This is a genomic window from Brevundimonas sp. GW821-FHT10E09, from assembly GCF_058809375.1.
The window spans coordinates 52,471-158,644 of record NZ_JBXASO010000005.1 but is presented as its reverse complement, the minus strand read 5'-3'; the positions used below and the strand labels follow the sequence as shown (position 1 = coordinate 158,644).

The window sequence follows — 106,174 nt, the reverse complement described above, 5'->3', positions numbered from 1 at the left end:
TGCGATGGCGGACAGTCGGTCGCCCCGACGCTCCAGCGCCCGGTCCAGCAGCCCGCGCCCCAGTCGTCCGCCGACGCCGGCCAGCCGCCGTTCGTGGACCGAGACATTGCGTTGCAGCCCCGATCCCAGCCGGCTCGACACATGGTCCAGCCGCTGCTGCGCCAGGGCCAGCAGGTCTTCCGGCCGCGCCGGCAATCCGCGCGCCACAGCCCTCAGCCGGGTGCGCCGATCCTCGATCAGCCGCCCCCCCGCCAGGACCATGCGCCGGTCCAGGTCGGCGACCGCATACCTCAGGTCCGCCAGCACCGGCGTCGCGATCTCGGCCGCCCCCGTCGGCGTCGGCGCGCGTCGGTCCGAGACGAAGTCGATCAGGGTGGTGTCCGTCTCATGCCCCACGGCCGAGATGATCGGGATCCGCGCCGCCGCCACCGTGCGCGCCAGGGCCTCGTCGTTGAAGCACCACAGGTCCTCGACCGAGCCGCCCCCACGGGCCACGATCAACAGGTCGGGGCGGGGGATTGGCCCATCGACAGTCATCGCGTCAAAGCCGCGAATGGCGTTCGACACCTGGCCGCACGCCGCCTCGCCCTGGACCACGACGGGCCAGACGATGACTCGGCAGGGCCAGCGTTCGGCGATCCGGTGCAGGACGTCCCGGATCACCGCACCCGTAGGGCTGGTGATCACACCGATGGTGCGGGGAAACTGGGGCAGGGGCTTCTTGCGCCCCGGCTCGAACAGGCCTTCCTCGCGTAAGCGGACCTTCAGCCGCTCCAGCTGGGCCAGCAGGGCGCCGGCCCCGGCCGCCTCCATGCTCTCGATCACGATCTGGTACGACGACCGCGCCGGATACGAGGTGATCTTGCCGGTGACGATGACCTCCAGCCCCGCCTCCGGCTGGACGCCCAGGCCGCGCACCGATCCCTTCCAGATCACCCCGTCGATGGCCGACTTGTCGTCCTTCAGGGTTAGATAGATGTGGCCCGACGCGTGACGATTGACCTTGGACACCTCGCCCCTCAGCCGCACATGGCCGAATCGTTCCTCCAGCGTCCGCTTCAGGGCGAAGGACAGTTCGGAGATCGACAGGGGGGGATTGTTGTCGCGCGGGGCGGCGGCCTCGGCCGGGCCCTCGAACACATAGGAGTCGTCGCTCATCGGGCCATCCTAGCCTGCGTCGCCTCTTGCGGGAACAGGATCGACGCCGCGCCGTTCGCCTTTCATGGCCGCCGACCCCCGAGGAACCGATCCGGACGACCGCGATCCACGCGAACGCGGCCTGATGCGTCGCAGCGGCGCCGGCGGGGCCATGAGCCCCTGGCTGATCATCGGCGGGATCGCCCTGATCGGCCTGGTCGTCTACGTCCTTTCCGCCCTGTTCTGACGCTTCAGCCCGTCGGACGCTTGACCGTCCGACGCAGGCCCGTCATTGCCGACTTCATGATTATTCTTCTCGTCGGATCGGGCGGGCGCGAACACGCCCTGGCCTGGAAGATCGCCCAGTCGCCACTGGTCACCCGCCTCGTCGCCGCCCCCGGCAATCCCGGCATCGAGAAACTGTGCGAGCTTCGTCCGGTCAAGGCTGACGACGCCGAGGGGCTCGCCGCCCTGGCCCGCGAGATCAAGGCGGACCTGGTCGTGGTCGGGCCTGAAGTGGCCCTGGCCGCCGGTCTCGCCGACCGTCTGGCCTCGGCCGGCATCCCCTGTTTCGGCCCCACCGCCAAGGCGGCCCAGCTGGAGGTGTCCAAGGCCTTCTCCAAGGCCTTCCTGGAACGCCACGAAATCCCCACCGCCGGCTACGGCGTCTATGACACGGTCAAGGACGCCAAGGCCGCCCTGGACGTGTTCAAGCCTCCCTATGTCATCAAGGCCGACGGTCTGGCCGCCGGCAAGGGCGTGGCCATCAGCCCCGACCGTCCCGACGCCGAGGCCGAGATCGAACGCATGCTGGGCGGCCGTTTCGGCGCCGCCGGCGCTCGCGTCGTGATCGAGGAGTTCATGGACGGGGAGGAGGGCTCGCTGTTCGCCCTGTGCGACGGCCAGCGCGCCGTCTTGTTCGGCGGCGCCCAGGACCACAAGCGCGCCTTCGACGGCGACACCGGCCCCAATACCGGCGGCATGGGCGCCTATTCTCCGGCCCCGGTCTTCACCGCCGACCTGGTGCAGCAGGCCGACGAACGGATCGTCCAACCCACCATCCGCAAAATGGCCGAGGAGGGCGCGCCCTATCGTGGCGTCCTCTACGCCGGCCTGATGGCCACCGCCGACGGTCCCAAGGTGGTCGAGTTCAACGCCCGCTTCGGCGATCCCGAATGCCAGGTGTTGATGATGCGGATGGCCGGGGACATCGTCCCCTATCTGCTGGGCTGCGCGCGGGGCGACGTCTCCGGCCTGCCGTCCCCGGCCTTCAAGCCCCAGACGGTGATCTGCGTGGTCATGGCGGCCAAGGGCTATCCCGACAGCCCGCTGGAAGGCTCGATCATCCGCGGCGTCGATCAGGACTTCGGCCCCCACGTCCAGGTCTTCCACGCCGGGACCCGACGCCGCGACGACGGCCTGCTGTGCGCCGCTGGCGGCCGCGTCCTGAACGTCTGCGCCGAGGGCGACGACATCGCCCAGGCCCGCGAACGCGCCTATGCCGCCATCCGGAAGATCGACTGGCCCGGCGGCTTCAACCGCTCCGATATCGGCTGGCGGGCCCTGGACCGGGGCTGAGCCCTACGCCCAGGCGAACAGCAGCCGGCCTTCGCCCATGCGTTCGCGCAGTTCGGGCAGATCGGTGTGGGCGACCGAGAAACAGCCGTAGCTGCGACCCAGCTTGCCTTCGCGCGCCAGGAAGTCCGGGTCGGCGTAGTCGGCGCCGTGGATGATGATGGCCCGCTCGCGGGCCTTGTCGTTTGAATATTCAAGTCCGTCCAGCAGGACGTTCGGCCCCTGTTGCGACCCCCAGCTGGCGCCGGCCGTGGCGTAGGCGCCGACCGAGGACATGTTGGAATCCGGCGTATTGGAGAAGCGCTGGGCGTAACCTGAGTGGCTGGGGTCGGAACCGCGACCGTGGCAGGTGCGCAGGACCTTGACCTCGCCGGCGACCAGATCGACCTCGTACAGCCGCTCTTCGCCCGAGAATTTCTGGAAATCGACCAGATACATGCGGTCGCGAAGCGGGATCTTGTGGTGGTGGACGTCCAACGCCGTCATGGCGCGTTCCATCAGTTCCTTGCGGACATGACCCCGCGGATCCAGCGGCGGAGGCGTCACGCTTACGGTCTGGATCGGCGCCGCAGGGGGGACGACCGGCGCGACTGTCGCGGCGGTGGTGAGCGGGGCCTTGGCGCTCGCGCTGGCGCAACCCGCCAACATGGCCGATCCGCCCAGAATAAGCCCTCGTCTCGATAGCCGCATGCGACGCCCTCGTTGCGGTTGGTCTTCAGGCGTGTTTGTTTCAAATGGTTACGGGCGAAGCAACCTTGGCCTTGTGGGGCGATTTTGCGGCGCCCCTGTTTGGGGGAGAAATCGATGAAGCGTTTCGGTCTGGCGATGGCGGCATGGGGGGCGTTGGCCACAGGCGCGGCGGCGCAGCAAAGCCCCGCAGGGGTTGGGGTTTCTCCAGAGCCGACGACGATGTTCGTCGAGGCCGGGCGATTGCTGGCCGACCCGTCGAACGGCGTTGTGCAGCGCGGTAAAACTCTCGTGATCAGAGGGAACCAGGTCGTCGAGGTGCGTGACGGCTTCGTCGGCGACCCGGCGCAAGGGCAGGTCATCGACCTGCGGACCGCCTTCGTCCTGCCGGGACTGATCGACAGCCACGTCCATCTGACGGGCCAGCAGAACCCCAATTCCCGTCTGGAAGAGGTCACCCTGTCCGACGCGGATCAGGCCATGGTGGGCGCCCGCTACGCCCGCCGCACCCTGATGGCGGGCTTCACCACCGTCGCAGACCTGGGCGCCGGCAATCAGGCGATCTTCGCCCTGAGAAACGCAGTGCGGAACGGCGACGTGCCGGGACCGCGCATCATCGCAGCCGGATCCTCGGTCTCCATCCACGGCGGCCATGGCGACATCAACGGCTATCGCGACGACGTCATGCATCTGCTGTCGTCCGAGAGCATCTGTTCGGGGGCGGACAACTGCATGCGCGCCGTCCGCACCCAGGTCCGGGCCGGCGCCGACATCATCAAGATCACGGCCACGGGCGGAGTCCTGTCCAACACCGCCGCGGGTCTGGGCCAGCAGTTCAGCGACCCCGAACTGACCGCCATCGTCGACAGCGCCCACCGCATGGGCCGCCAGGTCACGGCCCATGCCCACGGCGTGGACGGGATCAACGCCTTCCTGCGCGCGGGCGGCGACTCCATCGAACACGGCACCTATCTGGACGACCAGTCGATCCGCCTGTTCAAGGCCAACGGCGCCTGGCTGGTGCCCACGCTGTTGGCCGGCGATTTCGTCGCCCGCATCGCCTCGGGCCCCAACAACTTCTTCACACCGGCCCAGACCGCCAAGGCGCTGGAGGCGGGGCCAAAGATGCTGGACATGGCGCGCCGCGCGCATGAGGGCGGGGTGAAGATCGCCTTCGGCACGGACAGCGGCGTCTCGGCCCATGGCGACAATGCTCAGGAGTTCGCGCTTCTGGTCCGCGCCGGCCTGACGCCCCTGGAGGCGATCCAGGCGGCCACCGTCGGGGCCGCCGAACATCTGCGGATTTCCAGCGAGGCCGGAAAGATCGCGCCCGGCATGCCGGCCGACATCGTCGCGGTGTCGGGCGATCCGCTGACGGACGTGACCGAACTGGAGCGGATGAAGTTCGTGATGAAGGGCGGCGCGGTCTATCGCGCCGACTGAAGCCGCGCGTTCAGGAAGGCGGCGAACCCAGCCTGATCCTCGAAGCGGGCGACCACCGGCCAGGCCGTCACATCGGCCCGCTGGTCGGGCGTCAGCCGGACCCAGTCCTTTTCCGTCGTGACCAGACCGGCCTGGAACACCGCCGCCCGCGCCCGCAGGAAGGCCATGTCCTCGGGTCTATAGGCCGCATGATCCGGGAAGGGGACGAAGTCCGCCAGGTCGCAGCCCGCCGCCTTCAGCGACCGCTCGACCTTCCAGGGCTTGGCGATGCCGGCGAAGCCGACCTGCGGCCCGGCCGGCGGCGGACCTTCGGGCGTCAGGCGGCACAGGAAGACGGGCAGGGCGCCGAAGGCGGCAAGCAGGTCGGGATCGGCCGTCTCGACATCGGTAGGCAGCATCACCACCACGGCGTCGGCGCGCGCCAGTCCCGCCGCCAGGGGCTCGCGCATCGGGCCGGATGGAAACACCGAGCCGTCGCCGAACGGCCATTCGTCATCGCGCGTCTCGCCGTCCACGACGATCAGGCTGACCGTCTTCTTCAAGGCGGGGTTCTGATGGCCGTCGTCCAGCACCAGCACCTGCGCGCCCTCGGCCGCCGCCGCCCGCGCGCCCGCGACCCGATCCCGCGCGATCCAGGCGGGCGAGGCTTGCGCCAGCATCAGGGGCTCGTCGCCGACGTCCTCGGCGGTATGGATCTGCAGATCGACGCGCACCGGCCCCTCCAGCCGCCCGCCGTAGCCGCGCGACAGGGCCTGGGCCTCTACGCCTGCCGTCCGCAGCAGTCGCAACACCTCGCGCGCCACCGGCGTCTTGCCCGATCCGCCCACCGTCAGATTGCCGACCGAAATCACCGCACAGCCGGGATCGACCGGGACCGCCCGCGCGATCCGCCGCGCCGTGACGTCGGCCCAGATCCAGCCCAGGGGCTTCAGCAGGGTGCGGGTCAGCCGGGCGTGGCTGCGGTCGCGGACATACCACCAGCGGGGGGTGTTCAGCTTCATCGGCCCGACCCCGTCCTGGTCGCCGTCTTCGGCGTCAGCGGCGTCAGCGGCGACAGGAAGGCCCACAACCGGTCCAATCCGCCGCCCGCTTCGGCGGCGGCGCGCCGGGCGCGCTCGCCCATGGCCTTGGCCGCCGCAGGATCGGCCAGCAAGGGCTCGACCGCGCCGGGCAGGTCCCAGGGCGCCTGAACCAGGACCAACCCTCCGGCCTGGGCCAGGGCCGAGGTCACGGTGGCCCAGTTGGAGGCGTCGGGTCCGGTGATGGTCGGCCGCGCCAGCCGCGCCGGCTCCAACGGATTGTGCCCGCCCACCGCAGGCAGGCCCAGGGCAGGGGCGAAAGATCCGCCCATCACCACCACATCCGCCAACCGCAGGAACAGCCCCATCTCGTTCAGGGTGTCGGCCAGATAGACGTCGGTGTCTCGACCGATGGTCTCGCCCCGCGACCGCATGGCGAAGGCCACGCCCTCTCGCTGCAGGGCTGTGGCGATATGCGGTCCCCGTTCCGGATGGCGCGGCGCCAGGATCAGGCAGGCGCGGTCCGCCAGCTTATCCAGGGCGCGGACAATGGCGATCTCTTCGCCTTCATGGGTGCTGGCGGCGACGACCACCGGCCGGTCCCCGATGGCGGCGCTCAGGCGGCTGAATGCGGCGGCGTCATGGGGCAGGGCGTCGCCCGCCAGCTTCAGATTGACCAGGCCGTCGATCCGCGCGCCCAGGCGCTCCAATCGCTCACCCGACGCCTGATCCTGGGGCAGGACCAGGTCGAAGACCCCGGTCAGCGCCCGCGCCGAGGCCGGAAACCGCGCCCAGCCCTCGACCGTCTTTTCGGTGATCCGTGCGCTGACCAGCGCCAGTTCGACGCCGCGCCGATGCGCCTCCAGCAGCATGTTCGGCCACAGTTCGCTCTCGACGAAGATCGCCAGGCTGGGCCGCCAATGATCCAGAAATCGCGCCACGACGCCGGGCCCGTCGACCGGCGCATACTGGTGGATGACGCCCTTGGGCAGCCGTTCGGCCAGAATCCGGGCCGAGGTCACGGTGCCCGATGTCACCAGCACCGTCAGGTCCGGCCGGGTCTTCACGAACCGTTCGACCAGGGGCAGCAGCGACAGGGTTTCGCCCACGCTGACGCCGTGCAGCCAGACCAGATCGCCGGCGGGTCGTTCGGCGCGGGTGAAGCCCAGCCGCTCGTCGACGCGCGCGGGGTCTTCCTTGCCCCTGTGCGCGCGGGCGTCCAGCAGGCGCGGGGCGAGCGGCTCCAGCGCGCGGGTCAGCAGTCGATAGGCTAGCAGCGGCAGGGGCGTCACGGCTTCAGCCCCGTGATCGCGTCAGCCCGCGCCTCGACCGCGTTCATGCGGGCCGTCCAGTCCTCGATGACGCCGGTCATGTCGCCGCCCTCGGGGAATTCGGCGCGGTCCCAGACGATCGCGCCCTTGCCGAAGGGCAGGGGCAGGACGGCGCGGTCCCAGCTGTTCAGGCGGATCGCCGGATTGCACGACAGGCCGATGAACAGGGCCGGCGCCTTCGACAGTTTCGCCATCAGGGGCAGGCCTTCGGCCATGGTATTGGCCGGGCCGCGCGGCCCGTCGGGCGTCACGGCCAGGGCGCCGATCTTCAACTGTTTCAAGCCGTCGCGCAGGGCCTGTGACCCGCCCTTGGCCCGGTCGGCCTTGTCCTTGTTGGCCGACGAACCGCGGACGGCGGGAAAGCCCTGACGCGCCACGGCCTTGGCGATGAACTCGCCGTCGGCCGACAGCGAGATCAGCCCCTTCGCCGGTTGCGCCCGTTCCAGCGGCCACGACGCCGGGGCCAGGCCGATGCGCGAATGCCAGAAGACGCACAGGACGCCGCCGCCCTGAGCCCAGATCTGTTCGGCGACCGCCTGGTTCTCGTGCGTCCAGCGAATGGTGGCGAAACAGAACTGCATCCACTGCGCCAGCAACCAAGCCAAGGCGGACTGGATGAAGGGATTGCGAAGGGGCCTCACGCGACGGTCTCGACCGTGGGCGGCGTCCCGTCCAGAGACTGCTGGCGGGCCAGTCGGGAATAGAGGCCGCCGCGCGCGACCAGGACGACGTGCGGGCCTTCCTCCACCACGCGTCCGGCCTCGATCACATAGATGCGGTCGGCGTTGCGAACGGTCGACAGACGGTGGGCGATCATCAGGGTGGCGCGCCCTTCCATCAGCCGCTCCAGCGCCGCCTGGACCAGGGCCTCGCTCTCGGTGTCCAGGGCGCTGGTCGCCTCGTCCAGCAGCAGGATCGGCGCGTCCTTCAGGAAGGCGCGGGCGATGGCGATCCGCTGGCGCTGCCCGCCCGACAGCCGCAGGCCCGCCTCGCCGGCGCGGGTGTCATACCCCTCGGGCAGGGCGGTGATGAAGTCATGGGCGGCGGCCGAACGCGCGGCCTCCTCGATCTGGGCTTGCGTCGCGCCGGGTCGACCATAGGCGATGTTGGCGGCGATGGTGTCGTCGAACAGGAAGGGCTCCTGAGTCACCAGGGCGATATGGTCGCGCAGGTCGTTGATCCGCAGCGCACGCACGTCCCGCCCATTGATCGTCACCGCCCCGCCCGTCACGTCATAGAAACGCGGCAACAGGCTCAATATCGTGCTCTTGCCTCCGCCCGACGGGCCGACCAGGGCCACGGTCTCGCCGGGGGCCACCCGCAACGACACCTGATCCAGCGTCGGCGCGCCGCCCGGCCCATAGGCGAACGACACCTGGTCCAGCACCACCTCGACTGGCCCGGGGGACAGGGGCGCCGCATCAGGCGCCTCGCGGATCTCGGCCTCAATGTCCAGGGCGCCGAACAGGCGGCGAGCGGCGGTGAAGCCCTCGCTCATGACCGTCGCCAGGTTCGTGACCTGCCGCAGGGCCTGACCGGCGGCCAGCAACATGCCGATGAAGGCGGCGAAACCGCCGACCGTCATCTCGCCCGACTGCGCCCGCCATCCGGCATAGGCCATGACGGCAGCGACAACGATATAGGCCACCAGATCGCTGGACGGTCCCGCGAAGGCGCGGGCGTTGGCGCCCTTGATGACGTGGCGCTGGCGACGGGCCACCACCTCTGCGACGCGGTCCTGCTCGGCCGCCTCGCGGTTCTCGATCTTGATCAGGCGAACCCCGTCCAGATTCTCCATCAGGGCGGTGGACAGGTTCTCGGTCTCGGCCATGGCGCCTTGCGCGGCCTTGCGGGTCTTGCGCCCGAACCGGCGCAGCACCAGCGCCACCAGCGGCACCCCAAGCAGCACCACGACGGTCAGCTGCCAGTCGATGAACCCCATATAGATGAGCACGGCGATCAGGGTCAGCAGGTTCTGAGTGTAGTTGACCACGCCCGAGGTGAAGGCCTCGCGCACCATATTGGCGTCGAACAGAACCGACGAGACGAAGCCGCCCGAATGCTGGCTGCGCAACCGGGCCAGATCGGCGCGGATCATGGCCCCGAACAGACGGATCTGGATGTCGCCGACGATCGTGTGACCCAGCCGGTTGACCAGGGCCGCCTGGCCCAGCGCCGCCAGGGTCCGCATCACCGCGACCGCCAGGATGGCGGCCGGAATCCAGATGATAGCCTTGTCTGCGGGGAAGCTGACGACCCCGAACAGGCTGATCGGCTCGGTCCCGCCCAGGAACAGGCCGTTCACCGCCGGTTCCAGCAGTTTCAGCAGGGCCGCCGTAAGTAGACCCGTCATCGCCGCGCACAGCACCGAAAGGATCAGCGATCCCTTGTGCCGGGACAGGTAATCGCGCCAGATCCGCGCCAGCAGGGCGCGCAGGGGCATGGTCTCGGAAGCGGGCGCGGTCATCGGCCTTCGGTCGTCCGAGCCGCTCCTCAAGTCAAGGCTTGTCAGGCGAAGGCGTCAGCGGACGCCCCTCCTCGTCGGCCCGGATCAGGTTGAAGATCGAGCGGCCTTTTTCTAAGTAGGGTGCGCAGGTTCGCCTGCAGTGTTCTCAGGGCGGGGTGCAATTCCCCACCGGCGGTAAGGCGGCGACGCCAAGCCCGCGAGCGCTCCCCCGGCTTGGGGAGGTCAGCAGATCCGGTGTGATTCCGGGGCCGACGGTATAGTCCGGATGAAAGAGAACGGGACCCAACGCCTCGCGGCGTTCGTCGCTCGTGCTTGAGCGGCGGGCGCGGCGCGTCGTCGCCCGTAACCCTGGAAAACTGGTTACGGAAAGGACGACCATTGAACCAGATTTCCTCGCCTTCCTCCCGCGCCGCCGCCTGGGGCGCGCTGTTGATGCTGTCGGCCAGTCTTGTCTTCGCCGGTGGCAACACCCTGCAATCGGTCCTGCCGCGCCAGTTCGGCATGAGTTCGACGGGCATGGCCTTCTGGCAATATCTGATCGCTTCGGTCCTGATGCTGCCGATCGTGGTGCGGATCGGACTGGACAAGCTGAAGACGCGCCGGCCCCTGGCGCATTTGATCCGCGCCTTTGCATCGGCCCTGGGTGTGCACGTCTTCGTCTACGGCTTCGTCTCGGGCGTGCCGATCTGGCAGATGGTGACGCTGTTGGCGACCGGCCCCCTGTTCGTCATCATCGGCTCGACCCTGTTTCTGGGGGAGCGGGTGTCGGCCTCGCGGATCGGCGCAGCGGTGATCGGCTTCATCGGCGCCGTCATTGTCTCAGGCGTCGGAGCCGAAGGCCTGGGATGGGCCGCCCTGACCCCGGTCCTGGCCGCCGCCCTTTGGGCCGTCACCGATGTGATGACCCGCTGGTTGGCCCGGGAGGAGACGCCCGAAACCCTGACCGTATCCCTGCTGGTCCTGATCACGCCCAGCCATCTAGCGCTTCTGCTCTTGGCGAACGCCTTCTCCTTCGCCCTTCCGGCCGGAGTGGCGACGGACCTGGCCTTCGCCCTGCCGCAGGGCGCGGGTCTGCTGCTGTTGCTGGCCCTGGGCGGCCTGACGGCCGCTGCGCAATATCTCCTGGCCTCCGCCTACAGGCTGGCCGACGCGGCCTATCTTCAGCCCTTCGCCGATCTGAAAGCGCCGCTGGCCGGTCTCGTGGGCTGGCTTCTGCTGGGCCAGACGCCCTCGATCTGGTTCTGGCCTGGCGCCGCCCTGGTCGTCGGCGCCTCGATCTTCATCTTCTGGATCGAGGGTCGGGCGCCGCAGGGCGGGGCCGCCACGGCCCCCGTCGCAAGCGGAGGATGACGCGGCGGCTCAGGATCGCTATCTGGCGGCCATGGCGCGCTTTGATCTTTCGACCGCGATGGGCCGTTTCCGGGCGCATTGGCACTATTTCTGGGCGGACCACGCCTTCCTGCGCCTGGCGTTTTCCAACGCCCACTGGCTGGGTCCAGACCTTGTGCGCACCAACCAGCCGTCGCCGCGCCAGTTGGCCTATTGGAAGAAGAAGGGCGTCAAGACTGTCATCAATCTGCGCGGCCAACGCGACGAGGGCTATTACTGGCTGGAGAAGGAAGCCTGCGAACGCCTGGGCCTGACCCTGATCGACGCGCCGCTGGACTCGCGCGATCCGCCCGAGACAGACCGGATTCACCGCGCGCGTCGCCTGTTCACGACCATCGAATACCCGGTGCTGATCCACTGCAAGTCGGGTGCGGACCGGGCGGGCATGATGGCCGTCTTCTATCGCCACTTCCATCTGGGCGAACCGATCTCGGTCGCCATGGCGGAGCTGTCGAAGAAGTACCTCCACTCGCGCGAGGGCCTCACCGGTGTGCTGGACTATACGCTGGAGAAATACGTCAGCGAGATCGAGCCGCGCGGGATCAGTTTCATCGACTGGATCGACAGCCCCGACTACGACCCCAAGGCGATCCGCGCCGAGTTCAAGGCCGGCTGGTGGGGCACGCTGCTGACCGAGAAGTTGCTGAAGCGGGAGTAGGCCACGCTGTCTCTGCATCCGTCACCCTAGGAACAAGTCCGGGTTACGGGCGTGAAGGAGCGGCGGCTCAGCCCCAGGGGCCTTTCGGGGGCTGGTCTCCGCGTTCGCGGGCTTCCGCATCAAGCTCGGCGTCGCGCCGCGCCTTGCGGTCGGCCTCCCACTTCTTGAACCAGCGCGCATACCCGATCTGCCCGCGCAGCGAGATGCTGAAGAGGGCCAGCACCGCCAGCAGGCTGACCAGTTGGAAGATCTGTTGCGGTTCCAGGTTCATGTTCTTCCTCGCATCCAGACTTCAACGTCGGATCAGGGAGCCGGTTCGGCTCCCTGATGTCGCAGGATCAGGCCGCGTCGCCGCGCGGGTCGATCAGCTTGTGGGCGTGCAGGATGAAATAGCGCATGTGGGCGTTGTCGACCGTCGCCTGAGCGCGGGCCTTCCAGGCCTTCTTGGCTTCGTCGTAGCTGCCGAAGGCGCCGACGAATTCGATTTGCGAAAGATCGCGGAACGTCGGCTCGCCCAGGTGACGCAGTTCGCCGCCGATGACGAGGTGAAGCAGCTGGGGCGGGACGGAGGATTGATCGACCATCGGGTGTCCTTGAAGTCTGGGGAGGGCTTTGCCGGGGCATAGGCCCAGAACGCCTAAGGATCAATGTATGACAGGGTTTTTCAACCCAAGCCTTAGGTCGATAGCGGCACGTTTTTACAGCGCCGAACGATCAGCGGGTGCAGGGCCGGAGCGGCGCAGACCAGGCTGGCCTGACGCGGATCGGGTCGGTTGAACCGCCACGGCCGGCCGTGATGGTCGGTGACGCGGGCGCCGGCCTCTTCGGCGATCAGGCTGCCCGCGGCCACGTCCCAGTCCCATTTGGGCGTCAGGGCCAGGGCGGCGTCAAAGGCGCCGGCGGCGACCAGGGCCATCCGGTAGGCCAGGGCGTTGCGCTTGGCGAACCGCAGCACCGGCCAGGGCTCGTCCCAATGCGACCCCTCGATCATCCGCGCATCGCCCAGCACCGAGGCGTCGTCCAGGGTCTCGGCGTTGGACGCCCGGATCACGGCCCCATTGCGCTGCGCGCCGCCGCCGCGCGCCGCCGCATAGGTTTCCTGAACCTCGGGCGCATGGATGGCGGCGGCCACCACCTGGCCGTCCTCGACGACCGCGATGGGCACGCACCACCAGGGCTGGCGCTTCATATAGGCCACCGTGCCGTCCACCGGATCGACGACGAAGATTCGGCGCTTCGACAAGCGTTCGGGCGTGTCCGCCGTCTCTTCCGACAGCCAGCCATAGTCGGGCCGGGCGGCCAGCAGCCGGTCCTTCAGCATGGCGTCCACCGCCAGGTCGCCGCTGGTGACGGGCGACCCGCCGACCTTGGACTCGATCCTCAGCCCGGCCTCGCGCTCTGCGACCGCCAGCGCCCCGGCGTCGATCGCCGCCTGGCGGATCAGCTCCAGATCTGAGGCTAGATCGATCATTTGCCCGCTATGGCCACCGCGTCGAACATCAGGCTGGGCACATTGAACCCGCCCCGGAACTCCAGGTCCGACCCGCGTTGGAGGCGCAGATAAAGCTCGGGCAGCTTGCCGGCCACCGTGACCTCGTTGACCGGATAGGCGATCTCGCCGTTCTCGAACCAGAAGCCGGACACCCCGGCGGACCAGTCGCCGGTGTTTCCGTTCAGCGACGGCCCGAACATCGACGTGACCAGCAGACCCGTCCCCGCATCGGCCATCAGGCCGGCCAGATCGCGGTCGCCCGGCTCCATGTGCAGATTGTGGGTTCCGACCCCCGGCGGTCCCGCCAGGCCGCGCGAGGCGTGACCGGTGGACTGCAGGCCCAGTTGGCGGGCCGAGGCGCAGTTCAGCAGCCAGGTGGTCAGGACGCCGTCGTCGAACAGGGCGCGCCGCTCGACCGCGACCCCTTCGTCGTCGAACGGCGTCGATCCCAGGCCGCGCGGCCGGAACGGATCGTCGATCAGGGTCACCCCTTCGGCGAACACCCTCTGGCCCATCCGGTCCTTCAGGAAGGAGGTGCCCCGCGCGATCGACGGGCCCGAAATGGCGCCGATGGCCGGCGAGACGATCTGGCCGGCCATGCGGTTGTCGAAGATGACCGGGGCGGTGGTCGAGGCGATCTTGCGCGCCCCGGTTCGGGCCACGGCGCGCTCGCCGGCCGTGCGCCCGATGATCTCGGCGCCCGGCAGGTCGACCAGATGCCGGGTCGAACGGCTCTCGCCGCCACGCTCCATGGCCCCGTCCTTTTCGGCGATCACCCCGACGCCCAGCGAAAAGGCCGAGCCCCGATAGTCGCCTTCGAACCCGTGCGAGGTGACCAGTCGCCATTGGCTGGACGACCAGGACGCATGCCCGCCCTCGGATCGGGCGACGCCCTCGACCGCCAGCGCCGCTGTCTCGGCCTCGGCGGAAACCTGTTCCAGAATCAAGGCGGTCCGTTCGCTGGGATCGAACAGGTCCAGATCGACGAAGGGCCCGCGCGCCAGCCGATCTTCGGGGGCGAAACCGGCGTGGGGATCTTCCGGCGCCAGGCGCGCCATGGCCACGGCGCGTTCCACCAGGCGGGTGCGGGTTTCGGGCGACAGGTCCGACGCCGACACCGAGGCCTGACGCTGGCCGACGAAGACCCGCAGGCCCAGATCGCGCGATTCCTCACGCTCCACGTCTTCCAGCTTGCCGTTGCGCACCCCGACCGACAGGGACCGACGATCGGCGCTGACCGCCTCGGCGGCGTCGGCGCCGGCCCTCAGGGCCGCCTGGACGATGTCATTCAGAAGATCGGGCAGAAGATCGGTGGAAACAGGCGCATCTAGGGTGTCGGTCATGCCCCGATATGGCGGACACCCCGCCGCGCCGCAACCTGTTGCGCTGCAACAGGATCAGACGACGGCGAAGGCGATCAGGCCGACGGCGGCGGTCAGCAGCGCCACCCAGGTCAGCAACATGCCGATGACACGGCCCAGCGACGGCCCCGTCTGGAACAGCAGGCCCAGGGCATGGACCACGCGCCCGACCAGCAGGGTCGCGCCGACGGCATGCACCATCCACGCCGGAGCGCCGACGGCGGCCAGCAACAGCATGGCGATCATGCCCGGCGCCGCATATTCGGCGCAGTTGCCGAAAGCGCGGGTCGCGGCCGCCAGATCGGGGTTCCCGCCGTCGCCGAACGAGACCATGTGCTTGCGCCGCCCGCTGACCACTATCCCCGACAGGACCAGCATCAGCAGGATCAGCAGGCCGCTCCACAGGGCGGCGGCCTGGACGGCTTGCATCAGGGGTGTGGTCATCGATCAGTCCTCGCGGCCGACGGGATAGAGCAGATAGCGGTCGTCGTAGAAGGGCGTCCGCTCATAGAACCAGGCCAGCCGCGCCTGCGGATCGGCGGCGAACGCGGGCTCGGCGGCCAGCTTGGCCTCGAACTCGGCCTTCAGCGCCGGGTCGGCGGCCAGCATCTTTTCCGCCAGGGGCGCGATGGCGTAGGCCTCGATATATTCGACCCGGCTCATGACCTCGGGGAACATGCCCCAGGCGAAGAAGCTCTCGCTGGACTGCGGCTCCAGCAGCAGCACCACGATGTCGCCCAGCGGCTGATCGGTCGGCACGCGCACCGAACCGGTCGGGAAGGTCCAGTCACGGCGCTCGATCTCGACCGTCTTCACCGAGGCCTGGACGTGACCTTCGTTGGCCCGCGTCGCCAGTTTCGGCTCGACCAGGCGCAACATCGACAGGTTGATCGTGCGCGGCGCCTCGACCGTCTCCATCTCGACGCCGTGGATCTTCAGCCGCTCGATGATGTCGGTGCGATAGCTGGGAATCCAATAGGCCGTCGGGCGGTTCAGGGTCAGCGTCGGCTTGGACCCATAGAAGGGCATCGACCACAACTCGGGATCGGGCCGGCCGAGCCAGCGCACCTCGTCGCGACCCGAGGCCGGGCTGTGGTACATCTCGTACAGAACGCCCTTGAACGGCCGCGTGGAGGAGGGGGCCTCTTCCGCCTCGAAGTTCGCAGCGATCTGCGCCGGCCGCAGCGCGCGATCCTGATCCGTGGCTGCCTTCAGCGCCGCGCCCTGGTCCGCCAGCAGCCGCATAGCCTCCTCGATGAAGACATAGGTCCCCAGCACCCGCTGCTCGTGCGGCTTCAGGCTGTGGTTCTCGATCAATATGGTCGGCACATGGGCCGCTGAACCCCAACCGTTGGAGAACCGTTCGCCCAGACCGCCGTCCGACAGGCCCTTCTTGGGCTCGTCGTCATCGATGCCGAACACCAGCTCGCCGGGGATATGACCCTCGCGCTCCAGCGCTTCGTTCATCGCCGGCTTGAACACCGTGTCCAGCCAGGCCGAGCCGTTCGGCGACCGGCTGAACGACCCGTCCTCGCCGTTGAAGCCGTAGGTGACGTCGTACTGGTAATCGAGGCCGTCGGTGACGTGGACATCCACATACAGGTCCGGCCGGTATTTCAGGATCAGGCCCCTAACGCTGCGCATCTCGGGCTGGTCCAGCTTCAGATAGTCGCGGTTCAGGTTCTGGTTCGTCGCCGTATTGCGCCAGCCCTGAATGCGCGGCCCGCGCTGGTTCGGCCGGGAATAGGCGCTGGCCCGCTCATGCCCGTCCACGCTCAGGATCGGGATCAGGATCAGATTGACCCGGTCCAGCAGGGCGTCTTTGCCGTAGAAGGCGATGTCACGCAGCACCATCATGCCCGCGTCCTTGCCGTCGATCTCGCCGGGGTGGATGCCCGCCTGGATCATCAGCACCGGCTTGGCCGGATCGAAGGTCGGGCCATCCTTGGACGCGATCACTGCATAGATCGGCCGCCCCTCGGGCGAGACGCCGAACTGTTCGATGCGGATCAGGTCGCTCGCCTGATCCAGCCGGTCGAACCAGGCGCGGGTGTCGGCGTAGTTGGGCGAAAAATCATGCGCCGGATCGGCCTCGAACGCCGTGACCCAGGGATCGGAGGCGTCGCGCAGCAAGGCCTTGGACGCCCCGTTCCATTGAGGTGCGGGCGGCAGGAAGGCCTGGTCCCACGGCGCGGTGTTGGGAAGCGTCTGGGACATGGCGGGGCTCACGCTACAGGCAAGGGCGGCAAGAAGGGCCGCAATCAGGGAAGTGGATCGCATGGCCTTTCGTGAGCCGATTGCCTCGGCCTGACAAGTATGACCCGCGCCGCCCAGCGCGGGCGCCCTTCCGCGACCTAATCTTCGAACATCTCACGCAGGACGGCGAGAACTTCACGCAACAGGCGCGGGTCCGCCTCGCCGATACGTCGTCCCAGACGCGTATGGTCGACGGTGCGGACCTGATCGACGGCGGCTGAGCCCGGCTTGTCTTGAACGGAGGCGGGAACGCGAAACCGCCGATGCGCTCCACCGCCCGTGAGCGGCACGATGATTGAAGCTCCGCTACGATTCATCGCATCCGGCGACACGATCACGCATGGGCGGGTCTTGCGGATCTTATGCCCCACAGTCGGATCCAGCTTGATCCACCAGATCTCGCCCCGCTGGACCATCTCAGGGCTTTACCACGCCGTCAGCCCGCAGTTGCGCCTCTATGCGCGCCATATCCTCTTCTGACGAGGCGTCCCACTCATCGTCCGTCTCGCTGGTCAGGTCGGCGCCCAGCCATTCCCGATCCTCCTCGGTCAGCCCCTCCTTGGCCAAGGCCTCGAAGTCTTCCGCCCAGCCTTCGCGCACCTGGCGCTTCACCGGCACGATGGTGACCTTGCCGGGCTCATAGACGAACTCGACGGCGGCGCCCTCGCTGACGCCCAGCGCGGCCAACACCGGTTTGGGCAGGATGATCCCGGCCGAATTCCCGATCTTGCGAACCTTGCTGGTCATGATCGCGCTCCGTTACAACAAAGTTATAACATGGCGGCCGCGTTACTTCCAGATCGGCGTCCCGTCGCCCGGCAGACCCAGCCGGCCCCACAGGTCGTTGACCCGTTCGATCACCGCCTCATCCATGCGGATTTCCTCGCCCCATTCGCGCTTGGTCTCGGGCGGCCATTTGTCCGTCGCGTCCAGGCCGATCTTGGAGCCCAGGCCGCTCTCGGGGCTGGCGAAGTCCAGATAGTCGATGGGCGTCGACTCGATCACGGTGATGTCGCGCGCCGGGTCCATCTTGGTCGAGATGGCCCACATGACGTCCTTCCAGTCGCGGGCGTCGATGTCGTGGTCCACGACGATGACCCATTTGGTGTACATGAACTGGCGCAGATAGCTCCACACGCCCAGCATCACCCGCTTGGCGTGGCCCGGATAGGCCTTCTTCATCGACACCACGGCGATTCGGTAGCTGCACCCCTCGGGCGGCAGCCAGAAGTCGACGATCTCGGGGAATTGCTGGCGCAGCAGGGGAATGAAGACCTCGTTCAGCGCCTCGCCCAGCACGCTGGGCTCGTCCGGCGGACGGCCGGTGAAGGTGGTCAGATAGATCGGGTCCTTGCGCATGGTGATCGCGCTGACCTGGAAGACCGGGAACTTCTCGACGGAATTATAATAGCCGGTGTGGTCGCCATACGGCCCCTCGTCCTCGAACTCGTTCAGCAGGACATGGCCTTCCAGCACGATCTCGGCCTGGGCCGGCACCATCAGCGGCACGGTCTTGCACGGGACCAGCTCGGCCTTGGCCCCCCGCATCAGGCCGGCGAACTGATATTCCGACAGGGTGTCCGGCACGGGCGTCACCGCCGCCAGGATCGTGCCCGGATCGGCGCCCAGGACCACGGCGCAGGGCAGGGGCTCCTTGGGCCGGGCCTTCTTGTGCCGGGCGTAGTGCTGCGCCCCGCCGCGATGCGCCAGCCAGCGCATGATGGCCCTGTCCTTGCCCAGGACCTGCATCCGATAGATGCCCAGGTTGAAGTCGTCCTCGCGATCCTCGCTTGGCCCCTTGGTCACGACCAGGCCCCAGGTGATCAGGGGCGCCGGCTCGCCGGGCCAGCACGACTGAACGGGCAGGGCGGTCAGGTCGATCTGATCGCCCTTCAGCACCACCTCCTGCACCGGCGCCTTCTTCACCGTCCTGGGCCGCATCGACATGACGGTCTGGGCCAGGGGCAGCATCTCCATCGCGTCGCCCAGGCCGCGCGGCGGCGTCGGATTGCGCAGGAAGGCCAGCAACTCCCCGACCTCGCGCAGCTCGCCCGCCGTCGTGCGGTTCTTGCCTTCCAGCGTCACCCCCATGGCGACCCGTTTCACCGTGCCGAACAGATTGGCCAGGCAGGGGATGGGGCTGATCGTCCCGTCCGGCATGACCGGCTTCTCGAACAGCACCGCCGGTCCGCCGTTTCGCAGCAGCCGGGTCTGGATCTCGGTCATCTCCAGCACGGTCGAGACCGGCTCGGAAACCCGCACCAGCTCGCCCTGGGCTTCCAGCTGGTCGATGAAGTCACGCAGGGATTTGTAGGCCATGCCTCCGCCTAAAGCGCCGGGGCCGAACTGTCACGCCTCGTTCGACTGAAGGCCCGATCCAGCCCGACCAGCGCCAGCCCGACCAGCAGGAAACAGACCAGCAGGCCGGCGAACACCGCCAGGACCCGGCCCAGGCCCAACTCGTCCACATTGACGAACCCATAGGGCCACCAGTGGGTCATAAGTCCGTGAACCAGCGTCCAGACGCCGAAGATCAGCGGGAACCCGAGCGCCTTCACCGGATCGATCCATCGCAGTCGGCCTCTCGGCGTGAACCACAGCCAGTCCAGCAGGAAGGCGGCGGGCATGACGTAGTGCAGCACCAGATTGACGCCCAGGGTCAGCCCCTCGGGGCTCCAGTAGGGGGCGATCATGAAATGATACACCACCCCGACGATCAGGATGTAGGTCGTCGCGGCGGCGCGGAAGGCCGGCGACGCCGTCCAGCGCGCCAGGGGTCTTGTGGGCTTCAGCAACGGCCCGGTCAGCGCCAGGGCGACCAGGATGTTGGTCAGTATGGTGAAGAAGCTGAAGTACTGGACGGTGCGCGTCACCACCGCCCAGCCGTCCGCCGGCCCCGCCATCAGCAGGTACTGCAGGACCAGCGCCGCCCAGCCGGTCACGGCGAAGGCGGCGCGCCAAAGACGCGGGCGATCCCGGTCACGCAACATGCGCGCCTCCCCTGATCAAGCGGCGGCCTTGTCCCACTGGTAAGCCGGATCCAGCCAGTCGCCCAGCCGCTCGCCGCGATCCAGGGCGTCCATCCGCTGCATCTCCTCGCCCGAGAGTTCGAAGTCGAAGATGTCGAAATTCTCACGCGCCCGGCTTTCCTTGGTCGTGCGCGGAATGGCGATGATCCGGTTCTGGATCAGCCAGCGCAGGGTGACCTGGCCGTTGGTCTTGCCGTGAGCCTCGGCGATTTCGGAGATCGTCCTGTCGTCGGCGATCTTGCCCTGGGCCAGGGGCGACCAGGCGGTGATCGACGACCCCAGCTCGGCCGCCGTCGCCACCAGTTGGTCGATCCCCAGATAGGGATGGTGTTCGACCTGGTTGGTGATCAGCCGCGCCTTGGACAGGCTCTGCGCCTGCCGGAACTCCTTGGACGGGAAGTTCGACAGGCCGATCGACTTGGTCAGACCCTGGTCCTTCGCTTCGTTCAGCGCCCCCAGAGTCTCTTCGAACGTCGGCGTCGGCTTGGGCCAGTGCAGCAGCAGCAAATCCGGCGTCGTGCCCAGGCTTTCGGCGGATTCCTTCGCCTGTTTCAGCAGGGCGTCATGGGTGAAATGCTCGACCCAGATCTTGGTGGTCAGGAAGATGTCCTCGCGGGCCACGCCCGAATCGACGATGCCTTCGCCGACCGCCTTCTCGTTCTTGTAGATCCAGGCCGTGTCGATGTGGCGATAACCGATCCGCAGGGCCTCCGCGACCATCCGGCGCGCATCCGCCGGCTCCAGCTGCCAGGTGCCGAAGCCGAGCAGGGGGATCTCGACGCCATCGACGGTGATTGTGGGCTGATCGCCGTAAGCCATGGGGAAATCCTTCGTTTTCGGGAGCAGCACAGTTAGGCGCCGGCTCCGGTCTTCGTAACCCCTGCGTCGAACCAATCCAGGATTTCCTGCCACAGCGGCTCCAGCCCCTTGCGGAAGGCGCCCTCGTGGCCGACCCGTCGCACCCCATAGTCGGGGCCGTCACGCACCACGACCTCGGACGGGGCGTTGGGATAGGCTTTCAGCAGGGCCGCCCCCGTGCCCGGCGTGGCGATGGGGTCGTCCGGAAAGATCCAGGACCGGATCGGCGCCCGAACCGCATCGAACTCCTGGGGCTCCAGCGCGCCGGACTTCAGCTCGTCCAGGAAATAGGCCGGCTTCAGGCACCACCGTTTCCAGGTCTCGAACACCCCGCGCGGCAGGTCGGTCCCCCGCCACAGCCTGCCGGCGCGGACATAGCCGTGGCGTCGCAGATGGTGCGGCCCGAAACCGAACCAGAAGAACAGCTCGATCGGATTATAAGTCCGATGGTGTCCGCCCCACCATCCGGTCCCGACCGAGACGAAGGCGTGCCGCCCGATCTCGGCCTGGTTCGGCATGAAGCCGACGAAATGGCCCCCGACGCTGTGCCCGACGTGGAAGATCGGCAGACCCGGCGCCGCCTTCTTCAACGCCTTCAGCGCGGCCGGCATGTCCAGCCGACCCCAGTCGGGATAGTCCATCTCCATCGCCGCCAGATCCTCGGGCCGCGACCCGCCGATTCCGCGATAGTCATAGGTCAGGACCACGCAGCCCCGCTCGGCCATCCAGCGCGCGAACCGCGCATAGAAGCCGCGCGGAAACCCCGTGCCCGCCGAGACCAGCACCGCCATCCTCGGCGCGTCGCCGCGGAACAGCGTCGCCTCCAGCGGCCAGCCGTCCAAGGCCTTGATGACCCGATCCTCAACCGCCCGCCCCATGTGGTTTCTGTCCGTTGTTATTTTCAACGGACCCTGCATGGTTTCCCCGACGTCAGGTCAAGCGGCGTCGTAGACCTTCACCAGCCGCTTCGGCGCCACCTTGCGCCACCGCCTTTCCAGCGCCGCCTTCAGCCAGACGGGATCGACCGCAGCGATCCGCGCCAGCACGATCGGGTGGTCGCGGTAGTGGTCGGTGAAGTGAAAGGTCGCGGGGTCCATCTCGATCAGCAGTTCGCGCTCATCCAGGTTATCCAGATGCACCACGATACTGTCGTCCAGCTTCGGACGCAGCCAGGTGAAGAACTTCCCCGCCACCTTGAACGATGGCTCGCCATAGGAGACGCCGTCCTCGACGCCGGGAAACGACAGCAGCAGGGCGCGCACCTCGTCACGGGTCATGGCGCGATCAGCTCAAGCTCGGGAAAATAGGTACGATACCGCGCTCCGTCGCGCGTCAGCAGCCTGTATCCGGCGACCAGGGCGTGGGCGCCGATGAAGAAGTCAGGCAGGGGCGAAGTCCGAACACCGCCCCGCCGACGATAGGCCTGAAAAGCCTTGCCGGCCAGAAAGGCGGCTTCGAACGGCAGGCCTTCGCGATCAAACGGAGCCAGCAGTGCTTCCACCGTGTCTGCATTAAGAAACGGAATTGAGACCTCCGCATAGATGATCGGATTGATCACCAGCGCCCCTTCCGCATTCAGGATCGCTGAGGCTTGGCTCGCTGACCAGTCATGCCAAGACAGCGTCTCGTCGATCAGGTCGATCAGCACATTGCTGTCGATCAGAACCCTCATTCGCCCCGCGTCATCGCCATGACGTCGTCCGTCGTCATGTTCAGGGCGGAACGATACCGTTGCATATGCTCAATCAGTGCGCGCCCGCGGTCTTTCGCCGCGTGCGGTCGGTCGTTGGCCGCACGAATGGTCAGGACGCCGCTGTCGATCCGGACCGACAACTCGTCGTCAGGCCCGAAACCGGCCTGTTCCACCAGTTCCGCCGGAATAACGACCTGACCCTGAGCGCCGATCTTCATGACCCGATCATAACATCCCCGCCCTCAATAGGCGATGGCGATCCCGTCCTTGCGCATCTCGGTCGCCGCGCCATAGGTCCAGCGTCCGCCGGGGTTCATCTGCTTCATGATGTTCTGATAGCCGCCGAACCCGCCGTCCGGCTCGCCCAGGGTCCAGCCCATCGCTCGCAACTGCGCCTTGGTCGCCTCGGGCACGCCGCTCTCCAGGTGCAGCACCCCGGTCCCCTCCTGCGCCTGGCCGGTCGGTTCGGACGAGCCATAGTGTTGCCAGCGCGGCGCATCCCCCGCCGCCTGGGGTTCAAGCCCATAATCGACCATGTTGATGATGATCTGGGCCTGGCCCTGGGGCTGCATGGCGCCGCCCATGACGCCGAAGGCCATCCAGGGCTCGCCGTCCTTGACCGCGAAACCGGGGATAATGGTCTGGAACGGCCGCTTGCCGGGCGCATAGACGTTGGGATGGCCGTCGCTCAGGGCGAACAGCTCGCCCCGGTCCTGGAACATGAAGCCCAGCGGTTCCGACCCATTGTCCGGCGCCAGGCCCGAGCCCATGCCGCGATAGTTGGACTGGATCCAGCTGACCATCATCCCGTCGCTGTCGGCGACGCTGAAATAGGTGGTGTCGCCATGGTGCGGGGCGTCGCCGGGCATGACGCGGTCCATCACCCGGTCCGGCCGGATCAGCCTGGCCCGTTCGGCGGCATAGGCCTTGGAGTTCAGCCATTCGACCGGGGTCTTGGAGAATCGGTCGTCGGCGAACCAGCGCGCCCGGTCCTCGAACGCCAGCCGCTTGGCCTCGGCCTGGACGTGCAGCGAGGCGGCGGACTGGAAGCCCATGGATTTCAGGTCGAACTGTTCGCAGATGTTCAGGATCTGGTTGGTCGACAGGCCCTGGGTGTTGGGGCCCAGGCCGAAGACGTCCACGCCGCGATAATTGGTCTGGATCGGCTCGACCCATTCGGTGCGGTGGGCGGCCATGTCGGCGCGGGTCATCCAGCCGCCGATCCGCTTGAAATAGGCCTCGATGCTGTCGGCGATGGGGCCGTCATAGAAGGCGTCGCGCCGGCCCTCGGCGATCATCCGCAGGGTCCGGCCCAGATAGGGGTTGGCGAAGACCTCCCCCACCTTGGGCGTCGCCCCGCCGGCGGCCCAGATGCGCTTCCTATTGTCGTTCTCCTCAATGGGGATCACGCCCCGGTCGAAGACCGCCATATTGCGTTCCAGGTAGTAGGCGATGACCTGGGGCACGGGCGCGCCCTGTTCGCACAGCTCGGCGACCGGCAGCAGGACATCCTTCCACGGCAGCTTGCCATAGCGTTGGTGCGCGCTCCACCAGGCGTCCACCGTGCCGGGCACATTCACCGTCACCGCCCCATAACGCGGCAGATAGCCTTCGATGGCCTTGGACCGCGCGGTTTCCAGGCTGAGGCCCCGCGGACTGGCGCCGGACCCGTTCAGCCCGACCACCGTCTTCTGTTTCGGGTCCCACAGCAGGCAATAGGCGTCGCCGCCGATGCCGTTGGCCACCGGCTCCAGGAAGCCCAGGGCCGCATTGATGGCGATGGCCGCGTCGATGGCCGATCCGCCGCGCCTCAGGGTGTCGATGCCGATCAGGCTGGCCGCCGGGTGCGCCGTCGCCGCCGCACCGTTCGCGCCCCAGACGGTCGAGCGGCCCATGATTTTCGGTCCCGTGACCCGGTCGCCGATGCCGACCCCGGCGTAGGGATCGGCGGGACGGGCAGGGGCGGGGGCCGCCTCGGTCGGCTTGGCGGTCGGAGACGACTGTCGCGCCTGGACGGCCGTCGCCGCCAGGGCTCCGGCAGGCAGGGCGGACAGGAAGGTGCGACGACGCATGGGCGGACTCCTCGAACAGCCGATTTGGCATCAAGGCGGTCAGCGTGCGCGGGAGCAAGCCTTGCCGCAAAGAAAAAGGCCGCGTCCCTTTCGGAACGCGGCCCTGATTTTGGATAGAACCTCGGTCCTATTCGATGTCTTCGTTCAGCAGGCCGACCTTGAAGAAGCCGTTCTCCTGCATCTTGTTCATGACTTCCATGAACTGCGAGTATTTCACTTCCGGCTGGGCGCGCACGAAGACGCGCTCTTCCTGGCAGGAACCGCCGCCCAAGGCGGTGCAGACGTCGGCGGCCAGGTTGTCGATCGAGGTCTGCTTGTCCGACAGGAACAGCTGACCGTTTTCCTGGATGGTGATGTACACCGGTTCCTTTTCCTCGGTCGGATTGGTGGGCGGCTGCGCCGGCGGCAGGTCGAGGCGGATCGACACGGTCGCCATGGGCGCGGCGACCATGAAGATGATCATCAGCACCAGCAGAATGTCGATGAACGGCGTGATGTTGATATCCGCCGTCTGTTCGATCGTGTGCTTGTCCCCACCGGAACCGCCGATCTTCGCAGCCATGCCTAATCTCCGTTACCGCCGGCCGCGATCCGCGCCGACATTTCCCTATGGATCGCCCGAGAGCTTGTTCGGTTCTTGGCGTCCCGATGCGCGCTTGTAAAGCGGTTCTAAACGATCCGGCGTTCCGGAACGTCAATTACCCGCGACAGGCGAGGCTTTACGCCTTCGCCAGCTTCAGGAAACGGTCCATCAGGGCCGGATCGGACTTGAAGGCGCCGGTGAACCGGGTGGTGACGGTCGAAACATGCCGGTGATGCACCCCGCGCGTGGTCATGCACTGGTGCGCGGCGTCGATCATCACCGCGACGCCCTTGGGCTGCAGGTGCGATTCGATGGCCTCGATGATGTCGTTGGTCAGGGTTTCCTGATTCTGCAGACGTCGGGCGAAGATCTCCACCACCCGCGCCAGCTTCGAGATGCCGACAACCTTCTCGCCGGGCAGATAGGCGACATAGGCCTTGCCCAGGAAGGGGGCCAGGTGGTGCTCGCAATGGCTTTCCACCTCGATCTCGCGCAGGATGACCATGTCGTCATAGCCGGTCACGTCCTCGAAGGTGCGCGACAGCTCCTTGGCCGCGTCGGCCTCATAGCCGTCGAACCATTCGCCGTAAGCGTCGACCACCCGCTTGGGCGTGTCGATCAGGCCCGGACGGTCCGGATTGTCCCCGGCCCAGGCGATCAGGGTGCGCACGGCCTCCAGCGCCTGCTCGCGCGACGGGCGGCCAGACTCCTGAACCGTGGCGGTTTCGTCGCTGACGAGGACGGGCTTGGCGGGGATGACGCTCATGAACTCGATTTTCCGGCCGGGGCGGTCGGAGCCGCCCGGTATAGCTTCTACAATCCGTCGGGACTGTATATCAGGCCGCTATATGGGACGGACCCTCCGTCCTGCAAGAAAACGAAGTCCACCTATCTTATGCCGCTGCACATCCACGACACCCTGCACCGTGAAAAGCGCCTGTTCGAACCGCGCGATCCGAACCGGGTGACCCTCTATGTCTGCGGCCCGACGGTCTATGACTACGCCCATATCGGCAACGCGCGCCCGCCGGTGGTGTTCGACGTCCTGGTGCGGCTGCTGCGCCGGACCTATGGCGCGGACAAGGTCCTTTACGCCCGCAACGTCACCGACGTGGACGACAAGATCAACCAGAAGGCCGCCCGCGAGGGCGTGCCGATCGGCGAGGTCACCGCCCGCTACGAGGCCGCCTATCTCGCCGACATGGGCCTGCTGAACGTCTCGCCGCCAGACCTCGCCCCCCACGTCACCGACTATATCCCGGCCATCGTCGCCCAGATCCAGGCCATCGTCGACGCCGGCTGCGCCTATGCGGCTGAGGGGCACGTCCTGTTCGACGTCTCCTCCTATCCGTCCTACGGCGCCCTCTCGGGCCGAAACCTGGACGACATGATCGCCGGCGCCCGCGTCGAGGTCGCCCCCTACAAGAAGAACCCCCACGACTTCGTCCTGTGGAAACCGTCCAAGCCGGACGAGCCGTCCTGGCCGTCGCCCTGGGGCGAGGGGCGTCCCGGCTGGCACATCGAATGCTCGGCCATGATCGAACAGGCCCTGGGCCTGCCCATCGACATCCACGGCGGCGGCATCGACCTGGTCTTCCCTCACCATGAGAACGAGATCGCCCAGGGCGTCTGCGCCCATGGCCACGCCCAGGGCGACCAGGCCCATGATGAATACGCCCGCTACTGGATGCACAACGGCTTCCTGACCGTGGACGCCGAGAAGATGTCCAAGTCCATCGGCAACGTCCTGCTGCTGCACGACCTGGTCCAGGCCATGCCGGGCGAGGTCGTCCGCTGGGCGCTTCTGTCGGCCCACTACCGCCAGCCGCTGGACTGGAACCAGGGCCTGCTGGACCAGTCGAAGAAGTCGCTGGACCGCCTGTACGGCGCCCTGCACCGCTCCGGCGGCGTCGAGGTTCTGGATCTCGATCCCCCCGTCGACTTCATGAAGTCCATCGAGGACGACCTGAACACCCCCGGCGCCATGGCCAGCCTGTTCGCCCTGTCCAGCGAGATCGAGCGCGGCATGACGGCGGGCGATCTGGACGCCGTGGCCCAGGCCCGCGCCCGCCTCATGGCCTGCGCTTCCATTCTGGGGGTGCTTCAGTCCGACCCGGCCGCCTGGCTGGAAGGCGACGTCTCCGACGCCCTGCGTATCGAGGTCGAGGCCCTACTGGAGCAACGCGCCGCCGCCCGCGCCGCCAAGGACTGGCCCGAGGCCGACCGCATCCGCGACCGCCTGAACGAACTGAACGTCGTCGTCATGGACGGTCCCGACGGCGCGACCTGGCGGATGAAGGGCTGACGCTCAGGCTGCGGCCAACTGCCGGATCAGCGCCGTCTCGAACCCCTTGGCGTCCGGTCCCGGCAGGGCGGTCTTCAGCTCGCCGCTCTCGTACAGCGCCATCACCTTCGGATGGACGTAGGAGGTCCGGCACACCGTCGGCGTATTGCCCAGCAGGCCCGCCACCGCCTTGACGCAGACGGTGATCTTTCGCTTCGCGTCGGTCGGCGAGGTCGGTGGCTCCATCTCGCGCAAGGCCCGCGCCGCCGAGACCGTGCCCGCCCAGGTGCGGAAATCCTTGGCCGAGAACTGGTCGCCCATGGCCGCGCGGATATAGGCGTTCACATCGTCCGAGGTGACGGGGCACAGCTCCCCGTCGGCCGTGCGGTATTTGAAAAGGTGCTGGCCCGGCAGTTCCTCCAGCGCCCGCACCACCCGCGCCAGCCGCCGGTCGCGGACGCTGACCCGGTGGTCCTTGCCGCTCTTGCCCCGGAACTCGAACGTCAGGGCCGCGCCGTCCACCTCCAGATGCCGCTTGTTCAGGGTGGTCAGCCCATAGCTGCGGTTCTCCCGCGCATAGGCCGCATTGCCGACCCGGATCAGGGTGATCTCCAATAGGCGCACGGCGGTCGCCAGCACCTTCTCCTTCACCGGCCCCCTCAGACCCAGATCATGCTCCACCTGGGCGCGCAGCCGGGGCAGGGCGCGCGAAAAGGCCGGCAGCTTGTCGAACTTGTTCTCCGACCGGGCCGAACTCCAGCCGGCGTGATAGCGGTACTGTTTGCGCCCCTTCGCGTCGCGCCCGGTCGCCTGGATATGGCCGTTGGCCTTGGGGCAGATCCAGACGTCGGTCCAGGCGGGCGGAATGGCCAGGGCGCGGATACGGTCCAGAACCTTCGCGTCCTTGACCGGTTGATCCTTGGCGTCGCGATAGGACCAGCCCTTGCCGGCGCGGCGGCGGGTCAGGCCGGGGTTGTCGTCGCTGCACCAGCTCAGCCCCTGCGGAACCTCGACCGCAATATCCACGCCGTGCGATCCGTCCGCCATCAGCGGCCTTCCTTTTCATTGGTCTTTCAGCGGCTTGCCCCAGACCCGCCCCAAGACCAGCAACGAACGCCGGGTGGGGTCGCCGGGTTCCAGCCGCCGCTTCCCCTTGACCCCGCGCGCCCGGCGCGACACGAGGCGGCATGAATTATCGCCACAGCTTCCACGCCGGAAACTTCGCCGACCTGGTCAAACACGCCCTGGTCCTGTGGCTGGTGAAGACCCGCGCGGCGGCGGGCCCGCTGACGGTGCTCGACACCCACGCCGGCGCCGGCCTTTATGACCTGTCCGGCGACGCCGTGCGGTCCAAGGAGGCCGAGGCCGGAGTCGCGCGTCTGATGACCGACCCGGACCTGCCGCCCCTGATGCAGGCCCTGGCGGATCGGGTGGCGGCGCTGAACCCCGACGGCGGCGCCCGCTTCTATCCCGGCTCGCCCCTGCTGATCGCCGACGCCCTCGGGGCGGGCGGAACCTATGTCGGCTATGAGCTGAACCCGCCCGTCCGCGCCCTGCTGGATCAGGCCCTCGCGGATCGCCCAAACGCCGAGGCGCGCGAGGGCGACGGCTACGCCCTGGCCATGGCCGAGGCGGCGCGGGTCAAGGCGCCCCTGATCCTGATCGATCCCCCGTTCGAAAAGCCCGACGACTATGTCCGCTCGGCCGAAACCGCTCTGGCGGTGGTCCGCCGCGACCCCGCCGCGACCGTCGCCGTCTGGACCCCGCTGAAGGATCTGGAGACCTTCGACGCCTTCATCCGCCGGCTGCAGCCCAAGGCCGGCCCGACCCTGGTCGCCGAGGCCCGCCTGCGTCCCCTGACCAATCCGATGAAGATGAACGGCTGCGCCCTGGTGGTCGTCAATCCGCCGCCTGGCGCCGAGGACGCGGCGCGCCAGGTGTGCGGCTGGGTCGCCAACCGTCTGGGCGATCCGGGCGGCCGGGCTGAAATCTGGTCCTTCTGATCGGCGCGCCCCTTGTCTATGGTCGGGCCATGACCCGTATCGCCATTCTGGAAACCGGCCATCCGCCCGAGGCCCTGAAGGACAGTTTCGACGACTATCCGGCCCGGTTCCGCGCCCTGCTGGGCGAAAACGTCCCGACCACCCGGTTCGACGTCCAGTCCGGCCATCTGCCGTCCGACCCCGCCGCCTTTCAGGGCGTGATCGTCACCGGCTCGGCCGCCGGCGTCTATGACGACCTGCCGTGGATTCCCCAGCTGATCGACTGGCTGCGTGCGGCGCGGGGCCGGACCCGTATCGTCGGCATCTGTTTCGGCCACCAGGTCCTGGCCCACGCCTTCGGCGGCGCGGTCGAGAAGTCCGACAAGGGCTGGGGCGTCGGCCTGCACCGCTACGACGTGCACGGGACCGAGCCGTGGATGCACCCCCGCGCCCGCACCCTCGCCATCCCCGTCTCGCATCAGGATCAGGTCGTGGCCGTCTCGCCCGACGCCCGCGTCATCGCCTCCAGCGGCTTCACCCCCTACGCCGGCCTGGCCTGGGGCCAGGACGCGATCTCCTTCCAGTGTCACCCGGAATTCCAGCCCGACTACGCCGCCGCCCTGGTCGAGGTCCGGCGCGGCTCGCGCATCCCCGAACCCCTGGCCGAGGCCGCGCTCGACAGCCTGAAACGCCCCAACGACCGCGCCGTCCTCACCGCCTGGATCCGCGCCTTCCTGCTGCTCACCCCGCCGCCCGTGGAAGAGCAGGGCAGCGGGATCTAGCCTCTACATTTCTTTCGTCATCCTCCGACAAGCCGCTGCTTCGCGGCGCAGATCGGGGGACCCAGCGGCGCCGAAGGCGATGCGTCCGCCGCTCGATGTTTGAACACCTCGTCCGCGACAGGTTCGCGCTCGCGCGCGCCGCTGGGTCCCCCGGTTCCGCTTCGCGGCCCGGAGGATGACGAAAGTGGAGGCGATCTAAACCCCCAACACCGCGATCAGCCCCAGGCTCAGCCCCACCAGGGCCGCCAGCGACAACACCACGGCCGCCACCACACGCCCACCGGCCCGCGCCACGGCCCGGATGTCGGTTTGCAGCCCCAGCGCCGCCATGGCCGCCACAGTCAGCAGGCCCGACGCCGCCGCCATCGGCGAAAGCGCCGCCTGTGGGATCAGCTCCAGGTTCCGCAGCGCGACCATCGCCAGAAAGCCGACGATGAACCACGGCAGCAGCCGGTGCAGACCCGGCCCCTTCGCCCCCTCCGCCCGATCCCGGAAGATCAGCGACAGCACCAGGATCACCGGCCCCAGCATCAGCACCCGCGCCAGCTTGATCACCGTCCCCGTCTGGGTCGCGACGGCGCCGAACGGGGCGGCGGCCGCCAGCACTTGCGGCACGGCGTAGACGGTCAGCCCCGCCAGGGCGCCGTATTGAAGGCCGCTCATCGCCATCAGCCCGCCCAGCAGCGGCAGGGTCAGCACCACCACCACCCCCAGCACGGCCGTAAAGGCGATGGAGGCGGCGACCTCCTCGCCATCGGCGTCGATCACCGGGGCCACGGCGGCGATGGCGGAGTTGCCGCAAATGGCGTTGCCGCACGCGACCAGCAGGGCCATGCGTGGGTTCAGCCCCAGCAGACGCCCGATCCCGAACCCGGCCAGAATGGCGGCGGCGACCAGGGCGAAGACCCCCGCCACGAACCCCAGCCCCAGCGACGACAGGGTCGCCGCGCTGACCGAGGCGCCCAGCAGGACCACGGCGACCTCCAGCAGGATCTTGGCGCTGAAATCGATCCCGGCCCTGAACCGCACGTCCGGCGTCCAGGCCGCCCGCACGCCGGCGCCCAGCAGGATGGCCAGCACCAGCGGCTCCAGCCAGACCTTGCCGACCGCCCCGCGTTCCAGGCCACCCAGGCCCACCGCCGCCAGGGCGACCACCAAGCTTATCATCAGGCCGGGCCACACCGCGCGCCCGAACGCGCCCAACCGTATCATGCGGGGCAGGGGAGGACTCAAAACGGCGTCAGGGGCGGCGGACTTCATGGTTCCGCTTGATGCGCCGCCCCTCGACCCCGGTCCAACGGATTGTTATGGTCGTTTCAATCCGATTTGGAGATTGATCGTGACCCTGGAACGCCTGCGCATCTTCGTCGCCGTGGCCGAGCGCCAGCATGTGACGGCCGCCGCGCGGGCGCTGAACCTGACCCAGTCGGCGGTCTCCAACGCCATCGCGGCGCTGGAAGCCGAGCACGACGTTTATCTGTTCGACCGGGTCGGCCGGGGCGTGGTGCTGAACCAGACCGGTCTGGCCTTCCTGCCCGAGGCCAGGGCCGTGCTGGCCCGCGCAGCGGCGGCCGAGGCGGCGCTTGCGGACATGAGCGCCCTGCGACGCGGCCGCCTGACCATCTTCGCCAGCCAGACCATCGCCAGCGCCTGGCTGCCGCGCCGGCTGGCCGCCTTTCATGCGGCCCATCCCGGCGTCGAACTGGACGTGGCCATCGGCAATACGCGCGAGGTGGCCGAGGGGGTGTTGAGCGGCGCGGCCGAACTGGGTCTGGTCGAGGGCGAGATCGACCAGCCCTTGCTGGATCAGACGGTGGTGGGCTCGGACCGGCTGGCGGTTCTGGTCACGCCCGACCATCCCTGGGCCGGACTGCGCAGATTGGAGGCCCAGACCCTGGCGACCCAGGCCTGGGTCCTGCGCGAGGCGGGATCCGGCACCCGCTCGACCCTGGAGGCGGCGCTGCGAAACGCGGACGTGGACCCCGCCGCCCTTTCCATCGCCATGACCCTGCCGTCGAACGAGGCGGTGCTGGCGGCGGCCGAGGCGGGGGCGGGGGCCACGGCCCTGTCCGAAAGCGTGGCCTATGGATCGGTCGCCGCCGGCCGTCTGGTCACCGCCGCCTTCAGCCTGCCGGAACGCCCGTTCCGCCTGTTGCGGCATCGCGAACGCTATCGCAGCAAGGCGGGCGACGCTTTTGTCGCCGCCATGGAATGAGCCGACGGGGGATGCGCCCCTAATCCCGCTCCACCGCATTCTGAATTCTAAGGGCTTTCAATGAAATCCCCACAATCGACCCATCGCCCTTCCGGGCGCGGTTAGACTGGCCGCCAGGTCTTTGACAGTCGAACGGAAAACACGCCGCCAAACTGCACGCTTTTGCGCATCGCACCGGTTTTCGCCGGCGCAGTGCAATTCGGGGACGCGGTTTCAAGGGCGGGCGGGCCGCCGAATTCAGACGATTTAGACGATCTAGACTGTCTTTTTTTTCGATCAGAGTCCGAACCGGGGAAACACGAACCGCTCCAGCAGCAGCGAGGCTGCGAAATAGAAGCCGATCACAACGAACAGGGTCAGCGGGATCTGCGGCTGGTGCGACAGGGTCAGATAGATCCCGTACAGCACCGCAAACAGGACCGAGGTGGCCAGGGGGCGCAGCAGGATCTTCGCAAGGGGGGACTTCACGGCCATTTCACCACCGGGGGCATGGAGCTGAGGATCGAATCGACGTTGCCGCCGGTCTTGAGGCCGAACATGGTGCCACGGTCGTACAGCAGGTTGAACTCCACATAGCGCCCGCGCCGCACCAACTGCTCCTCGCGCTCCTCCGGCGTCCAGGCCTCGCCCATCCGCCCGGCCACGATCTTCGGATAGACGTCCAGGAAGGCCAGGCCCACGTCGCGGGTGAAGGCGAAGTCGCGGTCGTGGTCGCCGCTGTCGTGGTGGTCATAGAAGATGCCGCCGGTCCCGCGCGGCTCCTGCCGATGCGGCAGGAAGAAATACTCGTCGCACCAGGCCTTGTACTTGGCGTGCCAGTCGGGATCATGGGCGTCGCAGGCCGCCTTCATCGCCGCGTGGAAGGCCAGGGTGTCCGGGTGGTCCTGGCGCCGATCCGCGTCCAGCACCGGCGTCAGATCGCCTCCGCCGCCGAACCAGCTCCGGGTCGTGGCGATGAAGCGGGTGTTCATGTGCACCGCCGGAACCCGGGGGCTGACCGGATGGCAGATCAGGCTGATCCCGGTGGCGAAGAAGCGCGGATCCTCCGCCGCCCCCGGCACCGTCTTGGCGTAGTCGGCCGGAAACGACCCGTGGACGGTCGAGACATGGACCCCGACCTTCTCGAACAGCCGGCCGTGCATCATCCCCATGACGCCCCCGCCGCCGTCCTTGCGGTCCCAGGCCGTCCGCACGAACCGCCCCGGCTCCCCCGGAAACAGATCGTCGGGCGCCGCATCCTCCAGCGCCTCGAAGGCCGCATGGATACGGTCGCGCAGATGCTCGAACCAGGCGCGGGTCTCGACCTTCTTCAGGTCGAGCGGATCGGAAAAGGCGGCGTCGCTCATGCCGTCTCTCCTAGACGCTCGCTGCCCCGCCGGGAAACCTCTTCCTTCTCCTTGCGTGAGAAGGTGGGCCCGAAGGGCTCGGATGAGGGGTTGCCTGACCCTCTCCGTCTGTCAGTGTGCGTCGCAACATCAGGGAGTCGCATCATGATCCGTCATCTGCTGGCCGGCGTCGCCGTCGCCGCCTTCGCCACCGCCGCAAACGCCCAATCCGCCGGCGAGGCCCGCGTGCTGGAGATCCTGAAGACCACCCCCCTGATCGACGGCCACAACGACCTGCCCTGGGCCTTGCGCCAGCAGTACGGAAACGACGTCTACGCCGTTGATCTGACGACCGATCTCGAGGCGACGACCCGGCTTCACACCGACATCGCCCGCCTGCGCGCCGGCGGCGTCGGCGGCCAGTTCTGGTCCGTCTACGTCCCCGCCAGCCTGACCCCGCTGGAAGCGGTCGAAGAGACCTTCGAACAGATCGACACGGCCAAGCGGATCATCGCCGCCCACCCCGACGTCTTCGGTCTGGCGACCACGGCGGACCAGGTCGACGCCGTCTTCGCCTCGGGCCGGATCGCCAGTCTGATCGGCATGGAGGGCGGCTATTCCATCGACGACTCCCTGGCCCTGCTGCGCGAGTTCCACCGCGCCGGCGCCCGCTACATGACCCTGACCCACTCCAAGACCACCACCTGGGCCGACAGCGCGACCGACGCCCCCAAATGGGGCGGGCTCAGCCCCTTCGGCGAGGACGTGGTGCGCGAGATGAACCGCCTGGGCATGATGGTGGATCTCAGCCACGTCTCGGAGGACACCATGCTGGACGCCATGCGGGTGTCCGACGCCCCGGTCATCTTCTCCCACTCCTCGGCGCGGGCGATCACGGCCCATCCCCGCAATGTGCCCGACCGGGTGCTGCGGATGATGCCTGAGGACGGGGGGATCGTGATGATCAATCTGGCCCCCGGCTTCGTCTCCGAACGGGTCCGCGCCTGGAACGCCGACCGCGCGGGCGAGGAGGCGCGGCTGAGGACCCTGAACCCCGGCGATCCGACCGCCGTCGAGGCCGGGCTGACCGCCTGGTCCGCCGCCCATCCGACGCCGGAGGCGACCCTGGCCGACGTCGTCGCCCATATCCAGCATGTGCGTCAGGTCGCGGGGATCGACCACGTCGGCCTGGGCGCAGACTTCGACGGCATCGGCAGCCTGCCCGAGGGCATGACCGGGGTGGACGCCTATCCCCGCATCCTCGCCGCCCTGATGGACGCCGGCTGGACCGAGGCCGACATCCGCAAGATCGCCGGCGAGAACCTGCTGCGCGTCATGCGCGCCGTCGAAGCCGCCGCCGCCGCCAAGGCGTCCGAGCGACCGTCGCTGGCCAAGCCGACCGCCGGATAGGCGGCTTGCCTTTCGGGCCGGGACCGGGCATCAGGCGCGCCTCACCCTGGACCCGGCCTGTTTGAAGCGTCGGGTGGCTATCCCGGCCGCCGATCCGCCGGGAAACCCGCCGCATACGATCATGGCCGCGCGCCAGGTCGGCGGCAGACCCCAGATGAACCCCACATGTCCCTTATCGCCTCCGCGCGCCAGCAATGGCTCGCCAACCCTCGCCGCGACCTGCTGGCGGGGACCGTCGTCGCCCTGGCCCTGATCCCCGAGGCTATCGCCTTCTCCATCATCGCCGGCGTCGATCCGGCCGTCGGCCTCTACGCCAGCGTCGTCATCGCCGTGACCATCGCCTTCGTCGGTGGTCGTCCGGCCATGATCTCGGCCGCCACCGGGGCCATGGCCCTGCTGATGGTCGGTCTGGTCCGCGACCACGGGCTGGAATACCTGTTCGCCGCCTCCATTCTGTGCGGCGTGTTCCAGATCATCATCGGCCTGCTGAAGCTGGGCCGCTACATCAGGTTCGTCAGCCGCAGCGTGATGACCGGCTTCGTCAACTCCCTGGCGATCCTGATCTTCCTGGCCCAGATGCCCGAGCTGATCGGCGCCAACTGGCAGACCTTCGCCCTGGTCGGGGCCGCCCTGGTCGTCATATACGGCTTCCCGCGCCTGACCAGGGCGGTGCCTTCGCCCCTGGTCGCCATCGTCCTGATCAGCGCCTTCGTCATCATGACCGGGCTGGACGTCCGCACCGTCGGCGACATGGGCCAGATGCCTTCGACCCTGCCGATGTTCCACCTGCCGGCCGTGCCCCTGACCTGGGAGACCCTGGCCGTCATCGCACCGATCTCGGCGACCCTGGCCTTCGTCGGTCTGCTGGAAAGCCTGCTGACCGCCAATCTGCTGGACGACATCACCGACACCCCCTCGGACAAGGACCGCGAAACCCGCGGCCAGGGCATCGCCAACATCCTGTCGCCCCTGTTCGGCGGCATGGCGGGCTGCGCCATGATCGGCCAGTCGATCATCAACGTCACCTCCGGCGCGCGCGGGCGGCTGTCGACCCTGTGGGCCGGCCTGTTCCTGCTGTTCCTGATCCTGGTGCTGCGCGACTGGGTCGCTCAGATCCCGATGGCGGCCCTGGTCGCCGTCATGATCATGGTGTCCATCGGCACCTTCGACTGGGGCTCGGTGCTGAAGCTGCGTTCGACCCCGTTCCAGTCGTCGGTGGTCATGATCGCCACCACCGTCACCGTGGTCGCCACCCATGACCTGTCGAAGGGCGTGATCCTGGGCGTGCTGCTCTCGGCGGTCTTCTTCATGCGCAAGGTCGGCAAGACCATCGCCGTGACCGAGATCGAGACCCCGGAGGAGGGCGTGCTGCGCTACCGCGTGACCGGCCAGCTGTTCTTCGCCTCAGCCGATCTGTTCGCCGCCAGCTTCGAACACCACGGCCACCCCAAGCGCGTCGAGATCGACATGACCGACGCCCATCTGTGGGACCTGACCGGCGTCGCCGCCGTGGACAAGGTCGTTTTCCGCTACCGCCGCCAGGGCGCCCAGGTGGAGGTCATCGGCATGAATCAGGCCGCCCGAACCCTGGTGGATCAGGTAGGCCGGTTCGAGAAGGAACACCTGCCGACGGCGGCGGCTCACTAAGGACGGCCTTGTGAAACAAGGGGTCTGCGAGGTCATGCAAAACGGCCCGCCCCGGAGCCAATGAAGGTTCGGAACGGGCCGTTTTCAGGCCTGCATCCAACCCGGACTTGGCCGCGCATACCGATGGTATATGGAGCGATTCGCGTCAAGCCCGGTGAAGACTGATCAGGTCAATACGTCATATCCCTGATCTCAGCCCCAGGCTTCGACCGCTCCACGGCGGCGGACGGGCGCGGCGCTGGCCAACTGGGTGCGGGGCTCCGCCTCGGCCCGGCCGAACAGCCAACCCTGGCCGTATTCCACGCCGAGCGCCTTCAACTCGGTCACGACGCCTTCGGTCTCGATCATTTCGGCGATGGTCTCGAGCTTCATGGAACGGCACAGCTCCACGATATTGCGCAGCAAGTCGCGGCCCAATTCGTCCGTCTCGAGATCGCGCACCAGGGAGCCGTCGATCTTGACCGCATCGACCGTCAGCTTGCGGAGGTAGTCGTAGGAAGCGGCGCCGGAGCCGAAGTCGTCGATACAGACCTTGATCCCGGTTTCGCGCAGGGCGGCCAGGCGGCGGTTGGCCGCCTCTATGTCGGCCAGGGCTGACGTCTCGGTGACCTCGACGATCAGGCGTTTGCGCTCTGCCGGCGATCCGGCGGTCATGTGCAGCAGCTGTTCGACATAGGTGTCGTCGCCCAGGGAGGATCCGGAGACGTTGATCGCCATCTTCAGCAGGCCGGCGCCCGGCGCCCGCATGCGTTTCAGCACCTTTTCGGCGACGGCGAGATCGAAGGATTCGATCAGATCCAGCTCCTCGGCCATGCGGATGGCGTTGGCCGGGCCGTTGTTGTTGGAGCTGAACCGCGCCAGGGCCTCGAAATGGTGGACCGAGCGAGAGGCGAGATGAACAATGGGCTGGTAGTGAACCTGGAACTCACGCGACTTGACCACGTTGCGGAAGGCCTCGGCGTCGCGGAAGGTGCGTTTCAGCGAGTCCGAGAAAGCGATCTGCGGATTGGCCAGGCCGTCATCCTTGAGGCAGCCTTCGATGGCGAACCGCATGGCGCGCAACACGCAAAGGGTGTCGGCGCCTTTGGGAACGCTGGAGATAAAGGACTCGGCGCCCAGGTCCACGCCTTCCGCGCGGCCAGCCTCGACGATCTCGGCCGCCAGGTCACGCGTGTCGCCGCTGGGGCGCAGGACGGCGAAACGTTCAGGCGTGATCTGGGCGGCTGACGAGCCCTGCGCGGCGGCGGACTGCAGCGTCGCCTCGATGCGGCGATACACCTTGTCGGCGACTTCGCCGCCGAGGCATTCGAGGCCTCTGATATCAAGAAAGGCCAGAGACAGGCCTGGGGCGCCCTCGACGATACAGGCCGCCTGAGCCAGAAATCCTTCCGCATCCGACAGGGGCGGGGTCTCGACGTCCGCCAGTGCGATGGCGGGACCTTCATAGGAGATCGAGCAGGATATGGCGGGGGCCAGCTGAGGCAGGATGAAGGCCCGGAGCGAGGCGCGTCGAACCCGGTCCGTTCCGACGCGGATCAGGATTTGTGTGGCGGGACTGCGCCCGCCCGGCTTGGTGGCCAGCAGAGTTTCGACGGCCCCTGCGCCTTCATGCAGGAAATCGAGCAGCGGCTTGCCGGTCCACAGGGCGCCGACATCCTGGCCCGGAGACGGCCCGGCCCCCAAGGCGAAGGCCACGGAGCCCTTGGCGTCGATCTCGACGAGCGCATCCGCAGATGCAAAGGCCAGACCCAGGAGGCGAGCAGTCATCGACATGCCGACAGCATGCATGGCGGCGCTTAAAAAATCGGCAACGGCGACAACGACCGCGGTTGTCGAAACGTGCCGGAGTCAGGCCTTGCGGTTGAAGGCGACGGCGCGACCGTCGCCCTGTGCGGCGCGGCCGTCGGCGGCATAGGCCGAAGCGGGCGTGCGGGCGGCGGCGACCTCATGGGCGATGGCGCGCACCAGGCCTTCCGAAATCTTCCGCGCCGCCTCGACTGCGCTGGCGTGGCGAGACAGAACGGCGTCAAAGGCGCGCGTGGCTTCGATCAACGCCATCCGATCGGTCGCCAGGCCGCCGCTGAGCAGGGCGGGATTGGCTTTCACATGGCCGGAGTCGCGACGATAGAGGTTGGCCATCTCCTGTGTCTCGGCCAGGCTGGCGGCGACGTCCTGGGGCCTGCCTTCTTCGAAGGCCCGCGTTTCGGCGGCCAGGCGATCCGTCAGGCGGCGCGTCAGGTCGAGCAACTGGCGGACGCGGGCGGTGGCGAGTTCGGCGTCGCTCATTGCGCGCCCTCCTGCATCTTCAGCATTTCGTTCATCACCGGCCCCGCCAGGCCGATGCCGCCCGCTGCGACCGTCTTCTTGGCCATCTCGTCCAGCAGGAAGCTGCGCCAGGTCGCTTCGCCCTGACCGCCGCCGAACAGGCCGTCGGTCGACAGGCCTTCGAACATCGGCTTCAGCATCTGCGACAGGAAGGACGCTTCGAAGGCCTCGGCGGTTTCCTTGATCTTGGCCTTGGTCGCATCGCCGACGCCGGCGGCCAGGCCCTGGACGGGGCGGATCAGGTCGGTAGGGACAGACAGGTCGGTCATGGTCACATCACCTCGATGTCGGCCTGCAGGGCGCCCGACGCCTTGATGGCCTGTAGGATGCTGATCATGTCGCGCGGGCTGACGCCCAGGGCGTTCAGGCCGTTGACCAGGGTGGACAGGCTGGTTCCACCGCCGACGATCCGCATCTGGGTGCCCAGATCCTCTTCGACGCTGACCTGGGAGTCGGGGATGACGGCGGTCTGGCCCTGGCTGAAGGGGGCAGGTTGACTGACGGACAGTTGTTCATCGACCGATATGGTCAGATTGCCCTGGGCGATGGCGACGCGCGAGATCCGCACCGCATCGCCCATGACGATGACGCCGTTGACCTCGTCGATGATCACCTTGGCCGGCGAATCGACCGTGACCGCCAGGTTCTCCACGCGGCTGATGAAGCCCGCCATGCCCAGCTGGCCGGGCGCGCGCAGGGTGACGACCGTGCCGTTCTCGGCCAGGGCCGTGCCGGGATAGGCAGCGTTGACCACGGCGGCGACGCGTTGGGCCGTGGTGAAGTCGGGGTTGCGCAGGTTCAGGCGCACCTCGTTCATATTGGACATCTCGAACCCGGTCTCGCGCTCGACCGAGGCCCCCGAGGCGATGCGGCCGGCGGTCGGCACGCCGCGCGTCACCGACGAGCCTGAACCGCCGGAAGCCGAGACGGCGCCGGTCTGAACCGAACCCTGGGCGACCGCATAGACCTGGCCGTCGGCGCCCTGGAGGCTGGTGACGACCAGCGCCCCGCCCAGGAGGCTCTTGGCGTCGCACATGGATGAGACATTGACGTCGATGCGCGAGCCGGGCGTGGCGAAGGCCGGCAGCTCGGCCGAGACCATGACGGCGGCCATGTTCTTGGTGTTGGCGTTGGCGCCGCGGATATTGACCCCGAGACGCTCGGTCATGCCTTCCAGCGATTGACGGGTGAAGGGGCAGTTGCGGAGCGAGTCGCCGGTTCCGTTCAGCCCCATGACCATGCCGTATCCGACCAGCTGGTTGCCGCGAACGCCCTCGACGGCGGCGATATCCTTGATTCGTGACTGGGCCAGGGCTGGAGACGCGACGAGGCCCAGCGCAGCAAAGGCGGTGAGAGGCGCGACAAGGCGGGCAAGCAGATTCTGCATCGGTCGGACGTCCCAAAGGCGTTTCATTCATTATGATGCGAAGATCGTGCCGTGGCTCAAGTCATTGAAAAAGGGGGATTGATGCTGTGAAGAGAGTCGAGGCGGCGGCAGTTTTTGCCTGGGCGTTAACCAAAAGGTCATCCCGTTCGCCAAAGGGTGGTCTCATGAGACGGAGCCTCCGCCGATGAAGGTCACAGGGACTACGGGACCCAGCGCGCCGACGGGCGGCAAGCCTGCGCGCGCCAGCGCCGGATTTTCGTTGGGCCAGACCGGCGCGACCGCCGCGCCGTCCGCCGCCTCCGCCAGTGCGGCGACATCGGGGGTCAATGACGTCTCGGCCCTGATGGCGCTCCAGGGGATCGAGGGCCCGCTGGAGAAGCGGCGTCGAGCGGTGAGGCGTGGCGCAGGTCTGCTGGACCGGCTGGACGAGATGAAGATGGCCCTGTTGTCCGGCGAGCCGGACGAGGCCGTGCTGCAGCAACTCTCCCGGACGTTGCGCGAGGATCGGCCCGATGACGGGGATGCAGGGCTGAACGACCTGCTGGACCAGATCGACCTGAGAGCATCGGTGGAACTGGCCAAGGCGGAGATGCGCCGCCGCAGCTCCGAAAGCTGAAAGCTTCAGTATTTCAAATCGGAGCGCGAAAACTGCGCGCCAAATGTCACGCGGTTCAACGCTTCGCCTAATCATGATCACGGAATCGCGAACGCCGTTGCCGGGACTCGCGGACCCCACTATACGGCCCATACGCCACAGGGGGGCGTGCTTAGAGAGCGTGAGTGCGATGAACGCTTTGGCGTCCGTTGTGTCCGACGAAACCGGTCCGTATCGGCCGTCTGACGACGAGCCGTTCATGAGTGAACGGCAGCTTGCCTATTTCAAGAAAAAGCTTCTGGACTGGAAGGACGACATCCTTCGAGAGTCCAAGGGCACGGTGGTCAATCTGAAGGCCGAGACCGAAAACCACCCCGATCTGGTGGATCGGGCTTCGTCGGAATCGGATCGCGCGCTGGAGTTGCGCACCCGGGATCGTCAACGCAAGCTGATCTCCAAGATCGATGACGCCCTGCGTCGGATCGAGGACGGGTCCTACGGCTATTGCGAGGACACCGGCGAACCGATCGGCCTGGGACGTCTCGAGGCCCGCCCGACGGCGACCCTGTCGGTCGAGGCCCAGGAACGCCACGAACGCCGCGAACGCGTCCACCGCGACGACTGATCTCAGACGGGCAAGGCCGGTTCGATGTCGGTCCGGCTGAAATCGTCGCCCTTGTAGAGCAGGGGCAGGTTGCGTTCCTTCGCCAGGGCGTAGGCGAAACAGTCGCCCAGGTTCAGCCTGGCTGGCGTGCGTTTGCCGAACCTTGTCTCGGCTTCCACCGCGATCCGCGCCGTCTCTCCGCCTGCGGCAGTGATCTCAATGCGAAGAGCATCCATCAGCGCGAGCAGACTTTGCTGGCCGTCGGGGCCGAGGACGCGGCGCGCGGCGACTGTCGTCTCCCAAAACCCGAGCGGCGACAACAGTGACGGTGTTTCAACCAGCAACTTTATAAAAGCGTCTGCCTCCGGCTCTCCGGCCAAGATGGCGACCAAAGCCGACGCATCGACGACGATCATTTTGGAAGGCCGTCCTCGTCATAAAAATCGTCGTCCGTTGGCCATGTCGCCAATCTCGGCATCGCGCTGACGCGAGCCAGGATGGCTTCGACCGCCGCGCGACGGCGCGCGGCGTCTTCGGATGTTTGAGCTTCGTCCGCCGCGATGCGCTCAGCCAGCATCGTCTCCACCAGTTCGGTGATCGACTTGCCTTCGCTCTTGGCGCGTTGGCGTAGTCGTTCGGCGACTTCGGGCTTCCTGATCTGCACGGGAGCGTTCATGACGGCGATAAGTCTATCATGACGGGTGTTTCGATCCAACCCGCGCCTTGACTTCGCCGGGTTGCGGCGCGACCTAGCCGCCTCGCTTTCAAGGTCGCTATCTCATGTCCGTCAAGGTTCGTTTCGCCCCGTCGCCGACGGGTAAGTTGCACGTCGGCAATGTCCGCACCGCCCTGGTGAACTGGCTGTTCGCCAAGGGGCAGGGCGGCTCGTTCGTGCTGCGCATCGACGACACCGATCTGGCGCGCTCCACGCCCGAGTTCGAACAGGGGATCGAGGACGACCTGTCCTGGCTGGGTCTGACCTGGGACGAGCGTTACAACCAGTCCAAGCGGTTCGACCGCTACGAAGAGGCCGCCGCCAGGCTGAAGGCGTCCGGCCGGCTTTATCCCGCCTATGAGACCGCCGACGAACTGGATCGCCGTCGCAAGGTGCAGTTGTCGCGCGGCCTGCCGCCGATCTATGACCGCGCCGCGCTTGAGCTGACCGAAGATCAGAAGGCCGCCTATGAGGCCGAGGGCCGTCGTCCCCACTGGCGCTTCAAGCTGGAAGGCAAGCGCGTCGCCTGGGAAGACCTTGCGCGCGGCCATGCCGAGGTCGACACCGCCTCCATGTCCGACCCGGTCCTGATCCGCGAGGACGGCCTGTTCCTCTACACCCTGCCGTCCGTGGTCGACGACATCGACATGGCCATCAGCCACATCATCCGGGGCGAGGACCACGTCACCAACACCGGCGCCCAGATCGAGATCTTCGAAGCCCTGGGCGCGACGATTCCCGGCTTCGCCCATATGCCGCTGCTGGTCGGCGCCGACGGCGCGGCCCTGTCGAAACGTCTGGGTTCGCTGTCGATCAGCGACATGCGCGACCAGGGCTATGAGCCGATCGCCATCACCAGCCATCTGGGCCGGATCGGCACCTCGGATCCGCTGGAAGTGGCCGAGTCGGTGCAGGCTCTGGGCGCCAGTTTCGCCTTCACCAAGATGGGACGTTCGCCGGCGCGCTATGACACGGCGGACCTGGACCGGCTGAACGCCCAGGCGCTGCACGTCATGGACTACCTCACGGCCCAGCCGCGGCTACAGACGCTGGACGCCGACCTGGGCGAGGCCTTCTGGTCGGTGGTGCGGGGCAACCTCAGCAGGTTCGCCGATGTGGTTGAAATGGCGAAGATCGTACGCGGCCCGATCCAGCCGGTGATCGAGGACGCGGCCTTCATCGACGCCGCCGCCGCCCTGCTGCCGGAAGTGATCGACGACACCGCCTGGTCCGCCTGGACCAACGCCGTCAAGACCGAGACCGGCGCCAAGGGCAAGGCCCTGTTCATGCCGTTGCGTCTGGCCCTGACGGGTCAGGCGCATGGGCCCGACATGGCGGCCATGGCGCCGCTGATCGGTCGTGAGACCATTCAGCGGCGGCTGAAAGGCGAGGCGGCCTAAGGCCGCCCCCGCCCGATCAGGCGTTGCAGACCGCCAGTTCTTCAGCGCTCAGCTCGGTTCCCTTGTAGGTGAAGGCGGTCACGGGGCCGAACTTCTGCACCACGCGGCGGCAGGCGCGCGTCGCCGGCTGTTCCGTGCCGCCCGAGGCGGTGCAGGCCGCGCCTTCGCAGGACCAGCGGGCGCCGTCTATGATGGTGGCGCGGGCCGGCGCCTTGGCCGAATCGGCCAGGGTCAGGCGGGTGGCGGCGGGGGCCTGGGCCACGGCCGGGGCGGCCGCGAACAGAGCGGCGGCGATGAGCAGGGCGCGCATGAGCAAGTCTCCGGATTGAAGAACGGCGTCGTGCCGTCGCGCCAATGTCAGTTTTCGATAAAAACTGTCAAGACGCGCCCGCATTATTTGTTAGCGCCGATCACCTATCGGCGATCATATTGCTGCACGGCCGTGTCGGCGTCGCCCTGGATCAGCACCATGGCCTCTTCCACCGACTCCGCCACCGTCCAGGCGTCAAGGAAGGAGGCGGGGGTCATGCCTTCGTCCACGCTGTGACGCATCAGGGCGAAGAAGCCTTCCCAGAAGCCGTTCAGGTTCAGGAAGACAACCGGCTTCTGGTGCAGGTCCAGGCGTTTCCAAGACAGCAGTTCCACGACTTCTTCCAAGGTGCCGATGCCGCCGGGCGCGACCACGAAGGCGTCGGACTGGTCGTACATCAGCTGTTTGCGCTCGTGCATCGAGGTGACGACGACGGTCTCGACCTCGTCGAACAGGCGTTCGCGGCTGCGCAGGAAGGCCGGCATGATGCCGACGACACGGCCGCCGGCGTCATGGGCGCCGCGCGCCGAGGCGCCCATCAGGCCCACGCCGCCGCCGCCATAGACCAGACGCCAGCCCGCCTCGGCGGTGGCCCTGCCGAAGGCGCGGGCGGCCTCGGTGTAGGCGGGATCGGCGCGGTCGGAAGAGCCGCAGAACAGGCAGACGGACGGGCCGTCGAAGGGCTGGATCAAAACGGGGGGCAGGGACATGGAGCCTCAACTGAACGAATGCTGGCTCGGCCCATGGCCAAACCGGCGGCGGTCGGGGTAACAGAATCCCCGGGCGCTTGGCCGCCAGCCTTATATCGTCGGGACGCAGGATGAAACGTCGGATCATCGCCATGGCCGCCGTATCCGTGACTATGGTCGCGGCCCTGTCGGCCTGTTCCCGGGACGGCGAGGGCGCGCCGCGCGCGGTGGACGCTGAGGCGACCTCCCCCTGGGTGCAGCCTCCTCATGTTCAGACCGCAAGGCGCGACGGGGCGATGATCCTGGTTCAGGGCCGGGCGGGGCCCGACGCTCGCGTTGTGCTACGCGGGGCCGACGGGGCGGCGGTGGCGGTCGGCGCCGACGCTACGGGACGATTCGAGCTGCGCGTTCCGGCCGCGCCGGGGGACATCCGGCTGACGCCCGAGGTTCAGGTCGGCGAGGACGCCGCGCCGTCTCCCGAAACTCTGGTGCTGATTAGGGGCGGGGCGGGGCCTATCGTGCTGGTCGCGGCCGGCGAGCCGACGGTGCGGCTGGACGGTCAAGGCGCGCTGGACGCGGTCGATTCCGATGGATCGGCGGTCATCGTGTCCGGCCGATCGAACGGCGCGCCCCCGGTCGTTCTGATCGACGGGGAGCGCGCGGAGGTCATGCGCGGACCGGGCGGGCGCTGGCGGGCCAGGGCGCCGGGCGGCGGGGCCGCCACGATCGACATCGACGGGACACGGTTCGCCTTTCCCGGATTGGGCGCCCAGTCGGACTTCACCCCGGTGCGAGCCGGCGAAGGCTGGCGACTGACCTGGCCGACGGGACCCAGCGGCCGTCAGACCGTCTGGCTTCCGGATCGCGGCGCCTAGGGCGCCGAACTTAGGAAGTTGTTAACCGAAGCGTCCAATGAAGGATCTGTCCCTTTTTGGGACGCACCATCACCGAACCTTTTTCAACCCGGCGTCCGCGTCGGGTTCTTTTTGTCTCGAGCTCAGACGGCCCGGTTGTCGATCAGCCGGGTCTTGCCCAGCCAGGCGGCGGCCAGGATGCGCGCCGGGGCGTCGACGACGCCGTCGCGGAACGGCGACAGGTCCTCGGCATGGCGAACGGCGACATAGTCGATCCGTTCGAACCCGGCCTTGAGGATGGCGGAATAGGCGTCCCGTTCGACGCCGGGCAGTGGGCGGCCCGCGGCGGCGCCGGCGGCGGCCTCGGCCAGGATCACGTTCAGGCGGCGGGCGACGGCCAGTTCGGCGTCGGACAGATAGTCGTTGCGCGAAGACAGGGCGAGGCCGGTCTCATCCCGCTGGGTCGGGGCGCCGATGATCTCGACCGGCAGGTCCAGGTCGCGGACGAAGCGACGGATCACCATCAGCTGCTGATAGTCCTTCTCGCCGAACACGGCGACGTCGGGCTGGACCTGGTTGAACAGCTTGGTCACGACCAGGGCGACCCCGCCGAACATCTGGGGCCGGAAATCGCCTTCCAGCCCAAGCGCAGGCCCGGCCACGGCGACGCTGGTGGCGAAGCCCTGCGGGTACATTTCCTCCGGCGTCGGGGCGAACATCAGATGGCAGCCGGCGCCGGCCAGCAGGCGGGCGTCCTCCTCCTGACGGCGAGGATAGCGGCCCAGGTCCTCGTTGGCGGCGAACTGGGTCGGATTGACGAAGTTGGAGGCCACGACGCGGTCGGCGCGGCGGCCGGCCTCGCGCACCAGGGTCAGATGGCCTTCGTGCAGGGCGCCCATGGTCGGAACCATGCCGACGGTCAGGCCTTGTCTTTTCCAGTCACGCACGACGGCGCGCAAATCCGCCACGGTGTGGACGACGGGGAGGGACGCAGGCTCGGTCATGGTGAAGCGGTTAACCCTTTGGCTTAAGCGTGTTGATGCACCAGACTTCAAACCCTGGCGGCTAGGGTCGTGCTTATGACGCCAGCACGAGCGACCCGTCCAGTTCTGATCGCGCTTACCTTGGCCCTTGCCGGCTGTGGGGCGGTCGAGGGCGACCGCCAGAGTTTCCAGGCGATGGCCGAGCGCGTGGCCGCCATCGACATCCCGCTGGATCCCAAGGCCATCGGTCCCGGCGCGGCGTCGCGTCAGACAGCGCAGGCCCAGGGCTTGCGTCCCGCCAAATTCTCACCCGTGCATGTGGCGGTGCTCACGCCGCATCAGATGTGGGATGCGCGGGACGTCCTGAGCCGGGGCGGCTCTCTGGCGTTGGCCGAAGACAAGAGCGACGACGGCCTGCGCGGCGCCGTGACGCGTATGGCGGAGCCGGCGGTCGAGCCGGCCCTGCGCGCCGCTGCGCCGGTCGTGGCCAGGGCCATGGTCGAACAGGCTGTCGCGCGGAGCGAGCCGCCCATGCTGCGCCCCGCCGTCGTTGACGCAGGTCCGCGCGCCGAAGGCCGCATGGTCCAGCTGGGCGCCTATTCCAGCCGGGCCGGGGCGCAGGCCGCCTGGACGCAGCTGAAGGCCCGCGCCAGCCTGTCGAACCTGTCGCCGGTGTTCGAGGGCGTCGAGGTCAACGGCCGCAGCCTGACGCGGCTGAAGGTCGGGCCGATTCCGGTCGAGGCCGCGTCCGCCCTGTGCGCCGCCGCCCAGGTGGCGGACCCGTGGTGCCGCCGCGCCAGCTGAACTTCGGGCTGAAGTCCACAGCTACGCGTTAACGCCTCGTTGACGTTTGCGGCCGGTGCGCCGACTCTGCCCCGTCCGAAGGCCGCGCAGTGTTGAGTCGCGTCGGTCGCCACAGAGGGTTTCCTCCATGACGCAGCCTCACGTGATCGTCCTCGGCAACGAGAAGGGCGGGGCGGGCAAGTCCACCCTGGCGATCCATATCGTCACCGGCCTGCTGCATGCGGGGCGCTCTGTCGCGATCATCGATCTGGACCTGCGCCAGCGGTCGATGCAGCGGTTCTTCACCAATCGCCTGGCCTGGCTGGCGGCGAACAGGCAGGAATTGCCCCAGCCCTTCATGCCCGACATGGGCGACGGCAAGGCCCTGGCCAAGGGCGGGGTGGACGAGCAGATCGCCGCCTTCGAACGCGCCTTCGACGAGGCCGTGGCGGCCGGGGTGGACGCCATCCTGATCGACACCCCCGGCGGCGACACCGCCGTGTCCAGCGCGGCCCACGCGCGGGCTGACCAGATCGTGACGCCGATGAACGACAGTTTCGTCGACTTCGACCTGCTGGGCGAGGTGGACCCCGTGTCGCTGGATCTGCTGAAACCCTCGATCTATTCCGAAAGCGTCTGGGAGGCGCGCAAGGTCCGGGCGATCAGCCAGGGCCGGAACGCCACCATCGACTGGCTGGTGGTGACCAATCGCCTGGCCGTCGCCGAGGCGCGCAACCGCAAACGCCTGGAAGAGCGGATGAACAAGCTGGCCAAACGGGTCGGTTTCCGCGTCGGGCCGGGCCTGCGCGACCGGGTCATCTATCGCGAACTGTTCCCGTTCGGCCTGACCGTCGCCGACCTGTCGAACGACATCCGTCCGGTGGCCGTGTCCCTGGCCCATGTCGCGGCGCGCCAGGAACTGCGCAATCTGATGAAGGCCATGGGGCTGGAACAGGCCCTGGCCCCTCTGGACGTGGCCGCCTGAAAGGCGATCTGAGCGTATGGGCCTGATCTGGCTGGCCCTGGCGGCGATCGCCGTCTGGGCCCTGGTGCGGCTGGGCCGCCAGACCGAGCGGCGCGGCCGGGCCCATTGGCGCGTGACGGCGACCCTGCTGGGAGCGGTGCTGCTGGCCGGAGGCGCCTTGTCGGCGTTTCGCGGCGCCTGGCTGTGGGCGGGCGTGCTGGCGACGGCGGGGCTGTATCTGGCCTGGTCGTCGCGCATCCGGCCCGTGGTGCGATCCGAACCGATCAGCGAAGCCGACGCCCGCGCCGTTCTGGGCGTGCGTCCCGGCGCGACCGAGCCCGAGATCCGCACGGCCTGGAAAAAGGCCATGGGCCGCGCCCACCCCGACCAGGGCGGAACCGAGGGCCTGGCGACGCGGGTCAATGCGGCGCGGGACAGGCTGTTGAGAAAGACCGGACGCGACTGATCGTCCCCGCGCTTTCGCTGCGAAGTTCATGGAGGGCTGGGCGGGGCGCCGGGCCTTCGCCCGGAGTTTTGTGTTTTGGTTACCGTTTCGACGAAGGTTTGACGCCCCGCGCGGTTGGTTGGCCTGCAAGCTCGGGGCGCCGAGCGGTGGCGGTCTTATCGCCTAACCCCATAAGCCTGCGACGGGTCGGCAGGGTCTGCGAAGAACCGTCCCGAGTGCGATCGAGTATCCCCCTCGACCCTCCGCCGGCGCACCATGTGTCGCCGTCGGCGCGGAGGAGTTGCACCCCCGCTCCCGTTCCATCCGCTCCCGCCGCCGCAAGGTCGCAGGCCAAGCGAGCCCTCCAAGCGACGAGACCGGGCGTGATTATAGGGGGCGGGGAGACCCTGGCGGGGAAGTCGGGGCGAGAAACTGACAAGCCCTTGGAAACGTTACGGCAGGACCAGCGTCATTGTGACAGTTGGGGCCGTTCGGGCCCCCTCCGTCTCGCCGGCTTCGCCGGCGATCCACCTCCCCCAAGGGGGGAGGATTTTGGTGTTCGCATTCCTCCCCCCTTGGGGGAGGTGTCGCGGCGCAAAGCGCCGTGACGGAGGGGGCAAACGCCTCGGAAAAGTTGGTGGGGCGCCAAGAGCCCCTCCACCCCTACGGGGGTCCCGAGACAGCGCGCCATTCAATCGGGCGACGCTGGAATGGGGCGGAAGTTCGTCTCAGGCGTAGTTGAAGCTGATCGAGATGCGGTCGGACTTGGCCTGGTTGGTCGGGACCTCGTGGCGCAGCCAGCTTTCCCACATCAGGATCGTGCCGGGGCGGGGCGTCAGATAGACGAAGGGGCGTTCGGCCTCGGTCGCGTCCTCGGTGACGGAGGGGCGGGCCATCATGAAGGGCAGGCGGGGGTCTTCCAGTTTCAGCGACGAGGCGCCGTCAGGGATGTCGATATAGACGGTGCCCGACAGGAAGGCGTGAGGATGGATATGGCTGGTGTGGCCGCCGCCGGGCTTGAGGATGTTGACCCAGAGATTGTCGAGCCGGGGCTTGCGGGCCAGGTCGAAATTCAGGGCCTTGGCGTAGGCGACGGCGTGCCGGTCGAGGTGGCGTTTCAACTCGGCGAACTCGGGGAAGCGCTGGGGCAGGTCGTTCAGCGAGGCGTAGGAGGTGTAGCCGCGATAGGCGTTGTCGCGGCACCAGCGGCGGCCGGCCGCGTCCTCCTCGGCCATCATGCGGACGACGTCGATCAGTTGCTCGTTGAACTCGGCCCAGCCTCGGCCCTCGGCGAGGGAGGCTTCATAGACCTGGGTGACGAAGAGGGGGCGCAGGGACATGGAGGAGGGATAGCGGAAGGCGAGGGAAACTTCACCTCCCTGTTCGCGAAGGCGAACGGGGAGGACCGGCGGCCGTAGGTCGCCAGGAATGGGCGAAGGGGTGGTGAAGGCGTAGGTCTGTCTGAGACCGAGTCGCCCCCGCCTGATCGCTGCGCGATCTGTCCTCCCCATCGGCCTTCGCCGATGGGGAGGTGAAGACACAGCCGCCGCGCCTCGCTAAGAACGCGTCATGTTCAAGTCCGTCCTGGTCGCCAATCGCGGCGAAATCGCCTGTCGTGTCTTCCGCACCGCCAAGCGGATGGGGTTACGCACCATCGCCGTCTATTCCGAGGCCGACGCCCAGGCCCTGCATGTGCGCGAAGCCGACGAGGCGGTGCGGATCGGGCCGGCGGCGGCGCGCGAATCCTATCTGGACGGCGCCAAGGTGCTGGCGGCGGCCAAGGCGACGGGGGCCGAGGCGATCCATCCCGGTTACGGATTCCTGAGCGAAAACGCGGACTTTGCGGAAGCTGTTGCAGCGGCGGGGCTGATCTGGATCGGGCCGGACCCGGCCTCGATCCGGGCCATGGGGCTGAAGGATGCGGCCAAGGAACTGATGATCCAGGCCGGGGTGCCGGTGACGCCGGGCTATCAGGGCGCGGACCAGTCGGAAGCGACCCTGACGGCCGAGGCGGCGCGGATCGGCTATCCGGTGCTGATCAAGGCGGTGGCGGGCGGCGGCGGCAAGGGGATGAAACGGGTCGATGATCCGGCCGATTTCGCCGCCGGTCTGGCCAGCGCCAAGCGCGAGGGGGCCGCGGCCTTCGGCGACGACCGGGTGCTGATCGAACGCTACATCACCCGCCCGCGCCATATCGAGGTGCAGGTGTTCGGGGATCGGCACGGGGATGTCGTGCATCTGTATGAGCGGGAATGTTCGCTGCAACGCCGCCACCAGAAGGTGATCGAAGAGGCGCCGGCGCCGGGCATGAGCGAGGCCGTGCGGGCCGCCGTGACGGGCGCGGCGATCAAGGCGGCCAAGGCGGTCAACTATGTCGGGGCCGGGACCATCGAATTCATCGCCGACGCCTCGGACGGGCTGAAGGCGGACGGGATCTGGTTCATGGAGATGAACACCCGGCTGCAGGTCGAGCATCCGGTGACGGAAAGCGTGACCGGCGTCGATCTGGTCGAATGGCAGTTCCGCGTGGCGGCGGGCGAGCCCCTGCCGCTGAAGCAGGATCAGATCAAGCTGAACGGCTGGGCCATGGAGGCGCGCCTCTATGCCGAGGATCCGGCGAACGGTTTCCTGCCGTCGATCGGGCGGCTGGAGCATTTCGTCATGCCGGACGGAATTCGCGTCGATACCGGCGTGGAACAGGGCGGCGAGGTCAGCCAGTTCTACGATCCGATGATCGCCAAGCTGATCGTGCATGAGGACACGCGCGAGGCGGCGGCGGCGCGGCTGGCCGAGGCGGCGGGCGAGGTCGAGGTCTGGCCGGTCAAGACCAATGCGGGCTTCCTGAAACGCTGTTTGGACCATCCGCGCTTCGTGACGGGGGATGTGGATACGGGGTTCATCGCGGCGGAGGAGGCGGCGCTGCAGCCGGTCGAGACCGCCGAGGCGACGCTGGCGGCCCTGACCCTGATCGCGGAGGCGGCGAGCGATGGAGAGGCGGCCGGGTCTGACCGGTTCAGCCCCTGGGGCGGCCAGCCGGGCCTGTCGTATGGGGTTCGTCTGAACGCGCCCGCTCAGACGATGGTCTGGGCGCATGTGGACGGCCGGGGCGTGTCTGGGGCCGTGACCCCGGTCGAGGCGGGATGGCGCGGCGCCGAGGGAAGGACGGCCCAGATCGGATTCGACCAGGTGCAGGCCGGGGAGGCGCTGTTCGGCTATCAGGTGATCGATGACGGCTTCGTCCTGTTCGTGGACGGCGAGGCGCGCCGGGTGACTCCGCATCGCGCCGCCGTGGGCTCAGGCGCCGGAGCGGTCTCCGACGGCGCCCTTCGCGCCCCCATGCCCGGCAAGATCGTCGCCGTACCCGCGAAGGCGGGTGACGTCGTCGCCAAGGGCCAGCCCGTCGTGGTGCTGGAGGCGATGAAGATGGAGCATGCCCTGACGGCGCCCTTCGACGGGGTCGTCGAGCATGTGGCGGCTGTGGGCGATCAGGTGGTCGAGGCGGCGGTTCTGGCGGTGGTGAAGGCGGCGGACTAAAGCCCGATGCCGCCGAGAGGCCGCGTCTGGATCGAGTCGTCCATCTTGGCCATCAGGCCGTAGATGGGGCGCCAGGCGCCGCTTTGACGCAGATCCTCGCTCCAGGACAGATGGGTCGGCTGATCGGCCCAGACCTCCGTGACCCAGAGGACGTCGGCGTCGACCAGATCGTGCGCGACGATATAGGAATGACAGCCGTGCTTCCTGACGGCGGGGTCCATCAGGAGCAGAGCGAGTTCGTCGCGGCGACCCGGGTATGCGGTCAGGCGCGTGATCAATCCGTACATACTGGTTCCGTGGCGTCCGGTAGCGCGCGGGCCATGATCCGGCTTCGTCGTTAAAGAATCTGGCCAAGGCGGATAAGGGCGACTACGTGGGCGCCATGCCGCTTCACATGATCAAACTGGGCGTCGGGGTTCCCGACGTCGACTGGCTGGAGGCCCGTGCGGCCAAGGGCGGGCCGCTGGTGGTCCATACCCGGATGACGCCGAAACGCGCGCCCGAGATCGAGGACGGCGGGTCGCTGTACTGGGTGGTCAAGGGCGTGATCGTCTGCCGCCAGCGCGTGCTCGACATCGCCACCCTGGGCGAGGGCAAGCAGAGCCGGTGCGAGATCACGCTGGAGCCCAAGGTCGTTCGCACGGCGCCAATGGCGCGCCGGCCTTTCCAGGGCTGGCGCTATTTCGAGCCCAAGGACGCGCCGGTCGATCTGACCGACCTCGACGCGGGCGAGGCGCCGGAGGAACTGGTGCGCCAGCTTCGCGAACTGGGCGCCTGGTAGGCCAGAGCCACACGGTTTTTGGGTGTTGACCGGGGCGGTCGGGCGTGGCCTGTGCCGGCTCCGATGATCGCGCTCAGTTTCCAGACCCGTTCCGCCTTTCGCGACCTGCTGCACCTGGCATGGCCGGTGATCCTGGCGCGGATCGGCATCATGACCATGGGGCTGACGGACGCCATCGTGGTGGGGAATTTCTCCAGCAAGGAACTGGCCTTCCATTCGCTGGCCTGGGCGCCGACCTCGATCGTGGTGACGACGGCGGTGGGCCTGATGCTGGGCGTGCAGGTGATGACCGCGCGGATGCTGGGCGAGGGACGTCGGCACGCGGTCGGGTCTGTGCTGCGGCGGGGCATGACCTATTCGCTGCAGATCGGGGTGGTGTCGATGATCGCCCTGATCGCCGTGGGGCCGTGGGGCCTGGGCAAGATCGGGCTGGAGGACGGACTGGCCGAGGGGGCGGGGCCGGCCCTGGTGGTCTTCGCCCTGTCCATGCCCTTCTATCTGATCTCGGTGACGGGCCAGTTCTTCCTGGAGGCCCTGGGACGGCCCAAGCCCGGCATGGTGGCCATGTGGATCGCCAACGGGGTCAATCTGGCGCTCAATATCGTGCTGGTGCCGGACCTGCTGGGCATCGGCTTCGACGGCGCCTTCGCCTCGGCCTGGGCGACGTTCGGGGCGCGGGCGGCGCTGGCGATCTTCCTGGTGGTCTATATCCTGCGCCTGCCCGAGGCGCGGGCGCTGGGTATCTTCGACAAGCCCGAACGCGACCCCAAGGCGGCGCGTGAACAGGTCAAGGTAGGGCTGGGCGCCGGCGCGTCCTATTTCATCGAGGTCGGGGCCTTTTCCGGCTTCACCTTCTTCGCCGGTCAGATCGGCGCCGCGGAGACGGCGGCCTGGGCGGTGGTGCTGAACGTCTCGGCCATCGTCTTCATGCTGCCCATGGGGCTGTCGTCGGCGACGGCGGTGCTGGTGGGGCGCAGCTATGGCGCCGGCGACGGGCGAGGGGTGTTGCGGGCGGGCCTGGTCGGGCTGGGGGTGGTCAGCGCCATGACCTTCATCGTCGCCCTGCTGGTGTGGCCCAGCGCGCATCTGATCGTGGGCGCCTACAATCGCGATCCGGTCCTGCTGGCCATCGCCGCCCCGGCCCTGGTGCTGGCGACCCTGTTCTTCGTCGCGGACGGAATCCAGGTGGTGGCGGCCCAGGCGAACCGGGCGGCGGGCGACGTCTGGTGGCCCACGATCATGCATTTCGTGGCCTATGGGGCGGTGATGATGCCGTTGGGCTGGATTCTGGCGCACCGGATGGGCGTGGACGGTCTGGTGTGGGCGGTGGTGATCGCCAGCCTGGCCTCGTCTGTCCTGCTGACCGGGCGGTTCGTCAGGGTGGCGCGGCGCCTGCCATAGAATCTCCGCCCCCATGTAGGGGAGGGAGAGGTGACGTCGCCGCTTCCGCTCTCTATATCCCTGCGCTTCCCCGAACTCCTGGACGATCATGGCCCGCATCCTCATCACCTCGGCGCTGCCCTACATCAACGGCATCAAGCACCTGGGGAATCTGGCGGGCTCGATGTTGCCGGCCGACGTCTGGGCGCGGTTCAAGCGGGCCCAAGTTCTTCCTGATGGAAGCCGGCATGAGGTCCTCTACATCTGCGCCACCGACGAGCACGGCACCCCGGCCGAGCTGGCCGCCGCCGCCGCCGGCCAGGACGTGCGCACCTATTGCGACGAGCAGCACGAGATCCAGAAGGCCGCGGGTCAGGCCTTCGGCCTGAGCTACGACTGGTTCGGCCGGTCGTCCAACCCGCAGAACCATCGCCTGACCCAGCATTTCGCCGAGGCCCTGGAGAAGAACGGCCTGATCGAGGAGCGGGTGGATCGGATGATCTATTCGATCGACGACGCCCGCTTTCTGCCCGATCGCTATGTCGAGGGCACCTGCCCGCACTGCGGCCATGTCGGCGCGCGTGGCGACCAGTGCGACAACTGCGGCCGGCTGCTGGACCCGACCGATCTGATCGATCCCTATTCGTCGGTGTCGGGCTCCAAGAACCTGGAGGTGCGCGACACCCGCCACCTTTACTTGCTCCAGACCAGGATCGAGCCCCAGATCCGCGCCTGGGTGGACGGCAAGACCGGCTGGCAGGTGCTGGCCAAGTCCATCGCCTACAAGCATCTGGACGAGGGGCTGATCGACCGGGGCATCACCCGCGATCTGGCCTGGGGCGTGCCGGTGCTGAAGGACGGCTTCCCGCGTCCGGGCATGGAGGACAAGGTCTTCTACGTCTGGTTCGACGCCCCCATCGAATATATCGCCGCGACCGAGGAATGGGCCGAGGCGACCGGTGGGTCTTGGCGCGACTGGTGGCGTCTGGACGAGGGGGCCGAGGACGTCCGCTATGTCCAGTTCATGGGCAAGGACAATGTCGCCTTCCACACCGTCAGCTTCCCGGCGACCATCATCGGCTCGGGCGAGCCGTGGAAGACGGTGGACCAGCTAAAGGCCTTCAACTGGCTGAACTGGTACGGCGGCAAGTTCTCGACCAGCCAGAAACGCGGCGTCTTCATGGACCAGGCGCTGGAGCTGCTGCCGGCCGACTACTGGCGCTGGCGCCTGACGGCCTATGGGCCGGAACACGCGGATTCGGCCTTCACCTGGGAGGATTTCCAGGCCTCGACCAACAAGGACCTAGCCGATGTGCTGGGGAATTTCGTCAACCGGATCGTCAAATTCGCCGAGTCCAAGTTCGACGGCGTCGTGCCCGAGGGCGGCGAGGCGGGTCCGGTCGAGATCCAGCTGGAAGCCGACATCAAGGCGGGAATCGCCGAGGCGACCGAACAGTTCGAGGCCATGGAGTTCCGCAAGGCCGCGTCCGCGCTGCGCGCCGTCTGGGTGCTGGGCAACGAATATCTGCAGGTCGCGGCGCCCTGGACGGCGTTGAAGACCGACCGCGACCGCGCGGCGGTGGGTGTGCGGACCGGGCTAAATCTGGTGGCCCTGTTCGCGCGTCTGGCGGCGCCGATCCTGCCCTTCTCGGCCGAGAAGATCGCGGCGTCGGTCGGGTCCAGCGACCTGAGCTGGCCCGGGGCTGACGAGGATGTGCTGAACAGCCTGGCCGTCGGTCAGGCCGTGGCGGCCCAGGGCGTTCTGTTCGCCAAGATCGAGGACGCCCAGGTGGCCGAATGGTCCGCACGGTTCGGCGGGGCGGACTAAGCCGAACGGCCGGTTCCCCCTGAAGGCAGGGACAACGGATTAAACTCTACGCTTGAGCGCCCTGGGGGCGGCGCAAAGCCGCGCCCGGTCAGGCGTCGTCGCGCGCGCAGAAATGGTCGTACAGCACGGCCATGATCTGGATCGTCGCGGGATGGGCGATGAAATAGGTCAGGGTGCGGTGGTCGCGGCGGAAATCCACCACCCCCTCGTCCTTCAGCTTGGACAGATGCTGCGACATGGAGGCGGGCGCCACGCCCGTTTCGGCGATCAGGGCCGAGACGTTCCGCTCGCCCTGGGCCAGGGCGCACAGGATCATCAGCCGGTGCGGATTGGCCAGACCCTTCAGAAAGGCGGAGGCGTCGTCCACGCGCTGCGGAAGCGCGTGGGACAATTTCACCGTCATGGCGTCTTTACATTCCATGCTCGTCTCATATCGTAAAAATATGAATTGAGAAGGAGGCTGTCATGGCCAAGGACTATGCGGCGCTGACCCGCGACATCTCGACCTACATCGGCGAACTGCGCCGGCTGCAGCCGGGGCCGATGCAGGCCTTTTCGGAACTGGCGAAGTCGGCGACGGCCGAAGGGGCGCTGGACAAGAAGACCAAGGAACTGATCGCCCTGTCCATCGGGGTGACGCAGCGGTGCGACGGCTGCATCGGCTTTCACGCCAAGGCGCTGAAGGATCTGGGAGCCACGCGCGACGAGATCGCCGAGGCCATGGCGATGTGCGTCTATATGGGCGGCGGGCCGGCCCTGATGTACGCGGCCGACGCCCTGAGGGCGTTCGACCAGTATTCCGAAGCGGCCTAGGCCTCGACGATCGGCAGACCGGCGGCGCGCCAGTCCTGGATGCCGCCGGTCAGGTTGAACAGGGGCTGGCCTTCGGGGCCGGTCGGGCCGACGAAGGCGCAGACCTGGTGACTGCGGCCGCCGCGCAGGCACATGACGATGATCCTGCGATCCGCCGGGAGGTCCAGCGCCTCCCAGGCGGCGGGCATGGCGCTGAGGGGGGCCAGAAACGCGCCGTCGATGCGGGCGGCGGCGAACTCGTCCGCCTCACGCACGTCGATCAGAACGGCCTCGCCCGCGCGCAGCCAGGCGGCGGCCGTTTCGACATCGACCGTGGCGACGGTCATGGCGCGGGCGTCGGCGCCGGCGCGGCGGGTTCGGCCGGGGCCGGGGTCGGGCTGGTCTCGGTGCGCTTCTGGCCCAGGTGTTTGGCGGCTTCCTCGGGACTGATCTCGATGAAGGCCGGGGCGGAGGCGTTGAACTCATCCATATTGCCGGTGCGGACCACCACCTGGCGGGCGCCGTCCCAGATCATGTGGAGGGCGACATACAGGACCACGACAAGGCCGATATAGCCGATCCAGCGGAAACGGTGCAGCAGTTTGGCGATGAAGGTCGCCGCCACCCCCATCAGGGCGATGGACAGGATCAGGCCGAAGACCATGATCCACGGATGTTCATGAGCGGCGCCGGCGACGGCCAGCACATTGTCCAGCGACATGGTGATGTCGGCGACCATGATCTGGAGCAGGGCGGCGCCGAACGACTTGCGCTTGAGCCCCAGTTCTTCGGGCGAGGGGCCGGTACCGTGCTCGATGCTCATGGCGAGCTCGAGCTCCTTCTCCGCCTCGGCCTGGTCGTGGGTGCGCTGCTCCTGCAGTTCGCGCCACATCTTCCAGCAGACCCACAGCAGCAGCAGACCGCCGGCCAGCAGCAGGCCGACCAGGGCCAGAAGCTGGACCGTGATCAGGGCGAAGCCGATGCGCATGACGACGGCGGCGGCCAGACCGATCAGAATGGCCTTCTTGCGCTGATCCTGGGGCAGGGCGGCGGCGGCCAGGCCCACGGCGACGGCGTTGTCGCCGGCGAGGACCAGGTCCATCAGCAGGACCTGGCCCAGCGCCGTGGCCTGACTGGCGAGTTCGGGAGACGAGAGAAATTCCATGTCCGCTCCTTAACGCCGGTGCGGCCGTCTGTCAGCCGCGTTGCGCGCGCGTCGCCTCATAAAGCGCGACGGCGGCCGCATTGGAGACGTTCAGGCTCTCGAATCCGCCGGGCATGGGGATCTTAGCCAGGACATCGCAGTGTTCGGCGACCAGTCGGCGGATGCCGTCGCCTTCGGACCCCATGACCAGAACGGTCGGCTGGCGGTTCAGCGCCTCTTCCAGCGTCTGTTCGCCGGCGCCGTCCAGGCCGACGGCGCGCCAGCCCAGATCGGCCAGCCGCTCCAGGGCGCGCGACAGATTGGTCACGCGCGCATGGGGCAGGCGTTCGGTCGCGCCGACCGCCGCCTTGGCCAGGGCGCCGGCCAGGGCGGGGGCGTGGCGGTCCTGGACGACGATGCCCCGCGCGCCGAAGGCCAGGGCCGAGCGGAAGATGGCGCCCACGTTCTGGGGATCCGTCAGCTGGTCCAGCATGACGATGACGCCCTGGGCCGGTTCGGCCAGCTCTTCCAGCGAAACGCCCTCCAGCGGCTGAACCTTGAAGGCCAGGCCCTGGTGGACCGCGCCGGCCGGCAGCATCCGGGTCAGGGCCTGAACCTCGACGACCTCGATCTTGTGGCCGTGGGCCAGTTGGCCCTGTTCGATCTCGGCGGCGCGCTCGGCCGTGGCCAGCAACCGGCCCATGCCGCGACGCGCGGGATTCGCCAGCGCGGCCAGGACCGGATGACGGCCCCAGAGAAAATTATCGGCGTCGGACTTGCTCCGGTCCGCCGGACGGGGCGCGCGAGGGGGCTCCTCGCGGCTGGAAAAGCCTTGTGCGACGGGCTTTTGCCCCTTTTCGCGCGGGCCGGAAGACCGGTTTCCGAAGACCGGTTTTTTACCGCTTTTACGGTCGTTGCGTTCTGTTTTCGACGACACTATAAGACGCCCTCCGATTTGGAGCCCCAAGGGCTTTCGGGTCTGGGCGCCCCCTCTATCCTAGAGGAGGCGACAAGCCGAAGGCTTTTGTTTCGTCCCGCTTGATTAAGGGCGGAACGAGGGGTCCATCGGTTCGACAAGGCGCGCTGGGGGAATGTCCCGAGTGGCAAAGGGGGGGGACTGTAAATCCCCTGCGTAAGCTTCGAAGGTTCGAGTCCTTCTTCCCCCACCACGCGCCTTGACGGATACGATGGATCAGGACGACGGAGAGGAACCGGCTGCGGCGTTCCCCAAGAACTTCCGCAGTCTCCGCGCGGGTATAGCACAATGGTAGTGCAGCAGCCTTCCAAGCTGAGGATGTCGGTTCGATCCCGTCTACCCGCTCCAGGTTTTTTGATCAGCATCGCGCCCCTCAACCCGGGCCATCAGGAGTTTGGCCATGGCCAAGGAAAAGTTCGAACGCACGAAGCCGCACTGCAACATCGGCACGATCGGCCACGTTGACCACGGCAAGACGACGCTGACGGCGGCGATCACGATGACGCTGGCGAAGGCCGGCGGCGCCAAGGCGATGGCCTATGCGGACATCGACGCTGCGCCGGAAGAAAAGGCGCGCGGCATCACGATCAACACGGCGCACGTGGAATATGAGACGGCCAACCGTCACTACGCCCACGTCGACTGCCCCGGCCACGCCGACTATGTGAAGAACATGATCACCGGCGCGGCGCAGATGGACGGCGCGATCCTGGTGGTTTCGGCCGCTGACGGCCCGATGCCGCAGACCCGCGAGCACATCCTGCTGGCCCGTCAGGTCGGCGTGCCGGCCCTGGTGGTCTTCATGAACAAGGTCGACCTGGTCGACGACGAAGAACTGCTCGAGCTGGTCGAGATGGAAGTGCGCGAGCTGCTCTCGTCGTACCAGTTCCCGGGCGACGATATTCCGATCACCAAGGGTTCGGCCAAGGCCGCGACCGACGGCGTGAACCCGGAAATCGGCGAACAGCGCGTTCTGGCCCTGATGGAAACCGTCGACGCCTACATCCCGCAGCCGGAACGTCCGGTCGACCTGCCCTTCCTGATGCCGGTCGAAGACGTCTTCTCGATCTCGGGCCGCGGCACCGTGGTCACGGGCCGCGTCGAAAAGGGCATCGTCAAGGTCGGTGAAGAAGTCGAGATCGTCGGCATCCGTCCGGTCCAGAAGACGACCTGCACCGGCGTCGAAATGTTCCGCAAGCTGCTGGACCAGGGTCAGGCGGGCGACAACGTCGGCGTTCTGCTGCGCGGCACCAAGCGCGAAGACGTCGAGCGCGGTCAGGTTCTGTGCAAGCCGGGTTCGATCACCCCGCACACCAAGTTCCTGGCTGAAGCCTATATCCTGACCAAGGAAGAAGGCGGCCGTCACACCCCGTTCTTCACCAACTATCGCCCGCAGTTCTACTTCCGCACGACCGACGTGACCGGCATCGTGCAGCTGAAGGAAGGCGTCGAAATGATCATGCCCGGCGACAACGCCGAGCTGAACGTCGAACTGATCACCCCGATCGCCATGGACCAGGGCCTGCGCTTCGCCATCCGTGAAGGCGGCCGCACCGTCGGCGCCGGCGTCGTCGCCAAGATCATCGAGTAATCATTCTTTTGGCCTAACGCGCTCACGCGCTACTTGAGGCCAGACGGATGTCGTCGCGTAACAGAACGGCCCCCGGAGCGATCCGGGGGCCGTTTTGCTGTGGGGCGGGGGCTGGCGGCTTTGGCGCGGCCGACGCGCGAATCAGGACGCGGGCTGGTCCTTCGCCCCGTAGCGCATCCGACTCAGGGCGTCGCTCACCCTGCGGAACGGCGCCTCGAAATCCTTGCCGGCCTTCCATTTCTCGAAGGCCATGACGTTTTCGATTCGGCGGGCGACGAAGGCCTCGGCCGGCGCGCGACCGTCGAACCAGCGCATCGTCAGGGCGGGGATCAGGATGCCCGACAGGATGGTGCGCTTGGAATAGTGGTTCCAGTCCGTGGTCTCGTCGCCAGCCCAGCGCCACAGGTGGTCGGCGCTCTCCCAGGCCAGTTTCAGCCCCAGGTCGGCGTTGGTCGGCAAGGCCAGGAAGGCGGCGCAGCGACGGGTCGCCTCCAGGTCGGCGGCGCCGGCCTCCATCCGCTCGGACACGGCGCGGGCGATTCTCTCACGTATCTTCAAGGACTTGGCGTCGACTACGGCCAGGGCCTCAAGCGCACGGGCGTCATGGCGGCGCGAGAGCAGGGCGGCCAGATCGCGCGCGCCATTGGGCAGAAGCAGTTCCTCGTCGCCGCGCGACAGGCCGCAGGCCTCGCAGGCTTCCCGCACCAGACGGGCGTTCCAGCCCAGGGCGGGGGCGCGCGCGACGGCCGCATCCAGCACGGTCTGTTCGGTCCGGTCGGCCCAATCGTCGTTCTGTGTCATGGGCGGATCATACGCCCGTCTCATCGGGCTTTCGAGCCTCGAAGAATGGTTGCGACGAACTGGACAGAATGGGGCGGCTCGTGTATCAGCGCGCCTTCATCCGGGAGCCCGACTTTCGGAAGACAATTTTATTTTGTTCGCCCGTCTCCCTCACAGGACGCGGCGGGCGGCCAAAGGAGAGTTCAACCTGGTACAGATTTTCGTTCGCGATAATAACGTCGATCAAGCGCTGAAAGCCCTCAAGAAGAAGATGCAACGCGAAGGCAGCTTCCGTGAAATGAAGCGCCACGTGCATTACGAAAAGCCGTCGGAAAAGCGCGCCCGTCAAAAGGCCGAAGCTGTCCGCCGCGCCCGTAAGCTGGCCCGCAAGCGCGCTCAGCGCGAAGGTCTGCTGCCCCCGCCGAAGCCGCGGGTTCCCGGCCCCGGCGCCGCTGGCGGCAGCCGCTAAGGCTCAGGCCAAAAGATTCGAGGCCGCCTCCGCAAGGAGGCGGCCTTTTTCTTTGTCTCCTCCCTGCGAAGCGGGGAGGAGACCGCGTCTCGCCCTCATCCCCGGCCGGTGATCGCCCGGCCGAAGGTCTTCCAGCTCAGTTTGACGTCCGACAGGGCGCCGGCCCGGAAGGCGCGGCCGGCGATCCAGACCATCAGGGCGGCGGTGGCGAACATGCCGATCAGGGTCAGGACGATCTCGACCAGAGGCGGATCGCTGGGCGCGCGGGCGCTCATCAGGAAGGGGGTGAAGAAGGGAATCCACGACAGGACCTTGACCACCGGCGCGTCGGGACTGGTCAGGGCCATCTGCATGACCAGCATGGGCACGACCAGGATCATCATGATCGGTCCCATCAGGGTCTGGGCGTCGCGCGGCGTCTCGCAGAAGGCGCCGATGGCCGCGAACAGCACCGCGTACATCAGATAGCCGCCGACCATATAGGCGATGAAATAGAAGACCAGGCCGTCGTGCATCAGCACCTGTCCGACCGTCGCCGCCGTCTGGGGCGAGGCGGACAGCAGGCCGAACGTTCCGATCCCGCCCCAGACCACCAGCACGCTGAGGGTCAGCATCGCCACGCCCAGCACCTTGCCGGTCAGGATTTCGGTCGCCGAGGCCGACGACAGCAGGACCTCCAGGATCTTGTTCGACTTCTCCTCCATCACGCTGTTCAGCAGGATGGAGGCCCCGGTGATGACCAGGGACCATAGCAGGAAGCCGGCGGCCAGGCCGATGAAGGAGGGGATGCGGTCGCGCATCGAGACCTCGCCCCCGCTGGCGGCGTTGGGCGAGAAGGCCTTCACCTCGGGGCGGAAGCTCTGCACCTCCTGGGCCACGGCCGGGGCGACCCCGGCGGCGGTCAGCAGTTCTGTGCGGCGGGCGTCGCGCAGGGCGCCGCGAATGAAGCCGGAGACGTCGTTGTCATTGGCGCGGCCGGTCCAGACCTGGGCGGCGGGCTTGCCGTCGACGCGGCTCAGGAAGACGACCGCGTCCAGGCGGCGGTCCTTGGGCGTCTCCTTGTCCAGGGCCGTCTTGATGGCGGCGTCGCGGGCCGGGCCGGTCGCCTCGGCGATGGCGGGCGGCGGGGCGACCAGGCGGATCTTGGGACCGCTGATGGAGGCGACGGCGCGGCCGGCGCCGGCCTGTCCCTTTTCGGCGGCTTCGCGCAGACGCTCGTTCTGACGGTCCAGATCGGACTGGAGAGAGGCGCGCACGGCGGCGGCCAGGCCCGTGGCGGTCGGACCGTCCTCGACGACGGCCACGGCCTTGATCGGTTCGGCCGACTGGATCAGCAGGGGAATGCCGCCGCCCAGCACGGCGAACAACGGCAAGGCCAGCAGCGACAGCCAGAAGCCCACGGTCTTGGCGTAGGCGACATATTCGCGTCGGGCGATCAGCAGGGTGCGCTTCATTGGACCGCCTCCGAAGGGGTGACGGCTTGATCGGGATGGTCCCCGGTCAGGCCGATGAAGGCGTCGTGCAGGGTCGGCTCCTTCAGGGCGAAGCCGCGCACGTCCAGCCCGTTCAGGAAGGCCGCCTTCAGCGTCTCCTGGCCGCCGGCGCCGGGCGCCAGGGCGATCTTCAGCCGTCGCACCCCGTCCTGGTCGGACAGGGTCTCGACCCCCGCCACGCCGGGCAGGGCCGCCGCCGCCTCGGGCGTGATGGCGCCGTCCAGATCAAGAAAGCGCGGCGAGGTGGCCTTGGCCTCGTCCACCGAACCCTCGAAGGCCTTCTTGCCCCGGGCCAGCAGCACGACCTTGTCGCACAGCCGTTCGGCGTGCTGCATCACATGGGTGGAGAACAGGACGGTCGCCCCGTCGGCCGCCAGTCCCCGGATCATCTCTTCCAGTCCTTGCTGGTTCATCGGGTCCAGACCCGAGAAGGGCTCGTCCAGGATGACGAACTCGGGCTTGTGGACCACAGCGGCGATCAGCTGGACCTTCTGGGCCATCCCCTTGGACAGCTCCTTCATCTTCTTCTTCTGCGCCGCGCCCAGGCCCTGCTGCTCCAGCAACAGTTTCGCGCGCTTCTTGCCATCGTTCATCGGCAGGCCCTTCAGGGCGCCGAAGAAGGCGATGGCCTCGACCGGGGTCATCTTCTTGTAGAGGCCGCGCTCCTCGGGCAGGAAGCCGATCCGGTCACGCACGAACCGCCCATTGGGCGCGCCCAGAATATCGATCCGCCCCGCGCTCGCCTCCTGCAGCCCCAGGATCATCCGCAGGGTCGAGGTCTTGCCCGCCCCGTTCGGGCCCAGAAAGCCGCAGATCGAGCCCTTGGGCACCTGAAAACTGAGATCGCGCACGGCGTCGAACCCGCCATACCGCTTGCTTAGGCTCTCCAGCGTCAACGCCGCCGTCATCTCGTCTCCCCCCACAGTTGCAGTCAGCCTAGCAAGGCCGAAGCGGTTCAGGCCAGCCGCTTCGCCGTCGCGCCCCTACTTCAGGACGGGCAGGTCGATATAGGAGGCGTCCTCGCCCGCGTGGTGGAGGGCGTTGTCGGCGATCACGCCCTGGGTTTCCGTCTCGTTTGGGCCGCCCGTATTCAGGTTGCGGACGAACTTCGGGAAGTTGGAGCTGGTCACCTCCACGCGGATCCGGTGGCCGGGCTGGAAGGTGTTGCTGACCGTCATCGGCGTGGGCTGCACCGTCGCCACCTGTCCGGGGACCAGGGGCGTCGGCCGCGCATAGCCGTCGCGGTAGCGCGCCCGCATGATGGTGTCGCCCAGGATATAGGCCGTCCCGTCCGGCGCCACGTCCACCAGCTTGACGGCGAAGTCGGTGTCCTGCGCCGACGACGAGACTTTCAGCACCGCATCGATGAAGCCGGTCACCTGCATCGGCGCGGTCAACGGCTCGGACGTATAGACCAGCACGTCGTTGCGCGCCTCGATCGGGCGCTGGTCGAAGGCGCCGGCCGTGACCAGGCCGCCGTTGCAGCAGTCGCCGCCGCCGATGGTCTGGACCGGGTTCATCGGATCATAGCGATAGCGGTCCGCCGCTTCGCCGACGGGCGGCGCTTCGAGGCTGAGCCGGCCATCCCCGTTCAGGCTGTTGGCCTCGCCGGCCGAGCGCAGATACATCCGCACCGTCTCGACCCCCTGCGGCGGCCACTGGGCGGCGGTGCGCCACCTGTTTTCGCCCATGTTGAAATACTGGACATGCGGGGTGGTGGCGGGGAAGGCGCGGGCCTCGCCCTTCAGCCAGCGGTCGAACCAGGCGGCGACCAGGGCGTCGCTGTCAAAGCTGGCGTCGCCCAGGTCCCGGTCGCCGGAGCGGAAGTTCGGCCCCAGGCCGCCGAAGGCGCAGTGGTTGTTCGGCCCGACCACCATATACTGGTTCTCGGCCGCCTCGCGGTCCTGAGTGGTGGAACGGGCGTGGTTGAACAGCTCCATGTTCGGTCCGATGGACACGTCGTACCAGCTGTTGAACCACAGCGACGGCACGCCCCAGCCCATGTCGTCATGATACAGGCCCCCTTCGCGCCAGGCTGGATCGTCCGGCGTCCGCGCGATCAACGCCTCGAAGGTCGCCGGCGGCTCGCCTAGGTCCTTCATCATCTCGTTGACGGGCAGGTGGCGGATCTGGCTGGGCCAGTTCACGTCCGGCTTCTCGGCGTCCAGATCGTTGTAGCGGACGATCCGGGCGCGGGTTTCCTGATCGATATCGCCGGGGATCTGGGCCCGCTGCGGATTGTCCACGCCGTACAGCCAGACGAAGAACAGGTTGCGGGGCACGCCGCCGGTGTACCAGTTGCCCTGTTCCTGGAACCGGCCGACCTTGCCGATGCCCGCGCCAGACGCTTGGGGGACCATGGCGGCGTGGGCCGGGTGGTTCTGGGCGGCCAGGGCCAGCTGCCACTCGGCCGAGGAGGAACAGCCGAGGGTGCCGACCTTGCCGTTCGACCAGGGCTGGGCCGCGATCCAGGTCAGGGCGTCATAGCCGTCGGTCTGGGGATAGCCCAGGATTTCGTAATCGCCCTGCGAGAAGTAGCGCCCCCGTTCGTTCTGCATCACCAGGGCGTAGCCCCGGCTGACCCAGGTCAGGGCGCTACGCGTCGTGCGGGCGTTATTGGCCAGTTCGTTATAGGGCGTCCTGACGAAGACGGTGGGCAGGGGCCCCTTGGCGCCCTTGGGCCGATAGATGTTGGTCGCCAGGCCCACCCCGTCCCGCATCGGAACCATCACCGCCATCTCGACATCGGCGATGCGGGACAGTTCGGACTGGGCCGCCGCGTCGCTGTAGCGGTTGTAGTTCTGGGCCGAGGCGGCGATGGGGGCGGCTGACAAGGCGGCCGCGACAACGGCGGCGACAAATCTGTTCATATCCAGTCCCTCCACAGAAAGGGGAGGTTAGGACGATCTCGGCCCGCGTCGCAACGGATTGCTCAGGCCTTGGCCTTCACCGCCACGTCGAAATGTCGGCCCATGACCTTGGTCGGGTTCACCTGGCCGCCGTTGCGGCGGACCTCGAAATGAAGGTGGGGACCGGTGGAATAGCCGGTGGAGCCGACAAGGCCGATGCGCTGGCCGGGCGTGACCGCGTCGCCGCTGGCCACGTCGATGCGGCTGAGATGGCCATAGACGGTGCTGAGGCCGTTGGGGTGGCGGACTTCGATGAAGTTGCCGTAGCCGCCGGCGTCATAGCCGGTGCGGACGATCCGGCCTTCTGCGGCGGTGAAGACGGTCGTTCCCTTGGGCGCGGCGATGTCGACGCCCTTGTGGGCGCGGGCGCGGGCCTCGATCGCCAGTTTGCGCAGGCCGTAGGGCGAGTTGATCGCATAGCCGCGCACCGGGGCCGAGAAGACGATCTGGCGCATCACCGGACCGGGCGCCTCGACCTGGGCCTTGACCGGCGGGGCCACGGGGGCGGCGGCCAGGGCGGGCGGCGGGGTCTCGCGCGTCACGCCGGGGGCGGCGGCGGCGGCCAGCACGGCCACGGCGGCGAAGGCGACCGTCTGGCCGGAGTGGATCAGAAGGCTCTTGCAGCGCGCCAGGGGCGCGTCGGTCAGCAGGCGTCGCATTCGGCGGCGTCTCCAGCGTATTCACGCTCTGGATTTGAAGGCGCGGCGGCGCGGTCTCGCGGCGGCCGTCCCAGGGGAGGCCGGCTTATGCCCGGCGGCTGGGGCGACTTTTGGGCCGTCGTCTGGCGGCGGATGGTCGCAGAGCGTCAGCCCGGGGGACGGCGTGCGATCAGATCGATCAGGGCCGAGCGGCCATGGTGGCCCGAACCTTCGTGAAGATCGGCGTCATAAGCGTCCAGCGTCTCGATCTCGAAATCCCCGAAGGCCTGGCGCAACAGCTCCGGCGTATAGAGGTAGTCCACCTGGGGCGGACCGCCGGTGCCGTATTCGATCTGGCGCGGCGTATAGCCGTGCAGCAGGATCAAGCCGCCGGGTTTGACGGCCCTCTTCATGCCCTCGAAAATCTGGTGTCTGAAATCAGGGTCGGCGAACTGGATGAAGACAGCGACGACGGCGTCATAGGCGGCCTGGGGCCAAGCCCAGTCCTGCAGATCCTGCACCCTGAAATCCACCTCCACGCCCGCCTCGCGAGCCAGGCTTCGCGCCTTGTCCTGGCCGGAAGGCGAGATGTCGGTCGCCACCACATCGTGACCCAGAGACGCCAAATACACGGAGTTGCGACCCTCGCCGTCTGCGGGGGCGAGAATCCGACTGCCCGGTGTCAGAGCCTTCGCGTGGTTCAGCAGAAAGCGGCTGGGGGCCGTGCCGAACACATAGTCGTCGGTCGCGGCATAGCGCGCGTCCCAGCCGGTGCTTGCAGTCGCCATGATCGTCCTCGTTATTTTGCGAGTCGTTATCAACATTCCGCGCCCGGCGCAATCCGCCGAAGGGTCAGGCGATGATGTCGGGCAGGATCTGGTCCTCGATCTTCACGATCTCGTCCTTGATAGCCAGTTTCTTGCGCTTCAGCCGGGCGATCATCAGCTGGTCGGGAACGGCGGCTTCGGTCAGGGCGTCGATGGAGGCGGAAAGGTCGGAATGTTCGAGGCGCAGCAGTTTGACGCGGGCGTGAAGCGCCGCCTCTTCCTCGCTGTATTCCGGAACGTCGTCATTCATCGTGCAATCCCCGAAACGATTATAGCCACCGGCGTCTCAGGCCGGAAGGGCGTCGGCCAGCCGGATCAGGGCGGGACGCGGCGTAACCTGGGCCCAGACCCGCGCCGTCGCGACCAAGGCCTCGACAAAGGGGCGAGGCGAGCCTGTCGGGGCCTCCGACGCCAGGGCCTCCAAGGCCTCGAGCAGGTGTCGCTCCGCCAGCAGCTCCAGCGCCTTGACCCGGTCGCGCACGGCCTGGCGGGGTTCATCGTCGATGTCGGGGATCGGCGCCTTCAGGGTGCGGCGGATCGCACGCAGCGGCGCCACCACGACGCTGTCCCAGGCGCGAGCGGTGTCGCAGGCGGCCTCGATGGTCTCGGCGTCCGGATTGCGACCCGTGGCCGCGATCCAGGCGGACCACAGCAGGACCGGCACGTTCTGCTCATGATTGTCCTGCAAGGCCACACAGGCCTCGCTGACGCCCGGCGCGCCATAGGCGGCGACCGCCCAGTCCCACAGGGGCGCGGATTGAGCGGCCGTCACTTGAGCCCCTCCCAACGCCGCACGGCGCTCCAGTCCAGGCCGAACAGGTCCAGGGACCGGCCGACCGACTGGTCCACCATCTCCAGGATCGACGCCGGCCGGGCGTAGAAGGCGGGCAGGGGCGGGGCGATGATCGCCCCCATCTCGGTCAGGGCCGTCATGGTCCGCAGATGACCCAGGTGGAAGGGCGTCTCGCGCACCATCAGCACCAGGGGCCGACGTTCCTTCAGGGTCACGTCGGCGGCGCGGGTCAGAAGGGACGAGGTCACGCCGGTGGCGATCTCGCTCATCGTCTTCACCGAACAGGGGGCGACGATCATGCCCAGGGTCTTGAACGAGCCGGAGGCGATCGTGGCCCCGACATCGGCCATCTTGTGGACGACGGTCGCCTTGGCGGTCAGGTCGGCAGGCGACAAATCCGTCTCCTGCGACAATGTGAGCAGGGCCGCCTTGGACACCACCAGATGGCTCTCGACGCCGAGATCCTTCAGGGCGTCCAGCACCCGTGCGCCATAAATCGCTCCGGAAGCCCCTGAAATTCCTACGACCAGCCGATAAGGAGGGTTCCGTATGGCTCCGTTCACATCATGGACCATTTTAAGGGTCAGCCTCCGTGGGTCCGGCGAGACCGGCTGTCACTGGAATGTGATTCCACAGCCTGCCGAACCGGGCGCTCACTCTACTGGTCCCTAACCTACGGAGGCGCAAGCCATGACCATCGAGGCTCGTATTCGCGAACTGGGTAATCGTCATCGCACCCTGGATCAGACGATCCAGAAGGAGCTCACCCGTCCGTCCGTGGACACGTTGCAGGTCAGGGAGCTGAAGCAGAAGAAGCTCCGGCTGAAGGAAGAAATCACCAGTCTGGAGGCGCGGGCCCACTAAGGGGCGCACGACCTCCCGAAAACGACGACGGCCCCGGAGCGCGATCTCCGGGGCCGTTTTTCGTTCTGTCTCCGCCCTGTCGCGTAGCGATGGGAGGAGGCGACGCGTCTCAGTCCTTGGTGCCGAACACCGACGCGGCGGTCGGTTCGGCGCCGGGACGCTGGCGGGCTTCCGGCACGAACTCGGGTTCGGCCTCGACCTCTTCCACCGGCTGGATGGTGCCGCCGCCCTTCTTCAGGTCGTCCTTGGTCTTCTTGTCGGCGGCCTTCTTGACGATTTCGTCCAGCACCAGCTGGCCGACCAGGCCCAGGGTGACGGGATCGACCGGCTTGATGTTGGCGCTGTTCCAGTGGGTGCGGTTGCGCACGCTTTCGATGGTGGACTTGGTGGTGCCCAGCAGTTTGGCGATCTGGGCGTCGGTCACTTCCGGGTGGTTGCGCACGAACCAGGCGATGGCGTCCGGACGGTCCTGGCGACGCGAGACCGGCGTGTATTTGGGGGCCGGCTTGGCCGACTTCATCAGTTCGGCGTGACGGCTGACGATGGCCTTCAGGCGATAGTTCTCGTCGGCCTGGGCCTTGTCCAGTTCCTCGCGGGTCAGCTGGCCGCCGGTGACGGGATCGACGCCGCGGATGTCGCGGGCCACGTCGCCGTCGGCGATGCCGCGCACTTCAAGCGGATGCAGGCCGCAGAAATCGGCGATCTGCTCGAAGCTGAGGGAGGTGTTGTCGACCAGCCAGACCGCAGTGGCCTTCGGCATCAGAATGTCGCTCATGGGGCGTTCGTCCCGGAATGGTGGGGCCGCCGAATGGGGGTTCGGCTGGCGTTGGATACGACGGCGCCCGGCCTTTCGACCGGGCGCTTATGGTTTCGATATAGGCCTATTCGCCCGAAAAGAAAACGCCGCCGAACATTCACGTACAGCCACGGTTCATGTGCGCCGAGGCAACCTTCGCGGTAGTCGAGGCTTTCGCCTTCGGGAGAGGAGAAACATCATGTCCATTCTGCTTGGGGCCGCCATGGCCGCAGCCCTGGCTTCGGGCCAGGACATCACCGCCCAGCGGGTCGCGCCGCGCGGCAGCTACGCCCGGTCCTGCACCGAGGCCTATACGCACCGGGGCCGCCTGTACGCCGATTGTCGCGACATGCGCGGCCAGATTCGCGGCACCTCGATCGAGCTGGCGCGCTGCGGCGATGAGGAGATCAGCAACGACAACGGCCTGTTGGTCTGCGGCCGGTTCCGGGGCGACTACGAGGATCGCCAGCCCGATCGGCCCGGCGGCGGGCCCGGCAATGGGGGTGGTTGGAACGGCGGAAATGGCGGCGGTTGGAACGGCGGCCACGGCGGGGGGTGGAACGGCGGCGGCTGGGGCCGGTCTTCGATCACCGTCTATGAGAATTCGAACTTCCGCGGAGCCTCGCGGGAATTCGTCGGCGAGGACCGCAACCTGGGCCGCACGCCTTTCAATGACCGGATCAGTTCGGTGCGCGTCCAGGGGCGGTGGGAAGTCTGCACCGACGCCGAGTTCCGGGGCCGTTGCCGTATCGTCGAAGGCGATATCCGCAATCTGAGCGGCGGCTTCAACGACAGCATCTCGTCGATGCGCCCGGTGCGGGGCGGTCGCTACTAGGCCGTCAGCACGAACTTGCCGACGTGATCGCCCGCCTCCAGCGCGCGATGGGCGTCGGCGGCGCGCTCCAGCGGGAAGGTCGCCTGCACCGGCGGCCGGACCGCGCCCGAGATCACCCAGGGCCAGACCGTCGCCTCCACGGCGGCGGTCAACCGGGCCTTTTCGTCGGCTGAACGGCTGCGCAGGGTCGAGCCGGTCAGCACCAGCCGTTTCAGCATCACCCGCATCAGGTCGATCTCGACCTTTGATCCCGACAGCGAGGCGATGACCACCCACCGCCCGCCGGCCTTCAGCGCCTTCAGGTTAAGTTCGGCGTAGTCCCGCCCCACCATGTCCAGCACCACATCGGCCCCGCCCGCCTCGGCGATGGCGGCCGCCAGATCGTCGGTTTTGGCGTCCAGGCTGACGTCGGCGCCCAGGGCGCGTGCGGCGGCGGTCTTGTCCGCCCCGCGCGAGGTGGCGATCACCGTCGCGCCGGCGGCCTTGGCCATCTGGATGGCGGTGACGCCGATGCCGCTGGTCGCGCCGTGGATCAGCAGCGTCTGGCCCGCCTTCAGCCCGCCCGCCTCGAACACATTGGCGAAGACGGTGAAGACCGTCTCGGGCAGGACCGCCGCCTGCACATAGTCCAGTCCGTCCGGGATCGGCAGCAGATGCCGGGCGTCCACCACGACCCTGTCGGCGTAACCGCCCCCGCCCAGCAGGGCGCAGACCCGGTCGCCGACGGCCCAGCGCGTCACGCCCTCGCCCACGGTCTCGACCTCGCCGGCGACTTCCAGCCCCATGATGTCCGAAGCCCCCGGCGGCGGCGGATAGACTCCATTTCGCTGCAACAGGTCCGGCCTATTGATTCCCGCCGCATGAACCCGAATCATCACCTCGCCGGCGCGGGCCACAGGGTCGGGCCGGTCCGCCGGCCGCAGCGCCTCGGCCGGTCCTGAACCGCCTTCGATCTCGATGACCCGCATAGTCGCTCCGCTTGCAATCGTCCGTGTCCGGGCGTTCAGATAGGCGCCCCGGCCGTGCGCGGCCATGGCAGAATGAAGAAAGGCGACGACGATGTTCGAGGATATCGAACCCCGCCCCCGGCGCGGCGAGGCCCTGACGGCCCTGGGGCGCGAAGATCTGGACCTCTATTCGATCGAGGACCTAGAAGAACGGATCGAGGCGCTGGACCATGAGATACAGCGCGCCCGCTCGGCCATAGAAGGCAAGAAATCCAAGAAGAGCGCCGCCGACGCCCTGTTCAAATTTGGAGCGTGATCGCGCAAGGATCGAAACCGTGGCATGACGGTTGCAGTCCTGACGACACGGGCGCCGTCCTTGCCCAAAGTCAGAACAAGCGTCCACTCTCGATGATGATGTCCACCATGACCCTGAGCGACACCCAGAGCACGGGCTCCAAGGCCGACCGCGGTCGCAAGGTGCAGGACTTCGCCCGCTCGGAACTGTTCGACCGCACCTTCCGCGAGGGGATGGAGCTGGTCGAGGAGACCGCCGCCTATCTGGACGGGGAGGGGCGCCGCGATTCCAAGATGCTGTCCCGCGCCGCCGCCCTGGCCTATGCCGCTGAGAGCATGAAGCTGACCACGCGCCTGATGCAGATCGCCTCTTGGCTGCTGGTCCAGCGGGCCGTGCGCGAGGACGACATGACGCCGGACGCCGCCTGCGAGCCGCGTTATCGCCTGAACGACCGCAAGATCGAGAGCGAACCCAGCCACGCGGAACTGCCCATCGCCCTGGTGGAATATCTGGTCCGGTCCGAGAAACTGTTCGACCGGGCGCTATATCTGGACCGCCGCATGTATCTGGACGTCCAGGAAGAGCAGCCGCAAAATCCCGTGCTCAGCCAGCACGGCCTGCTGGAAGCCGCGTTCAAGGGCTGAAGCGTATAACGCTGAACTTCTCCCTCCCCGCAGGGGGAGGGGGCGAAGCGAAGCGGAGCCGGGTGGGAACGGCACGGCGACGTCCCACGAACCTTTGTTTCAATCAAATGAGTGCGGCCTTGCCTAGCCGCCCCCACCCCGTCGCTAAGCGACGCCCCTCCCCCGAGGGGGAGGGAGAAGATTGTCCCCTTACGGCCCGACGTCGTTGACGTCGCGGCGGCCGTCGTCGACCGGTTTGGGCAGGCTGACGGCGATGCCCAGGGCCTGGGCCAGCTTGTCGTCGCGGCCATAGACGTCCTCGCGGAACGCCACCCGGCCCTGACCGTCCACGAAGGCGGTCCAATAGAGCAGGCGCACCGAGATCTCGCGGCCGGTGGTGACGCGGGTCGTCTCGCGCGTGTCCTGGGCCGTGTCGAACTGCGCCAGCTTGACCGGGTCGGGCGACAGCAGCAGCCGCGCGAACTCGACCGCATTCTGCACCCGCACGCAGCCGTGGCTGCGCTGGCGCATTGACAGGTTGAACGCCCCCTTGGACGGGGTGTCGTGCAGGAAGATGGCGTAGCTGTCGCGCAGCTCGAACTTCACATAGCCCAGTGCGGCTTTCGGCCCGGCGCGCTGGATCACCGTGCCGTTCTGAACATACATGTCGTTGGCGGCCAGATAGGCCGGCCCCTTGGGCAGGATCTCCCGGCGGGCGATGCTGGCCGGGACATACCAGGGCGGATTGGCGACCACCGAGGCGAAGGGCTTCTCCAGGCTGGGCGTCTGGTTTTCGGCCGAGCCGACGATGACGCGGTTGGAGTGGACCGGCTTGCCGTCCTTCCAATAGACCATGATGGCGGCGGCGGTGTTGACCTCGATCCGCTCGGGCGCGACGTCGCGCTTCAGCCAGCGGCGGCGTTCCAGGTTCAGGGCGATCTGGCGGGCGCGGTCCTCGGCCGAGGCCGACAGCGAACGCTGGGTCCCCGTGCCGATGCGGCCGTCGGCGCCCAGACCGTGGCGGACCTGGAAGCCCTGAACCGCCTGTTGCAGCTCCGACCCATAGGTCAGGCCCTCGGTCTTCAGCCGCGCGCCGTTCGCCGCCGTCAGGTCGCCTTCGGCCGTCAGCCGGTCGATCAGGGCCGGGATGCGCCGGTCGCTCATGTTCGGCTCGATCGTCGGGCCGGCCGGGAAGGCGGGCCAGCCGCCCTGGGCCGCCAGGCGACGATAACGGACATAGCCCGCCGACAGGTTCTGATAGCCGATGTCGGTCGGCGCCAGACCCTCGAACCAGTCCAGCAGGATGTTGCGGGCCAGGGCGTCGCTCAGGCCGCGCGGCAGGTCCACGCGGTTCTTCTGCATCTCCCACAGGTCCTCGACCGTCTCGGGCCGGACCTTGCCCTCGGCCAGGACGCGGCCATAGGCCAGGGCTGCGGCCGTGGTGCGCAGATCCGACGAGGCGGGATCGGCGGCCAGGCCGACGAAGTCGAAATAGTCGCCGGCCGACAGGCCGTGCCGCTCGGTCCGACCGGCGACGGCGTTGAGGGCGCGCAGCCGATCGGCGGTCCACACCGGCCGCCAGCCGTTCATTTCATAAAAGGCGCGGACGTCGGCCTGCTGGGTCTCGGGCAGACGCGAAATCTGGTCGTTGAAACTGTTGTAGAAGGCGGTCGCCTGCGAACCGCGCTGCACGGTCACCTGCTGCGCGCGCGCCGTGGAGGCGAGGGTCACGGTCGCCGTCGCGACGCCCAGACCCAGTTCCCGTCTATTCATAACCCGTCCGCTTCCCGATGGGTCGATCCCCGTGGATCGACGCCCTTGCTTCGCCGTATGTGCGAACGCCGCTTATGTTACCGATGTTCCCGGCAAACAAAAAGCGCCGGTCCCGGGACCGGCGCTCTTCATGAGCCGATTGCTGCCCAAATGCTGCAACGTGTCGCAGCCAGGACGCGCCTACTTCTTGATGAAGCCGGCGAACTTGTTGTTGAAGCGCGAAACGCGGCCGCCGCGGTCCAGCAGGTGGGCGTTGCCGCCGGTCCAGGCCGGGTGGGTCAGCGGATCGATGTCCAGGTTCAGCGTGCCGCCTTCCTTACCGTAGGTCGAGCGGGTCTGGTACGAGGTGCCATCCGTCATCACCACGGTGATGAAGTGATAGTCGGGGTGCGTATCGGCCTTCATTGGTCGTCGTCCGGTCTCTGGCGCGGTGACGATGCCGACCGTCGGTGCGCGTGAAATTGAGAATCCCGCCGAAAGAGTCAGCGGGAAAGAGCGGGGCGTTTACACCGGGGGGCGTTCCGGGGCAAGAGGCGGGCGCAATGACCGATCAAACCGCCGCTCCCGCCCGTTCCGCCGCCGTTTCGGGGCGCGCCTCCGGCGTCGGAACGGCCGAAGGCCGACCCAGCGCCGGGGCCCTTTTGATGGAGCAGATGTCCGAGGCGGGCGAGAAACGCGCCAAACGCCGCGACATTCGCCCCCTGGCCCGCCTGATCCCCTTCGCCATGCGCCACAAGGGCCATGCCCTGATGGCGGTCTTCTGGCTGCTGCTGTCCACCACCGCCTCGCTGGGGCTGACGGTCCTGGCCCGCGGGGCCATCGACCATGGGTTCGAGGCCGGCGGCGCCAATCTGAACCGGTGGTTCCTGCTGCTGGGCGCCAACGCCCTGTTCCTGGGCCTGGCCACCGCCGCCCGCTATTTCTACGTCACCCGCACGGGCGAGCGCGTCATCGCCGATGTCCGCAAGGGCTTGTTCGGCCGCATCCTGACGCTGGACCCGTCCTTCTACGCCCATATGCGCACCGGCGAGGTGCTGTCGCGCCTGACGACCGACATCGCCCTGGTCGAGACCCTGATGACCACCTCGGTCTCCTATGCCCTGCGCAACTTCCTGACCCTGATCGGCGGGGTCGCCCTGTTGTTCTTCGTCAGCCCCAAGCTGACGGGTCTGGTCATGCTGATCGTGCCCTTCCTGCTGGGCCCCATCTTCATCTTCGGCCGCCGGGTGCGCAAACTGACCGTCGCCTCTCAGGACCGGTTCGCCAACGCCGTCGGCTTCGCCGGCGAGAGCGTGGACGCCATCGAGACCGTTCAGGCCTTCGGCCGCGAACGCAGCGCCATCGCCCGCTTCGGCGCGGCCGTCGAGGACGCCTTCGCCGCCTCCCTGACCCGGATGCGGGCGCGAGCCTGGATGACCGCCCTGATCATCATCGTCATGTTCGGCGGCGTCACCCTGGTGCTGTGGCTGGGGGCGCTGGACGTGGTGGCGGGGGTGATGACGCCCGGCGCATTGCTTCAGTTCGTGCTGCTGTCGGTCTTCGCCGCCGGGGCGGTCGGCGCCCTGGGCGAGAGCTGGGGCGATGTCCAGAAGGCCGCCGGCGCCATGGAGCGGATCGAGGAGCTGATGCAGGCCACGCCCGACATCGCCCCGCCGGCCCAGCCTGTCACCTTGCCGTCGCCGCCGCGCGGCGAGGTGTCCATGTCCGCCGTCGGCTTCTCCTACCCCGGCCGTCCCGACCTGCCCGCCCTGAAGGGTTTCAGCCTGACCGTGCGGCCGGGCGAGACCGTGGCCCTGGTCGGTCCGTCGGGGGCGGGCAAGTCCACCGTCTTCCGCCTGCTGCTGCGCTTCTATGATCCCCAGACCGGCGTGGTCTCGGTCGACGGCGTCGACGTGCGTCAGGCCGATCCCGTCGCCGTGCGCGACCGCTTCGCCTGGGTGTCGCAGGAGACGCCGCTGTTCTCGGGTTCGGCCCTGGAGAACATCCGCTTCGGCCGCGAGACCGCCACCCTGGAAGAGGCCCGCGCCGTCGCCGACAAGGCCCAGGCCCTGGGCTTCATCGACGCCCTGCCGGAAGGTTTCGACACCCCCCTGGGCGAACGCGGCAAGAGCCTGTCGGGCGGTCAGCGCCAGCGTCTGGCCATCGCCCGCGCCCTGGTCCGCGACGCGCCCATCCTGCTGCTGGATGAGGCGACCAGCGCCCTGGACGCCGAAAGCGAACGCCTGGTCCAGATCGCCCTCGATCAGGCCATGGAAGAGCGCACCACCATCGTCATCGCCCACCGCCTGGCCACCGTGCTTCGCGCCGACCGCATCGTCGTCATGGACGACGGCCGCGTGGTGGAGGAGGGGACCCACGACCAACTGGTGGCCAAGGGCGGACTTTACGCGCGTCTGGCCGAACTGCAGTTCCGGGCCGGATAGACGCGCGGTCCGGCTACCTGGATCGCGCCAGGGCCGGGAAGTCGGTGAAGACGGCGTCCACACCCGCATCCGCGAAGGCGGCGGCGTAGCCCGCCATGTCGCCATGGTCGGCGAACCCTTCGCCCCGCCGCCGCTCTGCCGGGAGGAAGGCGTTCTCGGCCCGCAGGGTCCAGATCACCACCTTCAGCCCCGCCGCATGGGCGTCCGTGACCAGGGCGCTGGGCGCGGTCGTGCGGCCTTCGGCGTCGCGCGGCAGGACCAGGGTCATCTCCGGCGCGATCCAGTCGGCATAGGCGGCCATGGCCTTCAGGCCTTCGGGCGTGATCATCTGGGCGTAGGTCTGCGACAGCCGGTCCTCGGGCGCGCCGGCTGCGCTGACCAGTTGCGCCAGCGGGACGTCGGTCCTCTGCGACAGCCGCTCCAGCGGTCCGACCTCGAAACACTGGACGACGACGGGCGCGTCGGCGCCAGTCAGGCCCAGCCGCTCCAGTTCGCCCACGAAGGCGTCCTCCATCGGCAGGCCGATGGCGGCGAAATAGGTCGGGTGTTTCAGCTCGGGGGCCACGCCGATGGTGCGGCCGGTCCGGGCGGAGGCTTCGCGCGCGATGGCCACGACCTCGTCGAAGGTCAGGATGGGTTCTTGCCCGTCATAGGCGACATTGCCAGGCCGGAACTCGGGCAGCCGCTCCCTGGCCCGCAGGGTCTTCAGCTCGGCCAAGGTGAAGTCCTCGGTGAACCATCCGGTGATGGCCGCGCCGTCGATGGTCTTGGTGGTCTTGCGATCCGCGAACTCGGGCCGGTCGGCCACGTCGGTCGTGCCGCCGATCTCGTTCTCGTGCCGGTCGATGAAGACCCCGTCCCTGGACATCACCAGATCCGGCTCGATCACATCGGCGCCCTGTTCGATCGCCAGTTGATAGGCCGCGCGCGTATGCTCCGGCCGTTCGCCGGACGCGCCGCGATGGGCGATGATCAGGGGCTGGGCCACGGCGGGCGTTCCAACGAGCAGGGCGAGGGCGGTGACGATGGCGCGGATCATGCTCCTTGGATAGGGGCGCCGCGCGACAACCGAATGACGACGGCGTTTCTCCCTCCTCCTGCGGGGGAGGGGGGCGAAGCGCAGCGGAGCCGGGTGGGACGGGCAGGGTGAAGTCCCCCAGACCTGATCGCGCGCCAGCCTTGCCGCCCCCACCCCGTCGCTTCGCGACGCCCCTCCCCGGTCGGGGAGGGAGAGGCGGCTGTGCGACCGTCAGGACGCCTGCAGCACCTTGCGCAGCTGCGGATGCAGTTCGCTGTTGCTGGCCAGAACCGACACGCCCGTCTTGGGATCGCCGTCCGCCTCGATGGTGGTCACCGACCCGCCGGCCTCGGTGACGAACAGGATGCCCGCCGCCACGTCCCAGGGCTTCAGGCCGCGCTCGTAATAGGCGTCGTAGCGGCCGGCCGCGACCCAGGCGAAATCCAGGGCGGCCGAGCCCAGGCGGCGGATGCCGGCGACGCGCTGGCCGATGGCGTGGATGTCCTTGATGGCCTGGGCGTGGCCCGACTTGCCGATGAAGGGCAGGCCCGTGGCGACCAGGCTTTCCGACAGGTCGCGACGGCCGGCGACGCGGATCCGCTGGTCGTTCAGATAGCAGCCCTTGCCCTTTTCGGCCCAGAACAGCTCGTTCATCACGGGGTTGTAGGTCACGCCGGCCACGATCTCGCTCGAACCGTCGGGCGCCCTGCGCTCCAGCCCCACCGTGACGGCGAAATGCGGCATGGCGTGCATGAAGTTGGTGGTGCCGTCGATGGGATCGACGATCCAGGTGTGGGACTTGTCGGTCCCCTCGATCATGCCGCGCTCTTCACCCAGGAAGCCGTAGCCCGGGCGGGCCTTCATCAGCAGTTCGTACAGGGTGTCTTCGGCGCGCAGGTCGGCGGTCGTGACGAAATCGCCCGGCCCCTTCCGCGACACCTGAAGCTGCGACACCTCGCCGAAGTCGCGCAGCATGGGGCGTGCGGTCTTGCGCACCGCGTCGAGCATGACTTGGAGCAGGGCGGAAGCGAGGGCCATCGGCGGATCTCCTGGTCCGCATGTCCTGAAAAGGTCCCTTCTGTGGGGCCCGGACAAGCGGAGAAGTTCAAGAAGGGAACCGACCCTGGACCAGGGCCGGCTTTAGGGGGGGCTTAGTCCGCGCGGCGGACGTATTCGCCGCTGGTCGTGTCGACGATGATGCGTTCACCGGCCGACATATAGGGCGGGATCATGATCCGCACGCCGTTCGAGGCGATGGCGGGCTTGTACGAGGACGAGGCCGTCTGGCCCTTCACGGTCGGCTCGGTTTCGGCGACTTCCAGCACGACCTGATCCGGCAGCTCCAGGCCGATCGGACGCTCTTCGTGCATCTCGATGATCACCTTCATGCCCTCTTGCAGATAGGGGATGCGCTCTTCGCCGACCCAGTCCTTCTGCAGCTCGATCTGCTCGTAGGTGGCGTCGTCCATGAAGACCAGGCTGTCGCCGTTGTCGAACAGATAGGAGAAGTCCTTCTGCTCCAGCGTCACGCGCTCGACCTTGTCTTCCGACCGGAAGCGCTCGTTCAGCTTGTTGCCGGTCTCGAGGTTCTTGGCCTCGACGTTGGCGAAGGCGCCGCCCTTGCCGGGCTTGACGTGGCTGGCCTTGGTGACGACCCACAGGCCGCCATTGTGCTGCAGGACCATGCCGGGCTTGATGGTGTTGCCGTTGATCTTCATGGGGTCACATCGGGAATGGGGTTGCGCCCACGCGCCCGGATGGGGCGTGGCGAATAGGGCGCGATCCCTAGAGGAAGCCCCGGCAAAGGGCAAGGCGGCCTAATGCAGGCTGCGGCCGCCCGAGGCGTCGTCCGCCTTGCGATGAAGCAGATTGCCCATCCGCACGCCCGATCCGGTCGGCGCCGCCATCTTGCCCGCCCCTTCGTCCAGCTTGCGCGCCTCGTGGGCGAAGGCGGCGGCCAGGCCCGCCGACGACATGGCCGCCAGCACCTGTTTCCACATAGACGACGGGCGCAGGCCCAGCCAGACGGCGTTGACGGTCTGGGCCGCGACCCACAGGCCCATGGCCCTGGTCCGCTCGCGCGCCGGCGGGGCGTTCCAGACACGCACGGCCGACAGGGTGGTGGCCGAGAACACCGCAGGAAGGATCAGGCTGAAGGCGCCGTGGGGCTTTTCGGTGATCGGCAGGTCGCGGTCGCGAACCTGTCTCAAGGACCGTTTCGGCCTCAGCGCGCCAGAGGCTATGCCCGTCGCCAGCAAGGCGAACCCCACCGTCAGGGCGACGCCCATGGCCACATGCCCGGCGCTTCGCCCCTCGCTGTTCAGCAGGTCCACAGCCGCGTCGCGCACATCATCAATGGCGTCGTCGATATCCGTCATGGTCCGCTCCAGCTTGCCCGTCGAAATCTAATGGCCGGGACCGGACGCGGTTCCGTCAGACCTCTTCCGGCTCGACCGGTTCCATCTCGCGCGGATCGAAATCATAGTCCAGCAAATCGCCGGGGCGACACTCCAGAACGGCGCATAGTCGCGACAGGGTGCTGAAGCGAATGCCCTTCACCTTGCCGGACCGGAACAGGGAGAACTGGGTTTCGCTCAGGCCGACCTGGGCGGCGACATCGCGCGCCTTCAGGCCCTTGCGGACCATCAGATCATTCAGGGTCACGCGAACGGGCATTCAGATCATTTCGTCCATCTCGGCCTGCAGCAGGCCCGCCTGATCGATCACCCGTCCCAGAAGGAAGAGGGCGCCGCCGATCATGCCCAGGGTCATGCCGGCGACGTCGAAATAGGCCCAACTGCTCCGCTCGTCGCCCAGAAGCCGCATCAGATTGGTGACGCCGAACACGCTGAGCAGCCCGCCGAAGCCCAGCGCCAGCCCCACACGACGCAGGGCGGACGACAGGGTCGGCTGGATCAGCCGCCCCTTGGCCAACTGCCCCAGCGCCGACCCGATCGACCAGACGGCGAACAGGTAGAGAAGCGTCGGCGAGGCCCAGACGATCTCCCGAAGCAGGAGGGTGAGGTCTCTGTGTTCTCCGCGTGCGGCGAAGACCGCCGGCACGATCACATACATCAGCGCCAGGATCGCGCCGACGCTGCAAACCATGAAAACCGCGAGCCAGCGAAACTGCCGGCACATGCGGCGAAAACGGGCGAGATCGTCGGCGGCCATGGGCTTCCCTGCGGAGTTGAACCTGTCGTGTCTTTAATCTTGACTTAAAAACCCTCCTCGCGCAATTTTATCTAAGAGTTAAACGCGGGGTGGGTTATGGCGGCCATAGAGACAGTAGGGCTGACGCGCATGTTCGGCCGTCGTTGTGCGGTGGACTCGGTGTCCATGACGGCGCCCAAGCATGCGGTCTATGGGTTCCTGGGGCGCAACGGCGCCGGCAAGACCACGACGATGAAGATGCTGATCGGGCTGTTGCGACCCACCTCGGGCGTGGCTCGGGTCTGCGGCGTCGACGTCGCGCAGGATCGCAGGGGGGCGGCCCGCAAGATCGGCGTCCTCCTGGAGGCGCACGGCTTCTACGCCCACCTGTCGGGACGAGAGAACCTGGACCTCACGCGCCGGCTTCTTGGTCTTGCGGCGACCGAGATCGACAGGGTGCTGGAGGTCGTGGGCATGACGCGGGACGGCGGACGCCGGGTCGGCGACTATTCGCTGGGCATGCGTCAGAGGCTCGGCATAGCGCGCGCCCTGCTGGGGGCCCCGCCGGTGCTGATGCTGGACGAACCGACGAACGGGCTGGACCCCGACGGGATCGCCGACATGCGCCTGTTTCTGCGCGAACTGCCGATCCGCGCGGGGGCGACCGTCCTTCTGTCCAGCCATCTGCTCGGCGAGATCGAACAGACCGCCACCCACGTGGGCGTGATTCACGAAGGCCGACTGGTGGTCGAGGGCGAACTGGCCAGGCTGAAGGCCGAACTGGCGCCCGAGATCGGCTTGCGCGTCGATGACCCGGCGCGCGCGCGGGCGGTGCTGCAGTCGCTGGACCTGACCCTGAGCGAAGACGCGGAGGGCCTGGTGGCGCGGCTGCGTCCCGGCAACGATCACGACCAGGTCTGCGCTGCTCTGAACCGCGAACTGGTGGCCGCAGGCGTGGCTGTGTTCGCCATCGGCGCCCGCGCCCGTTCGCTGGAGGGCGTCTATCGCGCCGCTTCCGCCCTGTCCCAATCCCGCTTTGCGGAGTCCGTCTGATGCTCGCCGTTCTGTCCGTCGAAATCCGCAAGCTGAACCGGTCACTGGCCCTTGTGTTGGCCGCGACCGCTCCGGCTCTGATCGCCGTCTTCGCCTTTTCAATGCTGCTGCGGTCCGAGACGCCTTGGGAATGGGAGAGGTGGATCGGCAGCGCCACGGCGATCTGGGCCTATTTCATGATGCCCATGTGCGTCACCGCCCTGACCGCCCTGGTCGCCCATATGGAGCATGGGCCGCGCAGCTGGGATCACCTGCGCGCCCTGCCTGTGCCACGCTGGACCCTCTATGCGTCAAAGGCGGTCTGCGTGATCGGCCTGGTGCTGATCATGAGCGCGGCCGTGCTGGCCATGATGATCGGGGCCGTGATCCTCGGCGGCCTCATCAAGCCGGAGGCGGCGGCGGCAGGACGACTGGACCTCGCGGGTCATGCCTGGATCCTGGCCAAGATCGCGGCGGCCGCCGTTCTGATGATCGCCCTTCAGTTCTGGACGGCGATCCGGTTCGCCAGCTTCGTGCCCGGCCTTGTGCTGGGCATCGGCGGAACCTTCTTCGCCGTGGTGGCGACCTCGGCGAAAGAGGGCGTATTCATGCCCTGGCAGATGCCGGTGAACATCCTGGCGACCGAGGCGTGGCGCGTTCAGACCGCCTTGACCCTGGGCGGCGGTCTGGGTCTCGTCGTCCTCGCGGCGGCGGTGATCCACCTGGCCCGCCGCGAGGGCTGAGGATCGATCAGCCGCCGGTGGCGCTGTTGTCGGTGACGATTTCCTTCATGGCCGACTGCAGATAGTTCTGCGCGCCCATCAGTTCGATCAGCTTGTGCTGGTTCTCGAGGAAGTCGATGTGTTCCTCGGTGTCGGCCAGAATCTTCATCAGCAGGTCGCGGCTGACGTAGTCGCGGGTCTCTTCGCACAGGGTAACGGCGGCGGCGGTCGCGACGCGGCTGTCCAGCTCCAGTTGCAGGTCGGCGCCCAGGCATTCGATCGGATCCTCGCCGACCTTCAGCTTGTGCAGGTCCTGCAGATTCGGCAGGCCGTCCAGGAAGAGGATGCGTTTGATCAGCATGTCGGCGTGTTTCATCTCGCCGATCGATTCTTCGTAGATGACGTGCCCCAGGTGGGCCAGACCCCAGCTTTCGAACATGCGCGCATGCAGGAAATACTGGTTCACCGCCGTCAGCTCGTTGGTGAGCACCGCGTTCAGCGTGCGGAGGATAGCGGGGTCGCCCTTCATGGCCGTGTCCTTGGTCTTGCGACGGCGCCTTCGCCGTCTGTCGAGCGACGCAATACCACAGTAAAATCGACCCTGCTTATTTGCGAGTTCTTATCACTGCTTTGATAGTGCGAGTGATTTTCGGCAGCAAGCGAGGGGCTATTCAGCCGCCATAGCGAAGGCTTCGCGGCTGTCCTGGATCATCTGGCGCATCTCGCAGACGCATTTGGCGCATTGGGCCTGGCACTGGTGGCTGGCGAAGATGTCGCGCGGCCGACAGGCGCCGGCCTCGATGGCCTGGGCCACATCCCGCTTGCGAAGACCATTGCAGTTACAGACGTACACGAGAGTTCTACGCGTTCCACCGACTGAGAATGGTTCGCTATAGCACCCCTTAAGGCGATTGCAAGTCGTTCGCATGGGTGTGCGACGACGGACCCGTTGACGAATGGTCGCAGGAGGGGGAAGTCAGCCCCATGGCCAGAACCCCGACCGTTCCCGATCGCCCGCCCTGCCGGCTGTATCTGATCACCCCGCCCGCGATTCCCGATCTGGACGCCTTCGCCGCGACCCTGGACGAGGCCCTGGGCGCCGGCGACGTGGCCGCCCTGCAGATTCGGCTCAAGCCCGCCGACGACGCCGCCATTTGCGCGGCCGTTGAGCGGCTGGCGCCGGTCGCGCGGCGTCATGGGGTGGCGGTCCTGCTGAATGATCGACCCGATCTGGCGAAGGCCACGGGCTGCGACGGGGTTCATATCGGGCAGGAGGACGGTTCGCTGGCCGAGGCGCGGCGCATCCTGGGACCGGACGCCATGATCGGCGTGACCTGCCACGACGACCGCGACCTGGCCTGGGACGCGGCCGAGGGCGGGGCGGATTATGTCGCCTTCGGCGCCTTCTATCCGACCGACACCAAGACGACGGTCCACCGACCCGGTCTGGAGATCCTGACGGTCTGGCAGGAGACCGTCGAGACGCCCTGCGTCGCCATCGGCGGAATCACCGTCGAGACGGCGGCGGAGGTGGCGCGTGCGGGCGCAGATTTCATCGCCGTTAGCGCCGGGGTCTGGTCCTATGACGCAGGTCCAGCTTCAGCGGTTAAGGGCTTCAATCATAGATTGAATAATTAGCATGTGACCATGTTTCAGGGGATATTAGGAACCGCATGGTTTGATGGTGCGATTAATCGCCTCGAGACCCTGCATGACCCTGAGCCGTGTGCTCGACATCGATGTCGCGGCGCCGCCGACGCAGCCGTCGGGCGCGCGCATGCGCGCGGCTGAGCCGAGCAGCGGCGATGTCTTCGCCCACCCCTTGATTCCCGTGATGACCGGCGTGGCTGTCGCTGTTCTGGCGGCGGTGTCCATCGGCTGGGCCCATAGTCTGGGGCTCATCTCGGGACTTTGGGGCGTATGCGGGGTGGCGGTCGCCGTCTGGCTTCGGACCGGGCGGGGGCGGCGTCACGACGTGGCCTTCGCCACCGTTCTGATGATCAGCATCCTGATCGGCGAGTTGATCGCCGGCTACAAGCCCATGCTGTCCCTGCTGTTCGCCCTGGCGAACATGGTGGAGATCATCGGGGCGGTTCTTCTGGCGCGCCGCTTCGCCCCGACGCTGAACGTGTCCAGCCTGAACGGCGTGGCGCGGTTTCTCATTTGCACCGCGGCTCTCGCGCCGATCCCGGCGGGCGTGTTCGCGTCGATCGCCTTGGCGCCGTTCGGTTCGGGCGACGTGCTGGAGACGTTTCAGACCTGGTGGTTCGGTCATGCGCTGGGCTTGGCCGTCATAGGCACGCTCGGCTTGTCTCTGACCTGGTCCACCCTGGCCCGTCTCACCCGCCCCGGCGCGCTGTTGGAGGCCGGCCTGTTGCTGGCGGGCGTGCTGGCTGTCCAGTTCTTCGGCCTGACCGGCCGTGCTGAGATCGGTGTGGCGATGATCCCCTTGTTGCTCGGGGTCGCGGTCCGACTCGGCGTCGCGGGCACGGCCTTCAGCCTGCTGGTCGTCACCCTGCTGTCGGTCGGGGGCGCCATGCTCGGCTACGGTCCCCATATCGAGACCCTGAGCCGGTCGGAACAGGTTCTGGCGGCCCAGCTCCAGGTTCTGGTCGGCTATATGCCGATCCTGCTGGTCGCGGCTCTTCTGGAGGAGCGCGACCGTCTGTCCGAACGGGCGCGATCCGGGCAGGTCCGGGCGGAGCGAGCCTCGGAGGCCAAGTCGCGCCTGCTCGCCAATGTGGCGCATGAGATCAAGAGCCCGGTCGCCGGCGTGATCGGCATCGGCAATCTGTGGTCGACCGGCCAGCTCGGGCCTGTCACGCCCCAGCAGACGGAAATGGCGGACGTGCTGGTCAAGACCGCGCGCCAGGTGGAGGCGCTGGCCCACGACCTGCTCGATGTGGCGCGAGCCGAGTCCGGCGCGGTCAAGGTCGATCTGCGGCCGACCGATATTCCCGGCCTGCTGGAAGACGTCAGGCGCGCGGCCATGCTCAGGTCGGAAGCCCAGTCGGTGGATGTGCAGGTGGTCTGCGAGGGCGACGGTCTGGTCGCGGTGGCCGATTCCCAGCGACTGGCGCAGGTGATCGACAATCTGACCAGCAACGCCCTCAAATACGGCGGCTCGGGCGGGCGGGTGATTCTGCGGGCGCTTCGTGCGGACCAGCATATCCGCATCGAGGTGGTCGATTTCGGCCCGGGCCTGTCCTCGCAGAAGCAATCGCAGCTGTTCGAGCCCTTCAATCGTCTGGGACTGGAGCGATCCAGCGTGGAGGGCCACGGCGTCGGTCTGGCCATCGCCAAACGACTGGTCGAACTGCAGGGCGGCGCCATCGGCGTGATCTCGAGCCCCGGCGAGGGCGCGACCTTCTGGGTGAATCTGCCGCACGCCTGACCGCACGCTTGCGGTTCCTTCGGCGCCGGGTAATGGTCCGGCCATGGTCGTCATCGCTCTCGCCGTCGCTCTTGTGTCCGGGCAGGACACGTCCACGCCGCGCTCGGCCTCGGATCTGACGCGCGATCTCAACAGCGGACCGCCGTTCGCGACCTCCGCCCCGACCTCGGCTCCTGTTTCGGCCCCCGCGCAGGTCGCCCCTGCGCCTGCGCCTGCGCCCGTCCGGGTGGAGCCGGCCCCGCAGTCCAGACCAGCGCCCCAGCCCTCGACCTTGACCCGCGACCTGAACAGCGCGCCGGCCTCGACCGCCCGGCCCGTGACGCCCGGGGCCCAGACGCCTGTTGCCCAGACGCCCGCCGCCCAAACGCCTGCTGCCCAGAGGCCCGCTGCCCAGAGGCCGGTTACGCCGCCGCCTGCGCAGACCCCTGTCCGGTCTCCATCGACCGCCCCCGTCGTCCAGCGCCCCACCGCCGCGCCGACGCCTGCGCCGGTTCAGGCCAGTCCCGTGCGGCCCGCGCCTGCGCCGCCCGTCGGGCCTCAAGGATTGGACGCTGCGGCCATGGCCGCCTTGCCGTTCACGCTGGATCTGCCGTCCGGAACCGTGCTGACCCAGTCGCGCGCCGGCGCCGACGCCCGAATCTACGCCGTCCGTCGCGGGGACACGGTTCTGGTCATGATCTACGCGGGGCCGGCGTCGCAGTTTCCCATCTATGACGGCCAGATGATCCAGGCCGGCGGACGGGCCTCCATCGTCGTGACCGAGGGCGGACGCCGCCTGGCCATCGAGCATCTGTTTCAGCGTGCGACCGCGCCGCTGGAAATCCACGTCTGGGTGGCGTCGCCGGACGGCGCCGACCGCGAACAGGGCGAACGGATCGCCCAGTCGGTCGACGCCCGCTAGGCGATCTCAGTTTTCGGACCAGACCGCCATTTCGGTTCCCGCCGGATCGGCGAAGTGGAACCGTCGGCCGCCGGGAAAGGCGTAGATCGGCTTCAGGATCACGCCGCCCGCCGCCTGGACCTTGGCCTGCATGGCTTCCAGATCGTGGGCGTAAAGGATGGGCAGGGGCGTCTTGGTCCGCTCGGCCTGATCGGCGTCGAACCCTCCATCCAGTCCCTGGTCGAAGGCGGCGTAGGTCGGGCCGTAGTCGACGAAGGTCCAGCCGAAGGCCCGGCTGTAGAATTCCTTGGTTTCGGGCAGGCTGGCGGCGGGCAGTTCGAGGTAGTCCAGTTTTCCGTCTTCACGCACGGGTGATCTCCTGGGGTGCGGCGCCACCGACGAACCTCTCTTGCACGCCGCCCGGATGTGCGCAAACCTGCAAACGGTTCGCAGTTGCAGGAGTCGCTGATGATCGTGATGACGACGGGTCTAACCGGCCTGATGGCTCTGATGCGACAGGATGAGAAGACGGCCGCACGAACGGAAGAGCGCGCGCCTGTCCGCCCGACAGTGGTTTCGGACAGTCAAAAGCTGCGCGCCCGACCGGGCTGATCGACCCACCCCTCAGTCCTTGGCCGTCAGCCCACCTGGGCGCGGTGGCGCAGCAGGGCGTCGGCCAGGACGCAGGCGGCCATGGCCTCGACCACCGGCACGGCGCGAAGGGCGACGCAGGGGTCGTGGCGGCCCTTGGTGCGCAGGTCGGTCTCCTCGCCGTCGCGGGTGATGGTCTGGCGCGGCGTCAGGATCGAGGAGGTGGGTTTGAACGCCACCCGCGCCGTCACCGGCTGGCCCGTCGATATGCCGCCCAGAACCCCGCCCGCATGGTTGGACAGGAAGACCGGCTGCTTGTTCGGGTCCAGCCGCATCTGGTCGGCGTTGTCCTCGCCCGACAGTTCAGCGGCTGCGAAGCCGGCGCCGATCTCGACGCCCTTGGCGGCGTTGATCGACATCAGGGCGGCGGCCAGTTCGGAATCCAGCTTGCCGTACAGGGGCGCGCCCCAGCCGGCCGGCACGCCTGTGACCTCCAGCGCGACCACGGCGCCGATGGACGACCCGGCCTTGCGGATATCGTCCAGATAGGCCTCCCACGCGGACACGACGGCGCGCGACGCGGCGAACAGGGGATTGTCGTGGACGGCGTCGAAATCGATGTCTTCGGGGGCGATCCTGTGCGGACCGATCTGGACCACGCCGGCGCGGATCTTCACGCCGTCGCCCAGCACCTTGCGCGCGACGGCCCCGGCCGCCACGCGGCTGGCCGTCTCACGCGCCGAGGACCGCCCGCCGCCGCGCGGATCACGAACCCCGTATTTGGTCTGATAGGTGAAGTCGGCGTGGCCCGGCCGATAGGCGCGGGCGATCTCGCCATAGTCCTTGGACCGCTGGTCCTCGTTCTGGATCAGGATCGAGATGGGCGTGCCGGTGGTCACCGGGCCTTCGCCGTCGTCGAACACGCCCGACAGGATCTGGGCCGTATCGCTCTCGCGCCTCTGGGTCACGAAGCGCGAACCGCCGGGCTTGCGCTGATCCAGCCAGGGCTGGAGATCGGCCTCGGTCAGCGGGATCAGCGGCGGACAGCCGTCCACGACGCAGCCGATAGCCGGCCCATGGCTCTCGCCCCAGGTGGTCACGCGAAAGAGATGGCCGAAGGTGTTGTGCGACATGGCCGCACCTAATGGTCGAGGACGGCGGCGAGGTCCAGTGTCCGGGCGGCGTCGTGCAGTCGACGATCTCGTGTCCACAGCCGCGCGCCGGGCGTCAGGCGGGTGGAGGCGAGGAGATGAAGATCCAGATAGCCGACGCCAATCCCGAAAAGCCGGTTCTTTTCGATCAGGGTCAGCACCTCTTGGTGCGAGGCGGCGACAGCGGTCGGCAATCGCGAGAGTTGGTTGAGAAAGACGCGGCGGTTGGCGAGGTTTCCAGCGGCCAGTTCACCGATGATGGCGGGATGGCACAGGATGTCCTCGCCACGAAGCCGCTCAACCAGGGTCTGGTCTGTTGATCGCAGGTGCGCGATCCATACCGAACTGTCGGCCAGGATCATTCCTCGACCAATTCGGGGCGTCGCCGAGGCGCGGCTGTGGCTTTGGGGTCAGTTCCGCCCATGGCGGCCAGGCGACGCGCCGCCTCGCGGGCGACGAACGCCTTCAGGGCTTCACGAATGATCGCGGACCGCTCGGACAGACCGGAGTATTCCGCCGCCATTTCCATCAGTTCGTCATCGAGTGTCACGGTGGTCCGCATGGCGTGCCTCATCAAAAACGTCACCAGATGATGCGCTCAATGATGTGACGCTTCAAGATCAGGCCGCCAGACGCTCCGGCGCCCAGGCGCGGGTGAACCGGACCAGCATATCCTCGGCGGCCGAGGGCGCCTCCGACGACGGGGTCAGGGTCACGAACAGATGGCCCGCAAGATGGGGACCGCGCGCCGGCAGGCCCATGTCCTTGAACCGCACCCGCGCCGGCGCCGCCATCTCCGGCGTGATCCAGGCCGAGCGGGCGCCCGCATGGGTTTCGATCTCGACCCGGCCGCCTTCGTCCAGCAGGCGCGAGGGGGTGGGCCAGGACATGAACAGGTCGTCGCCCATGACTGAAAGCCCGTCCTCGGGTCGGATCAGCACCGCCAGATACAGGTCCGAACCGTCCGTCGCGCCGCCGCTCAGCCGCAGATGCTCGCCCGTGCGCAGGCCCGCCGGGACGGCGACCCGAACCGTGCGCGCGCCCAGCCTCAGTTCGACCCGCGCGCCGGCCAGGGCCTGCATCGGGCTGAGCCCCAGCACCGGCCGCGGCGCGGGGCGTTCGACGGGCGCGGCCAGGCTGGGACGGGCAGGGGCGTGGGCCTGGATCAGGCGGTAGGCGGCGATCACCCGCCGGAACCGTTCGGCGTCCCCGCCGGCCTGGTCCGGACGCGCCGCCTTCACCGCTGCACGGAAGGCGGCCTTCAGGGCGGCGGCGTCGGTCGCGCCGTGCAGACCCAGGATCGACAGGGCTTCGCGAACGGCGGCGGCGTCGGAGGTGGAACGGATGGCGCTCATTCCCGTACCGTTCGCGCCTTAGGGTCAATGCCGGGTTAACTTAACTTTTCGGGCTACCGCGCTTCGCGCCCCTTGAGGCCATTCATGTCGGGCTACCGCGCCTCGCGCGACTGGAGCCCGGGGGGCCGTTTTGATCCCGATCATTTCCACCGCCTCTGTCCCGCGCTAAGTCAGGCGCATGACCCCCCCCGTGATCCCGCCCAGCCCGTCGCGCGAAGAGTACGCGCGCGACTATGCCGCCGCCCTTGCCGCCAATGGCGACGAGACGATCTTTGACCGGGTCGAGCCCATCGGCCTGTTCGTCGAATGGCTGGCCGAGGCGGGGGCGCACGAGGTCAATGATTCCAACGCCATGACCCTGTCTACGGTGGACGCCGACGGCATGCCTGACGCCCGGATCGTCCTGCTGAAGGATGTGGATGGGCGCGGCTTCACCTTCTATTCGAACCGCGAGAGCGCCAAGGGTCTGGAGCTGGACGCCCGTCCGGTGGCCGCCCTGACCTTCCACTGGAAGTCGTTGCGGCGTCAGGTGCGGGTGCGCGGCCAGGTGCAGCCGGTCAGCAAGGAAGAGGCCGACGCCTATTTCGCCAGCCGCGCCCGCGAGAGCCGGGTCGGGGCCTGGGCCTCGGACCAGTCTCGTCCGCTGGACACGCGTGCGACGCTGGAAGGCGCCGTGGCGCGCGAGACCGCCCGGTTCGAAGGCGACGAGGTGCCGCGCCCCGAACGCTGGACCGGCTGGCGTGTGACGCCGCAAAGCGTCGAATTCTGGCGCGACCGTCCATTCCGCCTGCACGACCGGCTGCGCTTCACGCGCGACGGCGACGCCTGGAGCCGCGAACGCCTCTGGCCTTGATGTCGCGGCCGTTCGGCGCGAACGAAACGCTCTGGCTTCGGCCGCGTTAAGCTCGCTCGTCTCGGCCAAGGGTCTTCATGCGTTTTCTGTCGCTTCTGTTTGCGTCCCTGCTGCTTGCGGCCTGCGCCACCCATCCCGGCAAGGTCGATCATGTCCGGTTCGCCAGCGACGCCCGGTCCGTGCTGGCGACGACCCAGGCCGGGACGGTGCGCGGCGTTCAGGGCGCGGGGGTTCGCGCCTTTCTGGGCGTGCCCTTCGCCCGTCCGCCGGTCGGCGATCTACGCTGGCGCGCGCCGCAGCCGATCCAGGCCTGGACCGGCGTGCGCGATGCGACCCGGCCGGGATCGGACTGCACCCAGGCCATTGGGCGCAAGGCCATTCTGGGCGGGGGCGGCGGCCTCGTCGTGGGGGGCGAGGACTGTCTGTATCTGAACATCTATATGCCCGCCGGAGACGCCGCCGAGCTGCGGCCGGTGATGGTCTATATCCCCGGGGGCGCCTTCACTGTGGGCTCGGGCGTCAACTATGATCCGTCGAAACTGGCCGCCGATCAGGATCGGGTGGTCGTCACCCTGAACTACCGCCTGGGCGCCCTGGGCTGGCTGGCCCATCCGAAATTCCAGGCGGAGAGCGAAGGCTTCGGCGGCAATTTCGGCCTGATGGACCAGCAGGCGGCCCTGCAATGGGTGAATCGGAACATCGCGGCCTTCGGCGGCGATCCGGCCAATGTGACCCTGTTCGCCGAGAGCGCAGGGGCATGGACGGCCTGCTACCTGATGGCCTCGCCCAAATCCGAGGGTCTGTACCAGCGGGTCATCATGCAAAGCGGCGGATGTCTGGAGCCGTCGTCCCTGGTCAGCGCGGAGGAGGCGGCCAGGACCGGGGCGAAGTTTGCGGAAAACCTGGGGTGTGGCGGCTCCGATCAGATCGACTGTCTGAAGGCCCTGCCGGCCTGGCGGTTGGCGCGCGCGCCGTCCCTGCGGGCGGGGATCAATGGGCCTGGATCCTGGGGACCGGTTCATACCGACGCGACTGTGCCGGAAAACCCGGCCCTGGCGATCCATGAGGGCCGCTTCACCCGCGTGCCGGTCATCGTCGGCACGAACCTGGACGAGGGGCGGCTGTTCGCCAACGAGGTCAAGGACATGGATCGCTACCAGAAGGAGACGATCTGGATGTACGGCGATGTCGGCCCGCGCGTGCTGGACCGCTATCCCGTCGGTCCTGAGGGGCCGGCCTACGCCATCGCTGCGAACTTCACCGACCAGAGGTTCGCCTGTCCGTCCCAGGCCCTGCGCCGTCAGTTGTCCCGCTATGTGCCGGTCTGGGGCTATGAGTTCGCGGATCGCGGCGCGCCCTTCGTCCTGCCGGACTGGCTGGTCGGCCTCGACCTGGGCGCCTATCACGCCAGCGAACTGGCCTATGTGTTCGGGACCAGTTGGGTCTTCACCGATGTGAAGCGGTTCACCCCCCGGCAAAAGGCCCTGTCCGACCGGATGCAGAGGTTGTGGGCCGGTTTCGGCCAAGGCGACTTCGGCCCCGAATGGCCCCGCGTCGAGGGTGCGGGGCCGGTGCGGGTGTTCACGGCCCAGGGCGACCGACTGGATAAGGACTTCTTCGGCCGCCACCACTGCGACTTCTGGGACGGAACGCCTTTCGGCGCGGTCCAGTAGTCAGACGAACCGCACGGTCACGCCGGGCTTGACCTTGTCGGCCAGCATCCAGGCGTCCCAGTTGGTCAGGCGGACGCAGCCGTGCGAAGCGGTCTTGCCGACCAGATGCGGGTCGGGCGTGCCGTGGATGCCGTAGCTGGGCTTGTTCAGATCGATCCAGACCACGCCGACCGGATTGTTCGGTCCCGGCTGAACCACGACCTTGCGGCTTCCTTCGCCAAAGCTCAGCTTGGACGGGTCATAGGTATAGTTCGGATTGCGGGCGACGCCGTTGACCTTGACCGTGCCGGTGGGCGTCGGATTGTCGCCGCTGCCGATGGTGGCCGGGAAATAGGCGATCAGCTTGCCATCGGCGGCGAACGCCTTGACCGACCCCTCGGCCTTGTTGACGTCGATATGGTCCACCTCAGCCGGCAGGGGCGTGGTGTTCACCGCCGGAACCAGCAGGGTCTGGCCGACGCGGTTGAAGTCCGCGCCCGGGTTCATCGCCCTCAGCAGGCCCTCGGTCACGTGGAACCGCTCGGCCAGGGCTTCGACGATATTGGCGTAGCCCATGGCGGCCGCCTCGCCCTGGGCTTCCAGATCGGTCGGAACCACGCCGATATAGGGGCCGGCCACGTCCTCCTGGGTGATCCGATAGGTCGAGGTCACGGCGCCGATCCCCACGGCGCGAAGCCGGCCCATGATGTCGGCGTCCAGTTCGCCGGTGACGGGCAGACCCTGCGCCACCTGGAAGGCCGAGATCGCCTGACGCATGTTCGAGCCGGCCAGTCCGTCGATGGCGCCGGGCGAAAACCGCGCCCGTTCCAGCAAAATCTGGGCGCGGATCAGGGCCGGTTCCGGTTGAGCCGGATTCTGCGCCGTCGTCGGGGGCGCGTCGGGCGCGGGGGGCGAATAGGCGCTGTTCTCGATGGCGTCGCGCGACAGGGGCCCTGACTGCCCGACTTCGGCGGCGGGGGACGTCGCCGCATCTCGGTCATGGTCGGCGGGCGGGGAACAGGCGGCCAGGGTCAGGACGGCGAGACTGGAGGCGAGGCAGGCGAAACGGCGGTTCATTCGGGAGCTTTCGGAGGCGACAGACAAGGGCGTGGTGGCGTCGGGTTCAGTTCTCTTCGCCCGTCGCGGGATCGGTCGCGGTCTCGCCGGAGTTGCTGGAGCCTTCTGAGCCCTTGGGTTCGGTCGCGGGGCGCGGCGGTTCGCCGTCGTGGTCCGGACGCAGGTTTTCGTTCTCTACGTTGCGATTGTCGGGACGTGCGTCTGTCATCTGGGTCTCCTGGCGGAGCAGGCCTCCGCAGGGATGGCAACGCGCGCGGGGCGGCGGGGCTCCCGGCTGTGGCGATATCACCCCGTTCACCATGACGATGAACCATACCGAAACGGGCCATGGCGCATGGTTTCTGGAATGGACCTTGCTCCCAAGGGTCGCATGAGGACGCGCATGGCCGAAACGCTGCAGGTCGAGATCATGAGCGCGGAGGCGATGGACGCCGCCGCGATCGCCCTGTGGCGCGACTGGACGACGACCAATCCGGCCCTGACCAGTCCCTATTTCCGCTGGGACTATACGCAGATCGCCGCCCGCGTCTGTCCGGGCGCGGCCGTGGCCGTGTTTCGGCGCGGCGGGCGGATCGTCGGCTTCTTCCCGCATCAGAAACGCGGCGGATCGGTGCAGCCGCTGGGTGCGCCGATGAACGACTATCATGGCGTGATCGCCGCCGAGGGCGAGACCATCACGCTGGAACAGGTGGCGCACCTGCTTCATGCACGCCGGTTGAACGTCCCCGGCTGGATCGGCGCGGCCGAGACCGGCCAGGCGCGTGAGACCGTTCAGGTCGCCATGCCGGACGCCGGCTTCGACGCCTGGTACGCCGAGCGTCGCGTGACCTTCGGCAAATATTTCAAGGACAAGGAACGGGCCCGCCGCAGCCTGGAGGCCGAGCTGGGCCCCGTTCGGGTCGAACGCGGCCTGCACGACCCCGCCCTGCTGGACCAGTTGATCGATCTGAAGGCGGCCCAGTATCGCCGCTCGGGCCTGCACGACATTTTCGCCTGTGGCTGGACGCGCGACCTGCTCCACGCCCTGATGGCGGACCCCCGGCCTGACTTCGGGGCCTCGATGGCGGCCATGCATGCGGGGGACAAGCTGGTGGCGATCGAGTTCTCGCTACACGCTGGTCGGCATTATCATTTCTGGTTCCCGGTCTATGAGCCCAGCCTGGCGCGTTGCTCGCCGGGGATACTGCTGAGCATGGACACGATGCGGCTGGCCTCGGCCGAGGGTTTCCGGGTCTTCGACTTCGGGTTCGAGGGCGAGAGCTACAAGAAGTATTTCGTCAACGCCCGGCAGACGGTGCGCGAGGCGGTGGTGATGCGGCCCGGCCTGACCCAGGCCCTGGGCGACGCGGCGGTGGGGGTGCTGGACAAGGCGGGCGGCCGGGGCGAGGCGCTGCGGGCGTCGCTGCGCCGTCGCTGGTCCACCATCGAGGCCTGCGAGGCCTCGCCGGTCGGGCGGCTGCGCGGCGCGGCCGTCGCGGTTCGGTCCGCCGTCAGCAAGGCCGCCGCCCGCAAGAAGACGGCGCGCGTCGCCCATGTCTGAGGATAGGATCATGAGCGGCCGCCGCACCCGCTACCCCGGCCCCATCGCGGAGGCCAAGACCCATCCGCACAGCCTGGTGGAACAGGGCTTCGCCGAGGATACGGCCCTGGCCGCCGTGCTGGACCGCTATCCGGCCGAATTGTTCGACATCAATCTGTACGACTACGACGACGCGGGCCAGGTCAGCTTGCGCACCGGCGCGCGGGGGCGGCTGTCGGGCGAGGATCTCCTGGAGGCGATCAAACAGGGCCGGCTCTGGGTCAATCTGCGCGGGGTCGAGACGGCCTGGCCCGAATTGTGGGCGGCGGCGATGAAGGATTTCGCCGCGATCCAGGCGACCTATCCGGGCCTGCGAGCGGTGCGGAACGCGGGCCAGCTGATCCTGTCCTCGCCCAAGGCGCGGGTGCCCTATCATTTCGATGCGGCGGGGGTGGTTCTGTTCCACCTGCGCGGGCGCAAGCGGCTGTTCGTCTATCCGGGCGACGAGCGGCATCTGCCCGAGCGCAGCATGGAACAGGTCGTTGCGCGCCAGACGACGGAGGAACTGCCCTATGATCTGGCGTTCGAGAACGACGCCCAGATCATGGATCTGGAGCCCGGCCGCGCCCTGACCTGGCCCCTGTACGCGCCGCATCGTGTGGAGAACCTGGACCGGTTCTGCGTCAGCCTGTCGATGGATTTCCAGACCTGGCCGTCGCGGTTCAGAAACGGCGCACTGTTCACCAACGCCGTGATCCGCAGCCGGGGCGGCGAGCCGCGCCTCACCGACGGCATGGCGGCGCCGGAACTGGCGGCGCGCTGGGTGGCGTCGCTGGCTTTGAAACGAGCCGGGGCGATGAAGAGCCGGATCGCGACCTTCGAGCGCGACTTCCAGCCCGAGGTCGGGGTTGCGGACGGCGCGGGCGCCTTGAACGCCACCCGTTAATTCGAGTTCATGACCTCGAGTTAAAATGACTCGCGGGTCGCCAGCGCGCACCTTTTCCTCATATCCGGGAAAGGGAACGCCTCCATGAAAACCGCTCTGATCGCCGCCGCCGCCGTCGCCGCCCTGACGGGGTTGGCCGCCGCCGCGCCCGCATCGGCCGGCGAAGTCGAGATCCGCAACGCCGTGGCGCGCGTGGTCGTCATCGTCGAGGACCGCCAGGACATCGCCGTCGAGGTGACGCAGGGCCGGTCACGGCTGCCGGCCGTACAGGTGCGGCGCAACGGCCGTGACGTGGAGATCGACGGCGGGCTTCGCCGCAATGGCCTCTGGGGTCGTGGCGACGGCATACGCAACTGCAACTCGGGCCGCGCAGACGCAGCCCAGCCCGGCCAGGGCGCGACGGTCGAGGTGCGCGATCTGGGCCGCATCCGGCTGGAGGACGCGCCCCTGATCATCCTGCGCACGCCGCGGAACGTGGATGTCAGCGCCGGCGGCGCCGTATTCGGCGCCGTGGGACGCGGCGCGCGCTCGGTCGAACTGGACAGCGGCGGCTGCGGCGGCTGGACCATCGCCAATGTGGACGGCGACCTTGAGCTGGGCGTCGGCGGTTCGGGGTCGATCCGCGCCGGGACGTCGCGGACGCTGGACGCCAGCGTCGGCGGTTCAGGCTCGGTTTCGGCCGGCGGCACGGGCGACCTCAAGGTCGCCGTCGGCGGCTCGGGCAATGTGGAGGTCGCCAGCGCCAATGGTCAGGGCGACATCTCCATCGGCGGCTCGGGCGGGGTGAACGTCCGCCAGGGTCGGTTGGACAAGCTGTCGGTCGCCATCGGCGGGTCCGGGGACGTCCGCTACGGCGGAACGACCCGCGACCTCAGCGTCGCCATCGCCGGCTCGGGGAACGTCCGCGTCGCCGCCGCCACAGGCTCTGTGTCCCGCACCGTCGTCGGATCAGGGACGCTTCATATCGGGCGTTAAGACCCGTATCTCGCCGCGAGAGGAAAGGCCCCCGGTCGTGGAACCCTGGGGGCCTTTTTCGTGCGTCGATCCGGACATGAAAAAAGCCCCGGCGGATCGCTCCGCCGGGGCTCTTCTCATCCCGTGAGGGAGGCCGTTGCTTACAGGCCGCCCAGGACGCTCGTGATCGACGAGACGTTCAGGCCGGCGCCGGCGCGGTCACGCGCTTGCAGACCGCCGCCGAAGCTGTAGCGCAGGCCCAGCGACCAGGTGTCGACGTCGATCGAGTCGACGTCGGCGCGGGTATAGGCGGCGCCGACCGAGAACGGGGTGTTCTCGATTTCGTACTCGGCGCCCACGCCATAGGTCCAGGCGTCCACGTCGCCGCCGGCCACGTCCACGTTGTTGTAGCTGACGCCGGCGTTCAGGCGCAGGTTCGGCATGACGTAGAAGGCGGCGTCGCCGCCGACGGTCCAGATGTCGGCGTCGCTGTCGTCAGACGTGGTGTAGGCGACCAGGCCGGTCAGGGTCGCGTTGGACAGGTACTTCTGGGCTTCGGCGCCGACGGTCCAGACGGGATCGTTGCCCGAACCGATGTCGTTGGCGGCGACGAAGGCGCCGGCGCGGACGTCCGAGGTCCACATCTTGGTCAGGTGAGCGGCGGCGACGCCGGTGACGTCTTCTTCACCGAAGGCCTTGGTGTAGTCGACGGCGCCGTTCAGGGTCACGGTCCAGTCGGCGGCCGGCAGGGCGACCGTGCCGTCCACGGTCCAGACGTCGGCGTCGACGTCATCGCCGGCGACTTCGACCGACGGGTTGGAGTAGGTCACGCCGACCGAACCGATGGCGTTCTGGGCGAAGGCCGGGGCGGCGAACAGGGTGGCGGCGGCGGCCGAGGCGAGGAGGATCGTCTTCATTTTCTTTTGTCCTTAGCAGTCTGTGCCCGGGTGGAGGCCCAGGGAGGGCGGCTGCTACCAGCCGGCGCTAGAAGCTGAGCAATAAACCGTCGTTACATAAGTGTCTTGAAACTGACATGTGGCTCATCCGCCACGCCTTGTGGTCGAAATGTGTCACGCGCGCGCGTTTCCTGCGGCAAGGGGTTAACGAGCCGCAATCATATAAGGATATCCTTATATGTATTGACGGCTGCGCTTGATTGCGGTCATGTGCCCGGGTCGTGGTCTGCACGCGGTCTTCGGGGCGCGTGGAGCTAAGAGGGAAGCCGGTGTGAAACCGGCGCTGCCCCCGCAACTGTAAGCGGCGAGTCGAGGGTCCATCTCGTGTCACTGGCGTTCGCGCCGGGAAGGCCGGATCCGAGGCGTCGACCCGTGAGCCAGGAGACCTGCCCCGACAGATAACGTCCTCCGGCGGGGTGTCCGGTCAGGCCGCATGCGCGCCGCCGGACCCTGCACGTCCGCGTCGGCGTCGATGCGCCCCTGTCCGAAACCTGGCCACAACACAGGTTTCGAACGTCATGACCCGCCACACTGTCCAGGTCGCCACCCTCGGCTTTCCCCGCATCGGCCCCAAGCGCGAGCTGAAGACCGCGCTTGAGGCCTATTGGGCCGGCAAGATCGATGGGGACGCCCTGCTGTCCACCGCCGCCGAGCTGCGCGCCCTGACCTGGGCGCGCCAGCGCGATCTGGGCGCCGACATCGTGCCGTCGAACGACTTCTCTCTTTATGATCAGGTGCTGGACCTGACCGCCATGGTCGGGGCCGTGCCCGCCGCCTATGGCTGGAGCGGGGATCGGGTCGATCTGGCGACCTATTTCGCCATGGCCCGAGGGTCTGGGGCGCCGGGGTCCCGCGGCGGCGACAGTCCGGTCTGCGAACACGGTCATGTCCACGGCGGCGGTGAGGGCGCGCCGGCGATGGAGATGACCAAATGGTTCGACACCAACTACCACTATCTCGCGCCCGAGTTCACGGCGGATCAGGTCTTCCGGCTGGGCTCGACCAAGGCGCTGGACGAGTATCTGGAAGCCAGGGGGCAGGGGATCGACACCCGGCCGGTGCTGCTGGGGCCGGTCAGCTATCTGCTGCTGGGCAAGACGCGCGGGGCCGACTTCGACGTCCTCAGCCTGCTGCCTCGCCTGCTGCCGGTCTATGCCGAGGTGTTGCGGTCGCTGGCGCGCGCGGGCGCGACCTGGGTGCAGATGGACGAACCCTGCCTGGTCACGGACCTGAGCGACGAGGCCAAGGCCGCCTATGATCACGCCTATCGCGTGCTGGCCGATGTGACGCCGCCGATCAAGCTGATGTTGACCCCCTATTTCGGGGCGCTGGGCGACAATCTGCATACGGCGTTGAAGCTGCCGGTGCATGGCCTGCATCTCGACCTGATCCGCGCCTCGGAGCAACTGGCCCCGGTCGCTTCGGACATGCGTCCCGATCAGGTGCTGTCGCTGGGCGTCATCGACGGCCGCAATGTGTGGAAGGCCGATCTGAACGCCGTATTGGACCGGGTCGAGCCCCTGGTCGCCTCGGGCCGCCGGGTGGTGCTGGCGCCGTCCTGCTCGCTGCTCCACACCCCCATCGATCTGGAGCGTGAGACGGCCCTGGAGCCGGAGATCAGGAACTGGCTGGCCTTCGCCGTGCAGAAGGTGGCCGAACTGGCGACCCTGGCCCGCGCCCTGAACCAGGGCCGCGATGCGGTGAAGGCCGAACTGGACGCCTCGACCGCCGCCGTCGCCTCGCGCCGCACTTCGCCGCGCATCAATGATCCGAAGGTCCAGGCGCGCGCCGCGGACGCCGACCCCGCCCTGTCGACCCGCACCTCCAGCTTCGAGATCCGGCGCACGGTGCAGCAGCGGCGGCTGAACCTGCCCGCCTATCCGACCACCACCATCGGCTCCTTCCCCCAGACGGCCGAGGTTCGAAAGGCGCGCGCCGATCACGGCAAGGGCGTCATCGACGACGCCGCCTACGCCGCCTTCCTGCGCGAAGAGACGGCGCGGACGGTGAAATGGCAGGAAGACCTGGGTCTGGACGTGCTGGTCCACGGCGAGTTCGAGCGCAACGACATGGTCCAGTATTTCGGCGAGCAGTTGTCCGGCTTCGTCTTCACCAAGGCCGCCTGGGTCCAGTCCTATGGCTCGCGCTGCGTGCGGCCGCCGATCATCTATGGCGACGTGTCGCGGCCCAGACCGATGACGGTGGAATGGTGGCGTTACGCCCAGGGCCTGACCGAGCGGCCGATGAAGGGGATGCTGACCGGCCCGGTGACGATCCTGAACTGGTCCTTCGTGCGCGACGACCAGCCGCGCAGCGAGACCTGCCGCCAGATCGCCTTCGCCATCCGTGACGAGGTGATCGATCTGGAAACCGCCGGCGCCGTCGTGATCCAGATCGACGAGGCGGCCCTGCGCGAGGGCCTGCCGCTGCGCCGCGCCGACTGGGCGGCCTATCTGGACTGGGCGGTCGAGTGTTTCCGCATCACCGCCTCGGGCGTGCGGGACGAAACCCAGATCCACACCCACATGTGCTATTCCGAGTTCAACGATATCATCCAGTCCATCGGGGCCATGGACGCCGACGTCATCTCCATCGAGACCTCGCGGTCCAGGATGGAGCTGCTCGACGCCTTCTCCGACTATCGCTATCCGGCCGAGATCGGGCCGGGCGTCTATGACATCCACTCGCCGCGCGTGCCGTCGGTGGACGAGATGGCGGCCCTGTTGACGGCGGCGGCGGGCAAGCTGCCGGCGGACCGGCTGTGGGTGAACCCGGACTGCGGCCTGAAGACCCGCGGTTGGGCCGAGACCGAGGCGGCGCTGACCAATATGGTCTCGGCCGCGAAGGCCGCGCGCCAGGAGGCCGTAGGGGGATGAGCGTCACGCTTATAGACATGGTGTTCCCCGGCGACGCCAACCACCACGGCACATTGTTCGGGGGCGTCGGTCTGGCGCACCTGGACAAGGTCGCCTTCCTGGCCGCCGCGCGTCATGCGCGGCGGCACACGGTCACGGCCGGCTGCGAGCGGATCGACTTCGCCGCACCCGCCCGGATCGGCGAAATGGTCGAGGCGACGGGTCGGGTGGCGCGCGTGGGCCGAACCTCCATGGGGGTCGAGGTCGAACTGTGGGCCGAGGCGCCGGTCAGCGGCGAGCGCCGCCTGTGTACGCGCGGCGTGTTCAACATGGTGGCGCCCCGCGAAGCGGGGCAGGGCGACCTGCCGTCGGTTCCGGACAAGGGGGAGGAGCCGGGGGACGGCTGGCTGCGGACGGCGGAGATGGTCTTCCCGACCTGGACCAACCACTATGGCACCCTCTACGGCGGCGACGCCCTGAAGCTGATGGGCAAGGCCGCCTTCATCTGCGCCACGCGGCGGGCCAGGGGCGTCATGGTCATGGCGGCGTCGAACCGCATCGACTTCTCGTCGCCTATAAGAGAAGGAGACATGATCGAACTGGCGTCGCGCGTCACGCGGGTCGGCCGCTCCTCCGTCACTATAGAGGTGGAGCTGTGGGCCGAGGCGCTGTTGACCGGCGAACGACGGCGGTCGGCCGTGGCCGAATTCGTCATGGTGGCGGTCGATGAGGCGGGGCGATCTGCGCCGATTTCGAAGCCTGCGGCGACGCTGGAACCGGCCTGACGGAATCCTGTCGCCGCCACGGTTTCGCCGCTTGACGAAAATGGAATCGGTAGGCATAAGCCCCACTCTTGTTGGACCGGCTGTGCATCCCCGGATGCAGACGCGGTTCGCAGGAACGACCTGAGACCCTGTTCTTTGCAGTGACCCAGGACTTTAGCGGCCTTCGCAGGCGACTGCGTGGGCCGATCGTTTTTGCGGATTTGCGTTCCCTGAGGGCTCTATGCCCGAAGGCCTTCGGTCTTTGAAATGGTTCACAGGGACGCGGTCCTCCGACCGCATTGGAAGTAAGCACCGATATGGATCAAAGCATCCGCATCAGGCTCAAGGCCTTTGATCACCGCGTCCTCGATTTCTCGACGCGCGAGATCGTCAATACAGCCAAGCGCACCGGCGCGACCGTTCGCGGTCCGATTCCGCTGCCGACCCTGATCGAGAAGTTCACCGTGAACCGCTCTCCGCACGTCGATAAGAAGTCGCGTGAGCAGTTTGAAATCCGCACGCACAAACGCGTGCTCGACATCGTCGACCCCACCCCGCAGACCGTGGACGCGCTCATGAAGCTCGACCTGTCCGCCGGTGTGGACGTCGAGATCAAGATTTAAAGTAGAAAGAGGCGGGATCCGATGCGCACGGGCGTGATCGCCAAGAAGCTGGGCATGACCCGCGTGTTCGCCGATGACGGCGCGCACGTACCGGTCACTGTGCTTCAGCTCGACGGCTGCCAGGTCGTCGGCCAACGTACCCAGGAGCGTGACGGCTACGTCGCTCTCCAGCTGGGCGCTGGCACGAAGAAGGCCAAGAACACCAACAAGGCTCAACGCGAGACCTTCGCCAAGGCGGAAGTCGAACCGAAAGCCTATGTGACCGAGTTCCGCGTCGATGCGGAAGGTCTGCTGGATGTGGGCGCCGAGCTTTCGGCCGAACACTTCGTGGTGGGTCAGAAGGTCGATATCCAGGGCGAGACCATTGGTAAGGGTTTCGCCGGCGCCATGAAGCGCTGGAACTTCGGCGGCCTGCGCGCCACGCACGGTGTTTCGCTGTCGCACCGTTCGCACGGTTCGACGGGTAACCGTCAGGACCCGGGTCGGACCTTCCCTGGCAAGAAGATGGCCGGTCACTACGGGGCCGAAACCGTCACCACCCAGAACCTGACCGTCGTCCGCGTGGACGCCGAGCGTGGCCTGATCCTGATCAAGGGCGCTGTCCCCGGTCATGACGGCAGCTACGTCAAGGTTCGTGACGCCATCAAGAAGGCTCGTCCGGCCGACGCTCCGTTCCCCGGTGCGCTGAAGTCGAGCAAGTCTGCTGCTCAACCCGCCTCGACCCCGGCTGAAGAAGCCCCCGTCGAAGCGACCGAAGGCGGTGAAGCGTAATGAAACTCTCTGTCATCCAACTCGACGGCAAGGCCGCTGGCGACGTGGAACTGTCGGACGCCGTCTTCGGCATCTCCGACATCCGCGGCGACATCCTGGCCCGCACCGTCAACTGGCAACTGGCCAAGCGCCGCGCCGGCACGCACAAGGTTCAAACCCGCAACGAGAACTCTCGTACGGGCAAGAAGATGTACAAGCAAAAGGGCACCGGCGGCGCTCGTCACGGTTCGCGCCGTGCACCGCAGTTCGTCGGCGGTTCGCGCGCCTTCGGTCCGGTCGTTCGCGACCACGGCTTCTCGCTGCCGAAGAAGATCCGCGCGCTTGCTCTGCGTCACGCCCTGTCCTCCAAGGCGAAGTCGGGCGACCTGATCGTCGTCGACACCGTCTCGGTCAAGGAAGCCAAGACCGCCTCGCTGCGCGAGACGCTCGGCAAGCTGGGCTGGACCAAGGCTCTCATCATCGCGGGTCCGGAAGTCGACACGAACTTCGGCCTGGCCGCACGCAACATCCCGCACATCGACGTGCTGCCGAACGCCGGCCTGAACGTCTATGACATCCTGCGGGCTGACAAGCTGGTGCTGACCAAGGCCGCTATCGAGGCGATCGAAGCCCGCTTCAGCGATAAGGAAGCCGCGTAATGGCCGCTCAACCTACCGCCAAGCATTACGACACCATCCTGGCTCCGGTGATCACCGAAAAGGCCACGATCCTGTCCGAGCAGAACAAGGTCGTCTTCCGCGTCGCCGACACGGCGACCAAGGACGAGATCGCCGCGGCGGTCGAAAGCCTGTTCAAAGTCAACGTCCTGAAGGTCAACACCCTGGTTCAAAAGGGCAAGACCAAGCGCTTCCGGGGTATCCTGGGTCGTCGCGTGGACATCAAAAAAGCGATCGTGACCCTGGCCGACGGCCAGTCGATCGACGTCACCACGGGGCTCTGATCAGATGGCCTTGAAACATTACAATCCGACCTCGCCGGGCCGTCGCGCCCTCGTGCTGGTCGACCGTTCGGAGCTCCACAAGGGCCGTCCGGAAAAGTCGCTGACCGAAGGCCTGACCAAGTCGGGCGGACGCGGGCAGGGCGGTCGCATCGCGGTCCGCTTCCGCGGCGGCGGCGCCAAGACCCTGTACCGCAAGATCGACTTCAAGCGTCGCAAGTGGGACATGGTCGGCACGGTCGAGCGTCTGGAATACGATCCGAACCGCACGGCCTTCATCGCCCTCGTGACCTACGAAGACGGCGAGAAGACCTACATCATCGCGCCGCAACGCCTTAAGGCCGGCGACACGGTGATCGCGGGCGAAAAGACCGACGTGAAGCCGGGCAACGCCATGCCGCTTCGTTCGATGCCGGTGGGTACGATCATCCACAACATCGAGATGAAGCCGGGCAAGGGCGCCCAGCTGGCTCGCTCGGCCGGCGCCTACGCCCAGCTGGTGGGTCGCGATCAGGGCTACGCCCAGATCCGTCTCGGCTCGGGCGAACTGCGCATGGTCCTGGACGGCTGCATCGCCACTGTGGGCGCGGTTTCGAACCCCGACCACATGAACCAGAACCTGGGCAAGGCCGGTCGCAAGCGTCACATGGGCTTCCGCCCGCACGTCCGCGGCGTCGCCATGAACCCGATCGACCACCCGCACGGTGGTGGTGAAGGCCGGACCTCTGGTGGTCGCACCCCCGTCACGCCGTGGGGTAAGGACACCAAGGGCACCCGTACCCGCAAGAACAAGGCTACGGACAAGTACATCATCCGTACCCGCCACGTTAAGAAGGCTCGCTAAGAATGGCCCGCTCCTCCTGGAAAGGCCCGTTTGTCGACGGGTATCTGCTCAAGAAGGCCGACGCCGTTCAAACGTCGGGCCGCAAGGACGTGATCAAGACCTGGTCGCGCCGCTCCACCATCCTGCCGCAGTTCGTCGGTCTGACGTTCGGCGTCCATAACGGTCAGAAGCATGTGCCCGTGTCGGTCTCGGAAGAGATGGTCGGCATGAAGCTCGGCGAGTTCGCCCCGACCCGGAACTTCCCGGGTCACGCGGCGGACAAGAAGGCCAAAAGGAAGTAACTGATGGCCCAGACCAAGAACATTCGTCGGGTCGCCCCGACCGAGGCCCGCGCCAAGCTGGTCAACGTGCGCATCAGCCCGCAAAAGCTGAACCTGGTCGCCGCATCGATCCGCGGCATGCCGGTTCAGAAGGCGCTGAACGAGCTGGAATTCAGCCGTAAGCGTATCGCGACCGACGTCCGCAAGGTCCTGTATTCGGCGATCTCGAACGCCGAGAACAACCACAACCTCGACATCGACAACCTGGTCGTCGCCGAGGCCTTCGTGGGCAAGAACCTGGTGATGAAGCGTTTCGCGAGCCGTGCTCGTGGCCGTTCGTCGCGCATCCTGAAACCGTTCAGCGAGATCACCATCGTGGTCCGTGAAGCCGGCGAGGCCGCCTGATGGGTCAGAAAATCAATCCGATCGGTCTGCGCCTCGGCGTGAACCGTACGTGGGACAGCCGTTGGTTCGCCGCCGGCGCCGACTATTCCCGCCTGCTGCACCAGGACCTGAAGCTGCGCGAGTGGCTGCGGGAACGTCTGGCCGCCGCCGGCGTGTCGCGCATCATCATCGAGCGCCCGCACAAGAAGTGCCGCATCACCATCTACGCCGCCCGTCCGGGCG

At 67.8% G+C, this 106,174-nt stretch carries 122 protein-coding genes, 2 tRNA genes, 2 pseudogenes, 2 riboswitches and 1 other annotated feature (2 of these 129 running past the window's edge); of the genes and pseudogenes, 53 read left to right on the top strand and 73 right to left on the bottom strand.

Annotated features, from left to right (window positions below):
* Window positions 1-1,158, bottom strand: the 5' portion of a protein-coding gene (xseA, locus tag AC1RSI_RS06665; protein WP_154725552.1) for an exodeoxyribonuclease VII large subunit. Its footprint begins 312 nt before the window's first position; the window shows 1,158 of its 1,470 coding nt (coding positions 1-1,158); it begins with the start codon at window positions 1,156-1,158; its stop codon lies off the left edge, out of view.
* Window positions 1,159-1,222: 64 nt separating this feature from the next.
* Between xseA and AC1RSI_RS06660 the strand changes: the two genes are divergently transcribed.
* Together AC1RSI_RS06660 and purD are read left to right on the top strand one after the other, a co-directional pair.
* On the top strand, window positions 1,223-1,384 hold the full coding sequence (locus AC1RSI_RS06660; RefSeq protein WP_196066326.1) for a hypothetical protein: 162 nt from the start codon (window positions 1,223-1,225) through the stop codon (window positions 1,382-1,384).
* A gap of 56 nt (window positions 1,385-1,440) precedes the next feature.
* A complete protein-coding gene (gene purD, locus AC1RSI_RS06655; protein ID WP_154725551.1) occupies window positions 1,441-2,715 on the top strand; it encodes a phosphoribosylamine--glycine ligase in 1,275 nt (424 codons plus the stop codon).
* 3 nt (window positions 2,716-2,718) lie between these two features.
* Here the strand turns inward: purD and AC1RSI_RS06650 are convergent, their stop codons facing one another.
* On the bottom strand, window positions 2,719-3,402 hold the full coding sequence (locus AC1RSI_RS06650; RefSeq protein ID WP_035307683.1) for a murein L,D-transpeptidase catalytic domain family protein: 684 nt from the start codon (window positions 3,400-3,402) through the stop codon (window positions 2,719-2,721).
* 114 nt (window positions 3,403-3,516) lie between these two features.
* Between AC1RSI_RS06650 and AC1RSI_RS06645 the strand changes: the two genes are divergently transcribed.
* Window positions 3,517-4,842: a metal-dependent hydrolase family protein gene (locus AC1RSI_RS06645; RefSeq protein ID WP_154725550.1), complete on the top strand. Its 1,326-nt coding sequence runs from the start codon at window positions 3,517-3,519 to the stop codon at window positions 4,840-4,842.
* Here AC1RSI_RS06645 and lpxK read toward each other — a convergent pair.
* From lpxK to AC1RSI_RS06625, 4 genes are read right to left on the bottom strand one after another with little or no spacing between them, the layout of a single operon-like run.
* On the bottom strand, window positions 4,827-5,843 hold the full coding sequence (lpxK, locus tag AC1RSI_RS06640; protein WP_154725563.1) for a tetraacyldisaccharide 4'-kinase: 1,017 nt from the start codon (window positions 5,841-5,843) through the stop codon (window positions 4,827-4,829). The two genes, AC1RSI_RS06645 and lpxK, sit on opposite strands and share 16 nt — an antisense overlap.
* Window positions 5,840-7,153, bottom strand: coding sequence for a 3-deoxy-D-manno-octulosonic acid transferase (locus tag AC1RSI_RS06635; protein WP_154725549.1), 1,314 nt, complete (start codon window positions 7,151-7,153; stop codon window positions 5,840-5,842). The genes lpxK and AC1RSI_RS06635 overlap by 4 nt, the downstream gene beginning before the upstream one ends.
* Window positions 7,150-7,833, bottom strand: a complete 684-nt coding sequence (locus AC1RSI_RS06630; RefSeq protein ID WP_154725548.1) for a lysophospholipid acyltransferase family protein — start codon at window positions 7,831-7,833, stop codon at window positions 7,150-7,152. Before AC1RSI_RS06630 ends, AC1RSI_RS06635 begins: the two co-directional genes overlap by 4 nt.
* Window positions 7,830-9,659: an ABC transporter ATP-binding protein gene (locus tag AC1RSI_RS06625; protein WP_154725547.1), complete on the bottom strand. Its 1,830-nt coding sequence runs from the start codon at window positions 9,657-9,659 to the stop codon at window positions 7,830-7,832. The genes AC1RSI_RS06630 and AC1RSI_RS06625 overlap by 4 nt, the downstream gene beginning before the upstream one ends.
* Before the next feature lie 137 nt (window positions 9,660-9,796).
* A riboswitch (FMN riboswitch) is annotated at window positions 9,797-9,940 on the top strand.
* Window positions 9,941-10,037: 97 nt separating this feature from the next.
* Between AC1RSI_RS06625 and AC1RSI_RS06620 the strand changes: the two genes are divergently transcribed.
* Both AC1RSI_RS06620 and AC1RSI_RS06615 read left to right on the top strand, forming a co-directional pair.
* Window positions 10,038-11,009 (top strand): DMT family transporter, encoded by a 972-nt coding sequence (locus tag AC1RSI_RS06620; RefSeq protein WP_154725546.1) that lies wholly within the window; start codon window positions 10,038-10,040, stop codon window positions 11,007-11,009.
* Window positions 11,010-11,040: 31 nt separating this feature from the next.
* Window positions 11,041-11,706 carry a fused DSP-PTPase phosphatase/NAD kinase-like protein gene (locus AC1RSI_RS06615; protein WP_008264112.1) on the top strand — a complete coding sequence of 222 codons (666 nt, stop codon included), beginning with the start codon at window positions 11,041-11,043 and terminating at the stop codon, window positions 11,704-11,706.
* A 67-nt stretch (window positions 11,707-11,773) separates the two neighbouring features.
* Here the strand turns inward: AC1RSI_RS06615 and AC1RSI_RS06610 are convergent, their stop codons facing one another.
* The 18 genes from AC1RSI_RS06610 to folE form a co-directional block, all read right to left on the bottom strand.
* Complete coding sequence (locus tag AC1RSI_RS06610; RefSeq protein WP_035307695.1) at window positions 11,774-11,977, bottom strand: hypothetical protein; 204 nt, start codon at window positions 11,975-11,977, stop codon at window positions 11,774-11,776.
* Between the two features lie 67 nt (window positions 11,978-12,044).
* Window positions 12,045-12,290: a DUF4170 domain-containing protein gene (locus AC1RSI_RS06605; protein WP_008262601.1), complete on the bottom strand. Its 246-nt coding sequence runs from the start codon at window positions 12,288-12,290 to the stop codon at window positions 12,045-12,047.
* A 92-nt stretch (window positions 12,291-12,382) separates the two neighbouring features.
* The gene (locus tag AC1RSI_RS06600) at window positions 12,383-13,177 is read right to left on the bottom strand and encodes a 3'(2'),5'-bisphosphate nucleotidase CysQ (protein WP_154725545.1); all 795 of its coding nucleotides are present in this window, start codon (window positions 13,175-13,177) and stop codon (window positions 12,383-12,385) included.
* Entirely contained in the window at window positions 13,174-14,541 is a 1,368-nt protein-coding gene (locus AC1RSI_RS06595; protein WP_008263313.1) for a TldD/PmbA family protein, read from the bottom strand. Before AC1RSI_RS06595 ends, AC1RSI_RS06600 begins: the two co-directional genes overlap by 4 nt.
* Before the next feature lie 54 nt (window positions 14,542-14,595).
* Entirely contained in the window at window positions 14,596-15,003 is a 408-nt protein-coding gene (locus tag AC1RSI_RS06590; protein ID WP_035307697.1) for an MAPEG family protein, read from the bottom strand.
* A gap of 3 nt (window positions 15,004-15,006) precedes the next feature.
* Window positions 15,007-16,839, bottom strand: coding sequence for a M14 family metallopeptidase (locus AC1RSI_RS06585; RefSeq protein WP_154725544.1), 1,833 nt, complete (start codon window positions 16,837-16,839; stop codon window positions 15,007-15,009).
* 74 nt (window positions 16,840-16,913) lie between these two features.
* Window positions 16,914-17,231: a type II toxin-antitoxin system PemK/MazF family toxin gene (locus tag AC1RSI_RS06580; RefSeq protein ID WP_154725543.1), complete on the bottom strand. Its 318-nt coding sequence runs from the start codon at window positions 17,229-17,231 to the stop codon at window positions 16,914-16,916.
* Between the two features lies 1 nt (window position 17,232).
* Window positions 17,233-17,562: an AbrB/MazE/SpoVT family DNA-binding domain-containing protein gene (locus AC1RSI_RS06575; RefSeq protein WP_154725542.1), complete on the bottom strand. Its 330-nt coding sequence runs from the start codon at window positions 17,560-17,562 to the stop codon at window positions 17,233-17,235.
* 42 nt (window positions 17,563-17,604) lie between these two features.
* Window positions 17,605-19,134 (bottom strand): UbiD family decarboxylase, encoded by a 1,530-nt coding sequence (locus AC1RSI_RS06570; protein WP_035307699.1) that lies wholly within the window; start codon window positions 19,132-19,134, stop codon window positions 17,605-17,607.
* Window positions 19,135-19,142: 8 nt separating this feature from the next.
* Entirely contained in the window at window positions 19,143-19,805 is a 663-nt protein-coding gene (locus tag AC1RSI_RS06565; protein ID WP_035307700.1) for a Pr6Pr family membrane protein, read from the bottom strand.
* A gap of 15 nt (window positions 19,806-19,820) precedes the next feature.
* Window positions 19,821-20,663 carry an aldo/keto reductase gene (locus tag AC1RSI_RS06560; protein ID WP_052004932.1) on the bottom strand — a complete coding sequence of 281 codons (843 nt, stop codon included), beginning with the start codon at window positions 20,661-20,663 and terminating at the stop codon, window positions 19,821-19,823.
* A 32-nt stretch (window positions 20,664-20,695) separates the two neighbouring features.
* Window positions 20,696-21,580, bottom strand: a complete 885-nt coding sequence (locus AC1RSI_RS06555) for an alpha/beta hydrolase family protein (protein WP_154725541.1) — start codon at window positions 21,578-21,580, stop codon at window positions 20,696-20,698.
* A gap of 57 nt (window positions 21,581-21,637) precedes the next feature.
* Window positions 21,638-21,979, bottom strand: a complete 342-nt coding sequence (locus tag AC1RSI_RS06550) for an MmcQ/YjbR family DNA-binding protein (RefSeq protein WP_008259624.1) — start codon at window positions 21,977-21,979, stop codon at window positions 21,638-21,640.
* Window positions 21,976-22,374 carry a type II toxin-antitoxin system VapC family toxin gene (locus AC1RSI_RS06545; RefSeq protein WP_008263354.1) on the bottom strand — a complete coding sequence of 133 codons (399 nt, stop codon included), beginning with the start codon at window positions 22,372-22,374 and terminating at the stop codon, window positions 21,976-21,978. Before AC1RSI_RS06545 ends, AC1RSI_RS06550 begins: the two co-directional genes overlap by 4 nt.
* Entirely contained in the window at window positions 22,371-22,613 is a 243-nt protein-coding gene (locus AC1RSI_RS06540) for an AbrB/MazE/SpoVT family DNA-binding domain-containing protein (protein WP_008263152.1), read from the bottom strand. The genes AC1RSI_RS06545 and AC1RSI_RS06540 overlap by 4 nt, the downstream gene beginning before the upstream one ends.
* Before the next feature lie 24 nt (window positions 22,614-22,637).
* Window positions 22,638-24,467, bottom strand: a complete 1,830-nt coding sequence (locus AC1RSI_RS06535) for a gamma-glutamyltransferase family protein (protein ID WP_447941443.1) — start codon at window positions 24,465-24,467, stop codon at window positions 22,638-22,640.
* 127 nt (window positions 24,468-24,594) lie between these two features.
* Window positions 24,595-25,029 carry a biopolymer transporter ExbD gene (locus AC1RSI_RS06530; protein ID WP_035308258.1) on the bottom strand — a complete coding sequence of 145 codons (435 nt, stop codon included), beginning with the start codon at window positions 25,027-25,029 and terminating at the stop codon, window positions 24,595-24,597.
* Window positions 25,030-25,186: 157 nt separating this feature from the next.
* Window positions 25,187-25,816, bottom strand: coding sequence for a GTP cyclohydrolase I FolE (gene folE / locus AC1RSI_RS06525; protein ID WP_154725539.1), 630 nt, complete (start codon window positions 25,814-25,816; stop codon window positions 25,187-25,189).
* Between the two features lie 129 nt (window positions 25,817-25,945).
* Here folE and cysS point away from each other — a divergent pair, with 129 nt between their 5' ends.
* On the top strand, window positions 25,946-27,355 hold the full coding sequence (gene cysS, locus AC1RSI_RS06520) for a cysteine--tRNA ligase (RefSeq protein ID WP_154725538.1): 1,410 nt from the start codon (window positions 25,946-25,948) through the stop codon (window positions 27,353-27,355).
* A 3-nt stretch (window positions 27,356-27,358) separates the two neighbouring features.
* Here the strand turns inward: cysS and AC1RSI_RS06515 are convergent, their stop codons facing one another.
* A complete protein-coding gene (locus AC1RSI_RS06515) occupies window positions 27,359-28,381 on the bottom strand; it encodes a DNA topoisomerase IB (protein ID WP_154725537.1) in 1,023 nt (340 codons plus the stop codon).
* Between the two features lie 140 nt (window positions 28,382-28,521).
* Here AC1RSI_RS06515 and rlmJ point away from each other — a divergent pair, with 140 nt between their 5' ends.
* Both rlmJ and AC1RSI_RS06505 read left to right on the top strand, forming a co-directional pair.
* Window positions 28,522-29,337, top strand: coding sequence for a 23S rRNA (adenine(2030)-N(6))-methyltransferase RlmJ (gene rlmJ / locus AC1RSI_RS06510; protein ID WP_008262539.1), 816 nt, complete (start codon window positions 28,522-28,524; stop codon window positions 29,335-29,337).
* A gap of 29 nt (window positions 29,338-29,366) precedes the next feature.
* Window positions 29,367-30,098 (top strand): glutamine amidotransferase-related protein, encoded by a 732-nt coding sequence (locus AC1RSI_RS06505; protein ID WP_154725536.1) that lies wholly within the window; start codon window positions 29,367-29,369, stop codon window positions 30,096-30,098.
* A 195-nt stretch (window positions 30,099-30,293) separates the two neighbouring features.
* Here AC1RSI_RS06505 and AC1RSI_RS06500 read toward each other — a convergent pair whose 3' ends face one another.
* Window positions 30,294-31,265 carry a YeiH family protein gene (locus AC1RSI_RS06500; protein ID WP_230307528.1) on the bottom strand — a complete coding sequence of 324 codons (972 nt, stop codon included), beginning with the start codon at window positions 31,263-31,265 and terminating at the stop codon, window positions 30,294-30,296.
* Window positions 31,266-31,437: 172 nt separating this feature from the next.
* On the opposite strand from AC1RSI_RS06500, the gene AC1RSI_RS06495 reads away from it, so the two are divergent.
* On the top strand, window positions 31,438-32,313 hold the full coding sequence (locus AC1RSI_RS06495; protein WP_154725534.1) for a LysR family transcriptional regulator: 876 nt from the start codon (window positions 31,438-31,440) through the stop codon (window positions 32,311-32,313).
* Window positions 32,314-32,589: 276 nt separating this feature from the next.
* Here AC1RSI_RS06495 and AC1RSI_RS06490 read toward each other — a convergent pair whose 3' ends face one another.
* Together AC1RSI_RS06490 and hemF are read right to left on the bottom strand one after the other, a co-directional pair.
* Window positions 32,590-32,781, bottom strand: a complete 192-nt coding sequence (locus tag AC1RSI_RS06490) for a hypothetical protein (protein ID WP_040349701.1) — start codon at window positions 32,779-32,781, stop codon at window positions 32,590-32,592.
* Window positions 32,778-33,659, bottom strand: a complete 882-nt coding sequence (gene hemF, locus AC1RSI_RS06485) for an oxygen-dependent coproporphyrinogen oxidase (RefSeq protein ID WP_154725533.1) — start codon at window positions 33,657-33,659, stop codon at window positions 32,778-32,780. The genes AC1RSI_RS06490 and hemF overlap by 4 nt, the downstream gene beginning before the upstream one ends.
* A 144-nt stretch (window positions 33,660-33,803) precedes the next feature.
* Here hemF and AC1RSI_RS06480 point away from each other — a divergent pair, with 144 nt between their 5' ends.
* Window positions 33,804-35,048 carry a dipeptidase gene (locus AC1RSI_RS06480; RefSeq protein ID WP_035308273.1) on the top strand — a complete coding sequence of 415 codons (1,245 nt, stop codon included), beginning with the start codon at window positions 33,804-33,806 and terminating at the stop codon, window positions 35,046-35,048.
* A 45-nt stretch (window positions 35,049-35,093) separates the two neighbouring features.
* Window positions 35,094-35,155: a sequence feature (sul1 is cis-regulatory element that is thought to sense ions involved in sulfur or methionine metabolism; They are found in Alphaproteobacteria), on the top strand.
* Between the two features lie 58 nt (window positions 35,156-35,213).
* Window positions 35,214-36,695 carry a SulP family inorganic anion transporter gene (locus tag AC1RSI_RS06475; RefSeq protein ID WP_081836179.1) on the top strand — a complete coding sequence of 494 codons (1,482 nt, stop codon included), beginning with the start codon at window positions 35,214-35,216 and terminating at the stop codon, window positions 36,693-36,695.
* Window positions 36,696-36,865: 170 nt separating this feature from the next.
* On the opposite strand, the pseudogene AC1RSI_RS06470 reads toward AC1RSI_RS06475, so the two are convergent.
* From AC1RSI_RS06470 to AC1RSI_RS06450, 5 genes and pseudogenes are all read right to left on the bottom strand, one after another.
* A pseudogene (locus AC1RSI_RS06470) lies at window positions 36,866-36,928 on the bottom strand (hypothetical protein); the annotation flags it as partial.
* 49 nt (window positions 36,929-36,977) lie between these two features.
* Window positions 36,978-37,748, bottom strand: a pseudogene (locus AC1RSI_RS06465) (EAL domain-containing protein); the annotation flags it as partial.
* A 795-nt stretch (window positions 37,749-38,543) separates the two neighbouring features.
* On the bottom strand, window positions 38,544-38,981 hold the full coding sequence (locus tag AC1RSI_RS06460; RefSeq protein ID WP_008259237.1) for a hypothetical protein: 438 nt from the start codon (window positions 38,979-38,981) through the stop codon (window positions 38,544-38,546).
* Window positions 38,978-39,289 (bottom strand): rod-binding protein, encoded by a 312-nt coding sequence (locus AC1RSI_RS06455; RefSeq protein WP_008263546.1) that lies wholly within the window; start codon window positions 39,287-39,289, stop codon window positions 38,978-38,980. Before AC1RSI_RS06455 ends, AC1RSI_RS06460 begins: the two co-directional genes overlap by 4 nt.
* Before the next feature lie 2 nt (window positions 39,290-39,291).
* The gene (locus AC1RSI_RS06450; RefSeq protein WP_035308278.1) at window positions 39,292-40,407 is read right to left on the bottom strand and encodes a flagellar basal body P-ring protein FlgI; all 1,116 of its coding nucleotides are present in this window, start codon (window positions 40,405-40,407) and stop codon (window positions 39,292-39,294) included.
* A 184-nt stretch (window positions 40,408-40,591) separates the two neighbouring features.
* On the opposite strand from AC1RSI_RS06450, the gene AC1RSI_RS06445 reads away from it, so the two are divergent.
* On the top strand, window positions 40,592-41,023 hold the full coding sequence (locus AC1RSI_RS06445; protein ID WP_291755376.1) for a flagellar assembly protein FliX: 432 nt from the start codon (window positions 40,592-40,594) through the stop codon (window positions 41,021-41,023).
* Between the two features lie 169 nt (window positions 41,024-41,192).
* A complete protein-coding gene (dksA, locus tag AC1RSI_RS06440; RefSeq protein ID WP_081836181.1) occupies window positions 41,193-41,627 on the top strand; it encodes an RNA polymerase-binding protein DksA in 435 nt (144 codons plus the stop codon).
* Window positions 41,628-41,629: 2 nt separating this feature from the next.
* Here dksA and AC1RSI_RS06435 read toward each other — a convergent pair whose 3' ends face one another.
* Complete coding sequence (locus AC1RSI_RS06435; protein WP_008260490.1) at window positions 41,630-42,022, bottom strand: type II toxin-antitoxin system VapC family toxin; 393 nt, start codon at window positions 42,020-42,022, stop codon at window positions 41,630-41,632.
* Entirely contained in the window at window positions 42,019-42,282 is a 264-nt protein-coding gene (locus tag AC1RSI_RS06430; protein ID WP_050771660.1) for a type II toxin-antitoxin system VapB family antitoxin, read from the bottom strand. The genes AC1RSI_RS06435 and AC1RSI_RS06430 overlap by 4 nt, the downstream gene beginning before the upstream one ends.
* Window positions 42,283-42,386: 104 nt before the next feature.
* Between AC1RSI_RS06430 and gltX the strand changes: the two genes are divergently transcribed.
* Window positions 42,387-43,721, top strand: a complete 1,335-nt coding sequence (gene gltX / locus AC1RSI_RS06425; protein ID WP_154725531.1) for a glutamate--tRNA ligase — start codon at window positions 42,387-42,389, stop codon at window positions 43,719-43,721.
* Window positions 43,722-43,737: 16 nt separating this feature from the next.
* Here the strand turns inward: gltX and AC1RSI_RS06420 are convergent, their stop codons facing one another.
* Window positions 43,738-44,031, bottom strand: a complete 294-nt coding sequence (locus AC1RSI_RS06420; protein WP_035308281.1) for a DUF8200 family protein — start codon at window positions 44,029-44,031, stop codon at window positions 43,738-43,740.
* Between the two features lie 104 nt (window positions 44,032-44,135).
* Complete coding sequence (locus tag AC1RSI_RS06415; RefSeq protein WP_154725530.1) at window positions 44,136-44,741, bottom strand: LOG family protein; 606 nt, start codon at window positions 44,739-44,741, stop codon at window positions 44,136-44,138.
* 110 nt (window positions 44,742-44,851) lie between these two features.
* Here AC1RSI_RS06415 and AC1RSI_RS06410 point away from each other — a divergent pair, with 110 nt between their 5' ends.
* Window positions 44,852-45,595 carry a hypothetical protein gene (locus tag AC1RSI_RS06410; protein WP_154725529.1) on the top strand — a complete coding sequence of 248 codons (744 nt, stop codon included), beginning with the start codon at window positions 44,852-44,854 and terminating at the stop codon, window positions 45,593-45,595.
* A 122-nt stretch (window positions 45,596-45,717) separates the two neighbouring features.
* Here the strand turns inward: AC1RSI_RS06410 and panC are convergent, their stop codons facing one another.
* The gene (gene panC / locus AC1RSI_RS06405; RefSeq protein ID WP_154725528.1) at window positions 45,718-46,578 is read right to left on the bottom strand and encodes a pantoate--beta-alanine ligase; all 861 of its coding nucleotides are present in this window, start codon (window positions 46,576-46,578) and stop codon (window positions 45,718-45,720) included.
* Window positions 46,579-46,698: 120 nt separating this feature from the next.
* Here panC and AC1RSI_RS06400 point away from each other — a divergent pair, with 120 nt between their 5' ends.
* From AC1RSI_RS06400 to AC1RSI_RS06390, 3 genes are all read left to right on the top strand, one after another.
* Window positions 46,699-47,361: an SPOR domain-containing protein gene (locus AC1RSI_RS06400; protein ID WP_196066325.1), complete on the top strand. Its 663-nt coding sequence runs from the start codon at window positions 46,699-46,701 to the stop codon at window positions 47,359-47,361.
* A gap of 127 nt (window positions 47,362-47,488) precedes the next feature.
* Window positions 47,489-48,325, top strand: a complete 837-nt coding sequence (locus AC1RSI_RS06395; RefSeq protein WP_035308288.1) for a division plane positioning ATPase MipZ — start codon at window positions 47,489-47,491, stop codon at window positions 48,323-48,325.
* A gap of 16 nt (window positions 48,326-48,341) precedes the next feature.
* A complete protein-coding gene (locus AC1RSI_RS06390; RefSeq protein WP_035308290.1) occupies window positions 48,342-48,770 on the top strand; it encodes a J domain-containing protein in 429 nt (142 codons plus the stop codon).
* A gap of 707 nt (window positions 48,771-49,477) precedes the next feature.
* Here AC1RSI_RS06390 and AC1RSI_RS06385 read toward each other — a convergent pair.
* Window positions 49,478-50,089, bottom strand: coding sequence for a TIGR02466 family protein (locus tag AC1RSI_RS06385; RefSeq protein ID WP_008259957.1), 612 nt, complete (start codon window positions 50,087-50,089; stop codon window positions 49,478-49,480).
* A gap of 229 nt (window positions 50,090-50,318) precedes the next feature.
* Here AC1RSI_RS06385 and AC1RSI_RS06380 point away from each other — a divergent pair, with 229 nt between their 5' ends.
* Complete coding sequence (locus AC1RSI_RS06380; protein ID WP_154727032.1) at window positions 50,319-52,283, top strand: acetyl/propionyl/methylcrotonyl-CoA carboxylase subunit alpha; 1,965 nt, start codon at window positions 50,319-50,321, stop codon at window positions 52,281-52,283.
* On the opposite strand, the gene AC1RSI_RS06375 is transcribed toward AC1RSI_RS06380, so the two are convergent.
* Window positions 52,280-52,570 (bottom strand): putative quinol monooxygenase, encoded by a 291-nt coding sequence (locus tag AC1RSI_RS06375; protein ID WP_008259000.1) that lies wholly within the window; start codon window positions 52,568-52,570, stop codon window positions 52,280-52,282. The two genes, AC1RSI_RS06380 and AC1RSI_RS06375, sit on opposite strands and share 4 nt — an antisense overlap.
* A gap of 95 nt (window positions 52,571-52,665) precedes the next feature.
* Between AC1RSI_RS06375 and AC1RSI_RS06370 the strand changes: the two genes are divergently transcribed.
* The 3 genes from AC1RSI_RS06370 to metG all read left to right on the top strand — a co-directional run bounded on the left by AC1RSI_RS06370 (window position 52,666) and on the right by metG (window position 56,272).
* Window positions 52,666-53,064 carry a DUF1489 family protein gene (locus AC1RSI_RS06370; RefSeq protein WP_035311052.1) on the top strand — a complete coding sequence of 133 codons (399 nt, stop codon included), beginning with the start codon at window positions 52,666-52,668 and terminating at the stop codon, window positions 53,062-53,064.
* A gap of 63 nt (window positions 53,065-53,127) precedes the next feature.
* Window positions 53,128-54,465 (top strand): MATE family efflux transporter, encoded by a 1,338-nt coding sequence (locus AC1RSI_RS06365; protein WP_008261423.1) that lies wholly within the window; start codon window positions 53,128-53,130, stop codon window positions 54,463-54,465.
* Between the two features lie 88 nt (window positions 54,466-54,553).
* Window positions 54,554-56,272 carry a methionine--tRNA ligase gene (gene metG, locus AC1RSI_RS06360; RefSeq protein WP_154726769.1) on the top strand — a complete coding sequence of 573 codons (1,719 nt, stop codon included), beginning with the start codon at window positions 54,554-54,556 and terminating at the stop codon, window positions 56,270-56,272.
* An 88-nt stretch (window positions 56,273-56,360) separates the two neighbouring features.
* Here the strand turns inward: metG and AC1RSI_RS06355 are convergent, their stop codons facing one another.
* On the bottom strand, window positions 56,361-56,693 hold the full coding sequence (locus AC1RSI_RS06355; protein ID WP_230307715.1) for an ArsR/SmtB family transcription factor: 333 nt from the start codon (window positions 56,691-56,693) through the stop codon (window positions 56,361-56,363).
* 44 nt (window positions 56,694-56,737) lie between these two features.
* On the opposite strand from AC1RSI_RS06355, the gene AC1RSI_RS06350 reads away from it, so the two are divergent.
* On the top strand, window positions 56,738-57,085 hold the full coding sequence (locus tag AC1RSI_RS06350) for a carboxymuconolactone decarboxylase family protein (protein WP_008258902.1): 348 nt from the start codon (window positions 56,738-56,740) through the stop codon (window positions 57,083-57,085).
* Here AC1RSI_RS06350 and AC1RSI_RS06345 read toward each other — a convergent pair.
* From AC1RSI_RS06345 to rlmB, 3 genes are read right to left on the bottom strand one after another with little or no spacing between them, the layout of a single operon-like run.
* Window positions 57,082-57,411: a rhodanese-like domain-containing protein gene (locus tag AC1RSI_RS06345; RefSeq protein ID WP_035310737.1), complete on the bottom strand. Its 330-nt coding sequence runs from the start codon at window positions 57,409-57,411 to the stop codon at window positions 57,082-57,084. The two genes, AC1RSI_RS06350 and AC1RSI_RS06345, sit on opposite strands and share 4 nt — an antisense overlap.
* Window positions 57,408-58,229, bottom strand: a complete 822-nt coding sequence (locus AC1RSI_RS06340; protein WP_035310739.1) for a TerC family protein — start codon at window positions 58,227-58,229, stop codon at window positions 57,408-57,410. The genes AC1RSI_RS06345 and AC1RSI_RS06340 overlap by 4 nt, the downstream gene beginning before the upstream one ends.
* A 31-nt stretch (window positions 58,230-58,260) precedes the next feature.
* Window positions 58,261-59,145, bottom strand: a complete 885-nt coding sequence (gene rlmB / locus AC1RSI_RS06335) for a 23S rRNA (guanosine(2251)-2'-O)-methyltransferase RlmB (protein ID WP_081836260.1) — start codon at window positions 59,143-59,145, stop codon at window positions 58,261-58,263.
* A 148-nt stretch (window positions 59,146-59,293) separates the two neighbouring features.
* On the opposite strand from rlmB, the gene AC1RSI_RS06330 reads away from it, so the two are divergent.
* The 3 genes from AC1RSI_RS06330 to tuf all read left to right on the top strand — a co-directional run bounded on the left by AC1RSI_RS06330 (window position 59,294) and on the right by tuf (window position 60,775).
* Window positions 59,294-59,377 (top strand) — tRNA-Tyr (locus tag AC1RSI_RS06330).
* A gap of 81 nt (window positions 59,378-59,458) precedes the next feature.
* Window positions 59,459-59,532 (top strand) — tRNA-Gly (locus AC1RSI_RS06325).
* 52 nt (window positions 59,533-59,584) lie between these two features.
* Window positions 59,585-60,775: an elongation factor Tu gene (tuf, locus tag AC1RSI_RS06320; protein WP_008260274.1), complete on the top strand. Its 1,191-nt coding sequence runs from the start codon at window positions 59,585-59,587 to the stop codon at window positions 60,773-60,775.
* Between the two features lie 141 nt (window positions 60,776-60,916).
* Here the strand turns inward: tuf and AC1RSI_RS06315 are convergent, their stop codons facing one another.
* Window positions 60,917-61,576: a COQ9 family protein gene (locus AC1RSI_RS06315; protein WP_035310687.1), complete on the bottom strand. Its 660-nt coding sequence runs from the start codon at window positions 61,574-61,576 to the stop codon at window positions 60,917-60,919.
* A 187-nt stretch (window positions 61,577-61,763) separates the two neighbouring features.
* On the opposite strand from AC1RSI_RS06315, the gene rpsU reads away from it, so the two are divergent.
* Complete coding sequence (gene rpsU, locus AC1RSI_RS06310) at window positions 61,764-62,024, top strand: 30S ribosomal protein S21 (RefSeq protein WP_035310689.1); 261 nt, start codon at window positions 61,764-61,766, stop codon at window positions 62,022-62,024.
* A gap of 95 nt (window positions 62,025-62,119) precedes the next feature.
* Here the strand turns inward: rpsU and AC1RSI_RS06305 are convergent, their stop codons facing one another.
* The 8 genes from AC1RSI_RS06305 to AC1RSI_RS06270 all read right to left on the bottom strand — a co-directional run bounded on the left by AC1RSI_RS06305 (window position 62,120) and on the right by AC1RSI_RS06270 (window position 69,259).
* Window positions 62,120-63,478, bottom strand: coding sequence for an ABC transporter permease (locus AC1RSI_RS06305; protein WP_008260990.1), 1,359 nt, complete (start codon window positions 63,476-63,478; stop codon window positions 62,120-62,122).
* Entirely contained in the window at window positions 63,475-64,425 is a 951-nt protein-coding gene (locus tag AC1RSI_RS06300) for an ABC transporter ATP-binding protein (RefSeq protein WP_154726768.1), read from the bottom strand. The genes AC1RSI_RS06305 and AC1RSI_RS06300 overlap by 4 nt, the downstream gene beginning before the upstream one ends.
* Before the next feature lie 75 nt (window positions 64,426-64,500).
* On the bottom strand, window positions 64,501-66,387 hold the full coding sequence (locus AC1RSI_RS06295; RefSeq protein ID WP_154726767.1) for a CocE/NonD family hydrolase: 1,887 nt from the start codon (window positions 66,385-66,387) through the stop codon (window positions 64,501-64,503).
* A 62-nt stretch (window positions 66,388-66,449) separates the two neighbouring features.
* Window positions 66,450-67,085, bottom strand: a complete 636-nt coding sequence (locus AC1RSI_RS06290; RefSeq protein ID WP_008262584.1) for a M23 family metallopeptidase — start codon at window positions 67,083-67,085, stop codon at window positions 66,450-66,452.
* 146 nt (window positions 67,086-67,231) lie between these two features.
* A complete protein-coding gene (locus tag AC1RSI_RS06285; protein WP_154726994.1) occupies window positions 67,232-67,852 on the bottom strand; it encodes an SAM-dependent methyltransferase in 621 nt (206 codons plus the stop codon).
* 64 nt (window positions 67,853-67,916) lie between these two features.
* The gene (locus AC1RSI_RS06280) at window positions 67,917-68,141 is read right to left on the bottom strand and encodes a YdcH family protein (protein ID WP_008264154.1); all 225 of its coding nucleotides are present in this window, start codon (window positions 68,139-68,141) and stop codon (window positions 67,917-67,919) included.
* A gap of 36 nt (window positions 68,142-68,177) precedes the next feature.
* Window positions 68,178-68,663 (bottom strand): TIGR02444 family protein, encoded by a 486-nt coding sequence (locus AC1RSI_RS06275; RefSeq protein WP_154726993.1) that lies wholly within the window; start codon window positions 68,661-68,663, stop codon window positions 68,178-68,180.
* Window positions 68,660-69,259 (bottom strand): UbiX family flavin prenyltransferase, encoded by a 600-nt coding sequence (locus AC1RSI_RS06270; protein WP_052005156.1) that lies wholly within the window; start codon window positions 69,257-69,259, stop codon window positions 68,660-68,662. The genes AC1RSI_RS06275 and AC1RSI_RS06270 overlap by 4 nt, the downstream gene beginning before the upstream one ends.
* Window positions 69,260-69,374: 115 nt before the next feature.
* Between AC1RSI_RS06270 and AC1RSI_RS06265 the strand changes: the two genes are divergently transcribed.
* Entirely contained in the window at window positions 69,375-69,548 is a 174-nt protein-coding gene (locus tag AC1RSI_RS06265) for a YdcH family protein (RefSeq protein WP_008262715.1), read from the top strand.
* Window positions 69,549-69,657: 109 nt separating this feature from the next.
* Here the strand turns inward: AC1RSI_RS06265 and AC1RSI_RS06260 are convergent, their stop codons facing one another.
* Entirely contained in the window at window positions 69,658-70,323 is a 666-nt protein-coding gene (locus AC1RSI_RS06260) for a DUF1013 domain-containing protein (protein WP_008263868.1), read from the bottom strand.
* Window positions 70,324-70,543: 220 nt separating this feature from the next.
* Between AC1RSI_RS06260 and AC1RSI_RS06255 the strand changes: the two genes are divergently transcribed.
* Window positions 70,544-71,179 carry a beta/gamma crystallin-related protein gene (locus tag AC1RSI_RS06255; protein ID WP_154726992.1) on the top strand — a complete coding sequence of 212 codons (636 nt, stop codon included), beginning with the start codon at window positions 70,544-70,546 and terminating at the stop codon, window positions 71,177-71,179.
* Here the strand turns inward: AC1RSI_RS06255 and AC1RSI_RS06250 are convergent.
* Window positions 71,176-72,147, bottom strand: coding sequence for an NAD(P)H-quinone oxidoreductase (locus AC1RSI_RS06250; protein ID WP_035311257.1), 972 nt, complete (start codon window positions 72,145-72,147; stop codon window positions 71,176-71,178). The genes AC1RSI_RS06255 and AC1RSI_RS06250 overlap by 4 nt on opposite strands.
* Before the next feature lie 91 nt (window positions 72,148-72,238).
* Here AC1RSI_RS06250 and AC1RSI_RS06245 point away from each other — a divergent pair, with 91 nt between their 5' ends.
* Together AC1RSI_RS06245 and rcdA are read left to right on the top strand one after the other, a co-directional pair.
* Window positions 72,239-72,442, top strand: coding sequence for a DUF1192 domain-containing protein (locus AC1RSI_RS06245; protein ID WP_035311260.1), 204 nt, complete (start codon window positions 72,239-72,241; stop codon window positions 72,440-72,442).
* Window positions 72,443-72,549: 107 nt separating this feature from the next.
* A complete protein-coding gene (gene rcdA / locus AC1RSI_RS06240; protein ID WP_050771718.1) occupies window positions 72,550-73,065 on the top strand; it encodes a protease adaptor protein RcdA in 516 nt (171 codons plus the stop codon).
* Between the two features lie 189 nt (window positions 73,066-73,254).
* Here rcdA and AC1RSI_RS06235 read toward each other — a convergent pair whose 3' ends face one another.
* Together AC1RSI_RS06235 and rpmE are read right to left on the bottom strand one after the other, a co-directional pair.
* Window positions 73,255-74,817: a L,D-transpeptidase family protein gene (locus AC1RSI_RS06235; protein ID WP_154727015.1), complete on the bottom strand. Its 1,563-nt coding sequence runs from the start codon at window positions 74,815-74,817 to the stop codon at window positions 73,255-73,257.
* 180 nt (window positions 74,818-74,997) lie between these two features.
* Window positions 74,998-75,222, bottom strand: a complete 225-nt coding sequence (gene rpmE / locus AC1RSI_RS06230; protein WP_008258897.1) for a 50S ribosomal protein L31 — start codon at window positions 75,220-75,222, stop codon at window positions 74,998-75,000.
* Window positions 75,223-75,359: 137 nt separating this feature from the next.
* Between rpmE and AC1RSI_RS06225 the strand changes: the two genes are divergently transcribed.
* A complete protein-coding gene (locus AC1RSI_RS06225; RefSeq protein WP_008259192.1) occupies window positions 75,360-77,240 on the top strand; it encodes an ABC transporter transmembrane domain-containing protein in 1,881 nt (626 codons plus the stop codon).
* 13 nt (window positions 77,241-77,253) lie between these two features.
* Here the strand turns inward: AC1RSI_RS06225 and AC1RSI_RS06220 are convergent, their stop codons facing one another.
* The 6 genes from AC1RSI_RS06220 to AC1RSI_RS06195 form a co-directional block, all read right to left on the bottom strand.
* Window positions 77,254-78,279, bottom strand: a complete 1,026-nt coding sequence (locus AC1RSI_RS06220; protein WP_154727016.1) for a glycerophosphodiester phosphodiesterase — start codon at window positions 78,277-78,279, stop codon at window positions 77,254-77,256.
* 210 nt (window positions 78,280-78,489) lie between these two features.
* Window positions 78,490-79,296: an inositol monophosphatase family protein gene (locus AC1RSI_RS06215; RefSeq protein ID WP_154726792.1), complete on the bottom strand. Its 807-nt coding sequence runs from the start codon at window positions 79,294-79,296 to the stop codon at window positions 78,490-78,492.
* A 113-nt stretch (window positions 79,297-79,409) separates the two neighbouring features.
* Entirely contained in the window at window positions 79,410-79,976 is a 567-nt protein-coding gene (gene efp, locus AC1RSI_RS06210) for an elongation factor P (protein ID WP_008264088.1), read from the bottom strand.
* Window positions 79,977-80,075: 99 nt separating this feature from the next.
* Window positions 80,076-80,636: a tryptophan-rich sensory protein gene (locus AC1RSI_RS06205; RefSeq protein ID WP_291755400.1), complete on the bottom strand. Its 561-nt coding sequence runs from the start codon at window positions 80,634-80,636 to the stop codon at window positions 80,076-80,078.
* 55 nt (window positions 80,637-80,691) lie between these two features.
* A complete protein-coding gene (locus AC1RSI_RS06200; RefSeq protein WP_035308935.1) occupies window positions 80,692-80,934 on the bottom strand; it encodes a helix-turn-helix domain-containing protein in 243 nt (80 codons plus the stop codon).
* Entirely contained in the window at window positions 80,935-81,432 is a 498-nt protein-coding gene (locus AC1RSI_RS06195; RefSeq protein WP_035308937.1) for a hypothetical protein, read from the bottom strand.
* A gap of 129 nt (window positions 81,433-81,561) precedes the next feature.
* On the opposite strand from AC1RSI_RS06195, the gene AC1RSI_RS06190 reads away from it, so the two are divergent.
* Window positions 81,562-82,464: an ABC transporter ATP-binding protein gene (locus AC1RSI_RS06190; protein ID WP_154726794.1), complete on the top strand. Its 903-nt coding sequence runs from the start codon at window positions 81,562-81,564 to the stop codon at window positions 82,462-82,464.
* Complete coding sequence (locus tag AC1RSI_RS06185; RefSeq protein WP_154726795.1) at window positions 82,464-83,186, top strand: ABC transporter permease; 723 nt, start codon at window positions 82,464-82,466, stop codon at window positions 83,184-83,186. The genes AC1RSI_RS06190 and AC1RSI_RS06185 overlap by 1 nt, the downstream gene beginning before the upstream one ends.
* A gap of 7 nt (window positions 83,187-83,193) precedes the next feature.
* Here the strand turns inward: AC1RSI_RS06185 and bfr are convergent, their stop codons facing one another.
* Together bfr and AC1RSI_RS06175 are read right to left on the bottom strand one after the other, a co-directional pair.
* Window positions 83,194-83,694: a bacterioferritin gene (gene bfr / locus AC1RSI_RS06180; RefSeq protein WP_008259683.1), complete on the bottom strand. Its 501-nt coding sequence runs from the start codon at window positions 83,692-83,694 to the stop codon at window positions 83,194-83,196.
* A gap of 138 nt (window positions 83,695-83,832) precedes the next feature.
* Entirely contained in the window at window positions 83,833-84,018 is a 186-nt protein-coding gene (locus AC1RSI_RS06175) for a (2Fe-2S)-binding protein (protein ID WP_035308943.1), read from the bottom strand.
* A gap of 131 nt (window positions 84,019-84,149) precedes the next feature.
* Here AC1RSI_RS06175 and thiE point away from each other — a divergent pair, with 131 nt between their 5' ends.
* The 3 genes from thiE (at window position 84,150) to AC1RSI_RS06160 (ending at window position 87,460) form a co-directional block, all read left to right on the top strand.
* Entirely contained in the window at window positions 84,150-84,803 is a 654-nt protein-coding gene (gene thiE / locus AC1RSI_RS06170) for a thiamine phosphate synthase (RefSeq protein ID WP_154726796.1), read from the top strand.
* A 73-nt stretch (window positions 84,804-84,876) separates the two neighbouring features.
* The gene (locus AC1RSI_RS06165; protein ID WP_154726797.1) at window positions 84,877-86,559 is read left to right on the top strand and encodes a sensor histidine kinase; all 1,683 of its coding nucleotides are present in this window, start codon (window positions 84,877-84,879) and stop codon (window positions 86,557-86,559) included.
* A 43-nt stretch (window positions 86,560-86,602) separates the two neighbouring features.
* Window positions 86,603-87,460, top strand: coding sequence for a hypothetical protein (locus AC1RSI_RS06160; protein ID WP_035307206.1), 858 nt, complete (start codon window positions 86,603-86,605; stop codon window positions 87,458-87,460).
* 6 nt (window positions 87,461-87,466) lie between these two features.
* Here AC1RSI_RS06160 and AC1RSI_RS06155 read toward each other — a convergent pair whose 3' ends face one another.
* The gene (locus AC1RSI_RS06155) at window positions 87,467-87,808 is read right to left on the bottom strand and encodes a VOC family protein (protein WP_154726798.1); all 342 of its coding nucleotides are present in this window, start codon (window positions 87,806-87,808) and stop codon (window positions 87,467-87,469) included.
* 99 nt (window positions 87,809-87,907) lie between these two features.
* Between AC1RSI_RS06155 and AC1RSI_RS06150 the strand changes: the two genes are divergently transcribed.
* Window positions 87,908-88,051: a hypothetical protein gene (locus AC1RSI_RS06150; protein ID WP_154726799.1), complete on the top strand. Its 144-nt coding sequence runs from the start codon at window positions 87,908-87,910 to the stop codon at window positions 88,049-88,051.
* 26 nt (window positions 88,052-88,077) lie between these two features.
* On the opposite strand, the gene aroC is transcribed toward AC1RSI_RS06150, so the two are convergent.
* From aroC to AC1RSI_RS06130, 4 genes are read right to left on the bottom strand one after another with little or no spacing between them, the layout of a single operon-like run.
* Window positions 88,078-89,163, bottom strand: a complete 1,086-nt coding sequence (aroC, locus tag AC1RSI_RS06145; protein ID WP_154726800.1) for a chorismate synthase — start codon at window positions 89,161-89,163, stop codon at window positions 88,078-88,080.
* Between the two features lie 8 nt (window positions 89,164-89,171).
* The gene (locus AC1RSI_RS06140) at window positions 89,172-89,543 is read right to left on the bottom strand and encodes a type II toxin-antitoxin system VapC family toxin (RefSeq protein ID WP_154726801.1); all 372 of its coding nucleotides are present in this window, start codon (window positions 89,541-89,543) and stop codon (window positions 89,172-89,174) included.
* Window positions 89,540-89,743 carry a type II toxin-antitoxin system VapB family antitoxin gene (locus AC1RSI_RS06135; protein ID WP_008258922.1) on the bottom strand — a complete coding sequence of 68 codons (204 nt, stop codon included), beginning with the start codon at window positions 89,741-89,743 and terminating at the stop codon, window positions 89,540-89,542. The genes AC1RSI_RS06140 and AC1RSI_RS06135 overlap by 4 nt, the downstream gene beginning before the upstream one ends.
* A gap of 58 nt (window positions 89,744-89,801) precedes the next feature.
* Window positions 89,802-90,536: a DnaJ C-terminal domain-containing protein gene (locus AC1RSI_RS06130; RefSeq protein WP_154726802.1), complete on the bottom strand. Its 735-nt coding sequence runs from the start codon at window positions 90,534-90,536 to the stop codon at window positions 89,802-89,804.
* A gap of 178 nt (window positions 90,537-90,714) precedes the next feature.
* Here AC1RSI_RS06130 and pdxH point away from each other — a divergent pair, with 178 nt between their 5' ends.
* Both pdxH and AC1RSI_RS06120 read left to right on the top strand, forming a co-directional pair.
* Window positions 90,715-91,389, top strand: a complete 675-nt coding sequence (gene pdxH, locus AC1RSI_RS06125; protein ID WP_035307197.1) for a pyridoxamine 5'-phosphate oxidase — start codon at window positions 90,715-90,717, stop codon at window positions 91,387-91,389.
* A 77-nt stretch (window positions 91,390-91,466) separates the two neighbouring features.
* Window positions 91,467-93,062, top strand: a complete 1,596-nt coding sequence (locus AC1RSI_RS06120) for a carboxylesterase/lipase family protein (protein ID WP_008260370.1) — start codon at window positions 91,467-91,469, stop codon at window positions 93,060-93,062.
* Here the strand turns inward: AC1RSI_RS06120 and AC1RSI_RS06115 are convergent, their stop codons facing one another.
* Together AC1RSI_RS06115 and AC1RSI_RS06110 are read right to left on the bottom strand one after the other, a co-directional pair.
* Window positions 93,063-94,118 carry a L,D-transpeptidase family protein gene (locus AC1RSI_RS06115; RefSeq protein WP_154726244.1) on the bottom strand — a complete coding sequence of 352 codons (1,056 nt, stop codon included), beginning with the start codon at window positions 94,116-94,118 and terminating at the stop codon, window positions 93,063-93,065.
* A 46-nt stretch (window positions 94,119-94,164) separates the two neighbouring features.
* The gene (locus tag AC1RSI_RS06110; RefSeq protein WP_008259259.1) at window positions 94,165-94,326 is read right to left on the bottom strand and encodes a hypothetical protein; all 162 of its coding nucleotides are present in this window, start codon (window positions 94,324-94,326) and stop codon (window positions 94,165-94,167) included.
* A 174-nt stretch (window positions 94,327-94,500) separates the two neighbouring features.
* On the opposite strand from AC1RSI_RS06110, the gene AC1RSI_RS06105 reads away from it, so the two are divergent.
* The 3 genes from AC1RSI_RS06105 (at window position 94,501) to AC1RSI_RS06095 (ending at window position 97,558) form a co-directional block, all read left to right on the top strand.
* Window positions 94,501-95,658: a GNAT family N-acetyltransferase gene (locus AC1RSI_RS06105; protein ID WP_154726243.1), complete on the top strand. Its 1,158-nt coding sequence runs from the start codon at window positions 94,501-94,503 to the stop codon at window positions 95,656-95,658.
* 10 nt (window positions 95,659-95,668) lie between these two features.
* The gene (locus tag AC1RSI_RS06100) at window positions 95,669-96,583 is read left to right on the top strand and encodes a cupin domain-containing protein (RefSeq protein ID WP_035307184.1); all 915 of its coding nucleotides are present in this window, start codon (window positions 95,669-95,671) and stop codon (window positions 96,581-96,583) included.
* 84 nt (window positions 96,584-96,667) lie between these two features.
* Window positions 96,668-97,558 (top strand): GIN domain-containing protein, encoded by an 891-nt coding sequence (locus AC1RSI_RS06095; RefSeq protein ID WP_008264255.1) that lies wholly within the window; start codon window positions 96,668-96,670, stop codon window positions 97,556-97,558.
* Between the two features lie 140 nt (window positions 97,559-97,698).
* Here AC1RSI_RS06095 and AC1RSI_RS06090 read toward each other — a convergent pair whose 3' ends face one another.
* Entirely contained in the window at window positions 97,699-98,454 is a 756-nt protein-coding gene (locus tag AC1RSI_RS06090) for a porin (protein WP_154726242.1), read from the bottom strand.
* Between the two features lie 244 nt (window positions 98,455-98,698).
* Window positions 98,699-98,901, top strand: a riboswitch (cobalamin riboswitch).
* A gap of 110 nt (window positions 98,902-99,011) precedes the next feature.
* Between AC1RSI_RS06090 and metE the strand changes: the two genes are divergently transcribed.
* From metE to rpsC, 10 genes are all read left to right on the top strand, one after another.
* A complete protein-coding gene (gene metE / locus AC1RSI_RS06085) occupies window positions 99,012-101,369 on the top strand; it encodes a 5-methyltetrahydropteroyltriglutamate--homocysteine S-methyltransferase (RefSeq protein ID WP_447941445.1) in 2,358 nt (785 codons plus the stop codon).
* Window positions 101,366-102,133, top strand: coding sequence for an acyl-CoA thioesterase (locus AC1RSI_RS06080; RefSeq protein WP_447941446.1), 768 nt, complete (start codon window positions 101,366-101,368; stop codon window positions 102,131-102,133). Before metE ends, AC1RSI_RS06080 begins: the two co-directional genes overlap by 4 nt.
* A gap of 296 nt (window positions 102,134-102,429) precedes the next feature.
* Entirely contained in the window at window positions 102,430-102,735 is a 306-nt protein-coding gene (rpsJ, locus tag AC1RSI_RS06075) for a 30S ribosomal protein S10 (protein ID WP_003164367.1), read from the top strand.
* Window positions 102,736-102,756: 21 nt separating this feature from the next.
* Entirely contained in the window at window positions 102,757-103,506 is a 750-nt protein-coding gene (gene rplC / locus AC1RSI_RS06070; protein ID WP_008259444.1) for a 50S ribosomal protein L3, read from the top strand.
* Window positions 103,506-104,144, top strand: coding sequence for a 50S ribosomal protein L4 (gene rplD, locus AC1RSI_RS06065; protein WP_008260438.1), 639 nt, complete (start codon window positions 103,506-103,508; stop codon window positions 104,142-104,144). Before rplC ends, rplD begins: the two co-directional genes overlap by 1 nt.
* Window positions 104,144-104,446: a 50S ribosomal protein L23 gene (locus AC1RSI_RS06060; protein ID WP_008260292.1), complete on the top strand. Its 303-nt coding sequence runs from the start codon at window positions 104,144-104,146 to the stop codon at window positions 104,444-104,446. Before rplD ends, AC1RSI_RS06060 begins: the two co-directional genes overlap by 1 nt.
* Before the next feature lie 4 nt (window positions 104,447-104,450).
* Window positions 104,451-105,287: a 50S ribosomal protein L2 gene (gene rplB / locus AC1RSI_RS06055; protein ID WP_008259904.1), complete on the top strand. Its 837-nt coding sequence runs from the start codon at window positions 104,451-104,453 to the stop codon at window positions 105,285-105,287.
* A 2-nt stretch (window positions 105,288-105,289) separates the two neighbouring features.
* Entirely contained in the window at window positions 105,290-105,568 is a 279-nt protein-coding gene (gene rpsS / locus AC1RSI_RS06050) for a 30S ribosomal protein S19 (protein ID WP_008262211.1), read from the top strand.
* A gap of 3 nt (window positions 105,569-105,571) precedes the next feature.
* On the top strand, window positions 105,572-105,952 hold the full coding sequence (gene rplV, locus AC1RSI_RS06045) for a 50S ribosomal protein L22 (protein ID WP_008262904.1): 381 nt from the start codon (window positions 105,572-105,574) through the stop codon (window positions 105,950-105,952).
* Window positions 105,952-106,174 carry the beginning of a 30S ribosomal protein S3 gene (rpsC, locus tag AC1RSI_RS06040; RefSeq protein ID WP_008264251.1) on the top strand. Its footprint extends 533 nt past the window's final position, so 223 of the gene's 756 nt are visible here — the first part of the coding sequence; it begins with the start codon at window positions 105,952-105,954; its stop codon lies beyond the right edge, outside the window. Before rplV ends, rpsC begins: the two co-directional genes overlap by 1 nt.

Bases quoted from the DNA above. Each gene is read 5' to 3' on its own strand.
- AC1RSI_RS06625 (WP_154725547.1), bottom strand. From the start codon at position 9,659: ATGACCGCGCCCGCTTCCGAGACCATGCCCCTGCGCGCCCTGCTGGCG.
- rcdA (WP_050771718.1), top strand. From the start codon at position 72,550: ATGACCCTGAGCGACACCCAGAGCACGGGCTCCAAGGCCGACCGCGGT.
- AC1RSI_RS06090 (WP_154726242.1), bottom strand. From the start codon at position 98,454: ATGAAGACGATCCTCCTCGCCTCGGCCGCCGCCGCCACCCTGTTCGCC.
- AC1RSI_RS06580 (WP_154725543.1), bottom strand. From the start codon at position 17,231: ATGGTCCAGCGGGGCGAGATCTGGTGGATCAAGCTGGATCCGACTGTG.
- rplB (WP_008259904.1), top strand. From the start codon at position 104,451: ATGGCCTTGAAACATTACAATCCGACCTCGCCGGGCCGTCGCGCCCTC.
- AC1RSI_RS06270 (WP_052005156.1), bottom strand. From the start codon at position 69,259: ATGGTCCATGATGTGAACGGAGCCATACGGAACCCTCCTTATCGGCTG.
- AC1RSI_RS06505 (WP_154725536.1), top strand. From the start codon at position 29,367: ATGACCCGTATCGCCATTCTGGAAACCGGCCATCCGCCCGAGGCCCTG.
- pdxH (WP_035307197.1), top strand. From the start codon at position 90,715: ATGACCCCCCCCGTGATCCCGCCCAGCCCGTCGCGCGAAGAGTACGCG.
- AC1RSI_RS06105 (WP_154726243.1), top strand. From the start codon at position 94,501: ATGGCCGAAACGCTGCAGGTCGAGATCATGAGCGCGGAGGCGATGGAC.
- AC1RSI_RS06080 (WP_447941446.1), top strand. From the start codon at position 101,366: ATGAGCGTCACGCTTATAGACATGGTGTTCCCCGGCGACGCCAACCAC.
- AC1RSI_RS06410 (WP_154725529.1), top strand. From the start codon at position 44,852: ATGAAACGTCGGATCATCGCCATGGCCGCCGTATCCGTGACTATGGTC.
- AC1RSI_RS06575 (WP_154725542.1), bottom strand. From the start codon at position 17,562: ATGACCAGCAAGGTTCGCAAGATCGGGAATTCGGCCGGGATCATCCTG.
- rlmJ (WP_008262539.1), top strand. From the start codon at position 28,522: ATGAATTATCGCCACAGCTTCCACGCCGGAAACTTCGCCGACCTGGTC.
- AC1RSI_RS06130 (WP_154726802.1), bottom strand. From the start codon at position 90,536: ATGAGCGCCATCCGTTCCACCTCCGACGCCGCCGCCGTTCGCGAAGCC.
- AC1RSI_RS06385 (WP_008259957.1), bottom strand. From the start codon at position 50,089: ATGTCCCTGCGCCCCCTCTTCGTCACCCAGGTCTATGAAGCCTCCCTC.
- AC1RSI_RS06500 (WP_230307528.1), bottom strand. From the start codon at position 31,265: ATGATAAGCTTGGTGGTCGCCCTGGCGGCGGTGGGCCTGGGTGGCCTG.
- AC1RSI_RS06460 (WP_008259237.1), bottom strand. From the start codon at position 38,981: ATGAGCGACGCCGAACTCGCCACCGCCCGCGTCCGCCAGTTGCTCGAC.
- AC1RSI_RS06245 (WP_035311260.1), top strand. From the start codon at position 72,239: ATGTTCGAGGATATCGAACCCCGCCCCCGGCGCGGCGAGGCCCTGACG.
- AC1RSI_RS06185 (WP_154726795.1), top strand. From the start codon at position 82,464: ATGCTCGCCGTTCTGTCCGTCGAAATCCGCAAGCTGAACCGGTCACTG.
- AC1RSI_RS06280 (WP_008264154.1), bottom strand. From the start codon at position 68,141: ATGAATGACGACGTTCCGGAATACAGCGAGGAAGAGGCGGCGCTTCAC.
- AC1RSI_RS06545 (WP_008263354.1), bottom strand. From the start codon at position 22,374: ATGAGGGTTCTGATCGACAGCAATGTGCTGATCGACCTGATCGACGAG.
- AC1RSI_RS06435 (WP_008260490.1), bottom strand. From the start codon at position 42,022: ATGATCGTCGTCGATGCGTCGGCTTTGGTCGCCATCTTGGCCGGAGAG.
- AC1RSI_RS06205 (WP_291755400.1), bottom strand. From the start codon at position 80,636: ATGACGGATATCGACGACGCCATTGATGATGTGCGCGACGCGGCTGTG.
- AC1RSI_RS06380 (WP_154727032.1), top strand. From the start codon at position 50,319: ATGTTCAAGTCCGTCCTGGTCGCCAATCGCGGCGAAATCGCCTGTCGT.
- aroC (WP_154726800.1), bottom strand. From the start codon at position 89,163: ATGTCGCACAACACCTTCGGCCATCTCTTTCGCGTGACCACCTGGGGC.
- AC1RSI_RS06660 (WP_196066326.1), top strand. From the start codon at position 1,223: ATGGCCGCCGACCCCCGAGGAACCGATCCGGACGACCGCGATCCACGC.
- bfr (WP_008259683.1), bottom strand. From the start codon at position 83,694: ATGAAGGGCGACCCCGCTATCCTCCGCACGCTGAACGCGGTGCTCACC.
- efp (WP_008264088.1), bottom strand. From the start codon at position 79,976: ATGAAGATCAACGGCAACACCATCAAGCCCGGCATGGTCCTGCAGCAC.
- AC1RSI_RS06195 (WP_035308937.1), bottom strand. From the start codon at position 81,432: ATGGCCGCCGACGATCTCGCCCGTTTTCGCCGCATGTGCCGGCAGTTT.
- AC1RSI_RS06120 (WP_008260370.1), top strand. From the start codon at position 91,467: ATGCGTTTTCTGTCGCTTCTGTTTGCGTCCCTGCTGCTTGCGGCCTGC.
- AC1RSI_RS06285 (WP_154726994.1), bottom strand. From the start codon at position 67,852: ATGGCGACTGCAAGCACCGGCTGGGACGCGCGCTATGCCGCGACCGAC.
- cysS (WP_154725538.1), top strand. From the start codon at position 25,946: ATGCCGCTGCACATCCACGACACCCTGCACCGTGAAAAGCGCCTGTTC.
- panC (WP_154725528.1), bottom strand. From the start codon at position 46,578: ATGACCGAGCCTGCGTCCCTCCCCGTCGTCCACACCGTGGCGGATTTG.
- AC1RSI_RS06475 (WP_081836179.1), top strand. From the start codon at position 35,214: ATGTCCCTTATCGCCTCCGCGCGCCAGCAATGGCTCGCCAACCCTCGC.
- AC1RSI_RS06290 (WP_008262584.1), bottom strand. From the start codon at position 67,085: ATGCGACGCCTGCTGACCGACGCGCCCCTGGCGCGCTGCAAGAGCCTT.
- AC1RSI_RS06565 (WP_035307700.1), bottom strand. From the start codon at position 19,805: ATGTTGCGTGACCGGGATCGCCCGCGTCTTTGGCGCGCCGCCTTCGCC.
- tuf (WP_008260274.1), top strand. From the start codon at position 59,585: ATGGCCAAGGAAAAGTTCGAACGCACGAAGCCGCACTGCAACATCGGC.
- rplD (WP_008260438.1), top strand. From the start codon at position 103,506: ATGAAACTCTCTGTCATCCAACTCGACGGCAAGGCCGCTGGCGACGTG.
- AC1RSI_RS06140 (WP_154726801.1), bottom strand. From the start codon at position 89,543: ATGATCCTGGCCGACAGTTCGGTATGGATCGCGCACCTGCGATCAACA.
- AC1RSI_RS06560 (WP_052004932.1), bottom strand. From the start codon at position 20,663: ATGGCTTACGGCGATCAGCCCACAATCACCGTCGATGGCGTCGAGATC.
- AC1RSI_RS06160 (WP_035307206.1), top strand. From the start codon at position 86,603: ATGGTCGTCATCGCTCTCGCCGTCGCTCTTGTGTCCGGGCAGGACACG.
- AC1RSI_RS06530 (WP_035308258.1), bottom strand. From the start codon at position 25,029: ATGGCTGCGAAGATCGGCGGTTCCGGTGGGGACAAGCACACGATCGAA.
- AC1RSI_RS06420 (WP_035308281.1), bottom strand. From the start codon at position 44,031: ATGCGCGCCCTGCTCATCGCCGCCGCTCTGTTCGCGGCCGCCCCGGCC.
- AC1RSI_RS06255 (WP_154726992.1), top strand. From the start codon at position 70,544: ATGTCCATTCTGCTTGGGGCCGCCATGGCCGCAGCCCTGGCTTCGGGC.
- AC1RSI_RS06430 (WP_050771660.1), bottom strand. From the start codon at position 42,282: ATGAACGCTCCCGTGCAGATCAGGAAGCCCGAAGTCGCCGAACGACTA.
- AC1RSI_RS06095 (WP_008264255.1), top strand. From the start codon at position 96,668: ATGAAAACCGCTCTGATCGCCGCCGCCGCCGTCGCCGCCCTGACGGGG.
- rpsS (WP_008262211.1), top strand. From the start codon at position 105,290: ATGGCCCGCTCCTCCTGGAAAGGCCCGTTTGTCGACGGGTATCTGCTC.
- AC1RSI_RS06570 (WP_035307699.1), bottom strand. From the start codon at position 19,134: ATGGCCTACAAATCCCTGCGTGACTTCATCGACCAGCTGGAAGCCCAG.
- metE (WP_447941445.1), top strand. From the start codon at position 99,012: ATGACCCGCCACACTGTCCAGGTCGCCACCCTCGGCTTTCCCCGCATC.
- dksA (WP_081836181.1), top strand. From the start codon at position 41,193: ATGAACGCTTTGGCGTCCGTTGTGTCCGACGAAACCGGTCCGTATCGG.
- AC1RSI_RS06260 (WP_008263868.1), bottom strand. From the start codon at position 70,323: ATGAGCGACATTCTGATGCCGAAGGCCACTGCGGTCTGGCTGGTCGAC.
- purD (WP_154725551.1), top strand. From the start codon at position 1,441: ATGATTATTCTTCTCGTCGGATCGGGCGGGCGCGAACACGCCCTGGCC.
- AC1RSI_RS06150 (WP_154726799.1), top strand. From the start codon at position 87,908: ATGATCGTGATGACGACGGGTCTAACCGGCCTGATGGCTCTGATGCGA.
- AC1RSI_RS06355 (WP_230307715.1), bottom strand. From the start codon at position 56,693: ATGGAATGTAAAGACGCCATGACGGTGAAATTGTCCCACGCGCTTCCG.
- rpsJ (WP_003164367.1), top strand. From the start codon at position 102,430: ATGGATCAAAGCATCCGCATCAGGCTCAAGGCCTTTGATCACCGCGTC.
- AC1RSI_RS06135 (WP_008258922.1), bottom strand. From the start codon at position 89,743: ATGCGGACCACCGTGACACTCGATGACGAACTGATGGAAATGGCGGCG.
- AC1RSI_RS06370 (WP_035311052.1), top strand. From the start codon at position 52,666: ATGCCGCTTCACATGATCAAACTGGGCGTCGGGGTTCCCGACGTCGAC.
- AC1RSI_RS06645 (WP_154725550.1), top strand. From the start codon at position 3,517: ATGAAGCGTTTCGGTCTGGCGATGGCGGCATGGGGGGCGTTGGCCACA.
- folE (WP_154725539.1), bottom strand. From the start codon at position 25,816: ATGAGCGTCATCCCCGCCAAGCCCGTCCTCGTCAGCGACGAAACCGCC.
- gltX (WP_154725531.1), top strand. From the start codon at position 42,387: ATGTCCGTCAAGGTTCGTTTCGCCCCGTCGCCGACGGGTAAGTTGCAC.
- AC1RSI_RS06235 (WP_154727015.1), bottom strand. From the start codon at position 74,817: ATGAATAGACGGGAACTGGGTCTGGGCGTCGCGACGGCGACCGTGACC.
- AC1RSI_RS06225 (WP_008259192.1), top strand. From the start codon at position 75,360: ATGACCGATCAAACCGCCGCTCCCGCCCGTTCCGCCGCCGTTTCGGGG.
- AC1RSI_RS06165 (WP_154726797.1), top strand. From the start codon at position 84,877: ATGACCCTGAGCCGTGTGCTCGACATCGATGTCGCGGCGCCGCCGACG.
- AC1RSI_RS06600 (WP_154725545.1), bottom strand. From the start codon at position 13,177: ATGATCGATCTAGCCTCAGATCTGGAGCTGATCCGCCAGGCGGCGATC.
- AC1RSI_RS06350 (WP_008258902.1), top strand. From the start codon at position 56,738: ATGGCCAAGGACTATGCGGCGCTGACCCGCGACATCTCGACCTACATC.
- AC1RSI_RS06060 (WP_008260292.1), top strand. From the start codon at position 104,144: ATGGCCGCTCAACCTACCGCCAAGCATTACGACACCATCCTGGCTCCG.
- AC1RSI_RS06190 (WP_154726794.1), top strand. From the start codon at position 81,562: ATGTTCGGCCGTCGTTGTGCGGTGGACTCGGTGTCCATGACGGCGCCC.
- AC1RSI_RS06650 (WP_035307683.1), bottom strand. From the start codon at position 3,402: ATGCGGCTATCGAGACGAGGGCTTATTCTGGGCGGATCGGCCATGTTG.
- AC1RSI_RS06215 (WP_154726792.1), bottom strand. From the start codon at position 79,296: ATGGCCCTCGCTTCCGCCCTGCTCCAAGTCATGCTCGACGCGGTGCGC.
- rpmE (WP_008258897.1), bottom strand. From the start codon at position 75,222: ATGAAGGCCGATACGCACCCCGACTATCACTTCATCACCGTGGTGATG.
- AC1RSI_RS06100 (WP_035307184.1), top strand. From the start codon at position 95,669: ATGAGCGGCCGCCGCACCCGCTACCCCGGCCCCATCGCGGAGGCCAAG.
- lpxK (WP_154725563.1), bottom strand. From the start codon at position 5,843: ATGAAGCTGAACACCCCCCGCTGGTGGTATGTCCGCGACCGCAGCCAC.
- AC1RSI_RS06295 (WP_154726767.1), bottom strand. From the start codon at position 66,387: ATGAACAGATTTGTCGCCGCCGTTGTCGCGGCCGCCTTGTCAGCCGCC.
- AC1RSI_RS06585 (WP_154725544.1), bottom strand. From the start codon at position 16,839: ATGCGATCCACTTCCCTGATTGCGGCCCTTCTTGCCGCCCTTGCCTGT.
- AC1RSI_RS06605 (WP_008262601.1), bottom strand. From the start codon at position 12,290: ATGGTCGATCAATCCTCCGTCCCGCCCCAGCTGCTTCACCTCGTCATC.
- AC1RSI_RS06300 (WP_154726768.1), bottom strand. From the start codon at position 64,425: ATGACGGCGGCGTTGACGCTGGAGAGCCTAAGCAAGCGGTATGGCGGG.
- metG (WP_154726769.1), top strand. From the start codon at position 54,554: ATGGCCCGCATCCTCATCACCTCGGCGCTGCCCTACATCAACGGCATC.
- AC1RSI_RS06340 (WP_035310739.1), bottom strand. From the start codon at position 58,229: ATGGAATTTCTCTCGTCTCCCGAACTCGCCAGTCAGGCCACGGCGCTG.
- rplV (WP_008262904.1), top strand. From the start codon at position 105,572: ATGGCCCAGACCAAGAACATTCGTCGGGTCGCCCCGACCGAGGCCCGC.
- AC1RSI_RS06345 (WP_035310737.1), bottom strand. From the start codon at position 57,411: ATGACCGTCGCCACGGTCGATGTCGAAACGGCCGCCGCCTGGCTGCGC.
- AC1RSI_RS06200 (WP_035308935.1), bottom strand. From the start codon at position 80,934: ATGCCCGTTCGCGTGACCCTGAATGATCTGATGGTCCGCAAGGGCCTG.
- AC1RSI_RS06110 (WP_008259259.1), bottom strand. From the start codon at position 94,326: ATGACAGACGCACGTCCCGACAATCGCAACGTAGAGAACGAAAACCTG.
- AC1RSI_RS06480 (WP_035308273.1), top strand. From the start codon at position 33,804: ATGATCCGTCATCTGCTGGCCGGCGTCGCCGTCGCCGCCTTCGCCACC.
- AC1RSI_RS06450 (WP_035308278.1), bottom strand. From the start codon at position 40,407: ATGCAGAATCTGCTTGCCCGCCTTGTCGCGCCTCTCACCGCCTTTGCT.
- hemF (WP_154725533.1), bottom strand. From the start codon at position 33,659: ATGAGCGACGCCGCCTTTTCCGATCCGCTCGACCTGAAGAAGGTCGAG.
- AC1RSI_RS06455 (WP_008263546.1), bottom strand. From the start codon at position 39,289: ATGACCGACCTGTCTGTCCCTACCGACCTGATCCGCCCCGTCCAGGGC.
- AC1RSI_RS06615 (WP_008264112.1), top strand. From the start codon at position 11,041: ATGGCGCGCTTTGATCTTTCGACCGCGATGGGCCGTTTCCGGGCGCAT.
- AC1RSI_RS06445 (WP_291755376.1), top strand. From the start codon at position 40,592: ATGAAGGTCACAGGGACTACGGGACCCAGCGCGCCGACGGGCGGCAAG.
- AC1RSI_RS06305 (WP_008260990.1), bottom strand. From the start codon at position 63,478: ATGAAGCGCACCCTGCTGATCGCCCGACGCGAATATGTCGCCTACGCC.
- AC1RSI_RS06115 (WP_154726244.1), bottom strand. From the start codon at position 94,118: ATGAACCGCCGTTTCGCCTGCCTCGCCTCCAGTCTCGCCGTCCTGACC.
- AC1RSI_RS06540 (WP_008263152.1), bottom strand. From the start codon at position 22,613: ATGAAGATCGGCGCTCAGGGTCAGGTCGTTATTCCGGCGGAACTGGTG.
- AC1RSI_RS06395 (WP_035308288.1), top strand. From the start codon at position 47,489: ATGACGCAGCCTCACGTGATCGTCCTCGGCAACGAGAAGGGCGGGGCG.
- AC1RSI_RS06555 (WP_154725541.1), bottom strand. From the start codon at position 21,580: ATGGGGCGGGCGGTTGAGGATCGGGTCATCAAGGCCTTGGACGGCTGG.
- AC1RSI_RS06550 (WP_008259624.1), bottom strand. From the start codon at position 21,979: ATGACCCGTGACGAGGTGCGCGCCCTGCTGCTGTCGTTTCCCGGCGTC.
- thiE (WP_154726796.1), top strand. From the start codon at position 84,150: ATGGCCAGAACCCCGACCGTTCCCGATCGCCCGCCCTGCCGGCTGTAT.
- AC1RSI_RS06365 (WP_008261423.1), top strand. From the start codon at position 53,128: ATGATCGCGCTCAGTTTCCAGACCCGTTCCGCCTTTCGCGACCTGCTG.
- AC1RSI_RS06610 (WP_035307695.1), bottom strand. From the start codon at position 11,977: ATGAACCTGGAACCGCAACAGATCTTCCAACTGGTCAGCCTGCTGGCG.
- AC1RSI_RS06415 (WP_154725530.1), bottom strand. From the start codon at position 44,741: ATGTCCCTGCCCCCCGTTTTGATCCAGCCCTTCGACGGCCCGTCCGTC.
- AC1RSI_RS06250 (WP_035311257.1), bottom strand. From the start codon at position 72,147: ATGCGGGTCATCGAGATCGAAGGCGGTTCAGGACCGGCCGAGGCGCTG.
- AC1RSI_RS06265 (WP_008262715.1), top strand. From the start codon at position 69,375: ATGACCATCGAGGCTCGTATTCGCGAACTGGGTAATCGTCATCGCACC.
- AC1RSI_RS06220 (WP_154727016.1), bottom strand. From the start codon at position 78,279: ATGATCCGCGCCATCGTCACCGCCCTCGCCCTGCTCGTTGGAACGCCC.
- AC1RSI_RS06595 (WP_008263313.1), bottom strand. From the start codon at position 14,541: ATGACCGACACCCTAGATGCGCCTGTTTCCACCGATCTTCTGCCCGAT.
- AC1RSI_RS06515 (WP_154725537.1), bottom strand. From the start codon at position 28,381: ATGGCGGACGGATCGCACGGCGTGGATATTGCGGTCGAGGTTCCGCAG.
- rplC (WP_008259444.1), top strand. From the start codon at position 102,757: ATGCGCACGGGCGTGATCGCCAAGAAGCTGGGCATGACCCGCGTGTTC.
- AC1RSI_RS06390 (WP_035308290.1), top strand. From the start codon at position 48,342: ATGGGCCTGATCTGGCTGGCCCTGGCGGCGATCGCCGTCTGGGCCCTG.
- AC1RSI_RS06375 (WP_008259000.1), bottom strand. From the start codon at position 52,570: ATGTACGGATTGATCACGCGCCTGACCGCATACCCGGGTCGCCGCGAC.
- AC1RSI_RS06590 (WP_035307697.1), bottom strand. From the start codon at position 15,003: ATGACCACACCCCTGATGCAAGCCGTCCAGGCCGCCGCCCTGTGGAGC.
- AC1RSI_RS06535 (WP_447941443.1), bottom strand. From the start codon at position 24,467: ATGCGTCGTCGCACCTTCCTGTCCGCCCTGCCTGCCGGAGCCCTGGCG.
- AC1RSI_RS06315 (WP_035310687.1), bottom strand. From the start codon at position 61,576: ATGACACAGAACGACGATTGGGCCGACCGGACCGAACAGACCGTGCTG.